General features: G+C 68.9%; 87 protein-coding genes and 1 riboswitch. Of the genes, 43 read left to right on the forward strand and 44 right to left on the reverse strand.

Annotated elements, in window-relative coordinates; translation table 11 throughout:
* Positions 1 to 6 precede the first annotated feature (6 nt).
* On the forward strand, positions 7 to 975 hold the full coding sequence (locus tag QMO76_RS28695; RefSeq protein WP_306364551.1) for a nitronate monooxygenase family protein: 969 nt from the start codon (positions 7 to 9) through the stop codon (positions 973 to 975).
* Between the two features lie 164 nt (positions 976 to 1,139).
* Here QMO76_RS28695 and QMO76_RS28700 read toward each other — a convergent pair whose 3' ends face one another.
* Positions 1,140 to 2,090: an MBL fold metallo-hydrolase gene (locus QMO76_RS28700; protein ID WP_306364464.1), complete on the reverse strand. Its 951-nt coding sequence runs from the start codon at positions 2,088 to 2,090 to the stop codon at positions 1,140 to 1,142.
* 573 nt (positions 2,091 to 2,663) lie between these two features.
* On the opposite strand from QMO76_RS28700, the gene QMO76_RS28705 reads away from it, so the two are divergent.
* Together QMO76_RS28705 and QMO76_RS28710 are read left to right on the forward strand one after the other, a co-directional pair.
* The gene (locus QMO76_RS28705) at positions 2,664 to 5,729 is read left to right on the forward strand and encodes an acyltransferase domain-containing protein (protein WP_306364465.1); all 3,066 of its coding nucleotides are present in this window, start codon (positions 2,664 to 2,666) and stop codon (positions 5,727 to 5,729) included.
* A 19-nt stretch (positions 5,730 to 5,748) separates the two neighbouring features.
* A complete protein-coding gene (locus tag QMO76_RS28710; protein ID WP_306364552.1) occupies positions 5,749 to 6,126 on the forward strand; it encodes a hypothetical protein in 378 nt (125 codons plus the stop codon).
* A gap of 22 nt (positions 6,127 to 6,148) precedes the next feature.
* On the opposite strand, the gene QMO76_RS28715 is transcribed toward QMO76_RS28710, so the two are convergent.
* From QMO76_RS28715 to QMO76_RS28725, 3 genes are all read right to left on the reverse strand, one after another.
* Positions 6,149 to 6,556, reverse strand: a complete 408-nt coding sequence (locus QMO76_RS28715) for an RNA-binding S4 domain-containing protein (RefSeq protein WP_306364466.1) — start codon at positions 6,554 to 6,556, stop codon at positions 6,149 to 6,151.
* 3 nt (positions 6,557 to 6,559) lie between these two features.
* Positions 6,560 to 7,228 carry a C40 family peptidase gene (locus QMO76_RS28720; protein ID WP_306364467.1) on the reverse strand — a complete coding sequence of 223 codons (669 nt, stop codon included), beginning with the start codon at positions 7,226 to 7,228 and terminating at the stop codon, positions 6,560 to 6,562.
* Between the two features lie 16 nt (positions 7,229 to 7,244).
* A riboswitch (cyclic di-AMP (ydaO/yuaA leader) is annotated at positions 7,245 to 7,409 on the reverse strand.
* A 210-nt stretch (positions 7,410 to 7,619) separates the two neighbouring features.
* Positions 7,620 to 7,877, reverse strand: a complete 258-nt coding sequence (locus QMO76_RS28725; RefSeq protein WP_306364468.1) for a hypothetical protein — start codon at positions 7,875 to 7,877, stop codon at positions 7,620 to 7,622.
* A gap of 215 nt (positions 7,878 to 8,092) precedes the next feature.
* Here QMO76_RS28725 and QMO76_RS28730 point away from each other — a divergent pair, with 215 nt between their 5' ends.
* A complete protein-coding gene (locus QMO76_RS28730; protein WP_306364469.1) occupies positions 8,093 to 9,277 on the forward strand; it encodes an ATP-binding protein in 1,185 nt (394 codons plus the stop codon).
* Positions 9,278 to 9,285: 8 nt separating this feature from the next.
* Here the strand turns inward: QMO76_RS28730 and QMO76_RS28735 are convergent, their stop codons facing one another.
* Positions 9,286 to 10,197, reverse strand: coding sequence for a LysR family transcriptional regulator (locus tag QMO76_RS28735; RefSeq protein WP_306364470.1), 912 nt, complete (start codon positions 10,195 to 10,197; stop codon positions 9,286 to 9,288).
* Positions 10,198 to 10,266: 69 nt separating this feature from the next.
* Here QMO76_RS28735 and QMO76_RS28740 point away from each other — a divergent pair, with 69 nt between their 5' ends.
* The 4 genes from QMO76_RS28740 (at position 10,267) to QMO76_RS28755 (ending at position 14,835) form a co-directional block, all read left to right on the forward strand.
* A complete protein-coding gene (locus QMO76_RS28740; RefSeq protein ID WP_306364471.1) occupies positions 10,267 to 10,776 on the forward strand; it encodes a GNAT family N-acetyltransferase in 510 nt (169 codons plus the stop codon).
* A gap of 309 nt (positions 10,777 to 11,085) precedes the next feature.
* The gene (locus QMO76_RS28745) at positions 11,086 to 13,041 is read left to right on the forward strand and encodes an acyl-CoA dehydrogenase family protein (protein WP_306364472.1); all 1,956 of its coding nucleotides are present in this window, start codon (positions 11,086 to 11,088) and stop codon (positions 13,039 to 13,041) included.
* Positions 13,042 to 13,398: 357 nt separating this feature from the next.
* Positions 13,399 to 14,361: an alpha/beta fold hydrolase gene (locus QMO76_RS28750; RefSeq protein ID WP_306364473.1), complete on the forward strand. Its 963-nt coding sequence runs from the start codon at positions 13,399 to 13,401 to the stop codon at positions 14,359 to 14,361.
* 183 nt (positions 14,362 to 14,544) lie between these two features.
* A complete protein-coding gene (locus tag QMO76_RS28755) occupies positions 14,545 to 14,835 on the forward strand; it encodes a hypothetical protein (RefSeq protein ID WP_029932390.1) in 291 nt (96 codons plus the stop codon).
* A 106-nt stretch (positions 14,836 to 14,941) separates the two neighbouring features.
* On the opposite strand, the gene QMO76_RS28760 is transcribed toward QMO76_RS28755, so the two are convergent.
* Positions 14,942 to 15,172 (reverse strand): hypothetical protein, encoded by a 231-nt coding sequence (locus QMO76_RS28760; RefSeq protein ID WP_306364474.1) that lies wholly within the window; start codon positions 15,170 to 15,172, stop codon positions 14,942 to 14,944.
* Positions 15,173 to 15,431: 259 nt separating this feature from the next.
* Positions 15,432 to 17,267, reverse strand: coding sequence for a hypothetical protein (locus tag QMO76_RS28765; protein ID WP_306364475.1), 1,836 nt, complete (start codon positions 17,265 to 17,267; stop codon positions 15,432 to 15,434).
* Positions 17,268 to 17,619: 352 nt separating this feature from the next.
* Between QMO76_RS28765 and QMO76_RS28770 the strand changes: the two genes are divergently transcribed.
* The 3 genes from QMO76_RS28770 to QMO76_RS28780 are packed head-to-tail and all read left to right on the forward strand — an operon-like array spanning position 17,620 to position 21,164.
* Positions 17,620 to 18,453: a hypothetical protein gene (locus tag QMO76_RS28770; RefSeq protein ID WP_306364476.1), complete on the forward strand. Its 834-nt coding sequence runs from the start codon at positions 17,620 to 17,622 to the stop codon at positions 18,451 to 18,453.
* Between the two features lie 30 nt (positions 18,454 to 18,483).
* Positions 18,484 to 20,412, forward strand: a complete 1,929-nt coding sequence (locus tag QMO76_RS28775) for a fumarate reductase/succinate dehydrogenase flavoprotein subunit (protein ID WP_306364477.1) — start codon at positions 18,484 to 18,486, stop codon at positions 20,410 to 20,412.
* A gap of 2 nt (positions 20,413 to 20,414) precedes the next feature.
* A complete protein-coding gene (locus QMO76_RS28780; RefSeq protein ID WP_306364478.1) occupies positions 20,415 to 21,164 on the forward strand; it encodes a succinate dehydrogenase/fumarate reductase iron-sulfur subunit in 750 nt (249 codons plus the stop codon).
* Positions 21,165 to 21,588: 424 nt separating this feature from the next.
* On the opposite strand, the gene QMO76_RS28785 is transcribed toward QMO76_RS28780, so the two are convergent.
* Together QMO76_RS28785 and QMO76_RS28790 are read right to left on the reverse strand one after the other, a co-directional pair.
* The gene (locus QMO76_RS28785) at positions 21,589 to 21,792 is read right to left on the reverse strand and encodes a DUF397 domain-containing protein (RefSeq protein WP_306364479.1); all 204 of its coding nucleotides are present in this window, start codon (positions 21,790 to 21,792) and stop codon (positions 21,589 to 21,591) included.
* Positions 21,789 to 22,691, reverse strand: a complete 903-nt coding sequence (locus QMO76_RS28790; protein WP_306364480.1) for a helix-turn-helix transcriptional regulator — start codon at positions 22,689 to 22,691, stop codon at positions 21,789 to 21,791. Before QMO76_RS28790 ends, QMO76_RS28785 begins: the two co-directional genes overlap by 4 nt.
* Before the next feature lie 464 nt (positions 22,692 to 23,155).
* On the opposite strand from QMO76_RS28790, the gene QMO76_RS28795 reads away from it, so the two are divergent.
* Positions 23,156 to 23,359, forward strand: a complete 204-nt coding sequence (locus QMO76_RS28795) for a hypothetical protein (RefSeq protein WP_306364481.1) — start codon at positions 23,156 to 23,158, stop codon at positions 23,357 to 23,359.
* Complete coding sequence (locus QMO76_RS28800) at positions 23,340 to 23,540, forward strand: hypothetical protein (protein ID WP_306364482.1); 201 nt, start codon at positions 23,340 to 23,342, stop codon at positions 23,538 to 23,540. Before QMO76_RS28795 ends, QMO76_RS28800 begins: the two co-directional genes overlap by 20 nt.
* Positions 23,541 to 23,699: 159 nt before the next feature.
* Here QMO76_RS28800 and QMO76_RS28805 read toward each other — a convergent pair whose 3' ends face one another.
* The 4 genes from QMO76_RS28805 to QMO76_RS28820 all read right to left on the reverse strand — a co-directional run bounded on the left by QMO76_RS28805 (position 23,700) and on the right by QMO76_RS28820 (position 28,548).
* Positions 23,700 to 24,632, reverse strand: a complete 933-nt coding sequence (locus QMO76_RS28805) for a DNA-3-methyladenine glycosylase (protein WP_306364483.1) — start codon at positions 24,630 to 24,632, stop codon at positions 23,700 to 23,702.
* Between the two features lie 480 nt (positions 24,633 to 25,112).
* Positions 25,113 to 27,872: an FAD-binding and (Fe-S)-binding domain-containing protein gene (locus QMO76_RS28810; RefSeq protein ID WP_306364484.1), complete on the reverse strand. Its 2,760-nt coding sequence runs from the start codon at positions 27,870 to 27,872 to the stop codon at positions 25,113 to 25,115.
* A 128-nt stretch (positions 27,873 to 28,000) separates the two neighbouring features.
* Positions 28,001 to 28,315, reverse strand: a complete 315-nt coding sequence (locus tag QMO76_RS28815; protein WP_306364485.1) for a hypothetical protein — start codon at positions 28,313 to 28,315, stop codon at positions 28,001 to 28,003.
* The gene (locus QMO76_RS28820; RefSeq protein WP_306364486.1) at positions 28,312 to 28,548 is read right to left on the reverse strand and encodes a hypothetical protein; all 237 of its coding nucleotides are present in this window, start codon (positions 28,546 to 28,548) and stop codon (positions 28,312 to 28,314) included. Before QMO76_RS28820 ends, QMO76_RS28815 begins: the two co-directional genes overlap by 4 nt.
* 176 nt (positions 28,549 to 28,724) lie before the next feature.
* Here QMO76_RS28820 and QMO76_RS28825 point away from each other — a divergent pair, with 176 nt between their 5' ends.
* The 4 genes from QMO76_RS28825 (at position 28,725) to QMO76_RS28840 (ending at position 32,839) form a co-directional block, all read left to right on the forward strand.
* Positions 28,725 to 30,605: an ABC transporter ATP-binding protein gene (locus QMO76_RS28825; protein WP_306364487.1), complete on the forward strand. Its 1,881-nt coding sequence runs from the start codon at positions 28,725 to 28,727 to the stop codon at positions 30,603 to 30,605.
* A gap of 127 nt (positions 30,606 to 30,732) precedes the next feature.
* A complete protein-coding gene (locus QMO76_RS28830; protein ID WP_306364488.1) occupies positions 30,733 to 31,296 on the forward strand; it encodes a TetR/AcrR family transcriptional regulator in 564 nt (187 codons plus the stop codon).
* Positions 31,293 to 31,844 (forward strand): hypothetical protein, encoded by a 552-nt coding sequence (locus QMO76_RS28835; protein ID WP_306364489.1) that lies wholly within the window; start codon positions 31,293 to 31,295, stop codon positions 31,842 to 31,844. The genes QMO76_RS28830 and QMO76_RS28835 overlap by 4 nt, the downstream gene beginning before the upstream one ends.
* A gap of 38 nt (positions 31,845 to 31,882) precedes the next feature.
* Complete coding sequence (locus QMO76_RS28840; protein WP_306364490.1) at positions 31,883 to 32,839, forward strand: trans-aconitate 2-methyltransferase; 957 nt, start codon at positions 31,883 to 31,885, stop codon at positions 32,837 to 32,839.
* 281 nt (positions 32,840 to 33,120) lie between these two features.
* Here the strand turns inward: QMO76_RS28840 and QMO76_RS28845 are convergent, their stop codons facing one another.
* Both QMO76_RS28845 and QMO76_RS28850 read right to left on the reverse strand, forming a co-directional pair.
* Positions 33,121 to 34,116, reverse strand: coding sequence for an oxidoreductase (locus QMO76_RS28845; RefSeq protein WP_306364491.1), 996 nt, complete (start codon positions 34,114 to 34,116; stop codon positions 33,121 to 33,123).
* 71 nt (positions 34,117 to 34,187) lie between these two features.
* Entirely contained in the window at positions 34,188 to 34,988 is an 801-nt protein-coding gene (locus QMO76_RS28850; protein WP_306364492.1) for an enoyl-CoA hydratase/isomerase family protein, read from the reverse strand.
* Between the two features lie 125 nt (positions 34,989 to 35,113).
* Here QMO76_RS28850 and QMO76_RS28855 point away from each other — a divergent pair, with 125 nt between their 5' ends.
* From QMO76_RS28855 to QMO76_RS28865, 3 genes are all read left to right on the forward strand, one after another.
* Positions 35,114 to 35,569 (forward strand): hypothetical protein, encoded by a 456-nt coding sequence (locus QMO76_RS28855; RefSeq protein ID WP_306364493.1) that lies wholly within the window; start codon positions 35,114 to 35,116, stop codon positions 35,567 to 35,569.
* Positions 35,570 to 35,630: 61 nt separating this feature from the next.
* Complete coding sequence (locus tag QMO76_RS28860; RefSeq protein WP_306364494.1) at positions 35,631 to 36,203, forward strand: TetR/AcrR family transcriptional regulator; 573 nt, start codon at positions 35,631 to 35,633, stop codon at positions 36,201 to 36,203.
* Positions 36,200 to 36,643 carry a PaaI family thioesterase gene (locus QMO76_RS28865; RefSeq protein ID WP_306364495.1) on the forward strand — a complete coding sequence of 148 codons (444 nt, stop codon included), beginning with the start codon at positions 36,200 to 36,202 and terminating at the stop codon, positions 36,641 to 36,643. The genes QMO76_RS28860 and QMO76_RS28865 overlap by 4 nt, the downstream gene beginning before the upstream one ends.
* Before the next feature lie 52 nt (positions 36,644 to 36,695).
* Here QMO76_RS28865 and QMO76_RS28870 read toward each other — a convergent pair whose 3' ends face one another.
* From QMO76_RS28870 to QMO76_RS28895, 6 genes are all read right to left on the reverse strand, one after another.
* Positions 36,696 to 37,109 (reverse strand): VOC family protein, encoded by a 414-nt coding sequence (locus QMO76_RS28870; protein ID WP_306364496.1) that lies wholly within the window; start codon positions 37,107 to 37,109, stop codon positions 36,696 to 36,698.
* 42 nt (positions 37,110 to 37,151) lie between these two features.
* Positions 37,152 to 37,649 carry a GNAT family N-acetyltransferase gene (locus QMO76_RS28875; RefSeq protein WP_306364497.1) on the reverse strand — a complete coding sequence of 166 codons (498 nt, stop codon included), beginning with the start codon at positions 37,647 to 37,649 and terminating at the stop codon, positions 37,152 to 37,154.
* A 37-nt stretch (positions 37,650 to 37,686) separates the two neighbouring features.
* Complete coding sequence (locus QMO76_RS28880) at positions 37,687 to 37,914, reverse strand: hypothetical protein (protein WP_306364498.1); 228 nt, start codon at positions 37,912 to 37,914, stop codon at positions 37,687 to 37,689.
* A 143-nt stretch (positions 37,915 to 38,057) separates the two neighbouring features.
* The gene (gene rpmB, locus QMO76_RS28885; RefSeq protein WP_306364499.1) at positions 38,058 to 38,282 is read right to left on the reverse strand and encodes a 50S ribosomal protein L28; all 225 of its coding nucleotides are present in this window, start codon (positions 38,280 to 38,282) and stop codon (positions 38,058 to 38,060) included.
* A 214-nt stretch (positions 38,283 to 38,496) separates the two neighbouring features.
* Positions 38,497 to 39,102, reverse strand: coding sequence for a response regulator (locus QMO76_RS28890; protein WP_306364500.1), 606 nt, complete (start codon positions 39,100 to 39,102; stop codon positions 38,497 to 38,499).
* A 100-nt stretch (positions 39,103 to 39,202) separates the two neighbouring features.
* Positions 39,203 to 40,654: an MFS transporter gene (locus QMO76_RS28895; RefSeq protein WP_306364501.1), complete on the reverse strand. Its 1,452-nt coding sequence runs from the start codon at positions 40,652 to 40,654 to the stop codon at positions 39,203 to 39,205.
* A gap of 364 nt (positions 40,655 to 41,018) precedes the next feature.
* Here QMO76_RS28895 and QMO76_RS28900 point away from each other — a divergent pair, with 364 nt between their 5' ends.
* Positions 41,019 to 41,690 carry a TetR/AcrR family transcriptional regulator gene (locus QMO76_RS28900; protein WP_306364502.1) on the forward strand — a complete coding sequence of 224 codons (672 nt, stop codon included), beginning with the start codon at positions 41,019 to 41,021 and terminating at the stop codon, positions 41,688 to 41,690.
* A 74-nt stretch (positions 41,691 to 41,764) separates the two neighbouring features.
* On the opposite strand, the gene lon is transcribed toward QMO76_RS28900, so the two are convergent.
* The gene (lon, locus tag QMO76_RS28905) at positions 41,765 to 44,110 is read right to left on the reverse strand and encodes an endopeptidase La (RefSeq protein ID WP_372342113.1); all 2,346 of its coding nucleotides are present in this window, start codon (positions 44,108 to 44,110) and stop codon (positions 41,765 to 41,767) included.
* Positions 44,111 to 44,471: 361 nt separating this feature from the next.
* Here lon and QMO76_RS28910 point away from each other — a divergent pair, with 361 nt between their 5' ends.
* From QMO76_RS28910 to QMO76_RS28920, 3 genes are read left to right on the forward strand one after another with little or no spacing between them, the layout of a single operon-like run.
* Positions 44,472 to 44,822, forward strand: coding sequence for a hypothetical protein (locus QMO76_RS28910; protein WP_306364504.1), 351 nt, complete (start codon positions 44,472 to 44,474; stop codon positions 44,820 to 44,822).
* A 2-nt stretch (positions 44,823 to 44,824) separates the two neighbouring features.
* Positions 44,825 to 46,063, forward strand: a complete 1,239-nt coding sequence (locus QMO76_RS28915; RefSeq protein WP_306364505.1) for a hypothetical protein — start codon at positions 44,825 to 44,827, stop codon at positions 46,061 to 46,063.
* Between the two features lie 28 nt (positions 46,064 to 46,091).
* Complete coding sequence (locus QMO76_RS28920) at positions 46,092 to 47,312, forward strand: hypothetical protein (RefSeq protein WP_306364506.1); 1,221 nt, start codon at positions 46,092 to 46,094, stop codon at positions 47,310 to 47,312.
* A gap of 10 nt (positions 47,313 to 47,322) precedes the next feature.
* Here QMO76_RS28920 and QMO76_RS28925 read toward each other — a convergent pair whose 3' ends face one another.
* Positions 47,323 to 48,120 carry a MerR family transcriptional regulator gene (locus QMO76_RS28925; protein WP_306364507.1) on the reverse strand — a complete coding sequence of 266 codons (798 nt, stop codon included), beginning with the start codon at positions 48,118 to 48,120 and terminating at the stop codon, positions 47,323 to 47,325.
* The gene (locus QMO76_RS28930; RefSeq protein ID WP_306364508.1) at positions 48,117 to 48,623 is read right to left on the reverse strand and encodes a VOC family protein; all 507 of its coding nucleotides are present in this window, start codon (positions 48,621 to 48,623) and stop codon (positions 48,117 to 48,119) included. The genes QMO76_RS28925 and QMO76_RS28930 overlap by 4 nt, the downstream gene beginning before the upstream one ends.
* 144 nt (positions 48,624 to 48,767) lie before the next feature.
* Between QMO76_RS28930 and QMO76_RS28935 the strand changes: the two genes are divergently transcribed.
* Complete coding sequence (locus QMO76_RS28935) at positions 48,768 to 49,121, forward strand: hypothetical protein (protein ID WP_306364509.1); 354 nt, start codon at positions 48,768 to 48,770, stop codon at positions 49,119 to 49,121.
* Between the two features lie 3 nt (positions 49,122 to 49,124).
* On the opposite strand, the gene ddaH is transcribed toward QMO76_RS28935, so the two are convergent.
* Entirely contained in the window at positions 49,125 to 49,976 is an 852-nt protein-coding gene (gene ddaH, locus QMO76_RS28940) for a dimethylargininase (protein ID WP_306364510.1), read from the reverse strand.
* A gap of 138 nt (positions 49,977 to 50,114) precedes the next feature.
* On the opposite strand from ddaH, the gene QMO76_RS28945 reads away from it, so the two are divergent.
* Complete coding sequence (locus QMO76_RS28945; protein ID WP_306364511.1) at positions 50,115 to 50,552, forward strand: Lrp/AsnC family transcriptional regulator; 438 nt, start codon at positions 50,115 to 50,117, stop codon at positions 50,550 to 50,552.
* 82 nt (positions 50,553 to 50,634) lie between these two features.
* Here the strand turns inward: QMO76_RS28945 and QMO76_RS28950 are convergent, their stop codons facing one another.
* The gene (locus QMO76_RS28950) at positions 50,635 to 51,696 is read right to left on the reverse strand and encodes a metallophosphoesterase (RefSeq protein WP_306364512.1); all 1,062 of its coding nucleotides are present in this window, start codon (positions 51,694 to 51,696) and stop codon (positions 50,635 to 50,637) included.
* A 101-nt stretch (positions 51,697 to 51,797) separates the two neighbouring features.
* Between QMO76_RS28950 and QMO76_RS28955 the strand changes: the two genes are divergently transcribed.
* From QMO76_RS28955 to QMO76_RS28980, 6 genes are all read left to right on the forward strand, one after another.
* Positions 51,798 to 53,153, forward strand: a complete 1,356-nt coding sequence (locus QMO76_RS28955; RefSeq protein ID WP_306364513.1) for a hypothetical protein — start codon at positions 51,798 to 51,800, stop codon at positions 53,151 to 53,153.
* A 64-nt stretch (positions 53,154 to 53,217) separates the two neighbouring features.
* Positions 53,218 to 54,009 (forward strand): TIGR03084 family metal-binding protein, encoded by a 792-nt coding sequence (locus QMO76_RS28960; RefSeq protein ID WP_306364514.1) that lies wholly within the window; start codon positions 53,218 to 53,220, stop codon positions 54,007 to 54,009.
* A 332-nt stretch (positions 54,010 to 54,341) separates the two neighbouring features.
* On the forward strand, positions 54,342 to 55,256 hold the full coding sequence (locus QMO76_RS28965) for a hypothetical protein (protein WP_306364515.1): 915 nt from the start codon (positions 54,342 to 54,344) through the stop codon (positions 55,254 to 55,256).
* A gap of 10 nt (positions 55,257 to 55,266) precedes the next feature.
* Entirely contained in the window at positions 55,267 to 56,451 is a 1,185-nt protein-coding gene (lhgO, locus tag QMO76_RS28970; protein WP_306364516.1) for an L-2-hydroxyglutarate oxidase, read from the forward strand.
* Between the two features lie 95 nt (positions 56,452 to 56,546).
* Entirely contained in the window at positions 56,547 to 57,047 is a 501-nt protein-coding gene (locus tag QMO76_RS28975; RefSeq protein ID WP_306364517.1) for an SRPBCC family protein, read from the forward strand.
* A 10-nt stretch (positions 57,048 to 57,057) separates the two neighbouring features.
* Positions 57,058 to 57,744 (forward strand): ribonuclease H, encoded by a 687-nt coding sequence (locus tag QMO76_RS28980; protein ID WP_306364518.1) that lies wholly within the window; start codon positions 57,058 to 57,060, stop codon positions 57,742 to 57,744.
* A gap of 71 nt (positions 57,745 to 57,815) precedes the next feature.
* On the opposite strand, the gene QMO76_RS28985 is transcribed toward QMO76_RS28980, so the two are convergent.
* The 9 genes from QMO76_RS28985 to QMO76_RS29025 form a co-directional block, all read right to left on the reverse strand.
* Entirely contained in the window at positions 57,816 to 58,685 is an 870-nt protein-coding gene (locus tag QMO76_RS28985) for a hypothetical protein (RefSeq protein WP_306364519.1), read from the reverse strand.
* 108 nt (positions 58,686 to 58,793) lie between these two features.
* Positions 58,794 to 59,966, reverse strand: a complete 1,173-nt coding sequence (locus QMO76_RS28990) for an MlaD family protein (protein ID WP_306364520.1) — start codon at positions 59,964 to 59,966, stop codon at positions 58,794 to 58,796.
* Positions 59,963 to 61,084 carry an MCE family protein gene (locus QMO76_RS28995; RefSeq protein ID WP_306364521.1) on the reverse strand — a complete coding sequence of 374 codons (1,122 nt, stop codon included), beginning with the start codon at positions 61,082 to 61,084 and terminating at the stop codon, positions 59,963 to 59,965. Before QMO76_RS28995 ends, QMO76_RS28990 begins: the two co-directional genes overlap by 4 nt.
* On the reverse strand, positions 61,081 to 62,175 hold the full coding sequence (locus QMO76_RS29000; RefSeq protein WP_306364522.1) for an MCE family protein: 1,095 nt from the start codon (positions 62,173 to 62,175) through the stop codon (positions 61,081 to 61,083). The genes QMO76_RS28995 and QMO76_RS29000 overlap by 4 nt, the downstream gene beginning before the upstream one ends.
* A complete protein-coding gene (locus QMO76_RS29005) occupies positions 62,175 to 63,170 on the reverse strand; it encodes an MCE family protein (RefSeq protein ID WP_306364523.1) in 996 nt (331 codons plus the stop codon). Before QMO76_RS29005 ends, QMO76_RS29000 begins: the two co-directional genes overlap by 1 nt.
* Positions 63,167 to 64,195 (reverse strand): MCE family protein, encoded by a 1,029-nt coding sequence (locus tag QMO76_RS29010; RefSeq protein WP_306364524.1) that lies wholly within the window; start codon positions 64,193 to 64,195, stop codon positions 63,167 to 63,169. The genes QMO76_RS29005 and QMO76_RS29010 overlap by 4 nt, the downstream gene beginning before the upstream one ends.
* Positions 64,192 to 65,700 carry an MCE family protein gene (locus QMO76_RS29015; RefSeq protein ID WP_306364525.1) on the reverse strand — a complete coding sequence of 503 codons (1,509 nt, stop codon included), beginning with the start codon at positions 65,698 to 65,700 and terminating at the stop codon, positions 64,192 to 64,194. Before QMO76_RS29015 ends, QMO76_RS29010 begins: the two co-directional genes overlap by 4 nt.
* 9 nt (positions 65,701 to 65,709) lie before the next feature.
* A complete protein-coding gene (locus tag QMO76_RS29020) occupies positions 65,710 to 66,573 on the reverse strand; it encodes an ABC transporter permease (protein ID WP_306364526.1) in 864 nt (287 codons plus the stop codon).
* Between the two features lie 3 nt (positions 66,574 to 66,576).
* Entirely contained in the window at positions 66,577 to 67,446 is an 870-nt protein-coding gene (locus QMO76_RS29025; protein WP_372342114.1) for an MlaE family ABC transporter permease, read from the reverse strand.
* Positions 67,447 to 67,908: 462 nt separating this feature from the next.
* Here QMO76_RS29025 and QMO76_RS29030 point away from each other — a divergent pair, with 462 nt between their 5' ends.
* The gene (locus QMO76_RS29030) at positions 67,909 to 68,583 is read left to right on the forward strand and encodes a S1 family peptidase (protein ID WP_306364527.1); all 675 of its coding nucleotides are present in this window, start codon (positions 67,909 to 67,911) and stop codon (positions 68,581 to 68,583) included.
* A gap of 170 nt (positions 68,584 to 68,753) precedes the next feature.
* Here QMO76_RS29030 and QMO76_RS29035 read toward each other — a convergent pair whose 3' ends face one another.
* Positions 68,754 to 69,371 (reverse strand): hypothetical protein, encoded by a 618-nt coding sequence (locus QMO76_RS29035; RefSeq protein ID WP_306364528.1) that lies wholly within the window; start codon positions 69,369 to 69,371, stop codon positions 68,754 to 68,756.
* Positions 69,372 to 69,627: 256 nt separating this feature from the next.
* On the opposite strand from QMO76_RS29035, the gene QMO76_RS29040 reads away from it, so the two are divergent.
* The 6 genes from QMO76_RS29040 (at position 69,628) to QMO76_RS29065 (ending at position 76,792) form a co-directional block, all read left to right on the forward strand.
* Complete coding sequence (locus QMO76_RS29040; RefSeq protein ID WP_306364529.1) at positions 69,628 to 71,037, forward strand: cytochrome P450; 1,410 nt, start codon at positions 69,628 to 69,630, stop codon at positions 71,035 to 71,037.
* 278 nt (positions 71,038 to 71,315) lie between these two features.
* Positions 71,316 to 72,221, forward strand: a complete 906-nt coding sequence (locus QMO76_RS29045; RefSeq protein WP_306364530.1) for a L,D-transpeptidase — start codon at positions 71,316 to 71,318, stop codon at positions 72,219 to 72,221.
* A gap of 308 nt (positions 72,222 to 72,529) precedes the next feature.
* Positions 72,530 to 73,456, forward strand: a complete 927-nt coding sequence (locus QMO76_RS29050) for a carbohydrate ABC transporter permease (RefSeq protein ID WP_372342111.1) — start codon at positions 72,530 to 72,532, stop codon at positions 73,454 to 73,456.
* Positions 73,457 to 73,545: 89 nt separating this feature from the next.
* Entirely contained in the window at positions 73,546 to 74,337 is a 792-nt protein-coding gene (locus QMO76_RS29055; RefSeq protein WP_306364555.1) for a carbohydrate ABC transporter permease, read from the forward strand.
* Between the two features lie 34 nt (positions 74,338 to 74,371).
* Positions 74,372 to 75,679, forward strand: a complete 1,308-nt coding sequence (locus QMO76_RS29060; RefSeq protein WP_306364556.1) for an ABC transporter substrate-binding protein — start codon at positions 74,372 to 74,374, stop codon at positions 75,677 to 75,679.
* Between the two features lie 30 nt (positions 75,680 to 75,709).
* Positions 75,710 to 76,792: an ABC transporter ATP-binding protein gene (locus tag QMO76_RS29065; RefSeq protein ID WP_306364531.1), complete on the forward strand. Its 1,083-nt coding sequence runs from the start codon at positions 75,710 to 75,712 to the stop codon at positions 76,790 to 76,792.
* A 4-nt stretch (positions 76,793 to 76,796) separates the two neighbouring features.
* Here the strand turns inward: QMO76_RS29065 and QMO76_RS29070 are convergent, their stop codons facing one another.
* The 3 genes from QMO76_RS29070 to QMO76_RS29080 form a co-directional block, all read right to left on the reverse strand.
* The gene (locus QMO76_RS29070; protein ID WP_306364532.1) at positions 76,797 to 78,776 is read right to left on the reverse strand and encodes a M13 family metallopeptidase; all 1,980 of its coding nucleotides are present in this window, start codon (positions 78,774 to 78,776) and stop codon (positions 76,797 to 76,799) included.
* Positions 78,777 to 78,906: 130 nt separating this feature from the next.
* Positions 78,907 to 79,296 carry a DUF397 domain-containing protein gene (locus QMO76_RS29075; RefSeq protein WP_306364533.1) on the reverse strand — a complete coding sequence of 130 codons (390 nt, stop codon included), beginning with the start codon at positions 79,294 to 79,296 and terminating at the stop codon, positions 78,907 to 78,909.
* Between the two features lie 28 nt (positions 79,297 to 79,324).
* Positions 79,325 to 80,179 (reverse strand): helix-turn-helix transcriptional regulator, encoded by an 855-nt coding sequence (locus tag QMO76_RS29080; RefSeq protein WP_306364534.1) that lies wholly within the window; start codon positions 80,177 to 80,179, stop codon positions 79,325 to 79,327.
* 118 nt (positions 80,180 to 80,297) lie between these two features.
* On the opposite strand from QMO76_RS29080, the gene QMO76_RS29085 reads away from it, so the two are divergent.
* Complete coding sequence (locus QMO76_RS29085) at positions 80,298 to 80,783, forward strand: hypothetical protein (RefSeq protein WP_306364535.1); 486 nt, start codon at positions 80,298 to 80,300, stop codon at positions 80,781 to 80,783.
* Between the two features lie 3 nt (positions 80,784 to 80,786).
* Here QMO76_RS29085 and QMO76_RS29090 read toward each other — a convergent pair whose 3' ends face one another.
* Positions 80,787 to 81,281, reverse strand: coding sequence for a DUF4190 domain-containing protein (locus tag QMO76_RS29090; protein ID WP_306364536.1), 495 nt, complete (start codon positions 81,279 to 81,281; stop codon positions 80,787 to 80,789).
* 111 nt (positions 81,282 to 81,392) lie between these two features.
* Positions 81,393 to 82,187 carry a pirin-like bicupin family protein gene (locus QMO76_RS29095; protein ID WP_306364537.1) on the reverse strand — a complete coding sequence of 265 codons (795 nt, stop codon included), beginning with the start codon at positions 82,185 to 82,187 and terminating at the stop codon, positions 81,393 to 81,395.
* Positions 82,188 to 82,443: 256 nt separating this feature from the next.
* Between QMO76_RS29095 and QMO76_RS29100 the strand changes: the two genes are divergently transcribed.
* The 3 genes from QMO76_RS29100 to QMO76_RS29110 all read left to right on the forward strand — a co-directional run bounded on the left by QMO76_RS29100 (position 82,444) and on the right by QMO76_RS29110 (position 86,077).
* Positions 82,444 to 82,914, forward strand: coding sequence for an NUDIX hydrolase (locus QMO76_RS29100; protein WP_306364538.1), 471 nt, complete (start codon positions 82,444 to 82,446; stop codon positions 82,912 to 82,914).
* Positions 82,911 to 84,275 carry a hypothetical protein gene (locus QMO76_RS29105; RefSeq protein ID WP_372342112.1) on the forward strand — a complete coding sequence of 455 codons (1,365 nt, stop codon included), beginning with the start codon at positions 82,911 to 82,913 and terminating at the stop codon, positions 84,273 to 84,275. Before QMO76_RS29100 ends, QMO76_RS29105 begins: the two co-directional genes overlap by 4 nt.
* 143 nt (positions 84,276 to 84,418) lie before the next feature.
* Positions 84,419 to 86,077 carry a DUF4185 domain-containing protein gene (locus QMO76_RS29110; RefSeq protein ID WP_306364539.1) on the forward strand — a complete coding sequence of 553 codons (1,659 nt, stop codon included), beginning with the start codon at positions 84,419 to 84,421 and terminating at the stop codon, positions 86,075 to 86,077.
* A gap of 118 nt (positions 86,078 to 86,195) precedes the next feature.
* Here the strand turns inward: QMO76_RS29110 and QMO76_RS29115 are convergent, their stop codons facing one another.
* The 3 genes from QMO76_RS29115 to QMO76_RS29125 all read right to left on the reverse strand — a co-directional run bounded on the left by QMO76_RS29115 (position 86,196) and on the right by QMO76_RS29125 (position 89,187).
* Positions 86,196 to 87,050 carry a biotin-dependent carboxyltransferase family protein gene (locus QMO76_RS29115; protein ID WP_306364540.1) on the reverse strand — a complete coding sequence of 285 codons (855 nt, stop codon included), beginning with the start codon at positions 87,048 to 87,050 and terminating at the stop codon, positions 86,196 to 86,198.
* The gene (locus QMO76_RS35440) at positions 87,047 to 87,871 is read right to left on the reverse strand and encodes an allophanate hydrolase subunit 1 (RefSeq protein ID WP_372342115.1); all 825 of its coding nucleotides are present in this window, start codon (positions 87,869 to 87,871) and stop codon (positions 87,047 to 87,049) included. Before QMO76_RS35440 ends, QMO76_RS29115 begins: the two co-directional genes overlap by 4 nt.
* Positions 87,872 to 88,434: 563 nt before the next feature.
* Entirely contained in the window at positions 88,435 to 89,187 is a 753-nt protein-coding gene (locus QMO76_RS29125; RefSeq protein WP_306364542.1) for a LamB/YcsF family protein, read from the reverse strand.
* Positions 89,188 to 89,284: the final 97 nt, after the last annotated feature.

Genomic DNA, 89,284 nt, shown 5'->3' on the forward strand with positions numbered 1-89,284 from the left:
GTGACGCTGCGTACCAGGTTCACCGAGGAGTTCGGGGTCGAGCACCCGATCGTGCAGGGCGGCATGATGTGGGTCGGTCGCGCCGAACTGGCCGCCGCGGTGTCGGAGGCCGGTGGTCTCGGCATCATCACCGCGCTCACCCAGCCCACTCCGGACGATCTGCTGGCCGAGATCGAGAAGGCGCGGTCGCTGACCGACAAGCCCTTCGGCGTGAACGTCACCATCCTGCCCTCCATCAACCCGCCGCCGTACCAGGACTACGTCAAGGCGATCATCGAGTCCGGCGTGAAGATCGTCGAGACCGCGGGCAGCAATCCGGAGCCCTTCCTGCCGTACTACAAGGAAGCCGGAATCAAGGTGCTGCACAAGTGCACCAGCGTGCGGCACGCCCTCAAGGCGCAGAAGATCGGCGTGGACGGCGTGAGCATCGACGGCTTCGAATGCGCCGGTCACCCGGGTGAGGACGATGTGCCCGGCCTGATCCTGATCCCGGCCGCCACCCAGGTGCTGGACATCCCGGTCATCGCCTCCGGCGGTATCGCCGACGCCCGCGGCCTGGTGGCCGCGCTGGCGCTGGGCGCGGACGGCGTGAACATGGGCACCCGCTTCATGTGCACCCGGGAGTCGGCCATTCACCAGACGGTGAAGGAGCAGATCGTGGCGCACAGCGAGCGCGACACCCAGCTCATCTTCCGCACCATGCACAACACCGCGCGCGTGGCGAACAACGAGATCAGCCGCAAGGTCGTCGAGATCGAGAAGTCCGGCGGCAAGTTCGAGGATGTGCGCGATCTCGTCGCCGGTGCGCGCGGACGGCGCGTCTTCGAGGAGGGCGACCTGGACGCGGGCATCTGGTCGGCCGGTCAGGTGCAGGGTCTGATCAATGACATCCCGACCTGTGCGGAGCTGGTGTCGCGCATGGTCACCGAGGCGGAGTCGATCATCAACTCCCGCTTGGCGGGCATGATGCGTTGACCCGCCTCCGAACCAACCGGACGACTGATCTCGCGACGTTCGGGTAGCTCACCGGGTACGCCCGAAATCGGGTCGGCACTCGACCGCCGGCACGCGTGCACAGCGGTCAGCGCATTTCAGCCGTGCGCCGAAGACACGGAGAGGCGGGCGAGCTCGACAAGCGTTCAGGCGCGGGCGGCGCAGGCGTCGTAGTCGTGGGAGGCGATGACCTCGATGCCGTCGGGCAGGGCGTGCAGGCGCGCAATGGTGCGGAAGGCGGCGTCGCGGTCGGCGTCGAAGAGCTGGCCGGGCATGGGTGCCTTCTCGCGAATCAGGCGCACCTGCACCCGATTCCACACCGCATCACCCGCGAGCAGCACGCGGGTGCCGTCGGCTACGGCCAGCAGGACGCCGACACTGCCCGGGGTGTGGCCCGCGAGGTCGACCAGCACGACCGCGCCGTCACCGAACAGATCGTGGCTGCGCGGGAAGGTCAGCACCGGGGGACCGTCCAGTTCCAGGCCGCCGACGGCGCGGTCGCGCAGCGGTGCGCGCACCACGCCGATCGGGGCGTGCGCGCCGCGCATGGCCCAGTCGTATTCAACGGCGGGCAGGCGTAATTCGACCGAGTCCGGCAGTTCCAGCAGTCCCGACACGTGATCCCAGTGCAGGTGCGTGGCCAGCACGAAATCGATGTCGTCCCCGGAGAGATCGCGGGCGGCGAGGGCGTCGCGCAGGCCCAGCACCGGCTTCTCCGGGGAGACCAGCAGCGGCACCGGGAACGGCAGACCGGGGATGACTCGCTCGTGCACATTCGCGCACAGGGCGGGATCGACCAGGAACCTGGCGCGCGGATGCTCGACCAGGAACGCGCCCATGGCCATGGGCAACTCGCGCAGGCTGCGCACGCCCTCCGCCACGATGATCTCGGGGGCCGCCATCCGGCCCTGGATGAGCGCCCGCAATGTGACCGTGGCCCGCGGGGCGGCCGGATCGGCCACCTCGAGTCCGGCCAGGAAGTCGGCGTCCGGTCGGCGGGGCCGCAGCAGGCGCGCGGGGGTGGCGGCGAGCGCGGTGCAGCAGCGCGCCAGGGTGCCGAGGGTGGACGGGCGACCGGCGGTGACATCGAAGCTCACCGCGTCAGGCTATGCGATCCCGAATCGGGCGGGGAAGGCTCACTGCACCCGGGACATTAAGTGCCGACCGGTCGGCCCGGCACGCCGACGGGACTTTCGGAGCGGGGTGCGCGCTCGGCATAATCGCGGGGGGTACCTCGGCGGCCGGGACCGCCGGACGCGGGAGGGAATTCCTGTGCGGGAGAGTACGACAGCATCGGCCGGAACCACCGTGCGGCACCGGCACGCACACCGCACAGCCGTGCGCGACTCGGGTCGCGCCGAACCCACACGACCTCAGCGTGGCGAGCCATGAGCGCGGGTGGTGCGCCGGATCGCCCAGCGCCGGCACCCGATCACCCGGCACCGACTCTGCCAGCGGTGGGCGTGGTCGGCCTCGCACGGGGTGCGGTGAGCGCCGCGCACGGCAGCGCCGCGCGCGCCGACCGGACGACGCGAGATGGCCGAGCCACGGCGTCGGATACATCGGTGGACGATGGCGCACCCGCAGATGGCGTCGGCCCGGCGGGTTCGAGCATCGGCGCGGTTCGGAACGAAGGCCCGACTACGGACCACGGGCGTGCGTGCACCACCGTGAGTCGAGGCGCGACCGCCGGGGCCGGGCTTCCGGAACTCGGGCTCGACTGTCCGGCAACGGAATTCGACCGCCCGGCGGATTTCGATCAGGCGTGGTTCGGGCTGACCGAAGTGGATGCGGCGAGATTGGAGCCGTGGCAGGTGGCCGGGCTGCAGCTGGCTGTCGCGGCGTTGGATGACTCCGGTTTGGGCTATTCGGCGCGGGGGTCGAGTGCGGCGGTGGTGTTCGGGGCAGCGGGATGCGGACCGCCCGGCACGGACAATCTCGCCAACCGGCTGTCGTGGGCACTCGGGTTGCGCGGTCCCAGCCTGATGCTGGACAGCGGATCCGCATCGGCGGCCGCCGCCGTGGATACCGCGGTCCGGCTGCTGGCCGACGAGTCGGTGCCGTTCGTCATCGCGGGCGGCATGGACCTGCCGCTGTCGCCGGATATTTCGATCGAAGACGACGAAATAGGCGCGGGCAGCGATGAGTTCACCGTCGTCATCGTGCATCGGGTCGCGGACGCCAGGCGCGGCGGCATCCGGATGCACGCCGAAATCACCGGCGTCACGGATTTCTCGGCTATCGCCGGCGGTAGGCGTATTCCGCTCGATCTGGACAGCGCGCACGCGCACAACGACCGGCTGGCACGGTTGGAGCGCGGGGACGAACCGCCGGTACTGATCGCGTTGAGCGGACGCGATGCCCTCGAGGTGCACGACACGGCGCTGCACTGGGCCGAGCAGCTCGGCAGGCACCGCTCGCTGCGCGAATTCGCCGCCGCCACCGGGCGGATGCTGCCGGGGCCGGTGCGGGCGGCGGTCCTCGGGCGCGACCGGGACGATGCCGCCGCGCAGCTGCGCTCGCTCGCCGCCCGGATCGCGGCCGCCCGGCAGCCGGTCTCGGCGGCGGAACGAGCCCGACGGGCGGAACGAATCGAGCAGGCGGAACAGGGCCGACCGGTGGCGCGGAGCGGGCGAACGGAGGACGGCCGATCGGTGGCGCGGAGCGAACGAACAGTGCAAGTCCACCGGGCAGATCGGCACGAGCGGAGCGGATGGCGCGAACAGGGCGACCGACGCCAGCGCGACGAGGAGCCGCAGCAGCGGGACGAGCATCGGGAGCCTCAGCAACTCCTACAGATCGGGCAGCAATGGAGAGCGCCTGCTCGGCGGGTGGAGACGACCGAGGTGAGGCGGGGTGCGGTGACCGAGGTTTTCGGGCCGCGGGCCGGGGCGGCGCGGGGCGGTGTGCTGTTCTTGTGTTCCGGGTCGAGCGAGCCGTATCCGGGGATGGGGCGCGGACTGGCGGCACGCTATCCGGTGTTCGCGCGGGCGCTCATGGATACCGCCGACGCGGTGGTGGCGGCGGGCGGGCCGCGGGTGTGGACGCCGCGCTTCGGCTTCGGGAACGGCGGGGGCGGTGCGGAATTCGCGCAGGCGGCGACCTTCGTCTACCAGGTGGCCATGGCGGAGTTGCTGGCGCGGTGGGGAATTCGCGCCGACGCGGTGGTCGGCTACGGCACGGGTGAGATGGCCGCGGCGGCCGTCGCGGGCGGGCTGTCGGTGGCCGACGCCGCACGGGTCGTGGTGGAGCACAGCAGAATAGCGGCGCGGGCCGACCATGCCGCCACCGCAGTGCTGGAGGCGACCGCGACCGAGGCGATACGGCTGGTGGAACCCATGCGCGCCGCCATCGCGGTGGCGGCCATCGACAGTCCCCGCTCGGTGACGGTGGCCGGGGAGGCGCGCTATATCGACGCACTGGTACGTCGCGCGCACCGCCGCACCATATTCGCGCAGCGCCTGGCGGACCAGGCCGGCGCCCGGCGTGCGGCGGTGCCCGGTCCGCGATATCGCGAACTGGCCCCGCTGCTGGTCGACCGGCTCGCCGGAATAGCGCCGCGTACCCCGGTGGTCCCGCTCTACTCGACCACCCGGGCCGGTGCCGTGCTGGCGGCCGAGATGGATGCCGGCTACTGGGGCGAGCACTCCCGCGGCCCCGTGAACCTCACCGCAGCCCTGGAACACGCCGCCGCCGAGGGCCTCTCGACGGTCCTCGAGATCGCACCGCATCCCACGCTGACCCCTACCGTCCGCGAACACGCCCCGTTCCGCGACTCCACCCACCCCGTCGCCGCCCGCGCCGACGAACCCCCCACCCTCCTCCGCGCCCTCGCCCGCCTCCACCTGGAAGGCCGTCCCCTCGACTGGACCGCCCTCGGCCCCTTCACCACCCCACCCCCACCCCGGCCCCACGCCCACGGCGCTCTCCGGCAGCCGCACGCCATCCGGAGCGACCGGCAGTACGCCGACGCCACGGCACCGCGGCACCGGGGCTCCGCACCGAACGACCAGCCGCAGCCGGACTCGACCGCGCCACCGAGCCCGGCGGCCGCGTCAGGCGACCAGCACGACCCACTCACCGCGGCACCGCAGCGCTCGACCACCGCGCCGGACGACGAGCCATACCCCGCCACCGCCCGATACCAACCGGCGACCGCAGCACACTACCGGCGACACCCGGCGGCGGGGGCATCGGATCATCCGGTCCGGTGGGGGTATCGCGTCGGTTCGGGCGGGGTGGCTGGTCCGGTGCCGGATGTGGAGGTGTGGGCGGAGAGCACGTATGTGGTGACCGGGGGCCTCGGGCCGGCGGGGGTGCGGGCGGTGTGCTGGCTGCTGGCCGCCGGGGCGAGCGATGTGGTGCTGTTGACGCGGGCGCCGCGGGCGCTGCCGCCGCCGCTGGACGGGTTGGAGGATCGAATCGTCCTGGTGCACTGCGATATCGCGGATCGCGACGACCTCGCGCATGTGCTGCACGATCTGCGGGAATGCGGGCCGCCCATTCGCGGGGTGGTGCATACGGGGCAGTGGCGGGCCGGGGCGGCCGCCAATGTGCTGGAGCTGACGGCGGCCGATGCTCCCGACTTCACGCTGCTGGTCGCGGTGGAGGACGGGGCGCGGGCGGAATTGGATCGGCTGGCCGCCGCGCACGGGTATCGGCGAGTGGTTCGGGTGGATTGGGAGGATGCCGCCCACCGCGTGTCGGATGACGGCACGCCGCACGCGCGGGGATGATGGCCGAATGGCGCAGCCTGTGGTCGACGTGAAGTGGAAGAAGGAGCCGGAGGAGCACGACTATCCGGCGGCGGCCGATTTCCTGGAATTGCTGGCCGAACCCGAGGTGATCGACACCGTGGTGCGGGAGCTGCGGGCCGCACCGGTCGTGCACAAGAAGGCCAAGGACATTCTGCGGGCGGCCCGACTGGACCTCGCGCCCGCCATGAATCCGTACGTGCGGCGGGATCTGGAGAAGATCGTGGCCGGGAAGGCACTCTCGCCGATTCTGCTGGTGCGCGGCGACTTCCGCACCGGCGTCCCGCTCCAGATCGCCGACGGCTACCACCGAGTGTGCGCCGTGCACTACGCGGACGAGAACATCGCCATCCCGCTGAAGATCGCCGCCCTGCCCTGAGCGCGGCGCAACGGCCCGCGTATCAGTCGCGCTCGGCCGCACCCGAGCGGCCCAGCAACCGGTCGGTCTCGCGCCGTTCGCGTTTGGTGGGACGGCCGGAGCCGCGATCGCGGCGCGGCATGGTGGCGACGAGCTGCGGGTCGGGCGGCGGCGGGCTGCGGTCGATCATGCACTGGGCGGCGACGGGTGCCCCGACGCGTTTGGTGATGACGCGCTCGACGATGACGATGCGTTCCAGACCGCCCACCCGGACCCGGATCTCGTCGCCGGGCTTGATCTGGTGGGCGGGCTTCACCGCCGTGCCGTTGACGCGCACATGTCCGCCGCGACAGGCGGTCGCCGCCGCCGAGCGGGTCTTGAAGAGGCGAACGGCCCAGATCCACGAATCGACGCGGGCCTGGGCCGGTGCACTGGTTCGATCAGGCGCCACGCCTTAGACGATACGGCGTGCGGTGACGACCTGATCCTCGCTGAGCTGGGTGTAGGAGACCGGGGTGCCGGACTGGACCGCATTCAGCAGCTTGCCGTCACCGGCGTAGATGCCGACGTGGCCGCCGCCGTTGGTGATGACGATATCGCCGGGGGCCAGGTTCTCGAAGGCGATCGGAGCGCCGACGTGCGACTGCTCGAAGCTGGTGCGGGGCAGGTCGATTCCGGCCTGCTTGTACGCCCACTGCACCAGACCGGAGCAGTCGAAGCTGTACGGGCCGGACGCGCCCCAGGAGTACTGTGCGCCGACCTTGGACCTGGCGGCCTCCAGGGCGATATTGCCGGGGCCCTGCTGCTGACCGAAGCCGGGGAGTTCGAACTGCGGCGGGGCGATGCCGGGCAGCTGCGCGCCGCCACCGACACCCAGGCCACCACCGAACTGGTTGGTCTCCGGGTTGAGCACACCCGAAGTGAATGCCTGAACCTGTGTATTGACCGCCGCGGCATCCTGGTCCGACAGCGGAGTGTCGAAGGTGCCGATACCGGGGATCTCGATCGGAGCCGCGTTGGCGTTGATCGCCGGGAACGCCCCCGTGGCGAACGCGCCCATGACGAGAGCGCCCTTCACGGAATTCGGCAGCCGAGATTCCCGTTGCAAGCTGTGCTTACCCACCGAGTTACATCTCCGATCTTCCTTGCTCTGACCGCCGACCGAGTTAGCTGACGGGTTCGGGCCGGGAAGATCGGCCCTACCTCGACGACCTTGTGGCCGATGAGGATTCACCCCACGAACTCTGGGTCCCCGGCTCGGTGTCGGCACCTTCTCCCGACCTCCGATTAGGCGGTAACGTCGCGGGCCGCCTCTCCGATGAAGCGACAGACTCCGCTAAGTCACGAGAAGATTACGGCTCGGGGCCGGTGTTGTCCACCCCACACGCGGGTGTGTTCCGGCGTGGCGCAAAAGCGCCCGCTGAGCGGACGATTCAACGCACACACGCCGAGTCACAGCCGAGTCACGACAGGCGTTACCCCCGTTACCGAAACGGAAGTCGGACGCGAGCACTTCACTCGCCCGGAATGACCGTGCGCTCCAGGTGCTCGATCCGCCGCCGGGCATCGGCCAACTCCACCTCGAGTTTGCCCAGCGCCATCACCAACGGACCCACGGCGAGATCCGCGACCAGTTGCGGATCGTCGTATCCGCGCTCGATGGCCACCAGGATGTTGTTGCGGATACGCGCCGCCACGGGCGCCTCCTCGGGCACGTTCCACGATTCGACCACCTCCGCGACGGTGGGAACAGGTGCAGCTTCCTCCGACATGGTCCCTCCCTGCGCTGGGCTACTTCGCGAATCAGACACAAGAGTAGAGACGTGCGCTCGACTGCGACGCGAACCAGGAACCTCGCGGACGCACGCACGCCTCGGCTCGTTGCCGACCCGGTACCCAGCCGACCGATATGCCAATCGATAGCCATCTATTGGGGAGCCCGTAGATACCCCGATAATCCGCCGATTTCACGCTACGGTTGGGCGGCATGGATCCCGTGCGCAACCCGTACGCCCCCGGAGCGGGACAGCGCCCGCCCGAACTCGCGGGCCGTGGCCGTCAGCTCGACGCCTTCGATGTCGTGCTGGAACGGGTGGCACGCGGCCGCCCGGAACGCAGCGTCATGCTCACCGGGCTGCGCGGGGTCGGCAAGACGGTACTGCTGAATCAACTGCGCTCGGCGGCGCGGGCGCGCGGCTGGGGCACCGGCAAGCTGGAGGCGCGACCCGATCAGGGGCTGCGGCGACCGCTGTCGTCGGCACTGCACATGGCGGCCCGCTCGGTGGCCGCCACGCATCGCAATCCCGAGCAGATGGACGACTTCCTCGGCATCCTCAAGGCTTTCGCCCTGCGCGCCACCGCCGACAAGGGCATGCGGGAACGCTGGAACCCGGGTATCGACGTCCCCGCCGTCACCGGCCGCGCCGATTCCGGCGATATCGAGATCGACCTGGTGGAGCTGCTGCTGGAGGCGGCGCAGCTGGTGCGCGACCGCGAGGTCGGCATCGCCGTGTTCATCGACGAGATGCAGGATCTGGGCCCCGCCGACGTCTCCGCCATCTGCGGCGCGTGCCACGAATTGAGCCAGGACGCCGCGCCTTTGATCGTGGTGGGGGCCGGACTGCCGCATCTGCCCGCCGTGCTCTCGGCCTCCCGGTCGTACTCCGAGCGGCTGTTCTCCTACCACCGCATAGACCGCCTCGACCGCGACTCCGCCGATCAGGCGCTCATCGCACCGGCGGAGCGGGAGAACGTGAAGTTCACCGAGGACGCCCTCGACACGCTCTACCGGAAGGCCGACGGCTACCCGTATTTCGTGCAGGCGTACGGGAAGGCGACCTGGGATGTCGCCGCCCAGAGCCCCATCACCGCCGAGGATGTCGAGGTGGCCGCACCGCATGCCGAGGAGGAGCTGGCGGTGGGCTTCTTCGGTTCCCGCTACGAGCGCGCCACCCCGGCCGAGCGGGAGTACATGCGCGCCATGGCCGATCTCGCCGGCGACGAGGGCCCGGTGCCGACCGCCGCGGTGGCGAAACACCTGGAACGCAAACCGGCGTCGCTGTCACCGGCCCGCGACGGTTTGATCAAGAAGGGACTCATCTATTCGGCCGAGCGCGGCTCCATCGGCTTCACGGTTCCGCATTTCGGCCGATATCTGCGCGGCGTGCAGTAGACCCGGGGCTATGCCGGAAGTTTGCCCACATTCCCGTGATTCGGCAGCAGCGCGAGGAAATTGTGGATCAGCGCGCGGTCGTCATCGCGGCGATGGGCGACATAGACGGTGGTCTCCGCATCGGTTTCGGCGAGCGGGAGGATGCGGACGGAGGCGGGCGCGGTGAAGGTCGCGCTGCGCGGCGCGATGGTGACCCCCAGCCCCTCGGCGACCAGATACATGATGGTGGTCCAGGTATTGCCCTCCTGCACCACCTGCGGCTGACGCCCCGAGCGCAGCAGCGGCGCGAGGTTCTTCTCGTGCGCGAGTCGGCCCGCGGTCCGGGGGAAGAAGACCAGCGGATGGTCGGCGAGTTCGGCGCCGGTGATGGCCGCGCGACCGGCATCGGGATGGTCGGCGGGCAGTACCGCGACATACGGTTCGGTGATCAGCGGCGCGGTCCGGACATTCGGTAGGTCGTCGGGATCGCGCACGATGACGGTATCGAGCGCGCCGTGGCTGAGCTGCTCCATCATCCGGGAGCTGTAGCCCTCCACCAGGTCCACCCGGACCAGTGGGTACAGCTCGCGAAAGCGGCGCACGCCGCGCAGCGGCTCCAGCGGCAGCACCGAGGGGACGAAACCGAGGTACAGCCGACCCTGGCTGCCGCGGCCGACCCGGCTGACCTCGTCCAGGTCCCGGGCGGCGTGCCCGAGGATGGCGGTGGCGCGCTCGCGCAGTACCGCTCCGGCGTCGGTGAGCGCGACGCTGCGCGAGGTGCGGTCGAACAGCCTGGTGCCGAGCAGGGTTTCGAGCCGCCGGATCTGCTGGGTCAGCGCGGGTTGGGCGATGTGCAGGCGGGCGGCGGCCCGGCCGAAGTGCAGTTCGTCGGCGACCGCCAGGAAATACCGCAAGTGCCGTAGCTCCACCCCATCGACCATAAGTTGAGCGTATCAATCGCAGCTATCAAGTATTGGACCTTATGATTCGAGGCCGGGCATGCTGATCAGGTGTCTGAGCCGATCATCGCAACACCGGTCATCGAATCCATGAGTACGCCCGCGCACGCCCGGGCGTTCAAGGAACTCAACGAGGAGTGGATCCGCGCCTACTTCACCCTCGAACCCGCCGACTCGGCCCTGCTCGACGACCCGGAGCGGGAGATCGTCGCCAAGGGCGGCCGGGTGCTGATCGCCCGCATCGGCAGCGAGATCGTGGGCTGCGGTGCGGTGGTGCCCGAGGGCCACGGGGTCTACGAGGTCTCGAAGATGGCGGTGTCGCCGCGGTATCGCGGCCGGGGCATCGGTCGCCGCATCCTCGAGGCCGCCATCGAGCAGGCCCGTGCGCTCGGGGCTACCTCGATAATTCTGGCGAGCAACCGGAAACTCGCCAATGCGGTGCACCTGTACGAGTCGATGGGGTTCGTCCACGTGCCACCCGAGGAGCTGCCGCCGAGTCCCTACCGGCGGGCCGATGTATTCATGAAATACGACCCGCGGGTGTTCGGGTTCCGGCAGTAATCGCGCGAAGAACAACACATATGGCTGGACCAGCAGCGGTGGACGGCGGCACAGACGCGGATGCTGCCGCAGCTGATCTACGACCGCCCCAGCGAACGGCGACGTGCCCGCATCCTGGCCGCCCGGTCGTGTCGGGTGTTCGCGAAGGGAATCGGTTGTGGCGCATCATTGTGCGTGTCAGCGGAATAATTGCCAGAAATTCAAGATCATTGCATCGCGGCGCATTTCGGACCGGCAACGGATCTACCGGCGGGTAACAAACACTCCTACACTCGAATGTGATTCCGATCACGTCCGAGGGAGGACATCATGGCGACTACCGCCAAAGTCGACGCCACCGAGGAGCAAGCCCGGCAACTTGTCGAGGAATCCCGCGAAACCACCTGGGCCAAACCCTCTTTCGCCAAAGAGATGTTCCTGGGGCGCTTCCGGCTGGACCTGATCCATCCCTACCCGCGGCCCAGCGCCGAGGACACCGCGAAGTACGAGGCGTACCTGACGCGACTGCGGGCGTTCTGCGAAACCATCGACGGTGAACGGATCGAGACCGAAGGCCGCATCCCCACCGAATACGTGGAAGGACTGGCCACGCTCGGCTGCTTCGGGCTCAAGATCCCCGAAGAGTACGGCGGACAAGGGCTTTCGCAGGTCGGCTACAACAAGGCGCTCATGCTGGTCGGCTCCGCCCACCCCAGCCTGGGCGTGCTGCTCTCGGCGCACCAGTCCATCGGCGTTCCGGAGCCGCTCAAGCTCGCGGGCACCGATGAACAGAAGCGGGAGTTCCTGCCACGCTGCGCCCAGGGGGCCGTGTCGGCCTTCCTGCTCACCGAACCCGATGTCGGCTCCGATCCGGCGCGCATGGCCTCCACCGCCACGCCGACACCGGACGGCGAAGCCTACGAGATCAACGGCGTGAAACTGTGGACCACCAACGGCGTGGTCGCGGAACTGCTGGTGGTCATGGCGCGGGTACCCCGCAGCGAGGGGCACCGGGGCGGGATCTCGGCCTTCATCGTGGAGGCCGACAGTCCGGGCATCACCGTGGAGCGCCGCAACGCGTTCATGGGACTGCGCGGCATCGAGAACGGTGTCACGCGGCTGCACGATGTGCGGGTGCCCAAGCGGAATCTGGTCGGGCGGGAAGGGGACGGGCTGAAGATCGCGCTCACCACCCTCAACGCGGGCAGGCTCGCCATTCCGGCCATGTGCACCGCGGCGGCCAAATGGGCGACCAAGATCGGTCGGGAGTGGTCGGCGACCCGGGTGCAGTGGGGACGGCCGGTCGGCGAGCACGCCGCGGTCGGGCAGAAGCTGTCCTTCATCACGGCGACCACCTTCGCGCTGGAGGCGGTGCTGGACCTCTCGGCCACCATGTGCGATGAGGACCGCAACGACATTCGCATCGAGGCGGCCCTGGCCAAACTCTGGGCCTCGGAGATGAGCTGCGCCATCGCCGACGAGCTGGTGCAGATTCGCGGCGGGCGCGGCTACGAGTCGGCGGCCTCGCTGCGAGCGCGCGGTGAACGGGCCGTGGCCGCCGAGCAACTGGTGCGGGATCTGCGCATCAACCGCATCTTCGAGGGCTCCAGCGAGATCATGCGACTGCTCGTCGCCCGCGAGATGGCCGACGCGCACATGGCGGCGGCCGGGGCGCTGGTCGATCGCAATGCCGAGCTGAAGGACAAGGCCAAGGCGGCGGTGGGGGCGAGCGGCTTCTACGCCAAGTGGTTCCCGCAGCTGGCCGTCGGTGCGGGCACGGTGCCCGCCGGCTTCGGCGAATTCGGGCCGCTGGCACGGCATATGCGCTTCGTGGAGCGGATGTCGCGCAAGCAGGCGCGGGCGCTCATGTACGGCATGGCGCGCTGGCAGGCCAAGCTCGAGTACAAGCAGGGCTTCCTGGGACGCATCGTGGATATCGGCGCGGAACTGTTCGCCATGTCGGCCTCCTGCGTACGGGCGCAGGCCGAGGTATCGCAGGGCGGGCCCGAGGGCGCGGCGGCGCAGGAATTGGCCGAGGTGTTCTGCCGACAGGCGCGACTGCGGGTGCAGCGCCTGTTCGACGCACTGTGGAACAACACCGACGACGCCGACACCGAGATCGCGCGTGGACTCCTGGACGGCCGGTATCGCTGGCTCGAAGCGGGGGCGCTGGATCCGAGCGAGGGCACCGGGCCGTGGATCTCGGATTGGCAGCTGGGGCCGTCCACGGAACCGAATCTGCTGCGACCGTTCCTGCCGTCGACACGGGCGGACGCGTCGACCTGATACTCCGGACGCCGGACCGGAAAGGGGCTGAGCGCCCCGGTGCTCAGCTCAATCTGCCCTTATCTAGCCATCTCGCTAGATAAGGGCAGATTCTTGTGTCCGGCACCGGCGTCAGCGCTATCTACATATTTCTAGTGTTGCCGCTAGATTTATCTAGAAACCCCAACAGGATCACGTTGGCAGTTTTTTCCAGCGAGTTCTAGGCCGTCCGCCAGACATTCGGACATTTGCCGATCGGCTCGTATCGATCGGCAGCCTCAGTTAGGCAACTTGTGCATAACGCCAGGTGTGGCGGGCTAACGCCGCGGCAATGACTATCGACAACCGGGCTGAAGGCGATCTCTTCGAGGAGGCGTCATGTCCCTGCTCAGCCGCCGCGCCGCCGATGTCGACGGCCACCACACCACCGTCACGGCCGATGACGGCACCCCCATCGCGGTGCGCGACTTCGGTCCGGCCGACGCACCCGTCACCGTGGTGTTCGTCCACGGGCACTGCCTGCGCACCGAATCCTGGACCTTCCTGCGCGAGCATCTACAGCGACACTGGGGCGCGGATGCCCGCATGGTGTTCTACGACCATCGGGGGCACGGGGATTCGGGAGTGGCCGATCCGCGCACCTACACCGTCGACCAGCTCGCCCAGGACCTGGACGCGGTGCTGCGGGCCGTGGTGCCCACCGGACCCGTTGTGCTGGTGGGGCATTCGATGGGGGCGATGGTGACCCTCGCCTACGCGCGACTCTTCCCGGAGACCATCGGCAGCCGCGTGGCGGGCGTCGGCCTGATCGCCGGGGCCGCCAACGGGGTCACCCGGGTCGGGCTCGGGCGCTTCCTCTCCGGTCCGGCCGTCAGCTCGCTGAACCTGGCCGTGCGCCGCGCACCGCGGTTCATGCAGGCGTCGAAGCACCTGAGCCGCCGCTTCTTCGAGCCGATCATGCGGGAGGCCGCCCTTGGCACCCGCAAGGTCAATCCGCGGGTGCTCGCGGTGGCGACCACCATCCTCAACGAGACGCCGCTGCTGACCATGTCGGCCTTCCTGGACTCGCTGATCCGCTTCGACGAGACCGCCACCCTGCACCGGCTGGGCGCGATTCCCACCCTGGTGCTCGCGGGTTCGGCGGATATCGTCATCCCCTTCGCACACTCGGTCGTGCTCGCCTCCCAACTCGACGACAGCGAGCTGGTCCGCATCGACGGGGCCGGGCACAGCGTGATCCTCGAACGGGCCGAGGAGGTGGCCGCGGCCATCGTCGCCCTGGTCGACCGGGGACTCGCCGCGCTGCACCGGCCCGGGCCGGAATTCGCGGTCGCGGGATAGCGCGGAATGCGCTCGAACAGCCCTGCCGAACGGGCTAATGTCGGGCTATCGCGGGGTGAAGCCGACGGTCAACCACCCGGCTGACCTGCGCTTACATCGCTCGGACGAGCCATATCCCGATCCATGCCGTACTGTGTTGTAGATCACGATGTGTGGTCTGTCACACGGCTCGAGGAGGTTTCGATGACACGCAGCGAGATTGCGGAACTGCGCTACGCGGTCGGCCAGCTTCGGCAGTGCGTGACCGCGCTGCGCTCGCACTACGGGGACGCGGGCCCGGTCCGCCGCCTGGAGAACGATCTCGAGCGGCTCGCCATCGACGCCGACGACTTCGAGCAGGCCCCGCCGCCCGAGGTCGCCGCCCGCCGCGACCAAGACGTCATCTACGTCCCGGACTCCAAGTCCGACGAGGCCGCCTGGATGGGCGCACAGGACGAGGGGCTGGGCTTCCACTCCCGGCCCCGCACCAAGTAGGGGGATCGACCTCCGCGCCCGCCGCCAGCGGGCGTGATCCCCGGGGCCGTGCGCGGTCCCGCACCGCAGCGGGGTGCGGGACCGCCTACGCGGGCCGCCGCCCGAGTCAGCGGATGAAGCAGAACAGATTGCCGTAGGGGCAGTTCGGAGCGGTGTTGGCGGAGATGGTGATGAAGAGCTGGCTGATCACCGCCGCCAGATCGGCGCTGCCGGTGGCCGAACCACTGGCCGAGCCGGAGGCGGAACCGGTGATATCCGCGGACGCGGGCGCGATCACGGCGGTGAGGGCGGCGGCCGACACCGCCCCGATCATGATGAGACGAGCGGTTCGACGCACGGCAAAGCCTCCGTGTTCACGAGCTGAACGGCACACGATCTTGTTGTGCCGAATGGCCTTCCGGCCGGTATCCACAGCACGGTAGCCGCGCGACACCGCGCCGGTCAGCCCCCACATCATGGGGCACAGCGGCACCGGGGTCAACGGGCACAGGGCCGGTCGAGCGCATGATGTCGGTCGGGCGCGGCGGCCGATCGGCACAGCAGCCGAGCGAGCGGTGGCCGGTCGAGCGCGGTGGCCGAGCCAACGCGGTGGCCGGTCAGGCGCGGTGGCGGCCGGAGCGGCGGGAGCGGGAACCGTGGAAGCGGGCGCCGCGGGGGGTTGGGGTGATGGGGCGGGAGTAGGGGGATTCGAAGAGGACGGCCAGGGATTGTGAAGTGCCGGAGGCGGTTACGGCGAGGCCGCGACCGCCCTGGCGGCGGGTCAGCTCGTGCAGCAGGGTGGTGACCATGCGCAGGCCCGCGGCGCCGCCGGGATCGCCGAGGGCGATGGCGCCGCCGTGGACATTGAGGCGGGTGTCCTCGGGGTCCCAGTCGCCCCACAGGTGCTCGAGGGCCAGGATTTCGATGGCATCGGATTCGTCCACCTCGACCAGATCCAGATCGCCGAGCTCGAAACCATTGCTGGACAGCACCTTCGCGACCGCCTCCGCGGAAGCGGGGCGGGGAACGGCCGGATCCACGGCGGTGTTCACCCAACCGACCAGATAGCCCAGCGGTTCCAGGTCGAGGTCGGCCAGCCGCTCCTCGGCCACCACCAGGCAGGCGGCCGCGGCGAAGGTGCGGGCGCTGCTGTTCGCGGTGGTGACGACGCCGCCGGGCAGCAGCGGCAGGAGCGTGGAGAAGGCGCGGGGCGACACGTCGTCGCGCAGCCCCTCGTCACGGTCCATCAGCTGGACCACATCAGAATTCATGTCGTCGGGATCGGCGCACACCACCACCGGCGCCGTCTCGGCCCCGAACACACCCTGGCGGCGGGCTTTCGCCGCGCGCCGGTGGCTGACCGCCGCCACCTCGTCGGCCTGCACCCGGCTGAACCCGTAATGCGCCGCGAGATGCTCGACCCGCTCCAAGGCCGCCCGTGCCGCGCCCTCGGCCCGGGCCGCCGCCGGACCGGCACCGTCCCCGCCGCCGTATCGCGCGAAACCCGCTGGCGGCGAACCAGATTCGCCGCCACCGTAATGCGGCCCCGTGCTCCCCGCCGGGTATGCCGAGGGCTGCCGCGGGTCCGGCCCGCCGCGACCCGATGGCGGCACACCCGCCACGCCGGGCACCGCCGATGGACCGGTTTCGAGTGCACTCGGCACACGCGGCAACGGACCGGACGCCGAGTCACCAGGAACGCGCGGCGACGGACCGGACGTCGCGTCACCAGGAACACGCGACAACGGACCAGACGGCGGCGCACCAGGAACACGCGACAACGGGCCAGACGCCGTGTCACCGGAAAGCCCCGGAAACGACCCGTACGCCGCCGCACCAGAAACCCTCGGCAACGGACCGGACGCCGTGTCACCGGAAACCCCCGGCAGCGGACCGGACGCCATATCACCGGGAACTCCCGGCATCGGCCGGGACGACGTCGCACCGGAAGTCCGAGGCAGCGGACCGGACGCCGGGTCGCCGGAAACTCCGGACACCGGGCCGGAGACCGCGCGACCGGAAGCTCCGCGCACCGGCCCGGACGAAGTCGTACCGGGAACGCGCGGCAGCGGGCCGGTGGCCGAACCGCCGGTGAAGGGGGTCGGCCCCGTGCGGGAGTACTCCGCGCCAACGGCGAGGACCACGTCGGCGGTGCCCGTCTGCACCATCATGGCGGCGGTGATGAGGGCGCGCAGACCGCTGCCCGGCCCCGCGCCGATCGGGAAATGGCCGATGGCGGGCGGGATTCCGGCCAGGTCTGCGGCCAGGCGGGCGGGCTCGGGCGTGGGGACGGCGGTGACCAGGTGCTCGATGCGCTCGGGGTCGATGCCGGAGCGGCCCAGGACCGCGGACAGCGCCGTCGCGATCAGGCGGTGTGGAGCCACGGCGCCCAACGCTCCGCCGGGCAGGCCGACCGGTGTACGCATGGGCATGACGATGGCGGCTCTTCTCATGTCCGGCTCCTTCCCCCGGATGTCGATCTCGCAGCACAGGCCATCACAGACGTGTTGCTGCCGTGTGACGCCCGGTGGACCGAATTTCCGGGATCGAGTTCTGTTCCGGTGCGCGATTCGGTGAATCCGACTGGGCTCTAGCCTGGTTCGTGGGGTTTGCGGTCGGTTCACCGCCGCAGCTCACCCCCGGCGCACCGAGGAAATGTGGCGCAAATCACGGGTTTGCGGGCGGGTCCGAATTCCCGGGACAGTGCCCGGGTGATAGCGGACCTGTCGTAAGGTGCTGGGCATCACATTCGATGCCGGAGGTAACGATGACGTTCCACGGGGTAGAGCAGCGAGGCATCCAGCAGTGAGCGCCGCACCGACGAGCGCCCCGGAGTCGGGCGCCACCGGAGTATTCAGCAAGAGCCGTGCCGCCATTCAGAGCCGCACCCTACGCACCGACCGTTGGTGGCTGCCGCCACTGATCACGGTGCTCGGCCTGGGCACGTTCATCGTCTACGCGACCATCAGATCCTTTGTGCGCGATGCGTACTGGGTCGACGAGTATCGCTATCTGACGCCGTTCTACTCACCGTGCGTGAGCGATTCCTGTGTCGCGGGCTCCGCGCACTTCGGGACGCCGGTGGGCGAGCTGCCGATGTTCATTCCACTCGGCTTCCTGGTGCTGCCGCTGCTGCTCGGCTTCCGGCTCACCTGCTACTACTACCGCAAGGCCTATTACCGGTCGGTGTGGCTGTCGCCGCCCGCCTGCGCCGTCGCGGAACCGCACGCCAAGTACACCGGTGAGACCCGGCTGCCGCTCATCATCCAGAACTCGCACCGCTACTTCTTCTACGCGGCGCTGGTGGTGACGCTCATCAACACCTATGACGCGCTCTACGCGCTGACGAACTCCGACGGCAGCTTCGGACTGGGTCTGGGCAATCTGGTCCTGCTGGTCAATGTGGTGATGCTGTGGGCGTACACGCTGTCGTGCCACTCCTGCCGACACGTCACCGGCGGGCGGCTCAAGAACTTCTCCAGCAATCCGGTGCGGTACCGGCTGTGGACCCAGGTCTCCCGCCTCAACACCCGGCACATGCAGTTCGCCTGGATCACGCTCGGCACGCTGATGCTGACCGATTTCTACGTCATGCTGGTCGCGAGCGGGACCATCAGCGACCTCCGGTTCATCAACTGATCATCCCCATCGTCAGGAGTATTCGGTCCTATGCCTGAAGTCGAACGGCACAAGTACGACGTCGTCGTGATCGGTGCCGGTGGCGCCGGACTGCGCGCGGTCATCGAGGCGCGCGAACACGGACTCTCGGTGGCGGTGGTGTGCAAGTCGCTGTTCGGCAAGGCGCACACCGTCATGGCCGAGGGCGGGTGCGCCGCCGCCATGGGCAATGCCAATGAGAAGGACAGCTGGCAGACCCACTTCAAGGACACCATGCGCGGCGGCAAGTTCCTCAACAACTGGCGGATGGCCGAGCTGCACGCGCAGGAGGCCCCGGACCGGGTGTGGGAGCTGGAGACCTACGGCGCGCTGTTCGACCGCACCCAGGACGGCCGGATCTCGCAGCGCAACTTCGGCGGGCACACCTATCCCCGGCTCGCGCACGTCGGCGACCGCACCGGACTCGAGCTCATCCGCACCATGCAGCAGAAGATCGTCTCGCTGCAGCAGGAGGACTTCGCGGAGACCGGCGACTACGAGGCGCGCATCAAGATCTTCCAGGAGTGCACGGTCACCGAGTTGCTCACCGGCGGCGACCGCATCTCCGGCGCGTTCGGCTACTGGCGGGAGTCGGGCCGGTTCATTCTCTTCGAGACCCCGGCGGTGGTGCTGGCCACCGGCGGTATCGGCAAGTCGTACAAGGTGACCTCGAATTCCTGGGAGTACACCGGCGACGGACACGCGCTCGCGCTGCGCGCCGGGGCCACGCTGATCAATATGGAATTCCTGCAGTTCCATCCGACCGGCATGGTCTGGCCGCCCAGCGTGAAGGGCATTCTCGTCACCGAGGGCGTGCGCGGCGACGGCGGCGTGCTGAAGAACTCCGAGGGCAAGCGGTTCATGTTCGAGTACATCCCCTCCGTGTTCAAGGGGCAGTACGCGGAGTCCGAGGAGGAGGCCGACCAGTGGCTGAAGGACAACGACTCCGCCCGGCGCACACCGGATCTGCTGCCGCGTGACGAGGTGGCGCGGGCCATCAACGAAGAGGTCAAGGCGGGCCGGGGCACACCGCACGGCGGCGTGTACCTGGATATCGCCTCGCGCATGCCCGCCGCCGAGATCGTGAAGCGGCTGCCGTCCATGCACCACCAGTTCAAGGAGCTGGCGGATGTGGACATCACCAAGGAACCGATGGAGGTCGGGCCGACCTGTCACTACGTGATGGGCGGCATCGAGGTGAACCCGGATACCGGCGCGGCGACCGTGCCCGGATTGTTCGCGGCCGGTGAGTGTTCCGGCGGCATGCACGGCTCCAACCGGCTCGGCGGCAATTCACTGTCGGATCTGCTGGTCTTCGGTCGACGCGCGGGCCTGGGCGCGGCCACCTACGTGGAGGGGCTGAGCGAGCGGCCCGCCATCGCGGACGCCGATATCGCCGCGGCCGCGAAAGCCGCGTTGCAGCCGTTCGATCCGCCGACCACCGGGCCGGGGGAGAACCCGTACACGCTGCACACCGATATGCAGCAGACCATGAACGACCTGGTCGGCATCATCCGCAAGGAGCACGAGCTGAAGCAGGCCGTCGAGCGGCTCTCCGAGCTGCGGGACCGCTTCGACGACGTGACCGTGGAGGGGCACCGGCAGTTCAATCCGGGCTGGCACCTGGCCATCGATCTGCGGAACATGTTGCTGGTCAGCGAATGTGTGGCGCAGGCGGCGCTGCTGCGGACCGAGAGCCGGGGCGGGCACACCCGCGACGATCACCCCGGAATGGATCCGGCGTGGCGCAACAAACTGCTGGTGTGCCGGGTCGATCCGGACGAGGTGGGCTTCACGGTGCCGTCGGTGACGGTGACGCCGGAGGAGCAGCAGCCCATGCGCGCCGACCTGCTCGCGCTGTTCGACTTGCAAGAACTCGAGAAGTACTACGGCCCAACCGAACTCGCGGCTCATCCCGCGTCCGGGAAAGGGGATGCCTAGCCATGGGGTACGAGGCGAAATTCAAGGTCTGGCGCGGCGACACCGAGGGCGGTGAACTACAGGACTTCACCGTGGAGGTGAACGAGGGCGAGGTGGTGCTCGACATCATCCACCGCCTGCAGGCCACCCAGGCTCCCGATCTGGCGGTGCGGTGGAACTGCAAGGCGGGCAAGTGCGGTTCCTGCTCGGCGGAGGTGAACGGGCGGCCACGGCTGCTGTGCATGACCCGCATGTCGACGTTCACCCAGGACGAGGTGGTGACGGTGACGCCCATGCGCAGCTTCCCCGTGGTCCGGGACCTGGTCACCGATGTGTCGTACAACTACGAGAAAGCGCGGGAAATCCCGTCCTTCACGCCGCCCGCGGATCTCAAACCGGGTGAGTACCGGATGCGGCAGCAGGATGTGGAGCGCTCACAGGAATTCCGCAAGTGCATCGAATGCTTCCTGTGTCAGAACACCTGCCACGTGGTGCGCGATCACGAGGAGAACAAGGTCTCCTTCTCCGGTCCGCGCTATCTGATGCGCATCGCCGAACTGGAAATGCATCCGCTGGACGTGGCGGATCGGCGTGAACTCGCCCAGGGCGAGGCCGGACTCGGCTACTGCAATATCACCAAGTGCTGCACGGAGGTGTGCCCCGAGCACATCAAGATCACCGACAACGCTCTGATCCCGCTGAAGGAGCGCGTGGTGGACCACAAGTACGATCCACTGGTCTGGCTGGGCAACAAGCTCTTTCGCCGCAAGTAGACGCCGCTTCCGGCCCGCTTTTGGCTGGAATCCACCCGTGATTCCAGCCAAAACCACGTCGGAACGGCATCGGTGTGGTCATAACATCTCCACCACGCCGACGGCCACCGCCGCCACCAGAACACCGACTGCCAGCGCGGGTACCAATGCGCCGGTCAGTACGAATATGCCCACCGCCGAGACCGCGAACAGCATTCCGACGATCAGACGTTCGACCCAATCCTCGGGGAGCAATTTGCGGTACCGGGGAGGATGAGAATTCCTGAGCCCTCGGTCCACGCATATTGGATTACCCGTACTTAGCGCGAGCAAACATACTACTGTTGCCGAACGGGTGCACAATCGTGATCTTCCAGGGCCGGGAATGGGTACAGCGGCCGCGCCTCGGCGGCGGACATGTGGGGCGTGCCCGCCGCCGAGGGTGTCAGGCGTCGAACGCGCCCGCGGCGATTACCGTGGTGAAGCCGGACCAGTCGCCGCCCTGGAACACCAGGGCCGGGCCGTCCGGATTCTTGCTGTCCCGGACGCCGACTCGGCCGTCCGGCAGGAACGCGACCTCCACGCACTCCTTGCCCGCGCCGCTGCGACTGCTCTTGAACCAGTGCGCCCCGGCCAGATCCATTGTCATGCCGAAAACTCCTTCGCCACCTGCCGCAGCAGGTTCCTACTGGTTTGGATGTCCGACGCGCAGCGCTCCAGACAGTCCAGTGCCCGGCTGTAGCGCTGCACGTCGCCTTGTCTCTCCAGATACAGATCTCCGGTGAAGCCCTCGACATAGACCACCGGCGGCTCCACCGGCTGCCCTCTGCCGTCGGTTCCGAACTCGAGAATCACGAACGGTCCGGTGGAAAGTCCCAGCGGGACACCGGCGCTGAAGGGCAGGATGCGCAGCGCGACATTGTCACGGGTGCTCAGCTCCGCCAGGTGCCGCACCTGCGCCGCCATCACCTTGGCACTTCCCACCAAACGGTGCAATACCGATTCGTGCAACACCATTGCGACGCTGGCCGGATGGTGACGGCGGGTGATCAGGGCCTGGCGCTGCATCCGCAACTGCACCCGCCGCTCCAGCTCGGCCTCGGAATCGTGCGGATAGCCGAGGCGGTTGAGCGCCCGCGCGTAATCTGCGGTTTGCAGCAGGCCGGGTACCAGTTCGGACTGGTAACAGGAAAGCTGCTGCGCGGATGCCTCCAAACCCACGTAGACATCGAAATTCTCCGGGATGAGATCGCCGTAGGAATGCCACCAGCTCTTCACGGCGGCCTGCTGGGCCAGACCCTTGAGCCCCTCGGCGATTTCGTCCGGGATGCCGTAGATCCGGCAGAGTTCCTGGATATCGATGGTGCGAATGCGATCGGCATTGCCCTTCTCCAGGCGTTGCAGGGTGCTGGCGCCCCACTCCATGAGTTTGGCGGCCTCCGCGATGGTCAACCCTGCCTGCGTGCGCCAGTCCCGCAGATAGCGGCCGAGCTGGCGGCGCGGCAGGGTCGAGGCGGCGCTCGGGGAATTCGCGGGACCAACTGACACAGCGCGCTCCGTTCTCGAGTGTTCACGCGCGGGCGGTCACCAAAACGCTGAAAGTCGTGCAGCACACCGGCTCCCGCCCGGGACGCAGATCGGTGTCGACCGACAGCGTGGCAGGGGGGCTTCGTCCACTATGGACAATCCTGCTACCCCGAGCGGATTCGCTGCTGGGAATTCGCGCGTTTTTCCCGGGGAATCTCGGAAACGGCTACGCCGGGCGGCTGCTCGTGGTGTGCTCGAAGTGTGCCCGGGGCGGACAGCACCTCGGCCCCTTCCTTGACTGAAACCTCCGGGCACGCTTCACGACTCGCACGCAAGGACAGGATTCACACGCAGGAACGAGGAGTCATGGCTGAACGCGTCACCCCCCGTCGTATCCGCACCGCCCGTCCGGCAACCGGGTGGACAACCTGGGGTTGCCATCCTCCGACGCCACACCGCACGGTGTGCGCGGCGGGGGTGGCGCCATGCAGCTGACCTCCTTGAACATGCACGTCGCCGGGTTCATGCGGTGCGGTACCGATCCGGGAATCATGGCCGTCGACCAAGCGCACGCGGCCATGCAGATGCATCTGGACTGCACGGTGGACACCTGTCGGGTACGGCGGCGGGCCCGCGCCACCCTCGTCGACGAGGGGCGGTGTGTTCTCGATGAGCGCGCCCTGCCGTAACCGCGCCGCCACGTCCGGACCGGATCTGCTCGACCGCGCCACCCACCGACTGGTGTGGTTGCTGGTCGATATCCGGCGGGCGCTGCTCGCCGAGTCGGCCCCGTCCCGCGCCGCGGAGCCCGGGGTCGCCACATCGGGCATGCGAGGGGAAGGTGCCCGGCACCACCGGCGCACCCGGTGAGGTTCCGACATCGCGACCCGCGGTGATCACCCCCGGTCACCGCGGACGCGAAGGTCGGCGTCGGGTCCGGTTCGGCCGCAACACCGCCGAGCGGCCGGGCCGGGCCCGACTTTTCCGGCCCGCCACCCGACACCGAGCCGGACCACCGCCGTACGGCGATCAGATGCGGCTGTGGTCGGTGTACGGGGTGCGGGGACCGAATTTCGGCTTGTGGGCGAAGCCCGCGAGTTCCAACAGGCGCACCGCGCGGTAGCGGTGCGGGCGCAGCGGTTCCATGTACTCGACCATGGCGTCGTCGTCGATGGGACGGCCGAGCAGGGTCCAGCCCATGGTGGCGGCCAGATGGAAGTCGCCCACCGACAGCGCGTCCGCGTCGCCGAAGGCCCGCTGGGCGATCTCGGCGGCGGTCCAGACGCCGATACCCGGCACCGTGCACAGCAGCCGCGAAGCGGCCGCGCGGTCCAGGTGCGCCGCCTGCTCCAGCTTCGCGGCCATGCGTGCCGCCAGCACGATGGTTTTCGAGCGCTGCGGGCCGACATTGGCGCGGTGGTAGACCCAGGACGGGATATGGCGCCAGGTCTCGGCATCCGGCATCAGACGCAGGCCGTCCGGGACCGGGCCGGGGGCGGGGCTGCCGTAGCGCCACACCAGCTTCCGCCAGGACTGATGCGCGGTCACCGTGTGCACCTTCTGCTCCAGCACCGCCGGAACCAGCGCCTCGAACACCAGGCCGGTGCGCAGCATGCGCAGGCCCGGATCGCGCCGCAGCGCCTCGGCGATCTTGGGATGCGCCGGGGCGAACCCGGTGAGATCCTCGTCCAGGCACAGCATCCCGGGCAGCCGTTCCAGGAACTCCTCCGCACCCGGCCCCCAGGCGCGGGCCTCGACCCCGTGCCGGTCGGCCTGGTGCAGGCGATAGGTCACCGGACCGCTCGCCAGCCGCGAGGCATGCCAGTGCGCGCCGTCGCGGGTGATGCGGTAGCAGGGGTCGCCCGGACCGCGCCGCAGCGGCAGGACGGTACTCGCCAGGTCGATGGGACGATCGGAGCGCACGGTCCGCGTTCGCGCGGTCTCCGTCGTCGCTGAGGTCACCGCGCCATTCTGCGCTACCGCGCGGACGGTACGGACCGGTATGCCGCCCCCGGGTGAGTTGCGCCACGCCACTGCCGCGGTGCCACTGCCGCTGCGCTACTGCCGCTGCGCTACGCCACTGCCGCGGTGCCACGCCACTGCCACTGCGCCACGCGACTACGCGGCAGCTCCCACCACCACCCGTCACGGCAGCACAACTGCGACCCGCGACCGTGCCATGACACCGCCCGACGACGGCCACGAAACAACGACCACGCACGGTACGCCACAGTGGACGCGGAACGACGATGCGCGGGCACGAGGCAACTGTGGCGCGGCGGGGCCGCAGGGATACCGTCGCCGCCCCCTGTGGGTCACGGTGGCCGTGTCGCGCCACCGCAGCGCTTTGCCAACCGGTGACATCATCGCGGCCCGACCACGGCGGCCACGCGCGATGATCACGCGGCGAGGTCGTCCAGCACCGGAGGAGCGGCGTACGGCTCAGGGGTTCCGCAGGAACTGGGCGAGGTGCAAAGCAGTGCGTCCGGCCAGTTGGTGGGCCTGGGTGCGGCAGGAGAAGCCGTCGGCCAGGAAGACCGCGTCGGGGTCGGCGGTACGCAGGGCGGGCAGCAGGCCGTTCTCGGCGACCGCCACCGAGAGGTCGTAGTGGCCGCGCTGCATGCCGAAGTTGCCGGCGAGGCCGCAGCAGCCGGCGATCGGGACCACCGTCGCGCCGGTGCGGGCGAGGATCTCGCGGTCGGCGGCGAAGCCCATGATGGCGTGCTGGTGGCAGTGCGGTTGCACCACCACCGTGGTCGAGGCGCGGTCGGGCGGCCGCCAGCGCGGGTGCTCGAGCAGGAATTCGGCCAGGGTTCGCACCGCCGCCGAGACCCGGGCCGAGCGGTCGTCGGCGGGCAGCAGGCGCGGCAGGTCGTCGCGCAGGGCGGCGGTGCAGGACGGTTCGAGTCCGACCACCAGGCCGCCGGCGCGCACATGGTCGTCGAGGGCGTCCAGGGTGTCGCGCAGCCGGGTGCGCGCGGCGTCGAGCTGGCCGGTGCTGATCCAGGTCAGCCCGCAGCACACCCGGCGCTCCGGAATCCGCACGCGGTAGCCCAGTGATTCGATGAGTTCGACCGCGGCCGAGGCGATGTCGGGATCGAAGCCGTCGGTGAAGGTGTCGATCCACAGCATCACCTCCGGACCAACGGCATCGCTTCCGGTCCAACCGCGCCGGAAACTCTTGCGCGCCAGTGCTGGCACCGGGCGTCGCGGATCGATTCCGGCCGCGCGCAGGCCGATCCGACGCAGCGGGCCGACCTTCGCGAGCGCATTGACCGGCCGGGCCAGCCGCGAGGCCGCCGCCAGCCACCGCGGCAGCCGTCCGAGCGAATAATGGTCGAGTGGACGGCGTCGCCCTCGGTAGCGGCGGTGCAGGGTCTCGGACTTGTAGGTGGCGATATCCACCCCCGCCGGGCAGTCCGCATGACATGCCTTGCAGGACAGGCAGAGATCGAGCGATTCCGCCACCGCGTCCGAGCGCCAGTCGAGCGCGCCGCGCGCCACCTCCTGGAGCACGCGGGCGCGACCGCGGGTGCTGTCCTTCTCATCGGCGGTAGCCAGAAAGGACGGACACATGAAGCCGCCGGAGACACCGGTGTCGGCACGGCATTTGCCGACACCCACGCAGCGGTGCACGGCGGTACCGATATCGCCGTCGCCGGGGTAGGCGAAACCGTCCGCCGGGGGAACCGGCCGCAGCCCGGCCAGCCGGAGCCCGGTGTCGATCGGGCGCGGGTCGACCAGTACTCCGGGATTGAGTACGCCGTCCGGATCGAACAGCGCCTTGAAACCCGCGAAGGCGGCCAGGGCGGCGGGGGAGTACATGCGCGCCAGCAGTTCCGAGCGGGCGCGGCCGTCCCCGTGCTCGCCCGACAGCGAGCCGCCGAACTTCACCACCTGATCGGCGGCATCCTCCAGGAAGGACCGGAAGCGCTGCGGCGCATCGGCGATCGGCAGATCCAGGCGCACATGAACGCAGCCGTCGCCGAAATGGCCGTAGAGCAGGCCGTCCAGACCGTGATCGCGAGTGAGGGACTGGAATTCGCGCAGATACGCACCCAGGTGCTCGGGCGGTACCGCCGCGTCCTCCCAGCCGGGCCAGGCCGGAGCGCCATCGGGGGTGCGGCCGGCCAGCCCGGCACCGTCGGCGCGGATCCGCCAGAGCGCTCGAGCCACAGCGGGATCGGTGACGATGCGAGTGTCCAGCGCATCGGCGCTCCGGCACAACAGCTCGGCGGCGGCCCGCACCTGCTCGGGACTGTCGGCCCCGAACTCCACGAACAGCCAACCGCCGCCGCGCGGAAGCTCGGGCACCGCGCGACGATGCGCTCGCACCGCGTCGACCAGGCGGGCGTCCAGGCCCTCCACCGCGATGGGCGCGCCCGCCATGACGGCGGCGATATCGTCCGCGGCGGTGGGCATATCCGGATAGCCGAGGACGACCAGCACGGTGGCGGTGGGGACGGGCACGAGACCGACGGTGGCCTCGAGCAGGAGCCCGCAGGTGCCCTCGGTGCCGACGAACGCCTTGGCGAGCGACGAACCGCTTTCCGGGAGAAGGTGTTCCAGCGAGTATCCGGATGCCTGCCGATCGAACCGGCCCAGTTCGGTGCGGATCAGGGCCAGGTGCGCGCGGGTGAATTCGGGTAGGCCCGGTACGGCGGAGAGGTCGTCGGCGAGGGTGCGCTCGACGCCGGTGCCGTCCAGAATTCGCAGTTCGCGCACGGTATCCGAGGTACGGCCCCAGGCCACGGCGCGGGGGCCGCAGGCATTGTTGCCGATCATCCCGCCCAGCGTGCAGCGGTTCTGGGTGGACGGGTCCGGCCCGAAGCGCAGGCCGTGCGCACCCGCCGCGCGTTGCAGAGTGGACAGCACCACACCCGGTTGCACCCGGGCCGAGACGTGCTCGGGGTCCACCTCCAGGATGGCGTTCATATGCCTGCTGAAGTCGAGCACGATCCCGGGGCCGATCGCATTGCCCGCCACCGATGTTCCGCCACCGCGTGCGGTTACGGGCAAGCCCTCGACCAGGGCGAAGGCCAATGTGGACTCCACATCCGCGGTGGTACGCGGAAAGACGACCGCCCGGGGCGGCACCCGGTAGTTCGAGGCGTCGGAGGAATACTCGGCACGCCGCCGCGGCGAGGCGTCCACCTCACCCGCGATCCGGCCGCGCAGCGCCCGCTCCAGCGAATCGGTCACGAGGACAGCCTAGGCGGCCCGCAACGACGAAGGCTGCCGCCGACCGCGCAAGTCCAGCCGACGGGGTCAGCGCGACCGGGGCAGGAACGCCGCGGCAGACCCGGCTCCGTGGCCGATCGGACAGGCTTTCACAGGTACAGCCGTGCGATGCGGGTGGCGATGTCGTCCATGGTGTCCGGGTCGACGACCGCGATGGGGTCGCCGGTGAGCCAGTCGCTGGGCAGGGTGGTCGGCGCGACCAGGACGGCGGTGCCCACGGTGCCGAGGTCGTAGAGGTAGGCCCCGGCGGCGGGGCGCAGTTGCGGCCCGACCACCTGGACCACCAGGCGCAGGCCGGGTTGATCGTTGTTGTAGTTCTCGCCGGAGACGACCAGGAACATGGTGCCGCCCGGCATGACCGTGGCCGCCTGGGTGAGGATGATGTGGCCCCGTCGGGCGATCACCCACGCGCTCCCCGGGCCGCTCGGAAGGCGGCGGCCTGTTGCTGCGCCCAATCGCCGTCCAGCAGCTTGTGCTGTTCCATCAGCGCCACGTCGTTGCGCCGGGCATCGGCGTAGGTGACGCGGTCGATGGTCTCGGCGATCCAGGTGGAGAGGGGTTTACCGGCGGCCGCGGCGGCGGCCCGAGCCGCAGCGGCCACCCGATCGGGCATGGTGATGCTGAGCTTCTCGGTCACACCGAAAATGCTACTGGCGGTCATGAGCGCGGGGGAGACCGCGGCGCGTCGGACCCGGCGTTTCGCCCACAGCGTAGGCGTGTCGCCCGCCGGATGGATTTGCTCTCAACCTTTGTTGAGGTCTTACTGTCGGTGCCCTCGGGTTCCATAGACCCGAAGCGGTGAGGAGAGCGGGCATGAGTATCGAATCCGTGGCGTGGGATCAGCTGTATCGGCAGGTGCACGCGCCCGATGAGCAGCGACCGCTGCGGCTGGCGACGGCGCGGCGGATTCTGGCCTTCGCCCAGCGACACCACCGCCGGCTGCTGGCCTTCCTCGGCTTCAGCGTGGCCTCGGCGCTGCTGGCGGTTGCCGGTCCGGTCCTCGCCGGCCGGGTCGTGGACGGCATCGTGCGGGGGTCCGCGCCGCGCGTGGTGGTGACGCTGGCAATCGTCATCGGCGTGGTGGCGGTGCTGGATGCCGCACTGGGGCTGGTCATTCGGTGGCTGTCGGCGCGCATCGGCGAGGGGCTGATCTTCGACCTGCGCACCGCCGTATTCGATCACGTGCAGCGGATGCCGGTCGCCTTCTTCACGCGCACCCGCACCGGCGCGCTGGTGAGCCGCCTCAACAACGACGTCATCGGCGCGCAGCGGGCCTTCAGTTCCACCCTGTCCGGGGTGGTCACCAATCTGGTGACACTCCTGCTCACGCTGGCTGTCATGCTGCGGCTGTCCTGGCAGATCACGCTGCTCGCACTGGTACTGCTGCCGGTGTTCGTGCTGCCCGCGCGGGCCATGGGGCGCAGGCTGGCCGGAATCCAAAGGGAGGCGGCCGGACTCAATGCCGCCATGAGCACGCAGATGACCGAGCGGTTCTCCGCGCCCGGCGCGACCCTGGTGAAGCTGTTCGGGCGGCCCACGCAGGAATCGTCGGAATTCGCGCTGCGGGCGGGCCGGGTGCGCGATATCGGAGTGCGCACGGCCATGTTGCAGACCGTGTTCATCACGGCGCTGACCCTGGTGTCGGCGCTGGCCATCGCGCTGGTGTACGGCCTGGGCGGGTTCTACGCCCTGCGCGGACAGCTGGAAGCCGGTGCGGTGGTGTCGCTTTCGCTGCTGCTGACCCGGCTGTACTCGCCGCTCACGGCACTGGCCAGTGCCCGCGTGGACATCATGTCGGCGCTGGTGAGCTTCGAGCGGGTCTTCGAGGTGCTGGATCTGAAACCGCTCATCGAGGACGCGCCCGATGCGCGGGCGGTGCCGGACGGGCCGGTGTCGGTGGAGTTGGACGCGGTGAACTTCGGCTACCCCTCGGCGGACAAGGTGTCGCTGGCCTCGCTGGAGGAGGTGGCGACCCTGGACACCCGGGGCGGGGAGCAGGTGCTGCACGAGGTGTCGCTGCGCGCCGAGCCGGGGCAGATGGTGGCGCTGGTCGGCTCCTCGGGGGCCGGGAAATCCACCATCGCGCAGCTGGTTTCGCGGCTCTACGACGTGGATTCGGGCGCGGTGCGGCTGGGCGGTGTGGATGTGCGCGAGTTGCGGGGCAGCTCCATCCAGGCCACCGTCGGACTGGTCACCCAGGACGGGCACCTGTTCCACGACACCATTCGCAACAATCTGCTGCTCGCCCGGCCCGAGGCCGACGACGAACAGCTGTGGGACGCGCTGCGCCGAGCCCGCCTGAGCGAGCTGATCGCATCGCTGCCCGACGGCCTGGACACCGTGGTCGGCGAGCGCGGCTACCGGCTCTCCGGCGGGGAACGGCAACGGCTGACCATAGCCCGGCTGCTGCTGCGGCAGCCGCGCGTGGTGATCCTGGACGAGGCCACCGCCTCGCTGGACTCCACCTCGGAGGCCGCGGTGCAGGCGGCGCTGGCCGAGGCGCTGGCCGGACGGACGGCCCTGGTCATCGCGCATCGGCTGTCGACGATTCGCAATGCGGATCAGATCGTGGTGCTCGAGCACGGGCGGATCGTGGAGCGGGGTACGCACACCCAGCTGCTGGCGGAGCAGGGGCGGTACGCGGAGCTGTACCGGACCCAGTTCGCGGACGACAGCCAACCGGCAGCGGCCTGAACCCGACCGCGGGACAGCGTTTCTCCTGCGGGCGCGGTGCCATCGCGGCACCGCGCCCGTGCCGTTCCGGGGTTGAATGCTTCGACTCCCACCCTTATTATGACTGAACAGTCAGTCATAATAAGGAGTGGTCCTGTCTCCCAAACGGGTCGACAAGACCGCGCGGCGGCAGGAGATCCTCGATGCCGCCGTCCGGGTCTTCGCACGAAAAGGGTTCGCCGCCTCCCGAATCGACGACGTGGCCGCCGCGGCCGGCATTGCCAAGGGCAGCGTCTACCTGTACTTCGACAGCCGCGACGCCCTGCTCAAGGCGGCCTTCGAGCAGTACAGCGCCGAGGCGCTGGCCGCCGTCCAGCGCGCCGTCGACGGCGACGCCCCACCGCTGGACCGGCTCACCGAACTGATCCGCGGCGTCTTCGAGGTGCTGGCGGGCGCACCCGACCATGCCCGCGTCCTCTTCGATCTGTGGGCCACCGACTACATGAAGGACGTCTATCGCGAACAGCGGCGCATCATCACCGGACTGCTCGCCGAGATCCGGCCCGACCTGGGGGAGGCGCACGCGACGGTGATCATCGGCGTCATCGAGGGCGTGCTGCTGCAATGGCTCGTCGACCCCGACGTGCCCATCGGACGACTGGCGCAGCCGATGCTGGATATCGTGCTCGACGGATTGCGAGAACGCCCGTGACCACCCGCTCCATCTCCGATTACCTCATCGCCCCCGACGCCACCCGCGCCGAGCGGATGCTCGGCTACGGCGCGGCCGCGGCCGGAGCCGCCGGGGCCGCCGCGCTGGCGGTGCACGCGCAGTTCTCGGCACTCGCCATCGGGGTCATCGCCGTCATCGCCTTCGACCTGTTCGGCGGGTCGGTGGTCAATGCCACCGCATCGGCCAAGCGGCACTTCCACCGGCCCGGCCGCACCGCGCGGCACCATCTCGGCTTCGTGGCGGTGCACGTGCAGCCATTCCTGCTGGCCCTCGTGGTGCCCGAATTTCCCTGGTACAGCGCGGCCTTCGTCTATCTGCTCGCCCTGGGCGGTGCGATCGCCGTGCTGGCCGCGCCCGCCGCGGTACAGCGACCGCTCGGCTTCGCGTGGGTGACGCTGGCGCTGCTGCTTCCGCTCGACATTCCCGCTGTACTGGCGTGGCTCACGCCGGTCCTGCTGATCAAGCTGTTGCTGGCGCATCTGCAACCCGACGGGATGCGCGGCACGGTTTTGCCGAAACAGCAATGAAAGTTGCCATGGCGGCGGAGGTGGCTAGCGTCGTAACCATGGGCGCACAGACACACGGACATACCCACGGACACGCGCACGGCGGACACGGTCAGGCGCACGGCGGACATGACCACCTGACCCACGACGGTATCGACTGGTCGACCCGCATCGGGCACCTGCGGCGCGAGGACGCCGTAGCGGCCGAGGCCGGTGCCGGTATCGCGCAGCGGCTGGTCGGCGGCCTGCCCGTCGGGGCCACCGTCGTGGATGTCGGCTCCGGCGCGGGTGGTCAGGCGGCCGCCTTCGCGACCGCCCTCGCCGCCCGGGGCGGCGGGCGCGTCGTGCTGGTCGACGCCGTCCCGGAACTGCTGACCGCCGCCGAGGAAGCCGTGCACAACGCACTGGACGGAGGCGTCGACGCGGAATCGGTGCGGGTGGACAAGGTGCACGCCGACGCGGCCTCCGATGAGCTGCTCGATCGCGTACCCGAGGCCGACCTCGTGTGGGCGGCCCGGGCGGTCCACCACCTGCCCGATGAGCAGGCCGGTGTGCACCGGCTCGCCCGGCTGGTGCGCGCCGGTGGCTACCTGGCGCTGGCGGAGGGTGGCTTGGCCACCCGGTACCTGCCCTGGGACCTCGGGCTCGGCGAGCCCGGCCTGCAGGACCGCCTCAATGCCGCCCGCGATATCTGGTTCGCCCGGATGCGCGCGGATATGCCCGGATCGGTGCGGATGCCGTACGGGTGGGGCGTCGCACTGTCCAAGGCGGGTCTGGCCGAGGTGACCTCGTTCAGCGTGCTGACCGACCACCCCGCACCCGCCGGCCCGGCGGTGCGCGAGGCCGTGGTGGAGTGGCTGAGCATGATGAACGACCGCATGGACGAGGAGTTGTCCGAGGCGGATCGGGATGCGCTGCGGGCGCTGCTCGATCCGGCGGCCGACACCTATGTCGGCAGGCGCGACGACATCTTCCTGCTCAGCGCCGCCACCGTGCACGTCGGCCGCCGCGGCTGAACCTCGCGTCGGCTGTCGGCTCGTCCGTCCATCGGGACGCGAACACCGTCGTCGATGCGGACCCGCCGGGTGGACGGCCGACGGCCGGGCGGGCAACAGGGTACACGGTCCAGCGGGCGGGCCAGGCTACGGTCCGGCGAGCAAGGCTCCGGTCCAGGGGGCGGGCAGGGTACGGTCCAGCGAGCACGCAGCGTACGGTCCAGCGGGCTGCGGTCCGACGGTCCGGCGGGCAGTGGCGCGGGCAGCCGGGCGAGAACCGCCTACCTTGACGAGCGCAGTGTTCAGAACTCGCCCGCCACGCCGAGGACGGTGCGCCCGGAGTGGGTGCCGTCCAAGATCGAGCGCAGCACCTGGGGCGCGTCTGTGATCGGCGCGTAGTTCTCCAGCAGCGAAAGATGGCGCGGCTTCAAGTCTTTCGCCAGCCGCGCCCACAGTTCCCGCCGGGGGCCGATGGGCAGGTTCACCGAGTCCACGCCCAGCAGCGAGACACCGCGCAGGATGAAGGGCATCACCGTGGTGGGCAGCTCCGTACCCCCGGTGAGGCCGGAAACCGCCACGGAGCCACCGTAATTCACGGTGGAGAGAATGTAGGCGAGCGAGCGGCCGCCCACGCTGTCGACCGCACCAGCCCACCGCGACTTACCGAGGGGGCGGATCTTGGCGTCGGGATCCTCGGGCAGGCGGCCGATCACCGACGCCGCGCCGAGTGTGCCGAGCAGCTCCGCGGCATCGGACTTGCCGGTGGAGGCCACCACCTCGAAGCCGAGACCGGCCAGGATGTCCACCGCGACGCTGCCGACCCCACCGGTCGCGCCGGTGACCAGCACCGGTCCGGATTCGGGGGTGAGGCCGCGGTCCAGCAACGCCTGCACACTCAGGGCCGCGGTGAAACCGGCCGTGCCGAGCGCGGCGGCCTCGCGGGGCGTGAGGCCCTCCAGCGGCACCACCCACTCCGCGGGAACTCGGGCGTACTCGGCGAATCCGCCATTGCGCGAAACACCGATCTCGTAGCCGTGCGCCAGCACCGGATCGCCGGGCGCGAACGCCGGGTCCTCCGACGACACCACCTCACCGGACAGATCGATGCCCGGAACGATCGGGTATTCGCGCACCACCCCGCCGCGCGGCGTAATGGCAAGCCCGTCCTTGTAATTCGCACTCGAGAAGTGCACCTTGATCGTCACCGTGCCCGCCCCGAGGAAGTCGTCGCCGACCTCCTCACGAGCCAGCACCACACTGCCGTCGGATTCGCGTGCCACCATCGCCGAGAACGCCATGCAGCCGAGCATAGGCCGTTCCCGCGCGCGAGACCGTGGTCACGGCGGCGCGGTATTCGGACCGGCGACCGTCAGGCGAATTTCGGGGCGCGTTTGCCCAGGAACGCGGCGATGCCCTCCTGGCCGTCGGCGGAACCGGCCGCATCGGAGATGAAGCCCGCCTCGGTGTTCATCTGCTCCTCGAGGGTGTGGCCGTGGGTGACCAGGAGCAGCTTCTTGACGTGGGCGTTGGCGGTTCTCGGGCCGGCGGCGAACTGTTCGGCGAGGGCGTCGACGGTGGCGGTGAGGTCGGCGTCGGGGACAACGCGGTGCAGCAGGCCCCACTCCAGCGCCTCCGCGGCCTTCAGGGTGCGGTTGGTGAGCATGAGTTCCTGGGTGCGGCGCAGGCCGATCAGGCGGGGCAGATAGTAGGACGAACCGCCGTCGGGGCTCAGCCCCGCGCGGGTGTAGGCCATGGTGAAGGCGGCGGATTCGGCCGCGACCACCAGGTCACCGGCGATGGCCAGGCTGAAGCCCGCGCCCGCCGCGGTGCCGTTGACGGCCACGATGAGCAGGGCGTCCATCCGGGCGAACGAGGACAGGGCCTGATGCAGGTCCTCGGCGAGGGACTGCACGTACGGGCCGGGGCCCGCCGCGGCGGCGGCCATTCCCTTGAGATCGCCGCCGGCGGAGAAGAAGCGGCCCGCGCCGGTCAGGATCACGACCTTGAGCGTCGGGTCGTCGACGCACAACCCGGCCGCGGCGGCCAGTTCGCGGCCGAGGTCGGCGTTGATGCCATTGGCGGCGTCGGGCCGATTCAGCGTGACGCGGGCGATGTCGCCGGTCCGCTCGAACCGGATCGTCTCGAACTCGGTCGTGTTCCGGTCGCTCATGGGTGATCCCTTTCGTCGCTTGCGGACAGCATGACAAACACCGGGGCCGGGGGCAGCCACGAGCCCCTGTTTCGCATTGGGTATCGGGGGCATAACAGTTCTGTCCGATGGGTTCGGGTCGTCGTATGCTCGGGCGCAGTTTTCGTGGAGGAGCATCGGTGAGCGGTTCCAATGTGCAACGGCAGGCGTCGGCAGTGAAAGTCTCTTCTTTGGAGCTGAATTCAATCGGTGGCAGGCGAAAGATGAACGGCGAGTGGGCCGTTCCGACACAGATTCGCGCCGAATCACCGAAAGGCACTGTGACAGTCGACTTCACGCGCGCCTTCTGTCCCCACCGCGAAATCGATATGCGCGTCGACGTCGGCTCCGGCTCGGTGGTGCTGGTGGTGCCGCGCGGGTGGCGGGTGCACCTCGACGAGGTGCGCACGGACGTCGGGCGCGTGGTGAACCGGGTCAAGCGCAAGCCGTTCCCGGGCGCCCGGGTGGTGCGGGTGAGCGGTCATGTCGAATCCGGCGTGGTGAAGGCCCGGTATCCGTACCGCTACCTCGGGACCTGGTTCAAGGGGCGCAGCCCGCACTGAGCCGCGGCCGCTCGGCAGCGGGGCCATTGCTCCCTCGCGCGAACAGAACTAGATTCTGTTCGTGCAGATTCGAGATCGGTTGCTGCTGGCGGCCGAGCGGCAGTTCGCGGAATACGGCGCGCTCGACGCCACCCTGAGCCGCATCCGCGCCGACGCCGGAGCCAGCGTCGGCGCGCTCTATCACCACTTCCCGGACAAGGCCGAGCTCTACCGTCAGGTCTGGGCCAATGCCCTGGCCGATTACCAGCGGCACTTCTGGTCGGCGGTCGGCGACAGCGCCGACGCAGAATCCGGAATCCGCGCCGGTGTCGCGGAACACCTGCGCTGGGTCACCGACAACCGCCACCGCGCACAGGTTCTCACCTCCGCCCGGCCACCCGGCGTGCACGAGAGCGAGAGCAACCGCGAATTCCTGCGCGGCATTCTGCGCTGGTGGCGCACCCATGCCGCCTACGGCACCGTCCGCGAACTCGACTTCGACCTGCTCTACGCACTCTGGCTCGGCCCCGCCCAGCAGTACGCGCGCCTGTGGCTCGGCGGTGAGATCCACACCGCCCCGGTCGATGTGGCCGATCCACTGGCCGAGGCCGCCTGGCAGTCCCTCCGCACACCCCCGACCCGAGGACCCGCATGACCAAGACCCTCGACCTCGACCTCGCCCGCACGGTGCTGGAGGCCCAGGCTTTCAGTCGGCTCGTCGGCGCCCGGATCACCGCCTTCGGCGACGGATCCGCCACGCTGGAAATCCCCATCCGCCCGGAACTGGGCCAGCAGTTCGGCCTGGTCCACGGCGGCGTGCTCGCCTACGCCGCCGACAACGCCCTCACCTTCGCGGCCGGAACGGTCCTGGGCGACAACGTCCTCACCGGCGGATTCACCATCACCTATCTGCGCCCCGCCACCGGCGTGCGGCTGCGCGCGGTCGCCAATGTCACGGGGGCAACCACACGGCAAGCCGTATGCCACTGCGAGATCTACGCCGATGACGAGAACGGCGAGTCGGCGCTGTGCGCGGTTGCGCAGGGAACGATCCGCTCGGTCGAACGAGAACTGAACGGAAGTGGCACCGCCTGAGCTGAGCGCATCCGTGTCATCGCCGCCCGCACGTTTCGTCGGGAAGCCCGGATCAGGTGGAGTAGCCGCCGACCAGCTCGCTGTTCCGACGGGAGGCGGCGTCATTGACCCCGATGATGTAACCGTCGGGATCAGCGAAGTAGAACTCACGTGTGCCCGTGTGATCGACCGAGGGTCCACGCAGGATGTCGGTGACCGCGGCACAGGTGTCGAGCATGGCCTGGAAGTCCTGGACCTCGAGATAGAACATGCCGGTGAACCCGATCGGCTGGCCCGTCAACTCCGGCAACCAGTCCTGCAATTGCGCATTTCGATACAGCATGCCGCAGAACTGGCCGTCGAATACGAGCATGTGGATATCCTCGGGGCCCGTCGCGGTTCGACTGTCCACGGTGAACCCGAGCTTCTCGTAGAACGCCTTGCTCACAGCGGTGTCCTGCACGCCGAGACAGGGGACGAACGGCATGTGCTTGTCCTTTCGTTTCGTGGGCGAGCTGCGGATACGAGTTCAGTCGAGGTGTTTGACCAGGATGTCGTAGTCGCCTGCCAGCCTATGGGGTGTCCAGCCTTGTGTGCGGTAGAGCCGTTGGGCGGGTTGGTTGTCGCGATGCACACCCAGCGCCAGGGACCGCACACCCGCCTGGGCGGCGGTGTCCTGCAATTGGCGCAGCAAGGCGGTCCCCAGACCGCGGCCGCGTGTCGCAGCGGTGGTGGCGATCGTGAGTTCGGGGGTGTGGTCATCGACGAATGCCGGTGAGGCGACCGATCGGTCGAACAGCCGCACCCAGGCCGCACCGACGGGTGTGCCGTGTTCGTCCTGGGCGATGACGCCCAGGTCGGTCGGACCACCCCAGTCGGCGACATACCGGTAGGAGCCCGGTGTGCCGGGCAGCTCGTCGAGGGTGAGCAGGTGCCCGGAGGCGTGGGCGGCTTCGATCAGCATGCGCGCCAAGAACGGTTGATCGTCGGATGTGCTCGCACGCAAGGTGTATCGGGAAGTGGGCATGTCGATTCTCTGGTGTCGGGGGCGCTGGGCCAGCGTGTCAGCGGGTGATCGGGCGGAGCCGATGCCGCAGCCGTTCGCTGTGTTGTCCGTATACGGGATCGTTGAGCGGCGCGTCGAGAAAATCGTTGTGCCGCAGTCGCCGCCCCAGCCGGGATTCGAGGCAGCCGATACACAGGATGCTGTCGGGTCGGGCTCCCGCGTGTTGCCAGAGGGCGTCGTGCACGGTGTACCACTCGTCGGGGCCCTCGAGCGGCGCGGTCGGCACCGCGCAGTCATGGCACGGAAACTCCTCTCGCGCGGGATGCGAGGATTTCCCGGTACCTCCTCGCCCCTCCACCGTGCGGATACGCCGCACGAGCCGGTGTACCGATCGCTGCAGGGGCGAATCACCGCCGCCACGGTGGTTGCTCACGGCGTCGCACGCCGCTGCACGCTGCCTTTCTTCAGGCATGAGGTGCACACCTTCATCCGTACGGGGGTGCCGTCTTTCACAGCGCGCACCGACTGGATGTTCGGGTTGAACCGGCGGCTGGTGCGCCCTTTGACGTAACGCTGCTGCGCGCGGCGCCCCGCGCGCGCGACACGGTTGCCGAAGCTGGGCTTCTTGCCGCACACATCGCAGTGGGCAGACATGAGTTCTCCTTTTCTCGAAAGTGTTCGCCGTCGGTCCGATCGGCGGGATCACAAGGGGATAGCGTCGGACGCGATCATGGGATACGCGAGATGCTTTTCGGTCGACCTTCACCGAGAATCCGCAGGCTGACCAGCGCCGGAACATCGCGTACACCGGTTCTGACGACCGACACATCGTGCGAATCGCATTCGATTCGATGCACAATGCACGCATTCAGATCCAGCCCCGGGTGGTTGCGATCCGGATGGACTCGATGCGGTTGCGGGCACCGATCTTGCGGTTGATGGCGGCGAGTTTGTTGCGAATCGTTCCTGCCGAAAGGTGCAGTGCCGCCCCGATTTCCTCCGGCGTGTGCCCGTACGACGCGAGCCGCAAGATGCCGACCTCGCCCGCACCGAGCGGATTGTCGGGGGTGTGCAGGGCTTCGGCCACAGCGTGCGGCTCCAGCACCCGTTCGCCGTGCGCGACGCGATTCACGGTGTCGGTCAACGCTTCCAGGGGTGCACTCCTGCTCAACAGTCCGTCCACCGGGGCCGTGAGTGCGCGGCCGAGCAGGTCGGGCCGGTTCGGTGGCGTCACCAGCACCACCCGGCAGTCCGATGGCGCAGATCGAAGTCGGACCGCGACCGAGATCCCGTCCAGCCCGGGCAGATCGGCGTCCAGCACCGCGACATTCGGACCGGTGCGCACGGCGCACGGCGCCACCGCGGTACCGGTGGCCACCTGCGCGACCACCTGTACCCCGGGGATCCCGGACAGCACCGCAGCCATCGCTTCGCGGGGGAGCCGCAGGCCGCTCGCGATCAGTACTCGAATCATGGGACTTCCGTTTCCGGCAATGCCGATGTGATCGGAGGAATGGACATCCGAAGGCACCCCCGAGCCGTCCCCACACATCCGGTAGGGGGACGGCTCGGGCTCAGCCTCGCGGCTGCCGGCGCGGCAGGAGGAACATCAGCGCCCACATCAGTACCAGTGCGCCGATGACGTACCGGAGCGTTGCGGCGAACGCGTCGGTCACTTCGGTGCCGTGCGCGCCCGCGGGTGCGTGCACGAAGTACGCCACCGAGGTCAGTGCGATACCCAGTGCGGTGCCGACCTGCATCGCGGTGTTGAACACACCCGACGCCGCACCCATATCCGCCGGATCGACCTGCCCGAGTGCCAATCCGGCCAGGCCCGCGCCGATCATGCCGAAACCGCATCCGAGCGCAAGCATCGGCGCGACCGCAGCGGCGAATGGCACCCCGGTGCCCTGCACGCTGACCAGCAGCTGATAGCCCAGCAGTGTCGCCGCGACCAGCAGCGCGCCGGCCTGGGGGACTCGACGCGCGTGTGCGAGAGCGAGTTTCGAGGCGATCATCGCACCACCCATGCCGCCAATCGCCACGGCGGCGGCGGCCGGTGCGAACCGAGCCGGAGACAGGCCGAGACCGTCCTGCATGAACAGGGTCCAGGTCAGCAGGAACACCCCCGAGACCAGCCCGAAGATCAGCTGGGAGGACACGCCTCCGACGAAGGACCGGCTCCGGAACAGCGTCAGCGCCAGCAGCGGTGATCCATTCCCAGCGATCTTGGTGCGCTGGTGCGCCACGAACGCCGTCAGCACCGCGACACCACCGATCATCATCGCCACACTCCACGCGGGCCAGTGGTACTGCCCGCCCACGGTGAGTGGATAGACGATCAGCAGCAGTCCGGAGCTGCACAGTAGGATGCCGAGCGGATCCAGACGCCGCGCGTGCGGGTCACTGGACTCCGGGATGAACCGCAGCCCGAGTGCTACCGCGGCCAGCCCGATCGGAATGTTGATCAGGAAGATCGAGCGCCAGCCCAGCTCGAACAGATCCGCGCCGGTGAGCACGCCACCGAGCACCGGGCCGAGCACCCCGCCCAGCGACATGATCAACCCGTACAGGCCGAATGCCTTGGCGCGCGCCGCGCCGTCGAAACTGACATACAGCGTGGCCAGCACCTGCGGCACCATGACCGCCGCGGCCCCGCCCTGTAGCGCTCGCGCCGCGATCAGCATCGCCGGTCCGGTTGCCAGGCCACACAGCAGTGAGGCCAAGGTGAACGCGCCGGTGCCGAGCAGGAACACGCGCTTGCGGCCGTACAGGTCGCCCAAGCGGCCGCCGGTGATCAGCCCGAGCGCGAACACCAGGGTGTACGCGGCCGGAATCCACTGCACCGCCACACTTGTCGCACCGGTCTCGGCCTGGATGGTCGGCAACGCGGTGTGCACGATCGATCCGTCGAGCGCATTCATCAACTCGGCGACCAGTACCACCACCAGGGTGATGGTGAGAGCCCGTCCCGCGGTGCCGAGAGGGCCGCGAGCACGGGCGGTGTCGAGGGTTTCCGAAGACACGAAAACCTCCTGTTCTGACAGTTGGGAGATACGGGTAGGCCGGGGCCCACGCACGCCACTGCGCACAGGAGGGGTGGGGAGGGTACGACAGAGCCCAGGCCATCGGGGTACAAGCCGTCCACGACCCGACCCGAGCACGCACGCGGCGGCTCATGAGGTCGGTGCCGGAACAACGGCTACTTGGCCTGGGAGATAAGTCATCACCTCGAAACTCGATCGGAGCGGATTAGGGATTACCGCTAGGTACATTTGTACCCTTAAAGGAGTCGCCGGCGCAGCCGATATGAGCCGACTCACATTAGGTACCTATGTACCTTGGAGGGTCCGCGAGGAGAATCCAGACGGGCCGAGATAGGAGGTGCCGATGAGCGAGCCGCTCGAGCAGCGCCCAACCCCGCAGCGGCGCCGCCGATTCGACCCGCACCGGCGCGAACGCATCGCCCGCGCCGCGATCGAGGTCATCGGCGAACGCGGCGTGGAGGGGTTGACCCATCGCGCGGTCGCCGCGGCCGCCGACGTCCCGATCGCCGGCACCACCTACCACTACAAGGACAAAGAAGAACTGCTGACCGCGGCGCTCGAACTCTGCGTCGCGGACTACGCCGCGCTCATGGCCGCCATCCCGGGAGCGGACCCAGCCATGACGATCGAAGGGATCATCGATCAGACCGCCGAGGCCCTGATCGGCTGTTTCACCACCGAACGCACCCTCACCACCGTGCAGCTGGAGCTGTATGTCGCCGCGATTCGACGTCCCGCGTTGCGCCCGATCGCCGACCGGTTCACCGAAGCCACCCGGACCATGTACGCCCACTACACCGACCCAGACACCGCGGCATTGCTCACCGATACCGCACAGGGAATCACCCTGCGCGGCATAGCAACCGACACCCCGCCCACCGCCGAGCAGATCACCGCCCTGCTGCGCCGTTGCTTGTCACACCACGGACCACCGAGAGGTCACCACGACGAGGGGCTACGCGGCACCCGCCCGGGTGCCGCCGAATATCGCAGCACCCCTGAACAGTACCGATAGCCGAAAAGCTTGCGGGCCGTGACTGTTTCATGTGAAACAGCCACGGCCCGTATGAGATCGCCGGGAGATTGCCGTCAGGCCGTCCTGGCCAGTCGACGGTCCTCCAGCGCCGGTTCGGCGACCGGCTCGATGGCATAGGCGAGGATCTCGGCCACGTCGGCGACGGGGCGGACATCCAGGGCCTCCAGCACCTCGGCGGGCACCTCGTCCAGATCCGGCTCGTTGCGGGCCGGGATGAACACGGTCTTCAGGCCCGCACGCTGGGCCGCCATCAGCTTCTGCTTGACGCCGCCGATGGGCAGCACCCGGCCGTTGAGGGTGACCTCGCCGGTCATGCCGACATCGGCGCGGACCTTGCGGTCCAGGGCCAGCGAGACCAGGGCCGTCACCATGGTGACGCCCGCCGAGGGGCCGTCCTTCGGCACCGCGCCCGCCGGGAAGTGGATGTGGATATCGCGATCCAGCACCGACGGTTCGATACCGATCTCCTCCAGGTGCGAGCGCACGTAGGTGAGGGCGATCTGCGCCGACTCCTTCATGACGTCACCCAACTGGCCGGTGAGGGTGAGCGAACGTTCGCCCTCGGCCGCATTGGCCTCGATGTAGAGCACGTCGCCGCCCAGGCCGGTGACGGCCAGCCCGGTCGCGACGCCGGGAACCGCGGTGCGTTCCACCGAATCCGGGGTGAAGCGCGGACGCCCCAGGTAGTCCTTCAGGTTGGGCAGGTCGATGGTCAGCGATGCCCGGTCGGCGTCCTCGTAGCCCAGCGACGGGTCGTAACCCAGTCCGGCACCGACGATTTCGTCGAAGCCTTGCTGGGACAGCCTGGTCGCGGCCTTGCGCAGCGCCTTCGCGATCAGCCGTTCCAGCTGCCGCACACCGGCTTCCCGGGTGTAGTCGGCCGCGATCTCCCGCAATGCCGCGTCGGTGATCGAAACCTCCTGCGGGGTCAGGGCATTGCGCTCCAACTGCCGCGGGATGAGGAAGTCGCGGGCGATGGCCACCTTGTCGTCCTCGGTGTAGCCGTCGACGGTGATCAGTTCCATGCGGTCCAGCAGCGGGCCGGGAATGGTCTCCATGACATTCGCGGTCGCGATGAACAGCACATCGGACAGGTCCAGATCGAGATCCAGGTAGTGGTCGCGGAAGGTGTGGTTCTGCGCCGGGTCCAGGACCTCCAGCAGCGCCGCCGCGGGATCGCCGCGGAAATCGGAGCCGACCTTGTCGATCTCGTCCAGCAGGACGACGGGGTTCATCGAACCCGCCTCCTTCATGGCGCGCACGATCCGGCCGGGCAGCGCACCCACGTAGGTGCGGCGGTGACCGCGGATCTCGGCCTCGTCGCGCACCCCGCCCAGGGCGACGCGCACGAACTCGCGGCCCAGCGCCCGCGCCACGGACTCACCCAGCGAGGTCTTGCCCACGCCGGGCGGGCCGACCAGCACCAGCACCGCGCCGGAACCGCGACCGCCCACCACCTCCAGGCCGCGCGCGGCCCGCCGGGCGCGCACCGCCAGGTACTCGACCATGCGGTCCTTCACCTCGTCCAGGCCGTGGTGATCGGCGTCCAGGACGGCCCGCGCGGCCGCCACATCGGCGCTGTCGGTGGTTTTCTCGTTCCAGGGCAGCTCCAGGACGGTGTCCAGCCAGGTGCGGATCCAGCCCGACTCGGGGCTCTGGTCGCTGGCGCGCTCCAGGCGGCCCACCTCGCGCAACGCGGCCTCGCGGACCGAATCGGGCAGGTCGGCGTTCTCCACCCGGGTGCGGTAGTCGTCCGCGCCGTCGGGCTCGTCCTCGCCCAGCTCCTTGCGGATGGCGTTGAGCTGCTGGCGCAGCAGGAATTCGCGCTGGGTCTTCTCGACGCCCTCGCGCACCTCCTCACTGATCTTCTCGCTGACCTCGGTTTCGGCGATATGCGCCTTGGTCCAGGCGATCAGGCTGGTCAGACGGGTTGCGGTATCCGGTGTTTCGAGCAATTCGCGCTTGTGCTCATTGCTCAGCCACGACGCCCACCCGGCCGCGTCGGCCAGGGCGGACGGATCGGTCAGCTGATTGACCGCGTCGATGACCTGCCACGCCTCACGGCGTTGCAGCACGGCGACGACCAGCTTCTTGTATTCGTCGGCCAGTTCGGTGGTGCGGCCGTCGGCGGCGGGCGTCTCGACCTCCTCGGCCTCCACCCACAGCGCCGCACCCGGACCGGTCACGCCGTGTCCGATCTTGGCGCGCCGCTCGGCCTTCAGCACCGCGGCGGGCGCGCCACCACGCATCCGACCGACCTGTTCGATGGTCGCGACCACACCGTAGGTGGCGTAACCCTCCTCGAGCCGAGGCGCGAGCAGCACCTGTTCGACCTTTCCGGCCCGCGCGGCATCGATGGCGGCCTGCGCGGATTCGTCCAGCTCGATCGGCACGACCATGCCGGGCAGCACGATCGGATCGGTCAGGAACAGGACCGGCAGGTTCTGAGAAGTACTCACGTCTTCGACCCCTTCCAAGGTTGAGCGTTATCTACTCAACCTCGCACCCCACGGACTTGTTCCGACTGACCGGTTCGCCCCTGGCGAACACGGCGCGGTGCGTCTGCCACTGCCCCGAACGACCGATCCGCGGGCACGCCGAGCCGTCGCCGTGACCGCGAGGCGTACCGGTTGGACCGAATCCGACCCTGCCCCGTCCGCTCCACCGCACCGGTTGTCCGGTTCGCCCAGCCGAAACCGGGCGATTCGTGGCAGCATGACTTGGCATCCACGTCACTCCACCGTCCGGGGAGATTCGGCTATGAGCAACAGTCCTGATACGTCCGGTGAAGTGGTGTTCGATTACACCGCTTCGGCCGCTTATACCGCCGCCGCCGCTCAGGCCGCCGGGCTACTGTCCACGGCGTCCGGTGGGGCCGCGCGGGCCGCCGCGTTCGACCTATCCGGGTTGGGCGTTCTCGGTGCGGATTTCGCGGCGGCCTGGGCTGCCGCCTGGGGGAATCTGGGTAGGACCGTGGAGACGGCGGCGGTGCTCACCGATGCCTACGGTCAGGCCGTCAAGGCGTGGGGGGAGGTCATGGCGGCCACGGACGCGCACAGTGCCGACGCGATCGCCGCCACGGTGGCCGATACGCCGACGCGAGAGGTGTAGTCGTGACCACCAGCGACGCGGACACCACCACCGTGATCACCGAACCCACCATCGTCACCACGCTGGTCGAACCGCTGCTGCGGCTGCGGGCCGCGCTCGGTGACGGGGCGCGGCCGGACGCTACCACCGTGGCGGCGCTCGGTGCCGTCCCCACCGCCATTCGGGACTCCGACGAACCGCACCGGGCCGGGGCCACCGGACTGGAATCGGCGCGGACGGCGGTGGCTGCGGTGCCCGCCATCACCCGCACCCGCGACGAAGTGGCGGCGCTGTCGGACACCGCGACGGGGCTGGGCGCGACCCTGGCCGACGCCTACGCCACCCGCGACGCCGCCGCCGTCGAACTCGACCGGCTCATCGCCGACTTCCGTTCGAAGGCAACGGTATTGGCGAACAATGCGCGCTCGCAGGCCGACGCCGATCAGATCGTGGAACTCGCCACCGACTACATTCGCGACGGGGTGCGGGTGGTGCGGACCGCCAACGGTGAGATGGACGCCCACACCGCCACCGTCAACACCCTCGGGGTCGGCGAGAACGCGCCGCGGGTCACCGTGCCCACCGGCTTCCACCCCGGCGCGCCCACCTGGAACGGCACCGGCGGTACCGGCGGGTACTACAGCACGCCGACGCTGACCTATCGCCCGGACACCGCCACGACCACCGATCCCGTCCTGGCCGCGCAGCACGCGCTGCAACTGGCGCTGATCAACGGCGGAGTCAGCCTGGGATCGAGCCTCATCGAGGCGGGCGTCTCGGTCGGCACCCACCTGATCGACACCGCGGCCGGCGTGATCACCCACGCCATGGACAAGGGCGCGGAAGTGGCGTCCACCGGCATCGACGCCCTCGCCACCGTCGGCACGACCGCCGTCACCCAGGCCGTCAACCCCGCCGCCGCCAACCAGAACAACAACGGCGCCGGCACCACGCCCGGCGGCGAGCTGTTCCCCGGGCTGGCCCCCGCGGAGCCCGAAACACCCGACGCGACACCGGACCTGAGTCTCGGTCTCGGCGACGATCCGGTGGAACTCGCTCCGTACCCGACCGCGCCGGAGACCGGAGACGATGCGCCGCAGCCGGATCCGGCCCCCTCGGCGGGGCTGCCGGAGGAAGACGCCGACCCCGGCCCCGGCGGGGTGTTGCCGCCCCCGATCGCCGCCCAACCCGCGCCCCAGGAGGAGCGCGCACCCCGGCGCGACGGCCAGCTCGGCGTGACACCGGCGGCCCGCACCAGCTGAACCGCCCGCGGACCCCAGGGGGAATCACGTGACCAAGGATCAGACCCCGAATCCGTTCGTCCTGGGTGGCGAGACGGGCCTGCCCGCCTACGCCGGAATGCCCGACCTCCCACCGGCTCCCGCACCCGAGCCGGAGCCCGCGAAATCCGCGGAGCCGGACCCGGATTACGGCGGCCCCGCCGCCAGCATCACCGACAACGGCGACAGCTGGGGGCAGCCGGCCAACGCGCACTACGCGAACAACGACGACGAACTCGGCCCCGCCGCGAGCGTGACCGACCGGGGCGAGAGCTGGAACGTGTCCACCGGCCGCGGACGGCACGCCCTGCCCGACCCCGAGGACGAGGAGTTCGTCTACGGCGCACCGAACCGCGCCGTCGATCCCGTACTCGGAGCCGACACCACCGGGGTCGATCCGCCCGCGCCGATTCCGGCCAAAGTCGCCGCCCACACCGGCAATTGGGATGAATGGCTCGCCGGTCCCGCCCGCGGCCGCGGCACGGAACGCCTCCCGCGCGCCACCGCCGCGCGCACCGACGACGAGCCGGACACCCGCGACGACGACACCGGGGACTCCGGATACAGCGCCACCGCGCGCCGCAGCGTGGTCGACCGGACCGGCCGCATCAAACCCGTGCTCGGCCGCCTGACCCCACGCCGCGAGCACGACGACTACGAGGGCACCCGCTCGCGCGGCGCCCTGGTGGCCGTCGCGACGGTGGGCGCCGCCGCCCTGCTGATCGGCGTCATCGTGGCGGTGAACGTGAACCTCGGCGACGCCGCGAACACCGCGGCCGTCACCAGCACCGTCACGCTGGTCCCGGCCTCCACCGACAGCGCCGCGCCGGTGCCGGAGAACTATCCGCACGCCACCGACAACTGCTTCGCCACCCGCACCGACACCGCCGTCGTCGGCGCGGGACCGGGCGACCCCGCCACCGCGGCCGGTGCCATCCTGGCCTTCGAATGGGCCTACTACGTGGACCGCAATGCCGCGCGCGCCCGCGAACACGTGGCCGCCGACGCCGCGGTGCCCGACACGGCGACCATCCAGGCCGGTATCGACGAGGTACCCGACGGCACCCGCTACTGCGTATTCCTCACCCGCGCCGACGCCGACGGCCACACCTGGCAGGTGGAACTGCACGAGCAGTACCCCTCCGACCCCGAACCACAGCGGTACGCGCAGATCATCACCACCCGCACCGACGGGGAGCGGGCACTGATCACCGCCATCTCGAAACGCTGATCCGGCGGCATCACTCCCAGACGGCGGCGTCCGGGTCGATGCCGTGCGCACGGGCATTGGCCTCGATGATGGCGCGCAGCCACGCGGCCAGGCCGGGCGCCATGGTGTCGTGATAGGCGGCGAAGCCGGGATCCTCGGTGTAGCCGCGGGCGAGCAGGACATGCATGGAGTGGGTGCAGTGGAAGTAGGCGCACAGTGAATCGCGATGGCGTTCGGCCAGATCGGCCGCGGCGTCGCTGCCCGGGGCGACACCCGCGCGGAACGCCTCGGTCAGCTCGGTGTGCAGCGCTTCGACGGAAGCGACGACACGGCCCCACTGCTCGGGCGAACGCTGCGCCGACCGCTCGGCGTACTGCGCCCACTGGGGCGTATCGCCCCAGCGTTCCCGCGCCTCGCCGACCCAGGCCGGTTTCCAGTCTCGCCCGAAGATCGCCACCTGCTCCTCGGGAGTGAGCAGCAGGCCGGACTCGCGGGCTTCGATCAGCCGGTCCAGCGCCGCGCTCATGCGGTGCAGTTCGGCGATGCGCTCCCGGAGCTGGTCCCGTTGGCGGCGCAGGGATTCCAGGGCGTCACCGGCATTGGCGTCCAGCAGCGACGCGATCTCGGTGAGGGGGACGCCGAGCTCCCGATAGACCAGCACCCGGTGCAGGCGGGCCAGGTCGGCCGGCGTGTAGAGGCGATAGCCGGAACCGCTGCGGTCGGAGGGGCGGACCAGGCCGATGGAATCCCAGTGGTGCAGGGTCCGGACGGTGACGCCGACCAGGGTGGCGACGGCACCGACCGTGAGAGCCCGCGGGGGTTCGGTCACTCGGATGGCCCTTCGATTCCGATATTGCGCAGATATTCGGCGGAGGCGCTGTTCGGATCGTACGGGCGCGCGGCGGTCATGATGACACGGGCGCGCTCGGGGGTGACGACCTCGAGTTCCACCGTGTTCCAGGGCATGACGCGCGGCCCCGTGGTGCAGCCGGGCAGCAGCCGCTCACAGGCGTCGGCGATCCCGTCGATCTGGCCGAGCACACAGGAGAAGGTGACGCTCTGCACCGGTGTCGCGGCCGGTGGTTCGCCCGGAACCAGCAGCACGTCCTGGAACATCCAGCGACGCAGGTGGGTGACCTGCCCGGGCACCGTGAACAGGTCGAAGAACCCGAGGCCGCGCTCCCAGAAGTCCACCGACGCGGACAGGTCGGAGGTCGGCAGGGTGACGAACATGGGCATGCCGTAGACGCCGCGGAACAGCTCCGGCGGCTGGGCGTCCGGACCCGGCGCGGGCACGGGGCCGACTTCGAAGGCGGGGTAGGTGTCTGTCATGACCACAGGGTCGGGCCTCACGTCGCGTGAGGGTCAAATCACGTCATTTCTGAGAGAAACGACAGGAAACGCACAGGCTATGTCCAGACGCACCGGGCACCCTCGGCAGTGATGGAACGTACCGATGTGAGCTAGGGGTGCCGAATGGTCGAGCTGGAGATCGAGGGAACCACCGCGACGGTGCATGTCACCGGTACCCACCGCGTGCTCGCGCTGCGCGAACACGTCAGCTTCGACCTGGCCCGCGTCACCGGTCTCGGGCCCGCCCCGGTGGATATGCGGCCGCCGTGGCTGCGCGCGCCCGGCACCTTCTTTCCGGGTGTGATCGCCGCGGGCATCTTCCGGGGCAAGGGCCGCAAGGAGTTCTGGGATACCCGCTTCGACGGCCACGCCGTGCTCATCGAACTGGCGGGTACCGACTTCACCCGACTGGTCGTCGACGTGGAGGATCCGGAGGCGACCCTGCGGACGCTGACGCGCGCCGCCCGGGCCGCCTGAGCCTCACTCCACCCGGTGCAGCTCCAGGGTGCAGCACTTCACGCTGCCGCCCGCCTTGAGCAGCTCCGACAGGTCGATGCCGACCGGATGGTAGCCGCGCTCGCGCAGCTGGTCCGGCAGTGTGGTGGCGCGATCGGTCAGGAAGACGTGGTAGCCGTCGCAGACTCCGTTGAGCCCCAGCACATTCGCGTCGGCCTCCGTCGCGATCAGGGCGTCGGGGAACATGGCGTGCAGTAGGCGCGCACTGTCCGCCGAGAAGGCCGGGGGATGGAAGGCAATGGTGTCGCCGAGCGGCATGAGCGCCGTATCCAGGTGGTAGAAGCGCGGATCCACCAGTTCCAGCGATATCACCGGGCGACCGAAGAAGTGTTCGGCCTCGCGATGCGCGGCCGGTGCCGTGCGGAAGCCCGAACCCGCCAGGATGCGTCCGCCGACGACCGCGAAATCGCCTTCGCCCTCGTTGATCTCGGTCGCGGCCCGGACCCGGGTCAGGCCCCGCCCGGTGAACCAGCGGTGGTAGGCCGGGCCCTCGGGCACCCGTTCGAGATTGGCGAAGCGGGCCGAGAGCGCCGCGCCGCCGACCACCAGGCCGCCATTGGCGGCGAAGACCATATCGGGCAGCCCGGGTTCCCCGGCGATGGCCTCCACTCGGTGGCCGCACCGCTCGTAGGCGGCGCGCAGGGCGTCCCACTGGGCCAGGGCGAGCGCCCGGTCCACGGGCGCGGAGACGTCCATCCACGGGTTGATGGCGTAGGTGACGTCGAAATGCTCGGGGCGGCACATGAGGTAGTGCCGGGAGATCGGGCGACGCGCGCCGGAGGGTTCGGGGGCGCGCAGCGTGGCTATCGAGGTCATCGACACTCCGTCCGAATCGGTGACACAGCAGTGATCACGACGGTATTGGGCGTATCGTTGCGTTGAGAACACTGATCTGTTGCGCAGATTCGGATAGAAACAGCGAATCATTGCGCACAGACGAAACGGACGGTACCCATGGACGAGATCGACCGGCGCATCCTCGCCCATCTGCTGCGGTATGCCCGCGCGTCCTTCCAGGAGATCGGCGCGGCGGTCGGCCTGTCGGCCCCCGCGGTGAAGCGGCGGGTGGACAAGCTGGTGGCGGGCGGCCAGATCACCGGGTTCACCGCGATGGTCAACCCGTCGGCACTGGGTTGGCGCACCGAGGCGTACGTCGAGGTCTACTACCGCGACAACATCACCCCGGCCGAACTCAAGCGCAGTCTCGAACCCATATCGCAGGTGGTGGGCGTGTGGACCATCGCGGGCGAGGCCGACGCCCTGGTGCACGTCATGGCGACCGATATGGCGGAGATCGAGCGGACCGTCGAACGCATCCGGGAGAACACCCGTGTCGGACGCACCCGCAGCAGCATCGTCATGTCCCGCATCCTGGAACGACCGCGTACCTGACGGCGGCGCGCATGCTCGCAACCGCAGCCCGATGGATCGACTTCGCGCGCTCGGGTAAGGGCGGTGCTGCCGGGCGCGGGCGTCAGGACAGTCGGCGCTGGAATACGGTGGCCGGCTCGCCGGTGGCGAGGTCCACCGTCACCACGCCGAGATCGGCCGAATTCCGGGTCAGGTCCAGCGTCATGAAACCGAGTTCGTCGTAGTTCTCGTACAGCGCCGGGGTCGGGTCCTGCCCCCTGGCGCGGTCGCCGTGCACGGATTTGGCGGCCGCGCCTGAGATGAGTTGGCGGGTGCCCTTCGAGGCCGTGGTCGGATCGAGGACCTGGAGCGAATGGTCGTGGCCGGAGAGGATGAACTGGCAGCGGCCCAGCACATGGTTCTCGAAGAAGCGTTTGACGTGGATTCCGTTGATGGGCTCGATATTCAGGCCCTCGTAGTTTCCGGCATTCCCGTGCGGGCCGTTGTTGAGGTACGGGTGGTGGGTGCAGGCGATCTTCCACTCGGCCGGGGAGGCGGCGATGGCGCTGTCCAGCCAGGCGGCCTGTTCGGTCATGAACTGGCCGTCGGCCGCCCAGTAGGGTGCGAACAGCGGCGGCAGGTAGGCCGCGATGGGATTCAGGTCCAGCACGAAGAATTCGACCACCGGCCGCTGTTCGGGAATGCGCACCGAGTAGTAGCGGGCGGGCATGAACCAGCGGGCCGAGCGCGCGTGATAGGCCACCTCGTGGTCACCGCGCAGCAGCCAGCCGCCGTCACCGGGCAGGATCGAGCTGTTGTCGTGGTTGCCCTGCACCATCAGCCACGGGAAGTCGAGCCCGTGGTTGGGGTCCTCGAATTTGGCGGCGAACTGGGCGTCCTCGTCGGACCACGGGCCGCTCTCGTACACATTGTCGCCGAGCGCCAGGGCCAGCGAGAACGGGTCGCGGGCGTGCAGGGCGCGGGCGGCGTCGGCGACCTGCCACTGCGGCCGGGCACCGGTGCCCGCGTCGCCGGTGACGAGGATGCGCAGCGAATCGCCGGTGGGGAAGGCCGCCTTGGTCACCGCCGGGGCGGGGGCGGCGTGAGCGGTCGCCGTACCGGCCAGTGTGGCTATTCCGGCGGCTGCGGTCGCTCCCGCCAGGAAACCGCGGCGGTCCAGATTCATCCTGTTCACCCCTGCCTCTCGTAGCTTTGACACCGCCCCTGCCCGGTGAGAGTGTTATGCGCACTATTTCTCACCCGCCGGCACCGTAGGGGGACGCTGCGATGACCATACTGGCCTCGGGGCTCTTCATCGATTGGGAGCACCTCACCGGCCAGTCCAAACTCGTCGTCGACCTGGTGAGTTTCCCCCTGTTCAGTGCCGTCGCGGGCTGGCTCACCAACTGGACCGGCGTGCTCATGCTCTTCTGGCCGGTCCTTTTCCGCGGTTTCCGGGTGCCGGGCCTGGATGTGCTGTATCCCTACTTCCCGCGCCGGGTGCAGGTGCTGCCCACCTTCTCCGGCGACGGCAGACAGCTCGGCTTCCAGGGCTTCATCCCCGCCCGCGCGGAGAAGATGGCCAGTATCTGCGTGGACAAGGCGCTCATGCGGATCGGCAGTCCGCGCGACTTCATCCACGAACTGGATCTGGACGGTATCGCCGACTACATCGCCGAGATCGCCCGCAAGCAGGTGCAGCCCATCGTGGACGAGATCATGATGCGGGAGAACCCGGATCTGTGGGCCACCGTGCCGCGCGCGGTGAAGCAGATCATCTATCAGCGGGTGGAACGCGAACTGCCGCTGCTGTCCCGGCGGGCCTTCGACCACCTCGGTGACAATGTCGAACAGCTCATCGACATCAAGGATTTCGTCATCCGCTATCTGCGGGACAACCCGACCATCCTCAAGGATCTGACCACCACCATCGCCGCGCCGGAACTGCGTTTCATGGTGCGGATCGGTTTGCTCGGTGCGCCCTTCGGCCTGCTGCTGGCGCTGTATCTGCATGTGCACCACGACATTCCGGTCGTCGGCTGGCTGCCCGGCTGGTTCGTGGTGCTGGTCGCCACGGCGGCCATCGGCGTGATCGTCAATGTGATCGCCGTGAAGATGGTGTTCGAACCCGGCGATCCGCAGCCGCGCTACAAGTACCTGTGGAAGCAGGCGCTGCTGGCCAAGCGGCAGCCCGAGGCCGCGCAGGATCTGGCCGAGATCCTGGCCTACCAGGTGCTGACGCTGCCGAACCTGGCGAAAGAACTGCTGGACGGCCCCAATGGGGACAAGACCCGGCGACTGCTGGAACGGCTCATCTCCGATTCGATCCACCGGCAGCTGGGGCCGACCCGGTCGGTGGTGCGGGCGGCCTTCGGGCGGCGGCAGTTCGACAATCTGAAGGTCGGGGCGGTCGGCGCGGCGGTGGGGCTGGCCCCGAGCCTGGTCGAGGACGAGGTCTTCGCGGCCGAACAGGCCAAGAAGATCGATGAGTTCGCGGCCCGCAAACTTCAGCAGCTCACCCCCGGCGAGTTCATGGAGATGTTCTACGCCTCGGTCGAACAGGACGCCTGGCTGCTGTACCTGCACGGCGCGGTGCTCGGTCTCGGCGTCGGCGCGATTCACCTGATCCTGTTCGGCTGGTAGGCACCCGCAGAAATACAAGCACGCGTGCTTGCCTTTTTATCGGTGCACTGCGATGCTGGCCGGCATGGCCGACGTGGAGGCGCTGCTCGGGGATTTCACCGCCGAGTGCGCGGAGCTGGATGCACTGGTGGCGGATCTCGACCCCGCCGAGTGGGAGCGCGACACGCCCGCGCCCGGCTGGCGCATCGCGCATCAGATCGCGCATTTGACCTGGACCGACGAGGTGGCGGCGCTCGCGGCCACCGACCCCGAGCGGTTCGGGAAGCTGGTCGAGGAGGCCGCGCCCCGGGCACTGACCTTCGTGGACGAAGCGGCGGAGGAGAAGGCGCGCACCCCGGCGCGGGAACTGCTCGCCGAATGGCGTTCGCGGCGAACGGCACTGGTCGAGGCGCTGCGACAGGTGCCCGCCGGGACCAAACTGCCCTGGTTCGGGCCGCCCATGAGTCCGGCGTCCATGGTCACCGCGCGCCTCATGGAAACTTGGGCACACGGACAGGACGTCGCCGATGCGCTCGGCGTGCCGCGCACCCCCACCGCGCGGCTGCGGCATATCGCCCATCTCGGCGTGCGCACGCGGAACTACGCGTACCTGGTGCACGGGCGCAGCGCACCCGCCGAGGAATTCCGGGTGGAGCTGACCGCCCCCGACGGCAGCTCGTGGACCTGGGGTCCGGCGGACGCGACGCAGCGAATCAGCGGTCCGGCACTGGATTTCTGCCAGCTGGTGACCCAACGCCGCCATCTCGACGACCTCGATCTCGAGGTGGTCGGTGACGATGCGATCGAATGGCTCGGCCTCGCACAGGCTTTCGCCGGTCCCCCCGGAACCGGGCGCACGGCGGGCCAATTCGGCTGACCCGCCGCACGTCTCGACCCCCGACCTCGGCGTTGACGAGAGCGGGCGAGCGTCACTGTAGATGCGCCGTGCCTGGTGCCGACCGGACGCCATTGGCCGGAGGTCTTCGTGGCAGTCGAGATGACGCTCGCCAGCTAACCGAATATCTACCCCGTCGCCGGACGGCGGAAACGCACTGATGCGTCCGGTTGCCGAGCTGTGATCCTGGTCTCACGGGGGACATGTGTAACCCGACGGCACCGTAACCTGGACGAGCGTACGACTTTCAACGGTGCGGGTCGTACGCTGCAGGGGAGCAGGGGGACGAGGGGAGATGGAAAGGACCGCACCAGATGTCGCACGATCCGGCGACGCGGGGCGCGGCTACCCGGAACACTCGGCGCGCCGCACAGATCCTCCGCCACACCGCCGTCGTCGGCGCGGGCATGGCCAGCATCGGCCTCACCGTCGCCGCGGGCACCTATATCGCCAATGAGCTACCCGGGGCACAGCGTCCCGACACCGTCCTCGCCGCACCGCCCGCACCATCGCCGCGCGGGGGCACCGGGACCGGTCACGGGCTGCCGGAACGCCCGGCACTCACGCCCATCGCGGAAAAGATCGAACTCGCTTCGCTTTTCGGTCCGCTGACCGCCTCGCCGACCCAGTCGGCGGTGACGGCCGCGCGCCCCACCATCCTGCAACCCGGCCGCCAGCTCGCGGATTCGCCCGGCCTGGCCGGGCGGTTGCGCGTCGGCGACACCTTCGTGGGTGCGCAGGTCGTCCCGGTCCCACGCAATTCGGTCGCTATCACGGTGGACACCAATGTCTTCGGCACCGTCGCCGATCTGGTGCTGCCCGCGGCGGACGGCGACGGAATCGACCTCGGACCGGCCGGCACCACCCGACTGCACACCGAACTCGATACCCGCAGCGGTGAACTGTCGCTGGTGCTCTCCGATACGGAACTCGGCGAGATCGGGGTGCGGCTGACCCGTTATCCCGCCCCCGCCGAGACCACCGCGCCGGACCCGGATGCACGCACGGCGAACACATCGCCGACGGCGACCGAGCAACCGCCGACGGCGACCGAGCAACCGCCGACGGCGACCGAGCCGGACATCGCATCCGGATACACCGGCGTATCCGAGCAGTCCGGCGGGGCCGAACCGGCAGCCCCACCGCGACCGGTCGTGACCTCCGCGACCCCGGGCGAGCGACCCAGCACCCCCGTCGCACCGGAGACCGGCGACCTCACCACTGTGTGACACTTGCTGCGTGTACGACTACTGCGTGATCGGCGGCGGGATCGTCGGCGTGGCCACGGCCCACCGGCTGCTGTCCCGCCGCCCCGGGGCCAGTCTGCTGTTGGTGGAGAAGGCCGCCGCGCTGGGCACGCACCAGACCGGGCACAACAGCGGCGTCATCCACTCCGGCATCTACTACGCGCCGGGCAGCCTGAAGGCGCGGCTGTGCCGGGAAGGAGCGCGCCGCACCAAGGAATTCGCGGCGGCGCACGACATTCCCTTCCAGGTCTGCGGAAAGCTGCTGGTGGCGACCGATGCCGCCGAACACGCCCGGATGCTGGCGCTCTACGAGCGGTCGGTCGCCAACGGCGTGGACGTGGAACTGCTCGACGCCGCCGAACTGAGACGGCGCGAGCCCCGGGTGACCGGGGTGGGCGCGCTGTTCGTGCCCGACACCGGGATCATCGACTACACCCGGGTGACCACCGCGCTGGCGGCGCAGGTGCGGGCCGCGGGCGGGACGGTGGTACTCGGCGCGGAGGTCACCGCCATCGACGAAACCGGTGACGCGGTCACCGTTTCCGGCCCGGCCGGGAGCTGGCGGGCCCGGCGGCTGGTGGTGTGCGCGGGCCTGCAGGCCGATCGGCTGGCGCGGCTGGCCGGGTTGCGGACCCACCTGCGCATCGTGCCGTTCCGGGGCGAGTACTACCAGCTGCCGCCGACCCGCAAGGATCTGGTGCGCACCCTCATCTACCCCATCCCGGATCCCGAATTGCCGTTCCTGGGCGTGCATTTGAGCCCCACCGTCGACGGTGACCTGACCGTAGGGCCGAATGCGGTATTGGGCCTGGCTCGCGAGGGCTACCGCAAGGGCAGCGTCGATCTGCGCGACGTGCGGGAGATCCTGGGATTTCGCGGGTTTCACCGAGTGGCGGCGGCCAATGTGCGGACCGGCGTTCGGGAGCTGCGCAATTCGCTGTTCAAGCGCGGCTATCTGGCCGAATGTCGGCGCTACTGCCCGGAACTCACCCTCGACGATCTGCTGCCGCGCGAGGCGGGCATCCGGGCGCAGGCGGTGCTGCGCGACGGCACGCTCGTCCACGACTTCCTGGTTGAAAAGACAGAGCGGTCGGTTCATGTACTGAACGCCCCTTCGCCCGCCGCGACATCGGCGCTGCCCATCGCGGCGCACATCGTCAATGAATTGGACGGTTGATCACATATCGGGAATGCGGCAAAGGCTCGGTAACCCTGACAATAAAGAGGACGGATGTAGTATTTTTAACCGCAGCCGTGGGACAGGGAGCACCTATGGGCCATATCAAACTCGCGAGCGACGTCGGAGCGCCCGTGGAAGTCGCGTTCAGGTACACGGACAACCATCAGTTCGTGCCGGACTGGGCCTTCGCCGTCGCCGCCTTCGAACCCGTCGGGGATACCGACCACGGTGCGGGGGCGATCTTCGCGTGTACTCTCCGAGTGGGCCCGTGGCATCCGACGGTCGAGTGTGAGATCTCCGAATACCGCCGCAACGCGGTCATCGAGTACACACTCCGCAGGCGCCGGCCGGGGAAGGCGGCGCCCGCGGACTCTCCTCTCGCGGTGATCAGCCTGCGTTTCGACCCGCTCGGCTACGGACGCTCGGTCATCACCTCCGAGGCGGAGTATTTCGAACCGCCAGGTCTTCTCGGCCGCCTGTGCTCGCGAATGCTGCATCCGGCCGTACAATCGGCGGTGCGACGGACCGAATCGCAATTGCGAAGGGAGATAGAGGGATTCCACGGAACGGATCTTGTCGGCCGGATTGCGTAGGGTGCCAAGCATGATCATCGTGAGCACCGACGGATCGTGCCTGCGTAACCCGGGTGGCGCCATCGGGTGGGCCTGGGTCAACCACGCGGGCGGATCGGCCAGTGGCGGGGCTCCCACCGGCACCAATCAGATCGCCGAGCTACGCGCCCTACTCGAGGCCGTGCGCGCCCATCACGGATCCGAACCCCTACTCATCGAGAGCGATTCCCTCTACGCCATCAAGTGCGCCTCGGAGTGGATCAACGGCTGGCGACTCAATGGCTGGCGCACCTCCACCGGCGGCGCGGTCAAGAATGTCGAACTCATCCGCCAGATCGACGAGGCCATCTCCTCCCGCCCCGGACCCGTGCGTTTCCGCTGGGTACGCGGACATGTGGGCAATTACTTCAACGAGCAGGCCGACACCCTGGCGGGGCAGGCGGCCCGCAAGGTGGCCGCGGGCGCACTGCCCGATCCGGACGTCCCCGCACCCGCCGCGGTGGAACCCGCCGCGGCGGAGCCCGAGGCACCGGCACAGACCCGTGCCGCCGACGCCACCCCGCCGACCACCCCGATTCCGGTGGTGCCCGCCCACGCGGCGACGACGGCCGCGGCCGTGGCCGACCCGGCCGCGCTGCAGGACACCATTCCCGCACCGGCGCCGATGCGTCGCCGACCGACATCGACACCCGATCCCGACGCCCTGACGCTGTTCTGAAGCGACCAACCCCCGGACGACAGACGCCCCACCCGCCTGGTTGCGAGTGGGGCGTCCGCTATCGGGAGTGGTCAGTTACCGGGCGCGGGGGCCTCGGCATCGGGGGCGGGCTGCTCCGGCTGTTCGTTCTGCTCGGGCTGCGGACCGGTGGGCGCGACCGGGTTCAGGCCCTTGAGCGTGGGGGAGTCGAAGTTGGCCACCAGCCATTTGCCGTCCTTCTTCTCCATCTCGGCCACACCGGGGACGGTCAGCATGTCCGGCTGCGGCACCACCGAATTGGAGCGGACCTGGGTGATGATCAGGACGACGGACGCCTTGTTCTCGTCGCCGGACTCGAAGGCGCAGTGGATCTCGTCCAGGGTGGAGCGGGCGTCGACGCTCTTCATGGCCGTTTCGAGGGTGTCGGCCGCGCCGCTGAAGAACTGGCCCCACTGTCCGGTGGACCGTGACTTCACATTGTCGAAGTAGTCGCCCAGATTCGCGGCGTCATAGCTGGAGACCGCCCTGCCGAATTCGCAGGCGGCCGCCGTGGCCTCGTCGCGGGCGGTGAGTTCGTTCTCGTGCGTGCGGTTCTGCAGGAAGAACCACACGCCGGTGGCGATGGCGGCGACCAGCAGCACACCGGCGGCGAACGCGGCGATGAGCGGCAACGATCCGCCACCCGAGCCCCCTCCGGTGGCGGGGCGCTGCGGCTCTCGCGGCGGGGGCGGCGGGGTCGGCTGGGCGCTCTTCGACGTCGAGACCTTCTCCTCGGGTGCCTTCGCCTCGGGTGCCTTCGCCTCGGCCGCATCGGCCTTCTTGCTCAGGTCGGGCGTAGATTCCGCCGTGGCGTCGGCGGCCTCGATCTTCTCCGTAGCAGCAGTGTCGGCGCTGCCCACGGCATCGGCCCCGGCCGTCGAATCGTCTTCGGTTGTCTTCTTCTGGGCAGCGTCATCCGACATGGAAATTGCTCTCACTTTTCCCGGTGCGCTGCGGACGCACCGTCTAGGTTCTGCTCGGCGAGTAAGCCCGGCCCGGTGACCCACACCACCGTACCGGGAGGCTCGCGCTCACTTCACGGGCGGCAGGGTGCGCTCGTTCAGGTCGACATCCGCAGGCGGATTGGCGCCGTTGTTCGGCACATCCGGCCGCGGTGCGTTGGCGGAACCGCGAATCTGCTGGTCCGCCGGGGGGTTCACGCAGGTGCCCGTCCACCGGGGGAAGGTGCTTTCGGTGGCGACCTCGGGCCGCACCTGCTTGGCCGGGTACTGGCAGTACGGGCGCGGCCAGATATCCACGATGGTGTAGAACTCGCCGTCGTGCGCGGGCACGCCCATGGCCGAGGTGCCCACCACGAGCGATGGGAACAGCGCCCGCAGCGCGGGAACCCGCAACTGCGCGGCCTTGGTGATGGCCGCGAAATTCTGAGCCAGGCTGGTCATCGGATCGGCGGTCTTGTCGAGCACCGCGCCGAGGGTCTCCATCTGGCCCGGCGCCTGCTCCAGGATCCGCTGAAGTTCGGCGTTGGCATCGTTGAACTGCTGGAACAGCACACTCGAATTCGCGGTCAGCGTACCCAGATCCGGCTGGGCCAGCGAGGTGGTCTGGGTGATGGTGCGCAGATTCGTGATGAGGTTCGTGGTCTGCGGCAGCAGTCCGTCCAGACCGGCGGCGGCCAGGCTGATGCCGTTGATCATGGCGCGCAGCTGATCCTGGCCGCCGGACAGGGCGATGTCCAGTTCATTGAGGATGACGCTGAACTTGTCCGGATCGATCTGGGCGATCAGCTCGCTGGAGTTGTCCAGCACCGCCCACACGGGCGTGGGGGTCCGGACGGCCTCCGGATCGAAGGCCACCACCGAACCGTCGCGCAGGTACGGGCCCTGATCGGTATTCGGCCGGAAGTCGATGTACTGCTCACCGGCGCCCGAGAGCGCCTGCACGGCGATCCGGGTATCGGAGGAGATCTTGTACTTGGTGTCGATCTCGGCGATGGCCGCGATACCCGCGCCATTGTCGACCAGCGAGATCTCGGCGACCTTGCCGACGCGGGAGCCGCGCAGGGTCACGTCGTTGCCCGGTTGCAGACCGCCGGAGCGGTCCAGGTTGACCGTCACCCGGTAGGTATCGCGCAGCGGGTTCACCCGCATCACGCTCACCGCCAGGTAGGACGCGCCCACCAGCAGGATGAGCACCAGCGCGGCGTTCGACACCAGATTCTTGTGCGCCTTCACCCAACTCATCGGTGGCCCTCCGAAATCCGGCCCTGGACGATCTGCAACACCTGGATGAGGCTGCCCGCGAAATCGCCGAAGTCCTTCAGATCCGGGAACTTGCTGTTGGCCGGATCGGTGAGCAGGCCGATATCGAGCATGGTCAGGGTGGCCGCCACGGCGAGGGTGTTGCCCTTGAAGGATGCGTCGGCCATGGGCCGGATCTCACGCAGGGCGTCGAGCGCCGGTCCCAGGTTCGGTTCGGTTTGCGCCAGCGCGTCCATCAGCTGCTGCACGTTGTCGAGCAGGCTGGCCAGTTCGGCGGAGGTGGTATTCGCGTAGTCGCCCAGGGCCGCACTGGTCGTCGAGACCTTGGTGAGCAGTTCGCCGAGGGCCTGGTTGTTCTCGGCAATGGCGCCGATCATGTTCGGCAGGGTGTCGGCGACCTGGCCCAGCTCGTTGTGATTGGCCTCGAGGGTGGTGGCCAGCGCGCTGAATCCCGCGAGGGTCTGGTCCACGCGGGCGCTGTTGTCATTGAGGCTGGCGGTGATGCCCGTCATCTGGGTGATGAGATGGGCCAGCTGCGGACCACGCCCGCCCACAATGGATTCCAGCTCATTGGTGATCTTGGTCAGACTGGCGATGCCGCCGCCGTTGAACAGCAGCGAGACCGACAGCAGCAGTTCCTCGACCGTCGCGCCCGCGGAGGTCTGCTCGCGGCTGAGGGTGTCGCCGTCCTCCAGGACCTGCTGCCCCGGTTCGTCCTTGGGCTTGGACACCGCCACGAAGACATCACCGAGCGGAGTGGCTTGGCGGAGTTCGGCGGTGCTGTTGGCCGGGAGTTCGATATCGGTGCGGATGTCCAGATCCACATGTGCTTCGAAGTTCTTGGTCTCGATCTTGGTGACCACGCCGACGTCGGAGCCGCCGATCTTGACCTTGGCCTGGTCCGGCAGGTTCAGCGCGTTCTCGAAGACGGCGTGCACCGTATAGGTGTCGCGCCCCGCACCGGGTTTCGGCAGCGGCAGATTCTCGACCGTGACACCGCAGCCGGAAACCGCCAGCGTCGAGACGGTCGCGGCCAGCGCGACCACGCCGCGGCGGATCCGTTTGGCGCGCCGGGTGTCCCGGGTGTAACGGTTGCTCATCGTGTCAGTCCCAACATTGCCGCGGTGAGCCCGAGATCGGGTCCGAAATCTTCTATCTTGCCGGTGCGGCAGCCGTCGGCCCGCATCTGGATGCGCTCGCAGAACAGGCTGACGATCTCACCGGAGAGCGCGGTGCCGAGCACGGCGTGCAGGCGGATGAACCGGCCCTGACGGTTGACCGAGCGATCCAGGTTCTGCATGAGCAGCGGTGCCACGTCCACGATCTCGATGACACCGGCCGAGTTGTCACGCAGCTGCTGGGTGACATTGGTGAGACCGGTGAGCGTGCCGTTGAGCTCGTCCTGGTACTCCGCGAACGCACCGCTGGTATTGGCCAGGAAGGCGTTGAGCTGGTCCAGTGTGGCCTGCAGACCGGGCGCCTGCTCGGCCAGCAGCGTGGACATCTGGGTCATCTTGTCGCTGAAATCCCGGACCGCCTGGTCGTTCTCGGCCAGCATGGTGGTCAGCTCATTGAGCTTGATGATGATGCTGGAGACGGCGTCCTTGTTGTCCACACCCACCTTCAGCGCCCCGGAGAGCGCATTGAGGGTGTCGCGCATCTTCTCGCCCTGACCGTTGAGCATCGGGTAGAGCACCCGCCCGGACAGCGGACCGATACCCTCCTGTCCCTCCTGCGGTTTCAACGCTTCGGCGAAGGCGTCGATGGTCTTGATCATCTGGTCCAGCTCGACCGGGGTCCGGGTCTGCTGGGTGGTCAGGTGCGCATCCTCGGGCAGGGTCTCGCCGCCGGTGTACACCGGGGTCAGCTCGATGTGCCGGTCGGTGACGATGGAGGGCGAGATCAGCGCCGCCGTCACGTCCTTCGGAATCTTGACGCCCTTGTCCACGGTCAGGTGGACCTCGACGTACTCACCCTTGGGCACGATCTTGTCGACCTTGCCGACCTCGAGGCCGAGCACCGTGATCGGGTTGCCCTCGAACATGCCCGCGATATTGAGGAAGTCGGCGGTGAAGTGCTGGGTCTGCCCGACGGCGTCCTTGACCCCGATGGGCACGACGGAGCAGCTGCCGACGGCCAGGGCGGCCACGCCGATCATGAGGGCCTTGGCGATTCGCGTGAACTTGGTCATTACTGGCACCCCTCTGCCACATGCGCGAAGCACAGCCAGTTGTCCGGGAACAGCCACGGCAGGCCGACCTCGCCGTAGTTGCCGTTGCCGAACACATTGTTGAACTGCCGGACCGCCGGCGGCATGATCGACAGCAGCCGGTCCAGGTTGTCCTTGTTCTTCTGCAGTCCCTCGGCCATGGTGTTGAGCTGCTGGAGTGTCGGGCCGAACTGGTTGTCGTTCTGCGCGCCGATCTCCTGCAGCTGGCGGCTGAGGGTGGCGATGTTGTCCAGCAGTGAGCGCAGCAGGCCCTGGCGTTCCATCACCCGGTTGGCGATGGCCTCACCCTGGGTGATCACCAGCAGCACGCTGTTGCGGTTGTCGGCCAGGATCCTGGTGACCTTGTCCAGATCCTTCAGCAGCTGATCGACGTCGTTCTTGCGATCGTTCATGGTCTTGGCCAGCGCGCCGACCGCGTCGAGGGCCTGCACCGTGAGCTGCGGGGTGTCGCCCAGCTGCTGGTTGATCAGGTTCAGCGATTCGGCCAGCTTCCGGGTGTCGAGGGCCGCGAACTTGGGCGTGCCCTCCTGCACCACGTCGGCCAGGTTGTAGGGAACATCGGTGTTGTTCAGCGGGATTCGGTCACCCGGCAGCCCGGTGCCGTCACCCGGATCGAGGTCGATGTAGCGCGCGCCCAGCAGGGTGGCCATCTTGATGGCCGCCCGCGCGTCGGGCCCGAGCTTCACGTCGTCGCTGACCTGGATGGTGATCAGCACGTGGCCGCGCTCGAGTTCCATATCGGCCACCCGGCCGACCGGAACGCCGGAGACGTTCACCTTGTCACCGGCCTTCACACCGGCGGTCTGGGCGAATTCGGCCTCGATGGACTGCTCACCCACGCCGATCAGGCGATAGACATTGGAGGCCAGCAGCAGCGCTACGATGACCAGCGCACCTACCAGGCCGAGCCAGAAATTGCGATTGCTGTTGAAGCGGTTCTTGATTGTCTCGATCATGGCCGGCACACCGCCGAGTGGGAGTTGCCGCCGATCTGATTGAACAGACCGCGCGGGAAGAGGACGCCGTACAGGGACACGTCCAGGGAGCACACGTACGCGTTGGCGTAGGTGCCGTTCTGGCTGAACTTGCCGACGTTGGCCAGGATGGCGGGCAGGTCGATCGCGGCCTGGTCCAGCTTCGCGCCATTGGCGAGCAGCAGGGTCAGGGCGTCGCGGGTGGAGCTCTGCGCCACCGCCAGCTTGGGCTGGATCGCGCCGAGCATGTTCACCAGCGCGCCGGTGGCGTCGGCGATCTGCACCGTGGACGCCTGCAGCGACTGGCCCTGCGCGTACAGGCCGCCGATCAGCGCCCGGGTCTGGGCGACCAGGGTCTCCAGTTCGCCGCCGCGCCGGGCCAGACCGGACATCACGCCGGACAGATTCGTGATCACGTCCGACAGGATGGCGTCACGGCGCTGGAAGTCGGTGGCCAGTGCCGCGGCCTGGGTGATGAAGGCGCTCAACGAGACTCCGTCGCCCTGCAACGCCAGGATGAAGGTCTCCGACAGGTTGTTCACCTGTTCCGGGGACAGCACCTGGAACAGCGGCTGGAAGCCGCCCAGCAGACCCGAGATGTCGAAGGACGGCTCGGTGCGCTCGATCGGGATGGAGCCGTTGTTCTTCAGCTCCGAGGTGTCGCCGCCCTGTCCCGGGGCCAGCGCGATGTAGCGCTGGCCGATCAGGTTCTGGTAGCGCACCAGCGCCTTGGTGTTGTTGAACAGCGACTGGTCGCGCTGCACGATGAAACGCACCCGGGCGTTGTTGCCGGAATCCAGTTCGATCGACTCGACCTTGCCGACCCGCACGCCCGCCATGCGGACGTCATCGCCTTCCCGCAGCCCGAGGACGTCGGAGAAGGTGGCGTTGTAGGTGCTGGTGGAGCCTTCCACGGTGCGCGCGAGGGTATTCCAGATGACCGTGGTCACCAGGATCGCGACGACCGCGAAGAGACTGAACCCGATCAGCGGTTTGCGAATGCTCATCGGCCGCCTCCGGTTTCGGTCACTTGCAACGTTCCACCCCTCAGGATCGAGCTCAACAGCAGGTACTCGGCGATGGTCGGCTTGCGGCCGAGCAGGGCCACGATGGCGTCATCACCGGCGTAGGAGATCGGCCCGGCCGCGGCCGGCGCCGTCTGCGGCTGCGCGTCGGGGTCCGGCATCGGCGCGGGCGCGGGAGCCGGGGCGGCGCCGAACAGGTTCGGGAACAGCCCTTCCAGCGGCGTCCCGCGCAGCGGGTTGCCCGGCTGCGCACCCGGCGCACCCGGCGTGGGCGGCGCACCCGGCTCGGTGGTCTCGGCGGTGGTCAGCCCCGGAATGCCGGGGAAGCCCTCCGGCAGCTGCACCGGCGGCAGCCCGGCCGCCGACTCCAGGGCCTTGGGCCGCAACGACTCCGGCAACTCGCCCGGACTCGACTCCGCGGGCGCGGTGCCACAGCTGGGCGCGGCCAGCTCGCCGTAGCGCGGGCAGTCGGCCTGGGTGTAGGGCTTGTACGGCGTGAAGGTGAGGCCCATGTTCCACACCATCTGCCGCTGCGGACCCCAGTGGAAGGTGCTGGCCAGCGCGCGCACCGAGTTGTTCAGATTCTCGATGGCCTGCGGAATGGCGCTGGGATCGTCGGACATCGCGCCGAACAGCGCACTGGTGCCGACGGTGACCTCCTTGCCCACATCGGGATTGCGGGCGAACAGGTCGTTGACCTTGTCGACGGTGCCGCCGGTGCCCGTGATGAGGGCGGCCAGTTCACTGCGCCGGTCGGCGATGGTCTGCGCGGTCTGCACCGAATCCGCCAGCACGTTCATGAGCTCGGGAGCCGACTGGTTCAGCGCCTGGAACGACTGCGAGAAGTCGTCCAGCATCACCCCGAGGTCCGGGATGGACTCGTCGACCGCCAGCAGCCACCGATCCACCCGTTCGATGGTGGAACCGGGAACGCGGCCGCTGCCGTCCAGCGCGTAGGACAGGGTGCCGAGCACCCGGCCGAACTGCACGGGGTCGATCTTGCTGAGGATGTCGCGGACCGTGGTGAGGGTGTCCTGCAACGCGATGGTGCCCTTGGAGCGGTCCTCCGAGATCTCCGAGCCCTCCTCGAGGTGGGCGTTCGCGGGATCGGGTCCGTTGTAGACCAGTTCGACCGAGGTCACGGCGAACAGGTTGGAGGGCACCACGCGCGCGGTCACATTGGCCGGGATGCCGGAGATGTACTCCGGCTTCATCTCGATGTGCACTTCCTGCAGCTCGCCCTTGGCGGCCACCGACACCTCGTCGACCACGCCGACCAGCACACCGCGGAACTTCACGTCCGCTTTCTGCGGCAGGCCGTCACCGGTGGTGGTGAGATTGGCCGTGACGTTGACCTTCTCGACGAAATAGCCCTGATAGCGCGCCATCAGGAAGCCCAGGATCAAGGCGAAGACGGCCAGCCCGGAGACACCCGCGATGAGCAGCTGGCGCATGGTCGGTCCACGCCCGCTCGGATCGATGATCATGCTCGCCCCCTATCCCGAGATCCGAATGCCGGGGTCGACGCCCCAGATTGCCAATGTCATGAACAGGTCGGCGAACACCACCGCGATGATGCAGAGCTTGATCGCGCGACCGGCCGCCACGCCCACGCCCTCCGGACCGCCGGAGGCGAAGAAGCCGTAGTAGCACTGGATGAAGGTGGTGATGGCGACGAACAGGATCGCCTTCAGCATCGAATACAGTACGTCCTGCGGTACCAGGAACTGATAGAAGTAGTGCTGGAACGTGCCCGCGGCGGTGCCGCCGATCAGCTGCACGGTGAGCGAGCAGGAGATGTAGGCCACCGGCAGCGCCAGGCAGTACAGCGGCACGATGGCGATCATGGCCGCGATCATGCGGGTGCTCACCAGATACGGCAGCGGCCGAATGGCGACCGACTCCAGCGCGTCGATCTCCTCGGAGATGCGCATGGCGCCCAGCTGCGCGGTGAAGCGGCAGCCCGCCTGCGCCGCGAAGGCCAGCGCAGCCAGCAGCGGCCCGAGTTCGCGGGTGGTGGCGAAGGCGGAGATGGCGCCGGTGATCGGGCTCAGGCCCAGCAGATTCAGGGAGGTGTGCCCCTGGATGCCGACGGTCATGCCGCCGAAGGCGGACAGGATGATCACCACGCCGATGGTGCCGCCGCCCACGACGAGATTGCCGTTGCCCCAGGTGACGTCGGACAGCAGCCGCCAGACCTCCTTGGGGTACTGCTTGAAGGCCAACGGGATGGAGGCGAGCGAGCGCAGGAAGAAGAAGACCTGGTGGCCCACCCGCGCGATGAAATCGACCGGAGCCCGCCCGGTGCTCCTGATCTTCTGGAACGGCCGCAGCAGCGGCGGAACATACGTTGCTGACACGACTCAGACCATCTGTGGGGGGAAGAGGGTGTTGTAGACCTGGGTGAGGATCAGGTTGACGCCGAAGAGCATCACCGCGGACATCACGACCGCGGTGTTCACCGAGTTCGCGACACCGCCCGGACCGCCCCGGGTGTTCAGGCCGGTGTCGCAGGCGATGATAGCCGCGAGCAGGCCGAAGATGAGCGACTTGACCAGCGCGACAAGCAGATCCAGGGTCACCGCGAAGGACGAGAAGGTGCCGACGTAGGAGCCCGGCGTACCGCCCTGGGCGAAGATGTTGAACACGTAGCCGGTGAGGAAGCCGACGAAGACCACGAAGCCGCACAGCAGTACCGACACCAGCATGGCCGCGCCCAGGCGCGGGGCGACCAGACGCCGCATGGGGTCGACGCCCATCACCTTCATGGCGTCGATCTCCTCGCGGATGGTGCGCGAACCGAGATCGGCGGTGATGGCCGAGCCGACCGCGCCCGCGATCATGAGCGAGGTGACCAGCGGCGCGCCCTGTTGAATGATGCCGAGGCCGTTGGCCGCGCCGATGAACGAGGTCGCACCGACCTGTCCGGCGACCGAACCGACCTGGATCGACACGATGACGCCGATGGGAATGGCGACCAGCAGGGTGGGCGCCGCGGCCACATTGGCCATGAAGGCGCATTGCCGGATGAACTCACCGAACGGAAAGCGTTTGCGGAAGATGGCGATGAAGAGTTCGGCGACCGCCGAGACCCCCATGGCCATCATGCGGCCGCCGGTCTCCAGGGACCGTTTCGGATGGTCGTCCCAGTACCTCTTGGTCCAGTCAACCGCTGCGTTCAGACGTGATTCCGTTGATGACCCCGCCCCTCCCGGACTCTTGGTCAACTGCACCACTGGCTACCCCTCTCGACGCCGGTGACCTGCCTCCGGCGACTGTTGCTTGACGCACCTTACTACGGAGTTAGGAAAAACACATCACGCTCTTGTGCTGTCCGTCATAGAGCCGGATCACTTTCCGCGAACTGATGTGAACAGCGACAACATGGTTGGGAAATATCACAAAGAACCAGGCAAGCGTCTAGAACTCGTTCTAGTTACCGAACAATCGTTCACTGATCTCAACACAATCACGACCCCGCCCCGATAATTAATTGGAAAGAATTTATCCGAAATCCAGCCGGTGCGCGTAATGATTCCGCGAGTTCATGACGAGCCGGCAACATCCGACCGGTCCGAAGCGATGAGTCAGGACACGGCTGCGCAACATGTGGCAGTACAACCGGCGATCGGGAACGAATACTGACAGGATGTGCTGACACCGTTGACAGATCGGCATCCGACGTCTGGAGGGACATGATCAGGAAACTCGCCAAGGTGGCCCAGGCCACCTTCGCCGTCGCCATGAGCGCGGCGCTGCTCGGGTCGGGAGCCGGGACCGCACTAGCAGACCCCGCACCCCCCGTGTTGGGCGGCGGCTCCGGAATCGTCATCGACAACGAGTACGAATGCACCCTCACGACGATCGGGCACGACGCCGCCGGCCGACTGGTCGGACTGACCGCCGGGCACTGCGGCGATCCCGGCGCGCAGGTGTACGCCGAAGCCGCCCGCGGATACGGCGTGATCGGGACGTTCGTGCACTCCGACCACGCGCTCGACTACGCCGTCATCGAATTCCAGCCCGGCCGGGTAGTTCCGGTGAACCGGATCGGGAACGTGACCATCACCGGGATCGGCGCACCGCCGCAGTTCCCGATGATCGTCTGCAAGGAGGGCCGGACCACCGGCAACACCTGCGGTGTCACCTGGGGCGACGTCTTCGCCACCAACTACGAGACGTGGACCCAGATGTGCGTGGTCGAAGGCGATTCCGGCGCGCCCGTCGTGGTGGGCAGCACCCTCGTCGGCATGGTGAACGCCTACCTGGCCATCGCCTGCTTCGGCCCCGAGGTGGGCACCAATATGGACGCCATCATGGCGGATATCAATGCCCGCGGCGGTGCGGGCGCGGGCTACCACCCGATCTGAACTCGCCTGCCTCTCCGCGACTTCAGCGCGCGGCTGAGAGCCGCTGACCGGTATGCACGCGTGCCGCCGGTCAGCGGCGAACCAATTCTGGGCGTGCCCGACGAGTTACCCCGACTCGCACGAAATCAGTTGTCACGCTTCGATCTCCGTGCCGGACAGCCTTCCCGGGATCAGAGCGGCGTCACGCAGACGACGAAGCGACGCTCGTCGTAGACATAGCCCTGATCGCCCCGGGTGCAGTCGTCGACGCTGGTGGTGTCGCGCTCGATGGCCAGCACCTGCACGCCCTCGACGGCGGTGGTCGAGGAGCAGTCGATGCGCTCGGGATCGTCGCCGCCGAGTTCCAGGCAGCCGCCGACGACCCAGTCGATATCCAGGCACAGCGCACCGGTCTCGATGCCGCCCAGGGTCTCGTAGTACGCCTGGTCGACGTCGGTGGGGCACTGGTCGTTGGTGCGGGCCTTGCCGATCACCCTGTAGTTGGAGCTCTCCGAACCGCAGGGCACCTGCACGATGGTGGCATCGTCGGTGGTGCCGCCCAGCCGAACGCAATCACCGATCGCGGCCTGGAAGTCGGTGGAGCCACCCTCGTCCGCGCCGGTGGTGGGTGCGAGAGCGGTCGTGGTCGGGGAAACGGCCGAGGTGGTGGGCGCGGGGCTGGCGGGTCCGGCGTTGTCGGCCGCCAGCGGAGTGCCGGTCACGGTGGACCCACAGCCCGCGAGGACCAGGGCGGCCGCTGCGGCGAACGCGGAAACGGCGACCCGGAGAGAGAACGACTGTCGCGACACGATGAGTCCTGTATTTCCTTAGTAAGATCATGCTTTTGCTTCCTGGAATGCATACACCACCCGTGGGAGACGCGTCACCCCGAAAATCTCGGGGCGCGGGCATCCCGCCGACCGGTGGCGGACCCGCGGCCCCGGCCGGGAACCGCGGACCACTCGGTAATCGGGCGTGCCCGGGTGGATGTGAACACCGCGGCGGAGCGACGCCCGGCGCGGTCCGAATTCGAACCCGCGCGGGGCCGACAACGTAATGAAGGACATGAGCGCTGCAGCCGGGGCCCGGGGCACTCCGTCGACCGCACCGGTGCGGGGGCCGCGGCCGGTGCTGTGGCACGCGCTGCGGGCCGGTGTGGATTTCGAGGGGTACTTCCGGTGGCGGCGCGACCGCGACGGGGATCCGTTCGCGGTGGGTTTTCCCGGCTTCGGAACGGCCCTGTTCACGGGGACGGCGGCCGGGGCGCGAGAGCTGTTCCGGGCGGCCGCGGAGTCGGTCGAACCACCGCTGCCGAATCCGATCGAGCCGATGGTGGGCCCGGGATCCTTGATATTGACGGCGGGCGCACGACACCGACGGGATCGCACCATGCTCGCGCCCGCCTTCCATGCCAGCCGAATTCGCGCCTGGGGCACCGTCATCCGGGATGCGACGGTGGCGGAGCTGACCGGCGAGCGCACCGGGGCACCCTGGCGGGCGGGCGCCCGGGTGGATGCGCGGGCGGCCGCGCGCGCCATCACCCTGCGGGTGGTGCTGGCCGCGGCCCTGGGTGTGCACGACGCCCGCGAACGCGGCGAATACACGAGCGCGACAACGGAATTCCTGAACGCCTACGGCGGGCCGCTGATGCTGCTGCCCGCGCTGCGGCGCGGCGCGTTCGGACTGTCGCCCTGGGATCGGTTCACCGCCGCGCGCGAACGGCTGGACGCCCTGATCGACAGCGATATCGCCGCACGCCCCGTCGACGCGCCGGGCGCGGACGTGCTCGGCACGATTCTCGCCGCCCGGTGCGCGGACGGCGGCCGCCTCGGCGCGGCGGAGGTGCGTGATCAGGTGCGCACCCTGCTGGTGGCCGGACACGAGACCACGGCGACCGTCTTGGTGTGGGCGCTCTACCGACTGCACCGGCATCCGTCCGCCCTGGCGCGACTGCGGGCCGAACTGGCGGCGAACGCCGGAGCCGAACCCGCCGAACTGGCGCGGTTGCCATATCTGGACGCGGTGTGCCAGGAGACGCTGCGGCTGCATCCGCCGGTGCCGATCGTGCTGCGCCGCTTGCGGGAGGGCGGCACGCTATGCGGCCGGGAGCTGGCGGCGGGCGACACCATGGGCCTCGCGGTACCGCTGCTGCACTCCGATCCCCAGGTGTGGGAGCGACCGGAGGAGTTCCGGCCCGAGCGGTTCCTGGAACGGCGGTACGGGCCGTTCGAATTCGCGCCGTTCGGGGGCGGGCATCGGCGCTGTATCGGCGCCGCGCTGGCGGATTACGAACTGCGCATCGTCCTCGCCACGCTGCTGAGCCGGGTGCGGCTGCGGCTGTCGCCGCGGTTCGCGACGGGCCGGGTCCCGATCTCGGTGCCGCACAATATCGCCACCGGTCCGCGCGCGGCCATCACCTTCGATGTGCTCGAATCCCACGGCGTCAGCCGTGATTTCGATCACACAGAGGTTTGAGATCACATCGTTCGGGTTCGAGTCCGCCGCTCGGGGCGCGGCGGCGAATCGCCGGGGCGAACAGCGTGTCGCCTCACGGCGAGTCACCCACCCCCGTGAGTGTGCCGCAATTCACACCAGTTGGTCGGTATGCATAACCGCCAGAACGTGATTGGCATGCCCGTGATCGCACGGTAGGAATGAGTGCGGGGTTGGGGCCTGCCGCGAGATACCTGCTCGCGCTCTGCGCGCGTGGCGCATATCCGCGCGCGAACCGAAGGACCGGAGAGGACACCGCCTTGCGCACGACCACGTACCGGAGAACGGGACTGCTTTCCCTCGCCGCCACCGCGGCGGCCGGACTGGTGCTCGCCGCCCCCGCACAGGCCGCCCCGCTGTGGCCGGGCGGACCCGATATCCCGGGCGTTCCGTCGGCCGTCATGCCGCAGCCGGCACCCGGTGACACCCCGAACTCGCCCAACGCCAACGCCCCGGTGCCGCCGGCCAACTTCGCCGCGCCGAACGTCAGCCCCGGTGACGGCGAGGTGGTCGGCGTCGCCCAGCCGATCATCATCAACTTCAAGGAACCGGTCACCGACCACGAGACCGCCGAGAAGGCCATTCGCATCACCTCCACCAACAAGGTGAGCGGCCACTTCTACTGGTTCGGCGACAAGCAGGTGCGGTGGCGGCCCGAGTCGTTCTGGCCCGCCGGTTCCCAGATCACCGTGGAGGCGGGCGGCACCCACGTCGCCTACGAGATCGGCGACGAGTTCATCGCCACCGCCGACGACAGCACCCACGAGATCACCGTGACCCGCAACGGCGAGGTCGTGCGGGTGATGCCGACGTCCATGGGCAAGCCGGGGCACGAGACCCCGAACGGGACCTACATCACCAGCGAACGCAATCGCAAGATGATCATGGATTCCTCCACCTACGGCGTGCCCGTCACCGATCCCGAGGGTTACAAGCTCGAGGTCGAGTACGCGGTGCGCATGTCCAACAGCGGCATCTTCGTGCACTCCGCCCCGTGGTCGGTGGCACAGCAGGGCGTGTCGAACGCCTCGCACGGCTGCCTGAACGTCAGCCCCGCCGACGCCAAGTGGTACTTCGAGAACGTGAAGAAGGGCGACCCGGTGATCGTGGTGAACACCCAGGGCGGCACCCTCAACGCGGGCGACGGCTACGGCGACTGGAACTGACCACCCAACGCGACAACTGATTTCGCGAGAATCCGGGTAGCTCATCGGGCACGCCCGGAATCGGGTCGGCCGTCGCCACGCGCGGCCGACGGTCGACGGTTCTCAGCCGGGCGGGCTCGCCGCCGGGCCACAGCCCGCATTGATCGAATTCGCGTACGGAACATACTGGGCGGCCGTACTATTCGCGCATGTGTGCGGTGCGGGGAGATCTGGATCACATTCCGGCCGAACCGCGCTTGCGCCGACATTTCAGATTCCGGGCATCGGGTGGTAACCGCGCGTTTGCCCGCACCCGTCAGGCTGCGCCGGTGCGATCGAGGCCCGAGCGAGTACTGCCGCAACCGAAGGTCCGCGGCTGGCGGGGCCGGCCGTGGCAGGACTACGCGCTGTTCATCGTGCTGGTCGCGCCGAATCTGATCCTGTTGTCGGTCTTCGTGTATCGGCCGCTGCTGGACAATATCCGGCTGTCCTTCTTCGACTGGAACATCTCCGACACCACCGCCACCTTCATCGGGTTGGACAACTACCGGGAATGGTGGGGGCGCGCGGATTCGTGGGAGGTGGTCACCAATACGGTGGTCTTCACCCTCGCCGCGGTGGTCGGCAGCATGGTGCTCGGCCTCGCACTGGCCCTGCTGCTGGACCGGAAGCTGTTCGGCCGCAATGTGGTCCGCTCCGCGGTGTTCGCGCCGTTCGTCATCTCCGGCGCGGCCATCGGCGTCGCCTTCCAGTTCGTTTTCGATCCCGGATTCGGCCTGGTACAGGACATCCTGCGCAAGGTCGGCCTGCCGGTGCCCGACTTCTACCAGGACCCGAACTGGGCCCTGTTCATGGTGACCGTCACCTACCTGTGGAAGAACCTCGGCTACACCTTCGTCATCTATCTGGCGGCGCTGCAAGGGGTTCGGCAGGATCTGATGGAGGCCGCCGAGATCGACGGCGCGAGCCGCCGGACCACCTTCACCCGCGTGCTCATGCCGCAGTTGCGGCCCACCACCTTCTTCCTGTCCATCACCGTGCTGCTCAACTCGCTGCAGGTGTTCGACATCATCTACACGATGACCCGCGGCGGGCCGCTCGGCACCGGCACCACCACCATGGTGGTCCAGGTCTACCGCGAATCCTTCGTCAACTTCCGTGCCGGATATGGCGCGACCGTGGCCACCATCATGTTCGTGGTGCTGCTGATCGTGACGCTGGTCCAGGTGCGCACCATGGATCGGGACGAGCGATGAAGCGGCTCCGCAGCGCCCAACTGACCGCCCACGGTGCCGGACGGACCATCGACAGAGCCCGGTGGGCAACGATTTTCGGCTACTGCGCCATGGTCTGCGTGCTGATCGTCATCGGTGCGCCGCTGCTGTGGATTCTGATCACCTCGTTCAAGGACCGCGGCGACATCTACGTGCAGCCCGCCGTGTACCTGCCGAACAGCTGGCATCCGGAGAACTACTCCTACGCCACCACCACACTGCCCTTCTGGACCTTCCTGAAGAACTCCATCATCGTCACCGCGGTGGTGTCGGCGGTGAAGTTCGCGCTCGGTGTCTTCAGCGCGTACGGGCTGGTGTTCCTGCGGTTCCCGGGCAAGAACGTGGTGTTCCTGGTGATCATCGCGGCGCTCATGGTGCCCAACCAGATCACGGTCATCTCCAACTACGCGCTGGTCTCCCAGCTCGGTTGGCGAAACACCCTGACCGGCATCATGGTTCCGCTGTTCGGCGTCGCCTTCGGGACCTTCCTCATGCGCAACCACTTCCTGTCACTGCCCGGCGAGATCATCGAGGCGGCCCGCATGGACGGGGCGGGCTGGTGGCGGCTGCTGACCCGGGTGGTGCTACCCATGTCCGGGCCGACCATGGTGGCCTTCGCGGTGATCACGCTGGTCAACGAGTGGAACGAATACCTGTGGCCGTTCCTCATGGCCGACGGTCCCGAGGTGGCCACGCTGCCGGTGGGCCTCACCCTGCTGCAGAACACCGAGAACCCCAGCGTCACCAACTGGGGGCCGGTCATGGCCGGAACGATCATGACCATGCTGCCGATTCTCGTCATCTTCCTCGCCCTGCAACGTCACATGATCAAGGGCCTCACCTCCGGTGCGGTCAAAGGCTGAGTTCCACAAGGAGATTCCCGTGTCCGATCTACGTCTGCCGTCCCTGTCGCGGCGCGGCTTCCTCGGCCTCGCCGGTGCGACCGCGGCCGGTCTCACCCTGACCGCGTGCGCGGGCACCGGAGGCGGCGGCTCCCAGGGCGGTGACCCCAACCAGCTCACCTTCTGGTCCAACCACCCCGGCACCTCCAAGGATCTGGAGGCCGATCTGATCAGCCGCTTCCAGCAGCAGTTCCCCGAGATCACCGTGAACCTGGTCGACGCGGGCAAGAACTACGAGGAGGTGTCGCAGAAGTTCAATGCGGCGCTGTCCGGCGGTGAACTGCCCGATATCGTGGTGCTGTCCGATGTCTGGTGGTTCAACTACGCCCTGAACGGCACCATCGAACCGCTGGACCATCTCTTCGCCGACGCCGGGGTGGACACCTCCGACTACGTCACCTCACTGCTCGAGGACTACAAGTTCGACGGCAAGTACTGGGCGCTGCCGTACGCCCGATCGACCCCGCTGTTCTACTACAACAAGGACGTCTGGGCGCAGGCCGGACTGCCGGACCGGGGACCGGAGACCTGGCAGGAGTTCGACGAGTGGGGTCCGAAGATCCAGGAGGTCGTCGGCGACGGCAAGCTCGCGCACGGCTGGGGCAATGCCACCGACTATCTGGCCTGGACCTTCCAGGGGCCGAACTGGACCTTCGGCGGCGCGTACTCCGACGAGTGGAAGCTCACCTTCAACGAACCGGACTCGCTGACCGCGGGGAACTTCCTGCGCGACATGATCCACGCCAAGAAGTACGCGGGGGTGCGCAAGCAGATCGCCCCCGACTTCAGCGCGGGCCTCATCGCCTCCACGCTGGCCTCCACCGGCAGCCTGAGCAGCATCGTCAAAGACTCGAAGTTCGATCTGGGCACGGCGTTCCTGCCGCATCCGAACGGCGCGGGCTGCACCACCGGTGGTGCGGGTCTGGCGATCCCGTCGCGGATCTCCGATGAGCGGAAGGTGAACGCGCTCAAGTTCATCAACTTCCTCACCGGTACCGAGGGCACGGTCGCGTTCGCCCAGGGCACCGGGTACATGCCGGTGCGCAAGTCCGCGCTCGCGGATCCGAGCGAGCAGCGGTACCTGGCGGAGAACCCGCACGCCAAGACCGCCATCGACCAGCTGCCGCTGACCAGGTCGCAGGACTACGCGCGGGTCTTCGTGCCGGGTGCCGATCAGATCATCGGCGCGGGTTTCGAGAAGATCTGCCTGCAGAACGCCGATGTCACCGCCACCTACGCCGACGTCACCAACCAGCTGCAAGCCATCCTCGACCGGCAGATCCTGCCGAAACTGCCCAAGTAACACTCTCTTTCGGAAGAAGGTCCGGCCACTATGGCGACTGTGCGGTTCGACGGTGTCACCCACCGGTACCCGGGAGCACCCCATCCGGCGGTCGAGGAATTGGAACTCGATATCGCCGACGGGGAATTCCTGGTGCTGGTCGGCCCGTCCGGCTGTGGGAAATCCACCAGTCTGCGCATGCTGGCCGGACTCGAATCCGTGGAGCGCGGACGGATTCTCATCGGCGGCCGGGATGTGACGGCGCTGCCGCCGCGCGCCCGCGATGTGGCCATGGTGTTCCAGAGTTACGCGCTCTACCCGAATATGACCGTGGCCGAGAATATGGGCTTCGCCCTGCGCAATGCGGGAATGAGCAAGGCCGACACCAGGGTTCGGGTCGAGCAGGCCGCGGCCATGCTGGAGCTGGAACCACTGCTGGACCGCAAGCCCGCGCGGCTGTCGGGCGGCCAGCGCCAGCGCGTCGCCATGGGGCGCGCCATCGTGCGGCGGCCCCAGGTGTTCTGCATGGACGAACCGCTGTCCAATCTGGACGCCAAACTGCGGGTGAGCACCCGCTCCCAGATCGCCGCGCTGCAACAGCGATTGGGCACCACCACCGTGTACGTCACCCACGACCAGGTCGAGGCCATGACCATGGGGCACCGGGTGGCGGTGCTGCGCGACGGCGTGCTGCAGCAGGTGGCCGCGCCGCGCGAGCTGTACGACGATCCGGTCAACACCTTCGTGGCCGGATTCATCGGCTCACCGGGGATGAATCTGCTGACCGCACCGATCCACGACGGCCGCGCGGTGCTGAACGGGCTGTCGATCCCGGTGCCGCGCAAGGCGATCACCGGTGGGCAGATCGTGGTGGGCATCCGGCCCGAGTCCTGGGAGGTCACCACGGATCCGGCCAACGCGCTGTCCGTGGAGGTGGAACTGCTCGAGGAACTCGGCGCCGAATCCTTCCTCTATTCCCACGGCGTCACCGACGAATGGTCCAGCCGCTCGGGCAAGGTCGTGGCCCGGGTGGACCGCCGCTTCCAGGTCGCCCTCGGTGACCGCCTCCGGCTGACGCCGAAGGCGGACGAGGTGTTCTTCTTCGATGCCGACACCGAGGTACGCCTGCGCTAGGGCGCTACCAGATCTTCACGCGCTGTGCGGGTTCCAGGTAGAGGGCGTCACCGGGCTGCACACCGAAGGCTTCGTGGAAGCTGTCGAGATTGCGGATGACGCCATTGCAGCGGAACTCCGGCGGCGAGTGCGGATCCACCGCGAGGCGGCGGATCGCCTCCTCGGCGCGGGCCTTGGTGCGCCACACCTGCGCCCAGCCGAAGAACACCCGCTGCAATCCGGTGAGCCCGTCGATGACCGGCGGCTCCTCGCCCTCGAGCGAGATCTTGTACGCCTCCAGGGCGATCGAGAGCCCGCCGAGGTCGCCGATGTTCTCGCCGATGGTGAACTCGCCGTTGACCTTGTGGTCGTCGGAGAGGTCCTTGGGGGAGAAGGCGTTGTACTGGTCGATCAGCGCCTTGGTGCGCTTGCCGAATTCGGTGCGATCCGATTCGGTCCACCAGTCGACCATATTGCCGTCGCCGTCGTACTTGGAGCCCTGATCGTCGAAGCCGTGGCCGATCTCGTGGCCGATGACCGCGCCGATACCGCCGTAGTTGGCGGCGTCGTCGGCGTTCATGTCGAAGAACGGCGGCTGGAGAATGGCCGCGGGGAAGACGATCTCGTTCATGCCCGGGTTGTAGTAGGCGTTCACGGTCTGCGGGGTCATGAACCACTCGCCGCGGTCCACCGGGCCGCCCAGCTTGTTCAGGTCGCGGTCGTGCTCGGCGGCGTAGCCGCGGCGGAAGTTGCCCACCAGGTCGGTCGGGTCGATGGCGACGGCGGAGTAGTCGCGCCAGGTGTCCGGGTAGCCGATCTTGGGGGTGAACTTCTCCAGCTTGGCCAGCGCGGCCTCGCGGGTCTCCGGGCTCATCCAGTCCAGCTGGGAGATATTGCGGCGGTACGCCTCCTGGAGGTTGCCGACCAGCTCCACCATGCGGGCCTTGGCCTCGGGCGGGAAGTGCTCGGCCACATAGAGTTTGCCGACCGCTTCACCCAGCAGCTCCTGCACCAGGGAGACGCCGCGCTTCCAGCGCTCGCGGTTCTCCTGCGCGCCGGTGAGGGTGCGGCCGTAGAAGTCGAAGTTCTCCTCGACCAGGTCGTCGGTCAGGTAGGCGGCGCGGCCCTCGAGCACCCGCCAGGTCGCCCACGCCTGCCAGTCGGCCAGCGGTTCCGACGCCCACAGCCGGGCGAAGGCGCGCACGAAATCCGGCTGGCGCACCACGATTTCGGCGAACAGCTCCGGGCCCGAGCGGTCCAGGCCCTCCGCCAGTGCGGAAGTCCACGCCGCCCAGTCGAATTCCGGATGCTCGGCGACCAGGGCGTCGAACGTGGTGAGGTTGTAGGACAGTTCGGCATCGCGGCGGCGCACCACATCCCAGTGCCCGGCGGCCAGCTTCCGCTCCAGCTCGAACACCTTGTCGGCGTCGACCTCCAGGCCCGCCAGCTCGAACATGCGGCGGATATGGGCGATGTACTTGTCGCGGATCTCGGCGTATTCGTCCTGGCGGTAGTAGGACTCGTCGGGCAGGCCGATCCCGGACTGGCTGACGTGCACCAGGTAGCGGGTCGAATCCTTGTCGTCGGTGTCGACGTAGAAGACGAGCGCGCCGCCCACCCCGGTGCGCTGCAGGCGGCCGAGCAGCGCCGCGAACTCGGACCGGCCGGTGACCGCACGCACGGCCTCGAGTTCCTCGGCGATCGGAGTCAGTCCCGCGGCGGCCACGGCCGTCTCGTCCATGAACGACGAGTACAGGTCGCCGATCTTGCGTTCCTCGGTGCCGGGCTCGGCATTCGAGGCCGCGGCGTTCTGGATGATCCGCTGCACGTCCAGCTCGGCCTGGTCGTAGAGGCTGCGGAAGGCGCCGTCGACCGCGCGATCGGCCGGTATTTCGTAACCGTCCAGCCAGGTGCCGTTGACGTGTGCGAACAGGTCGTCCTGCACCCGCACACTCGCGTCGACATGGGAAAGATCGATACCGGAGGGAGCCTGCTGCGTAGTCACAGCAACCAGTATGCCGATCCGCCTCTCCGCGTATTCAGCGCACGGCTCGTCAGCCGTCGTCCGTCGTGCACGCGTGCCTGCGTCGAGTGCCGATCCGATTCTGGGCGTACCCGGTGAGTTACCCCGACCGTTACGACATCAGTTGTGACGGTCGCGTACGGTCGAATTCGCCGTCTCTGGCTCCGGCGGTGAACGCCGCCCACTCGCCGGGGGTGTAGGCGAGGGTGGTCACGCCATCGGTGAGGGTCGTCGATCCGTCCGGGGCGGTGTGCCAGGTGAGGGCCGGGGGTGCGGACGACCGGCCGGTCACGGACGCGATGAAGCGCATCCATTCGGTCGCGGTGACGGTGATGACGGGCTCGTCGTCGGGGCGGTGCGCCGGATCGCGGCGGTACTTGCTATCACGAATGAGCACCGCGGCACCGTCGAAACGGACCTCGACGCATTGATTGCCGTTGTTGGTTCGAGACGATGTGAACCATCCGGTGGTTTCCGGATGAAGCCTCGCGGTGGTGGACATGGGCTGCATTTTACGGTACGAAATACTCTCATTCCCCTTTCGCATAAATTCTGATCATCTCCAAAGAATCTGCGCGATCGAGGGATTGGTCGAGTGCACGCACATATGCGAACGACAGATCCCGCACCTGATCGGGATCGTCCACCGCACCGCCGAAAACCGCGCTCTCGACCCAGCCGAAAGTGGGCAGGGTCGCGGCGGCGAAATCGAGCAGATGGAAACTCGAGCCGCCCAGCACCGCGCCCGCCGTGGCGGTGAACGGAATGACCCGCACGACCACCGCGTCGTTGTCGTCCAGCAGCCGGGCCAGATGCTCGAGTTGGCCGCGCAGCACCTTCGGGCCGCCGATCTGCTGACGCAATGTCGCCTCGCCGACCACCGCGGTGACCTCCGGGCGGTCGTCGCCGTACAGCCGCTGCTGGCGGCGCATCCGCACGGCAACCAGCTGTTCCACCTGCACCGGGCGAATCATGACGTCGGCGCTGATGAGGGCCCGGGCGTACTCCTCGGTTTGCAACAGGCCCGGAATCACCAGGCTGTCGTAGCTGCGAATGGCCTCCGCGCCGTACTCCATACCGTAGTAGCGCTGCAGTTCGGTGCCGATCAGGGCCGAGGACTTGGCCCACCAGCCGCGCTCCTTGCTGGCGGCCAGCAGGGCCAGCAGTTCCTCGCGTTCCTCGCCCTCCACCTCGAGCAGTTCCAACACCGGGCCGATGGTGTTGACGGTGAGGACGCGGCGGCCCTTCTCCACATGTGACCAGTTGGCCGGGGTGAAGCCGACCCGTTTGGCGAAGGTGGCGGAATCGAACCCGTGCTGCTCGCGCAGTTCCCGCAGGCGCAGGACCAGTTCCCAGCGGGCGACGGTCGGAGAGACGGGTGCCATGCCTGCCGATGCTACGCCTGGCAACTCCCTAGCGTGTGACTATTGTCATTTCGATTGCCGGGAGTTACGGTCTGATCACCTACCCCGACGAGCGGTCCGCACCGAGACGAGTTCGCCCATGAGCACGCTCGACCCCACCTCCTACCCGGACACCCAGGACGCCTTCGCCCGCTGCCGCAGCTATCGCGCCGAGCACGGTCTCTACGGCGTCGTCGAACCCGGCCTCGGCCGCATCATGCTCGAGGTCGGCGCGGTCGGAGCCGTGACCATGCCCGCCGAACTGGGGCATCGTGTCCGCACCCGGCTGCGCGCCCGCTGCGGACCGGTCATCGCGCACCCGCGCTCGGGGCGCTGGACCTTCCTCACCGGCCCCACCGACAACTCGTATCTGGATATGACGCTGGTGGCGGACCTGTTCCGGGACTGCGCGGGCGTGGCCCTGCCCGGCAGCCGCATCGTGCTGCCCTCACCCGCCGACGAGCGCGGCGACTACCGCCGCTGGATCTGTCCGCCGCGAGGGGACTTCCGACCCGAACTGGCGGAGGTGCTCGGCGCGACGCGCGCCTGCCGCATCACCCACACCGGCCGCGAGGGCTCGGCCTGACGGTCAGCGCGTCGGCTCCGGGGTGACGGTGATCCCGAACCGTTCGTCGAGGTTCTGCTCGAAGTCCCGCTGACACTGCTCGATCTTGGCCTGATCATTGCCCGCGGCATTCATGCAGTCGAGTAGATTGTCGAAACCCGCCTCCTTCATGAAGCCCCAGGCGAACAGGCCCACGACCAGCGAGATCACCAGACCGATGAGACCCAGGACGATACCGGCGATGGCCATGCCGGTGCCGCCCGCCTTCTTGCTCAGCAGCGCGATGAGCCCGAAGATGACGGCCAACGGACCGAATAGAAAGCCGAGCAGGAAGAGGCCGCTGAGCAGCGCGACGATGCCGAGGACCAGGGCGGTGATGGCCAGCCCCTTGCCCTTCGGGGGCTCCTGCCAGTACTGCTGGCCGGGCTGCGGCGGATAACCGGGCTGCGGCGGATATCCACCCGGCGGGGGATAGTCACCAGGGGGCGGGTATTGGCCGGGCGGCGGATACTGCGACATGGTGGCATCCTTCCATCGGTGCTCGCTCCCGGTATCGCGCGGCCGCGCGGAGACCGTTAACGCAGGTAACGCACCCCGCCCATGGTATTGGCGCGGCCGCCCCGGAGTCGGCTACTGCCCGCCGAGCCGGGCGTGCATTTCCCAGACCAGCACCTCAGCGGGGGTATTCGCGGTGATTCGCTGACCGCCGCTGCGTGTCATGCGCACGGCGTCGCCCTCGTAGAGGGTGCCGACGCCCTCCACCTCCACCTCGCCCCGCGCCACGAAGACATGCAGGTACGGGGCCTCCGGTAAGCGCACCTCGGCACCCGCCTCGGTTGGCGAGCCGGGCGGCTCGGCCATTCGAGCCACATGCAGTGCGGAATGACTGCTGGCGATGGCGATGGCGGTGCGGTCCCGGTAGCGCGGCAGGCCCGAGGCCACCGTCACCAGACCGCCGCGGGCCAGTTCGTCGTCGACCTCCAACTGCTGATAGCCCGGTTCGATGCCGGGTTCGTCGGGCACCACCCACATCTGGACGAAATGCACCGGTTCCCGGTGTGCGGCGGCGTCGCCGACCCGCCACGAGTCGTTCTTCTCCGAATGCAGGATGCCGGTGCCCGCGCTCATACGCTGGGCCAGGCCGGGATAGATGACACCGGAATGGCCGAGCGAATCCTGGTGCACCAGGCTGCCGCTCAACACCCAGGTCACGATCTCCATATCCCGATGCGGATGGGTGTCGAACCCCTCACCGGGCAGCACGATGTCCTCGTTGTTGACCAGGAGCAGCCCGTGGTGGGTGTTGTCGGGATCGTAGTGTTCGCCGAAGGAGAAGGAGTGCTTCGAATCCAGCCACGCCACACGCGTTTTCATGCGGTCGCCGCCCCGATGGACATCGATGTGTGGTGTCGTGAGCGTGGACACCGCCGTCTCCTCTCACCGGCGAGCACCGATCGACTTCCAGGGTAGAAGCCCGTTCGGAACCCCTGCCTGAATTCCCGGTAAATTCTATCGTGCGGGCAGCAATCATCCGCACGGCCCCGACCAGGCATTACCGAACGGCGCATCCGGCCGGCGAATTGTCGCCCGACGGGCGCGCCGAAAAGCCGCCCGCCGTGCCGCGCCGGGGCGGCGACCGTAACATGATGTGCCGCAAGCAGAACCGGAGGGAGGGGGACGGATGAGACCTGAGGTACTCGCGGGTATCGAACGCGAACTCCGGCAGCAGGCGGGCAGTGATGGGATCACCCATTTCGTGGTCGGCGTCGCCGTCTTCCGAAATGGCAAACTACTGGTCGTACGGCGTGTCGCGGATGACTGGCACGGTGGAATGTACGAACTGCCGGGAGGCGGCGTGGAATCGGGGGAATCATTCGCCGAATGCGTGGAACGGGAACTTTTCGAGGAAACCGGACTTCGCCTGGTGCGAATCACGGATGTGCTCGGCGGATTCGACTACGCCACCCGCACGAAATCCCGTGTCCGCAAATACAGCTTCGTCGTCGAAGCCGAATACGGTGAGATCACACTCGATCCGAGCGAACACGACCAATACCAGTGGGTCGACGCCGACGGGCTGGACAACCTGCCCATGGCCCCCGATATGCGCGCCGCCGTCTACGCCCTCGTGACCACGCATCCCGCCCGGTGAACGTCCCGGAGACGGGGCGAGGATTCGGATCGGGGCAGGGTTTCGGCGCACTCGCGCGCACGGTCCGCGCGGCGCTGCGCGGCAACCCGGGGGTACTGCGACTGGCGGTCGTCCGACTGGCCGGTCCGTTCGGCGACGGCATGTTCCAGGCGGCGCTGTCCGGGGCGATCCTGTTCAATCCGGAACGGCAGACCGACCCGGCCGATATCGCGGCCGGCTTCGCGGCCCTGCTGCTGCCGTACTCGATCATCGGCCCCTACGCGGGCGCGCTGCTGGACCGCTGGGACCGGCGCACCGTCCTGCTGCTGGCCAATGTGCTGCGGGCCGGGCTGATCGCGGTGACGGCCGCACTGTTGGCGAGCGGCATCGCCGCGACGCCGCTGCTGCTGCTGGCGCTCGCCGTGGTGGGCATCGGGCGGTTCGTGGGCGCTGGATGCGCCGCGGCGCTGCCCAAGGTGCTGGAACAGCGCTGGCTGGTACCCATGAACTCGGTCATGGCGACAACGGCGGCCGGCTGCGCCATCATCGGCGCGAGCCTCGGCTTCGGCATCATCGGGGTGATCGGACCGGGCGATACCGGATCGGCGGCCGCGGTCGCGGGCAGTGCGCTGGGATCGGTGCTCGGCGCCGGTGCCGCGGCCGGATTCCGGGGCCGGACACTCGGGCCCGACCGGACCGAACGCGATGCCCGCGGCTCGGTGCGCGCCATCGCGGGCGGGCTGCACGGCGGCGCGGTGGCGGCCGGGCGCTCCCGCCAGGTCACCACCGCCATGATCGGCATCGGGGCGCACCGCATGGTGTTCGGGGCCGACACGCTGCTCATGGTGCTGGTGCTGCGGCGTGGCGTCGAGGACGGCTCCGGGGTCGCCGAGCGGCTGGCCGGTTTCGGCGTCGCCATCACCAGCACCGGGGCGGGCATGCTGAGCGCGGCCGTACTGGCCCCGCTGCTCATCCCGCGGCTGGGCCGCATCCGCACCGTTGTTGCCGGTCTGGTCACCGCCATCGTCGTGCAGCTGACGCTGGTCACCCCGATCACCGTGGCCACCGGCGACGACGAGGCGCGAGCCCGGCTGGCGCTGCTGGCCGCCGCCTTCCTGCTCGGCCTGGCCGGGCAGACCATCAAGCTCACCGGCGATGCCGCCATGCAGATCGAGATCGACGACGCGCACCGCGGGCAGGTGTTCGCACTCCAGGACACCGTCTTCAATATCGCCTTCGTGCTGGCGTTGGCGGCCACCGCGACGGTCATACCGGCCGACGGCCGCGCACCCGCGGTGGTGGTGGCCGCGGCCGGGGTCTACGCCTGCGGACTCGCCGCCATCGCGCTCGACACGCGACGGCGGGGCGGGCGCTCGCGGTAGGCCGGTCGATATCGTTTCGGCCGCGAATCGGTTGACGGCACGGATGACTCGCGCGTAACGGCGGTCGGGTCGATACTGTGACACGGTTGTCGATCTCGAGTGACGCGGTACGCCGCGCCCCCGGACAGGAGACGCACAGACCAATGGGATTTCCGCAGCGCGCGCCGATCCCGACCCCGCTCCGCACCGCATCCGTACTGACCGGCGTCGTCGCGGTCGGTCTGGCGCTCACCCCGCCGGCGGCCGCGGCCCCCGCGCCGTGGGCGCCGGCCCCCGTGAACAGTTGCGGTGAAGTGGGATTCGATCCGCTGGCCCGGGAGCCGCAACCGGACGTCACGCCCGAGAGCCCGCCGCCGACCATCCGAATCCCGGTCCCCGTACCGGAATTCGTGCCGGTGCCGATTCCGGGACCCGCCCCCGACAACACCCGGATCGACCCGGCCCCGCTGCCGTCGGACCCGTGCGCCTCACCGTGCCCGGACCTGCGCCACAATCCCAGCGCCACACGGACTCCCGCCACCCCGAGCGGTGCGCCGCCGGAGGTTCCGGACGGCGAGCTGCCGCCGGATGCGGCGCCGACGCCCACCGCGCCGCCGGCACCCGAACCGGCACCCGAACCGCAGGGTTCGCAGCCGCAGCCGCCCGTACCGGCCCTGCCGCGGCTGCCCGAGATCGAGATCGTTCCGGAGACCGAGCCGATTCCCGTCCCGGTCCCCGGCGGGGAGCCGCCGCAGCCGCAGCCGGCACCGACGCCGACGCACGTCCCGCCCGCACCCGGGCCGCTCGCCGCGCCCGTGGCGCCGCCGCACGTCGCCGAGGTCCGGCTGGTCGAGCAGCTCACCGGGCCGGGGTCGGAGAACCGCACCGATATCCGCTGGCAGGTGGACGGCACCGACCTCGGCCTGATGTGGGAGAGCAAGCCCGGCGAGGTGGCCGTGGTCTTCGGCGACACCTTCGGCAAGGGCTGGGTGCCGGGCGGCGCGGGCGCACCCGACGCCGACTGGCGCAGCAATGTGCTCGCCTACAGCACCGACCGCGACCTCTCCGACGGACTCACCCTGGACTCCTTCGTCCAGGACAGCCGCTGCCACGCGGCGGAACTGCTGGGCAGCCGAAAGCTCAGGAACTTCGAGACCACCACCATTCCCACCTCCGGATTCGCGCTCGGGGACCGGCAGTACCTGACCTACATGTCGGTGAACCGGTGGAGCCGGATACCGGGTATGTGGTGGACCAATCACGGCGGCATCGCCTGGTCCGACGACAACGGCCGCACCTGGGTGAAATCCCAGCACGCGCAGTGGGACAATCTCTTCGGCGTCGGACGCTTCCAGGTGGCCACCATGGTGCCGCACGGCGACTGGGTGTACATGTTCGGAACTCCCAACGGGCGCATGGGCGTTATCGGCCTGGCCCGGGTACCCGCCACCGAGGTGCTGAACAAGACGGCCTACCAGTACTGGGTGGGCGGCAACTGGGTGCCCGCCGACGGGCCCAACGAATTGCTCGCCACCCCACTGGTTCTCGGTACCGCCAGCGAGCTGTCCGTGCGCTACGACCAGGACAGCGGACAGTGGCAGATGGTGTACCTGGACGCGCCCGCACATCAGCTCGTGCTGCGCACCGCCGCCGAACCGCAGGGCACGTGGAGCGATCCGATTCCGCTGGTGAGCACCCGGGACTATCCGGCCACATACGGCGGATTCATCCATCCGTGGTCGACCGCCGAGGACCTGTACTTCACCCTGTCGGCATGGGGGAGCTACAACGTGTACCTCATGCACGCGAAGCTGGAGCACTGACGGGGTCCACCGCGCTCGATCCGACCGTGATCGTCCCCGCCGCGCGGCACCGCCGCCACCAGCCCGGCCGACATCGACGCCTCCGGCAGCGGCGCGTCCGACTCCGACTCGGTCGAAATCAGCACCGCCGGAACCGGATTCGGCAGCCGGGACGCGCCTGCGCCACCGCGTCCACATCGGCGTCCGCCACCACCGCGATCACCGGGTAGCCGCCGGTGATCGGATGGTCCGCGAGAAAGACCACCGGCTGGCCGCTGGGCGGCACCTGGATGGAGCCCAGTGCCACTCCCTCCGTGGGCAATTCGCGGTCGTCGCGGCGGCGCAACGGTGGGCCGGTGTGCCGGTCCAGCCGTGCGCCGATGCGGTCGGTGTCGGCGGAGACCGTCCATTCCCCGGCGCACAGGTCACCGGGAGCGGTGAACCAGTCGTCGCGTGGACCGAGCAGCACCCGAACGGTCAGCAGGTCGTCGACGAGCGGCGCGACGGGGGCGACATCGAGGATCGGATAGGTGCGCGGGGGAGCGCCGACCGGAAGCACGTCCCCCGGCCGCAGCGGTTCCGGGCCGATGCCCGCCATGGTGTCGCGACTGCGCGAACCCAGCACCGGCGGCACGTCGATACCGCCCCGCACCGCCACGTAGCAGCGCAGTCCGGTGCGCGCCAGGCCGAGCCGAAGACACCGGCCCTCCTCGACTTCCAGCACACTGGCGATGCCGACGGGGCGGTCGTCGACGAAGGCGGGCGCGGGTGCCCCCGCCACCGCCAGGGTCACGTGGCGCTGCGCACGCAGCTCCACTCCGCCGAGCAGGACTTCGATTCCGGCCGCGCCCTCCGGATTGCCGACCAGCCGATTGGCCAGCCGCAGCGAGGCGCGGTCCGCCGCACCCGCCGTGCCCACGCCGGAGCCGAACCAGCCGGGACGGCCGAGATCCTGAATGGTCGCCAACGGCCCGACCCGTTCCACCCGGATCATCGGCCGTCCTCCACCACCGTGAAGCGCACCCGGGTACCGGCGCGGACGAGGGCGGGTGGATCGCGATCGACATCCCACATACGCAGGTCCGTGGTGCCGATGAGCTGCCAGCCGCCCGGACTGCGGCGCGGATAGACCGCCGAGTAACCGCCCGCCAGCGCGACCGCGCCCACCGGAACGGCGGTGCGCGACTGGGCGCGGCGCGGCACGGTCAGGCGGCCGTCCGGGGATTCCAGGTAGCCGAATCCCGGCGCGAAACCAACGAAGGCGCAATGCCATTCGGTACCGGTGTGCTGTGCGATCACCTCGTCGACGGTCAGACCGAGCAGCTCCGCCACCTGTGGCAGATCAGCGCCGTCGTAGCGGACCGGCACCACCAGCGGCTCGGTGCCGAGATCGGGGTCGTCCGCCGGGCGCGAGCCGGGCGCGGCGCGATCGGACGGCCTCGGCGTCCCACTCGTGCCGTCGGCGGTCGCGGCGTCCTCGACGGCCTCAGCGTGGCCTGTGGTCGCGGCGTCCTCAGCATCCTCAGCGTCCTCGGCGTCCTCGACGGTCGCGGCGTGGCCTGTGGTCGCAGCGTGGCCGGTGGTCGCGGCAAGGTCCGCCAGCGCGGCGGCAAGTCGGCGGCGCACCGGTTCCGCATCGGCGGGTGCGGCCAGCGTGACGAGAACGGTCTCGGCGGCGGGCAGCACATCCACCACGCCGTCGGGTCGAGTCCCGAGAGCAGCGAGCAGACGCGGGATCACGGCGCGCGACGGCGGAATCACCAGCAGCGCACGGTCTCCCGCCGCACGGATGTCCCCGGTCGATGTCTCCCGGATGACGGCGGCACGGCGCGCACCCGGCAGCTCCGATGCGGCGGCGACATCCGCAGTGGCCGCGGTCGTCTTCCCGGCGGCGTGCGCGGCGGGCTGCGGATTACCTGCCGACTGCCGGGCGACCAAGGCACCGCGTCCGGCAGCGCCACCAGACCCCACGGTGCCGCGTCCGGCAGCGCCACCAGACCCCACGGCCTCACGACCTGCAACATCACCAGAACTCACGGTGCGGCGACCGGCGGTCGCGGCATCCGCGCTCGCGCCCCGGCAACCGGAATCGTCACCCGCGCTAGCGACCTCACGATCGGAATCGTCACTCGCGCTCGCGACCTCGCGACCAGCATCATCACCCGCGCTCGCGCCCCGGCGACCAGCATCGTCACCCGCGCTAGCGACCTCACGATCGGAATCGTCACTCGCGCTCGCGACCTCGCGACCAGCATCATCACCGGGGGCGGGGGCGGGATCGTGCCCCGGCACTACGACCTGCCTCCGCGATATGCCGTCGGCGGACGGGAACGCGGGCGGGGCATCGGCGGGACGGCCTTCATGCGCGGTCCCCCCACTCAGCAGAACGCGCCGACGGGAATACCCGCGTCGTCCAGGGTCGAGCGGATTCGCCGCGCCATCTCCACCGCGGCGGGGGAGTCGCCGTGGACGCAGATGCTCGCGGCCCGGACCGCCACCGAGCCGCCGTCCACCGTGACGGCCTTGCTGTCGCGGGCGATCGACAGCGCCTGGGTCACCGCGTCGTCGGGCCACAGCACCGCGCCCGGCCGGCTGCGCGGGGCCAGCGCGCCCGAGGACAGATAGGCGCGATCGGCGAAACCCTCGCCAACGAACGCGATTCCGCACGCCCGCGCCGCCGCCTCCAGCTCGGTCCCGGCCGGGCCGAGCAACGTCAGATCCGCACCGAATTCCGCCATGGCCGACAGCACGGCCTCCGCCAGCTCCCGATCCGCGGCCGCGGCGTGATACAGCGCGCCGTGCGGCTTCACATACCGCACCCGGTCGCCGGCGCTGCGCGCGAAGACATCCAGACTGCCGATCTGATACAGGGTCTCGTCGCGCAACTCCGCCGCCGACACCGCCAGATGTCGCCGCCCGAACCCCACCAGGTCCCGGTAGCCGATGTGCGCGCCGATCCGCACACCCTTGGCAACCGCCAGCTCACAGGTGCGCCGCATGATCGACGGATCTCCGGCATGGAAGCCACAGGCGATATTCGCACTGGTCACGATGTCCAGCATGGCCGCGTCGTCGCCCATGCTGTACGCACCGAAACCCTCACCGAGGTCGCTGTTCAGATCGAACGCCATGGCTCCAGCATGGCACCGCGGCGGCCACCGACACATCCGCACGGCCGAATCCGCACCGCCACCACCGCCGCGCCGCCACTGCTGGCCGACCTCCACA

The organism is Nocardia sp. CC227C, from assembly GCF_030767025.1.
Taxonomy (GTDB): Bacteria; Actinomycetota; Actinomycetes; order Mycobacteriales; family Mycobacteriaceae; genus Nocardia.

Coding starts and splice junctions, on each gene's coding strand:
- QMO76_RS28725 (WP_306364468.1), bottom strand. CDS start 7,877: ATGTCGGAGGAAGCTGCACCTGTTCCCACCGTCGCGGAGGTGGTCGAA.
- QMO76_RS28730 (WP_306364469.1), top strand. CDS start 8,093: ATGGATCCCGTGCGCAACCCGTACGCCCCCGGAGCGGGACAGCGCCCG.
- QMO76_RS28735 (WP_306364470.1), bottom strand. CDS start 10,197: ATGGTCGATGGGGTGGAGCTACGGCACTTGCGGTATTTCCTGGCGGTC.
- QMO76_RS28745 (WP_306364472.1), top strand. CDS start 11,086: ATGGCGACTACCGCCAAAGTCGACGCCACCGAGGAGCAAGCCCGGCAA.
- QMO76_RS28750 (WP_306364473.1), top strand. CDS start 13,399: ATGTCCCTGCTCAGCCGCCGCGCCGCCGATGTCGACGGCCACCACACC.
- QMO76_RS28755 (WP_029932390.1), top strand. CDS start 14,545: ATGACACGCAGCGAGATTGCGGAACTGCGCTACGCGGTCGGCCAGCTT.
- QMO76_RS28765 (WP_306364475.1), bottom strand. CDS start 17,267: ATGAGAAGAGCCGCCATCGTCATGCCCATGCGTACACCGGTCGGCCTG.
- QMO76_RS28775 (WP_306364477.1), top strand. CDS start 18,484: ATGCCTGAAGTCGAACGGCACAAGTACGACGTCGTCGTGATCGGTGCC.
- QMO76_RS28780 (WP_306364478.1), top strand. CDS start 20,415: ATGGGGTACGAGGCGAAATTCAAGGTCTGGCGCGGCGACACCGAGGGC.
- QMO76_RS28785 (WP_306364479.1), bottom strand. CDS start 21,792: ATGACAATGGATCTGGCCGGGGCGCACTGGTTCAAGAGCAGTCGCAGC.
- QMO76_RS28795 (WP_306364481.1), top strand. CDS start 23,156: ATGCAGCTGACCTCCTTGAACATGCACGTCGCCGGGTTCATGCGGTGC.
- QMO76_RS28800 (WP_306364482.1), top strand. CDS start 23,340: ATGAGCGCGCCCTGCCGTAACCGCGCCGCCACGTCCGGACCGGATCTG.
- QMO76_RS28825 (WP_306364487.1), top strand. CDS start 28,725: ATGAGTATCGAATCCGTGGCGTGGGATCAGCTGTATCGGCAGGTGCAC.
- QMO76_RS28840 (WP_306364490.1), top strand. CDS start 31,883: ATGGGCGCACAGACACACGGACATACCCACGGACACGCGCACGGCGGA.
- QMO76_RS28845 (WP_306364491.1), bottom strand. CDS start 34,116: ATGGCGTTCTCGGCGATGGTGGCACGCGAATCCGACGGCAGTGTGGTG.
- QMO76_RS28850 (WP_306364492.1), bottom strand. CDS start 34,988: ATGAGCGACCGGAACACGACCGAGTTCGAGACGATCCGGTTCGAGCGG.
- QMO76_RS28855 (WP_306364493.1), top strand. CDS start 35,114: ATGCTCGGGCGCAGTTTTCGTGGAGGAGCATCGGTGAGCGGTTCCAAT.
- QMO76_RS28865 (WP_306364495.1), top strand. CDS start 36,200: ATGACCAAGACCCTCGACCTCGACCTCGCCCGCACGGTGCTGGAGGCC.
- QMO76_RS28870 (WP_306364496.1), bottom strand. CDS start 37,109: ATGCCGTTCGTCCCCTGTCTCGGCGTGCAGGACACCGCTGTGAGCAAG.
- QMO76_RS28875 (WP_306364497.1), bottom strand. CDS start 37,649: ATGCCCACTTCCCGATACACCTTGCGTGCGAGCACATCCGACGATCAA.
- rpmB (WP_306364499.1), bottom strand. CDS start 38,282: ATGTCTGCCCACTGCGATGTGTGCGGCAAGAAGCCCAGCTTCGGCAAC.
- QMO76_RS28890 (WP_306364500.1), bottom strand. CDS start 39,102: ATGATTCGAGTACTGATCGCGAGCGGCCTGCGGCTCCCCCGCGAAGCG.
- QMO76_RS28900 (WP_306364502.1), top strand. CDS start 41,019: ATGAGCGAGCCGCTCGAGCAGCGCCCAACCCCGCAGCGGCGCCGCCGA.
- lon (WP_372342113.1), bottom strand. CDS start 44,110: ATGGTCGTGCCGATCGAGCTGGACGAATCCGCGCAGGCCGCCATCGAT.
- QMO76_RS28910 (WP_306364504.1), top strand. CDS start 44,472: ATGAGCAACAGTCCTGATACGTCCGGTGAAGTGGTGTTCGATTACACC.
- QMO76_RS28930 (WP_306364508.1), bottom strand. CDS start 48,623: ATGACAGACACCTACCCCGCCTTCGAAGTCGGCCCCGTGCCCGCGCCG.
- QMO76_RS28935 (WP_306364509.1), top strand. CDS start 48,768: ATGGTCGAGCTGGAGATCGAGGGAACCACCGCGACGGTGCATGTCACC.
- ddaH (WP_306364510.1), bottom strand. CDS start 49,976: ATGACCTCGATAGCCACGCTGCGCGCCCCCGAACCCTCCGGCGCGCGT.
- QMO76_RS28945 (WP_306364511.1), top strand. CDS start 50,115: ATGGACGAGATCGACCGGCGCATCCTCGCCCATCTGCTGCGGTATGCC.
- QMO76_RS28950 (WP_306364512.1), bottom strand. CDS start 51,696: ATGAATCTGGACCGCCGCGGTTTCCTGGCGGGAGCGACCGCAGCCGCC.
- QMO76_RS28955 (WP_306364513.1), top strand. CDS start 51,798: ATGACCATACTGGCCTCGGGGCTCTTCATCGATTGGGAGCACCTCACC.
- QMO76_RS28960 (WP_306364514.1), top strand. CDS start 53,218: ATGGCCGACGTGGAGGCGCTGCTCGGGGATTTCACCGCCGAGTGCGCG.
- QMO76_RS28965 (WP_306364515.1), top strand. CDS start 54,342: ATGTCGCACGATCCGGCGACGCGGGGCGCGGCTACCCGGAACACTCGG.
- QMO76_RS28975 (WP_306364517.1), top strand. CDS start 56,547: ATGGGCCATATCAAACTCGCGAGCGACGTCGGAGCGCCCGTGGAAGTC.
- QMO76_RS28980 (WP_306364518.1), top strand. CDS start 57,058: ATGATCATCGTGAGCACCGACGGATCGTGCCTGCGTAACCCGGGTGGC.
- QMO76_RS28985 (WP_306364519.1), bottom strand. CDS start 58,685: ATGTCGGATGACGCTGCCCAGAAGAAGACAACCGAAGACGATTCGACG.
- QMO76_RS28990 (WP_306364520.1), bottom strand. CDS start 59,966: ATGAGTTGGGTGAAGGCGCACAAGAATCTGGTGTCGAACGCCGCGCTG.
- QMO76_RS28995 (WP_306364521.1), bottom strand. CDS start 61,084: ATGAGCAACCGTTACACCCGGGACACCCGGCGCGCCAAACGGATCCGC.
- QMO76_RS29000 (WP_306364522.1), bottom strand. CDS start 62,175: ATGACCAAGTTCACGCGAATCGCCAAGGCCCTCATGATCGGCGTGGCC.
- QMO76_RS29005 (WP_306364523.1), bottom strand. CDS start 63,170: ATGATCGAGACAATCAAGAACCGCTTCAACAGCAATCGCAATTTCTGG.
- QMO76_RS29010 (WP_306364524.1), bottom strand. CDS start 64,195: ATGAGCATTCGCAAACCGCTGATCGGGTTCAGTCTCTTCGCGGTCGTC.
- QMO76_RS29015 (WP_306364525.1), bottom strand. CDS start 65,700: ATGATCATCGATCCGAGCGGGCGTGGACCGACCATGCGCCAGCTGCTC.
- QMO76_RS29030 (WP_306364527.1), top strand. CDS start 67,909: ATGATCAGGAAACTCGCCAAGGTGGCCCAGGCCACCTTCGCCGTCGCC.
- QMO76_RS29040 (WP_306364529.1), top strand. CDS start 69,628: ATGAGCGCTGCAGCCGGGGCCCGGGGCACTCCGTCGACCGCACCGGTG.
- QMO76_RS29055 (WP_306364555.1), top strand. CDS start 73,546: ATGGTCTGCGTGCTGATCGTCATCGGTGCGCCGCTGCTGTGGATTCTG.
- QMO76_RS29065 (WP_306364531.1), top strand. CDS start 75,710: ATGGCGACTGTGCGGTTCGACGGTGTCACCCACCGGTACCCGGGAGCA.
- QMO76_RS29075 (WP_306364533.1), bottom strand. CDS start 79,296: ATGTCCACCACCGCGAGGCTTCATCCGGAAACCACCGGATGGTTCACA.
- QMO76_RS29080 (WP_306364534.1), bottom strand. CDS start 80,179: ATGGCACCCGTCTCTCCGACCGTCGCCCGCTGGGAACTGGTCCTGCGC.
- QMO76_RS29085 (WP_306364535.1), top strand. CDS start 80,298: ATGAGCACGCTCGACCCCACCTCCTACCCGGACACCCAGGACGCCTTC.
- QMO76_RS29090 (WP_306364536.1), bottom strand. CDS start 81,281: ATGTCGCAGTATCCGCCGCCCGGCCAATACCCGCCCCCTGGTGACTAT.
- QMO76_RS29100 (WP_306364538.1), top strand. CDS start 82,444: ATGAGACCTGAGGTACTCGCGGGTATCGAACGCGAACTCCGGCAGCAG.
- QMO76_RS29110 (WP_306364539.1), top strand. CDS start 84,419: ATGGGATTTCCGCAGCGCGCGCCGATCCCGACCCCGCTCCGCACCGCA.
- QMO76_RS29115 (WP_306364540.1), bottom strand. CDS start 87,050: ATGATCCGGGTGGAACGGGTCGGGCCGTTGGCGACCATTCAGGATCTC.
- QMO76_RS29125 (WP_306364542.1), bottom strand. CDS start 89,187: ATGGCGTTCGATCTGAACAGCGACCTCGGTGAGGGTTTCGGTGCGTAC.